Annotated in this window: 107 protein-coding genes and 1 riboswitch; of the genes, 53 read left to right on the top strand and 54 right to left on the bottom strand. The window is 70.4% G+C overall.

Annotated elements, in window-relative coordinates:
• Positions 1–247 precede the first annotated feature (247 nt).
• Positions 248–928: an amino acid ABC transporter permease gene (locus WYO_RS16800; protein WP_007564631.1), complete on the top strand. Its 681-nt coding sequence runs from the start codon at positions 248–250 to the stop codon at positions 926–928.
• Positions 925–1,680 (top strand): amino acid ABC transporter ATP-binding protein, encoded by a 756-nt coding sequence (locus WYO_RS16795; RefSeq protein ID WP_007564629.1) that lies wholly within the window; start codon positions 925–927, stop codon positions 1,678–1,680. Before WYO_RS16800 ends, WYO_RS16795 begins: the two co-directional genes overlap by 4 nt.
• Before the next feature lie 3 nt (positions 1,681–1,683).
• On the opposite strand, the gene WYO_RS31625 is transcribed toward WYO_RS16795, so the two are convergent.
• From WYO_RS31625 to WYO_RS16780, 4 genes are all read right to left on the bottom strand, one after another.
• Positions 1,684–1,839 (bottom strand): hypothetical protein, encoded by a 156-nt coding sequence (locus tag WYO_RS31625; protein ID WP_007564628.1) that lies wholly within the window; start codon positions 1,837–1,839, stop codon positions 1,684–1,686.
• Positions 1,836–2,327: a DUF2243 domain-containing protein gene (locus tag WYO_RS16790; protein ID WP_007564627.1), complete on the bottom strand. Its 492-nt coding sequence runs from the start codon at positions 2,325–2,327 to the stop codon at positions 1,836–1,838. Before WYO_RS16790 ends, WYO_RS31625 begins: the two co-directional genes overlap by 4 nt.
• Positions 2,328–2,480: 153 nt before the next feature.
• Positions 2,481–4,502 carry an oligopeptide transporter, OPT family gene (locus WYO_RS16785; RefSeq protein ID WP_007564626.1) on the bottom strand — a complete coding sequence of 674 codons (2,022 nt, stop codon included), beginning with the start codon at positions 4,500–4,502 and terminating at the stop codon, positions 2,481–2,483.
• A gap of 276 nt (positions 4,503–4,778) precedes the next feature.
• Positions 4,779–5,594 carry an FTR1 family protein gene (locus WYO_RS16780; protein ID WP_007564625.1) on the bottom strand — a complete coding sequence of 272 codons (816 nt, stop codon included), beginning with the start codon at positions 5,592–5,594 and terminating at the stop codon, positions 4,779–4,781.
• Positions 5,595–5,976: 382 nt separating this feature from the next.
• Here WYO_RS16780 and WYO_RS16775 point away from each other — a divergent pair, with 382 nt between their 5' ends.
• The 3 genes from WYO_RS16775 to WYO_RS16765 are packed head-to-tail and all read left to right on the top strand — an operon-like array spanning position 5,977 to position 8,205.
• On the top strand, positions 5,977–6,375 hold the full coding sequence (locus tag WYO_RS16775; RefSeq protein ID WP_007564624.1) for a DUF350 domain-containing protein: 399 nt from the start codon (positions 5,977–5,979) through the stop codon (positions 6,373–6,375).
• A 1-nt stretch (position 6,376) separates the two neighbouring features.
• Positions 6,377–7,039 (top strand): DUF1190 domain-containing protein, encoded by a 663-nt coding sequence (locus tag WYO_RS16770; RefSeq protein WP_007564622.1) that lies wholly within the window; start codon positions 6,377–6,379, stop codon positions 7,037–7,039.
• On the top strand, positions 7,039–8,205 hold the full coding sequence (locus WYO_RS16765; protein WP_007564621.1) for a glutathionylspermidine synthase family protein: 1,167 nt from the start codon (positions 7,039–7,041) through the stop codon (positions 8,203–8,205). The genes WYO_RS16770 and WYO_RS16765 overlap by 1 nt, the downstream gene beginning before the upstream one ends.
• Before the next feature lie 49 nt (positions 8,206–8,254).
• Here the strand turns inward: WYO_RS16765 and WYO_RS16760 are convergent, their stop codons facing one another.
• From WYO_RS16760 to rsgA, 4 genes are all read right to left on the bottom strand, one after another.
• Positions 8,255–8,833: a hypothetical protein gene (locus WYO_RS16760; RefSeq protein WP_007564620.1), complete on the bottom strand. Its 579-nt coding sequence runs from the start codon at positions 8,831–8,833 to the stop codon at positions 8,255–8,257.
• On the bottom strand, positions 8,830–10,002 hold the full coding sequence (locus tag WYO_RS16755) for a zinc-dependent alcohol dehydrogenase (protein ID WP_007564619.1): 1,173 nt from the start codon (positions 10,000–10,002) through the stop codon (positions 8,830–8,832). The genes WYO_RS16760 and WYO_RS16755 overlap by 4 nt, the downstream gene beginning before the upstream one ends.
• 135 nt (positions 10,003–10,137) lie before the next feature.
• Complete coding sequence (locus WYO_RS16750; protein WP_007564618.1) at positions 10,138–10,995, bottom strand: manganese catalase family protein; 858 nt, start codon at positions 10,993–10,995, stop codon at positions 10,138–10,140.
• Positions 10,996–11,421: 426 nt separating this feature from the next.
• Positions 11,422–12,456: a ribosome small subunit-dependent GTPase A gene (gene rsgA, locus WYO_RS16745; protein WP_007564617.1), complete on the bottom strand. Its 1,035-nt coding sequence runs from the start codon at positions 12,454–12,456 to the stop codon at positions 11,422–11,424.
• A gap of 165 nt (positions 12,457–12,621) precedes the next feature.
• Between rsgA and WYO_RS16740 the strand changes: the two genes are divergently transcribed.
• Complete coding sequence (locus tag WYO_RS16740; protein ID WP_007564616.1) at positions 12,622–12,858, top strand: hypothetical protein; 237 nt, start codon at positions 12,622–12,624, stop codon at positions 12,856–12,858.
• 383 nt (positions 12,859–13,241) lie between these two features.
• On the opposite strand, the gene egtD is transcribed toward WYO_RS16740, so the two are convergent.
• Both egtD and WYO_RS16730 read right to left on the bottom strand, forming a co-directional pair.
• Positions 13,242–14,192, bottom strand: a complete 951-nt coding sequence (gene egtD, locus WYO_RS16735) for an L-histidine N(alpha)-methyltransferase (RefSeq protein ID WP_007564615.1) — start codon at positions 14,190–14,192, stop codon at positions 13,242–13,244.
• On the bottom strand, positions 14,189–15,151 hold the full coding sequence (locus WYO_RS16730) for a methyltransferase (protein WP_007564614.1): 963 nt from the start codon (positions 15,149–15,151) through the stop codon (positions 14,189–14,191). Before WYO_RS16730 ends, egtD begins: the two co-directional genes overlap by 4 nt.
• Before the next feature lie 495 nt (positions 15,152–15,646).
• Here WYO_RS16730 and WYO_RS16725 point away from each other — a divergent pair, with 495 nt between their 5' ends.
• Both WYO_RS16725 and WYO_RS16720 read left to right on the top strand, forming a co-directional pair.
• Complete coding sequence (locus WYO_RS16725) at positions 15,647–16,225, top strand: YgjV family protein (protein ID WP_007564612.1); 579 nt, start codon at positions 15,647–15,649, stop codon at positions 16,223–16,225.
• Between the two features lie 117 nt (positions 16,226–16,342).
• On the top strand, positions 16,343–17,083 hold the full coding sequence (locus tag WYO_RS16720; protein WP_007564610.1) for a DUF4336 domain-containing protein: 741 nt from the start codon (positions 16,343–16,345) through the stop codon (positions 17,081–17,083).
• Here the strand turns inward: WYO_RS16720 and WYO_RS16715 are convergent, their stop codons facing one another.
• Together WYO_RS16715 and WYO_RS16710 are read right to left on the bottom strand one after the other, a co-directional pair.
• Positions 17,084–17,350: a hypothetical protein gene (locus tag WYO_RS16715; RefSeq protein ID WP_007564608.1), complete on the bottom strand. Its 267-nt coding sequence runs from the start codon at positions 17,348–17,350 to the stop codon at positions 17,084–17,086. It lies immediately after the preceding gene.
• A gap of 87 nt (positions 17,351–17,437) precedes the next feature.
• Positions 17,438–17,794: a hypothetical protein gene (locus WYO_RS16710; protein WP_007564606.1), complete on the bottom strand. Its 357-nt coding sequence runs from the start codon at positions 17,792–17,794 to the stop codon at positions 17,438–17,440.
• Positions 17,795–18,013: 219 nt separating this feature from the next.
• Here WYO_RS16710 and WYO_RS16705 point away from each other — a divergent pair, with 219 nt between their 5' ends.
• A complete protein-coding gene (locus tag WYO_RS16705; protein WP_007564605.1) occupies positions 18,014–18,280 on the top strand; it encodes a hypothetical protein in 267 nt (88 codons plus the stop codon).
• A 24-nt stretch (positions 18,281–18,304) separates the two neighbouring features.
• Here the strand turns inward: WYO_RS16705 and WYO_RS16700 are convergent, their stop codons facing one another.
• A complete protein-coding gene (locus WYO_RS16700) occupies positions 18,305–18,490 on the bottom strand; it encodes a hypothetical protein (protein ID WP_007564603.1) in 186 nt (61 codons plus the stop codon).
• Positions 18,491–18,697: 207 nt separating this feature from the next.
• On the opposite strand from WYO_RS16700, the gene WYO_RS16695 reads away from it, so the two are divergent.
• A complete protein-coding gene (locus tag WYO_RS16695) occupies positions 18,698–18,931 on the top strand; it encodes a DUF2171 domain-containing protein (protein ID WP_007564601.1) in 234 nt (77 codons plus the stop codon).
• Between the two features lie 9 nt (positions 18,932–18,940).
• Here WYO_RS16695 and WYO_RS16690 read toward each other — a convergent pair whose 3' ends face one another.
• A complete protein-coding gene (locus tag WYO_RS16690) occupies positions 18,941–19,273 on the bottom strand; it encodes a hypothetical protein (protein ID WP_039903142.1) in 333 nt (110 codons plus the stop codon).
• A gap of 230 nt (positions 19,274–19,503) precedes the next feature.
• On the opposite strand from WYO_RS16690, the gene WYO_RS16685 reads away from it, so the two are divergent.
• From WYO_RS16685 to WYO_RS16670, 4 genes are all read left to right on the top strand, one after another.
• On the top strand, positions 19,504–19,875 hold the full coding sequence (locus tag WYO_RS16685; protein ID WP_007564598.1) for a VanZ family protein: 372 nt from the start codon (positions 19,504–19,506) through the stop codon (positions 19,873–19,875).
• A gap of 60 nt (positions 19,876–19,935) precedes the next feature.
• Positions 19,936–20,232 (top strand): hypothetical protein, encoded by a 297-nt coding sequence (locus WYO_RS16680; RefSeq protein WP_007564597.1) that lies wholly within the window; start codon positions 19,936–19,938, stop codon positions 20,230–20,232.
• 330 nt (positions 20,233–20,562) lie between these two features.
• Positions 20,563–21,060, top strand: a complete 498-nt coding sequence (locus WYO_RS16675) for a MucR family transcriptional regulator (RefSeq protein ID WP_007564595.1) — start codon at positions 20,563–20,565, stop codon at positions 21,058–21,060.
• Positions 21,061–21,537: 477 nt separating this feature from the next.
• A complete protein-coding gene (locus WYO_RS16670; protein ID WP_007564592.1) occupies positions 21,538–22,851 on the top strand; it encodes an MFS transporter in 1,314 nt (437 codons plus the stop codon).
• A gap of 270 nt (positions 22,852–23,121) precedes the next feature.
• Here the strand turns inward: WYO_RS16670 and WYO_RS16665 are convergent, their stop codons facing one another.
• From WYO_RS16665 to WYO_RS16655, 3 genes are all read right to left on the bottom strand, one after another.
• The gene (locus WYO_RS16665) at positions 23,122–25,611 is read right to left on the bottom strand and encodes a TonB-dependent siderophore receptor (RefSeq protein ID WP_039903141.1); all 2,490 of its coding nucleotides are present in this window, start codon (positions 25,609–25,611) and stop codon (positions 23,122–23,124) included.
• A 171-nt stretch (positions 25,612–25,782) separates the two neighbouring features.
• Positions 25,783–26,787 carry a DUF4880 domain-containing protein gene (locus tag WYO_RS16660; RefSeq protein WP_007564588.1) on the bottom strand — a complete coding sequence of 335 codons (1,005 nt, stop codon included), beginning with the start codon at positions 26,785–26,787 and terminating at the stop codon, positions 25,783–25,785.
• A 90-nt stretch (positions 26,788–26,877) separates the two neighbouring features.
• Entirely contained in the window at positions 26,878–27,423 is a 546-nt protein-coding gene (locus WYO_RS16655; RefSeq protein ID WP_007564586.1) for an RNA polymerase sigma factor, read from the bottom strand.
• Positions 27,424–27,914: 491 nt separating this feature from the next.
• On the opposite strand from WYO_RS16655, the gene WYO_RS16650 reads away from it, so the two are divergent.
• On the top strand, positions 27,915–28,970 hold the full coding sequence (locus WYO_RS16650) for a zinc ribbon domain-containing protein (RefSeq protein ID WP_007564584.1): 1,056 nt from the start codon (positions 27,915–27,917) through the stop codon (positions 28,968–28,970).
• A gap of 10 nt (positions 28,971–28,980) precedes the next feature.
• Here the strand turns inward: WYO_RS16650 and WYO_RS16645 are convergent, their stop codons facing one another.
• Entirely contained in the window at positions 28,981–31,116 is a 2,136-nt protein-coding gene (locus WYO_RS16645; RefSeq protein WP_007564582.1) for an ATP-binding protein, read from the bottom strand.
• A 420-nt stretch (positions 31,117–31,536) separates the two neighbouring features.
• Between WYO_RS16645 and WYO_RS16640 the strand changes: the two genes are divergently transcribed.
• Positions 31,537–33,012, top strand: a complete 1,476-nt coding sequence (locus WYO_RS16640) for a protein adenylyltransferase SelO (protein ID WP_007564580.1) — start codon at positions 31,537–31,539, stop codon at positions 33,010–33,012.
• Positions 33,013–33,176: 164 nt separating this feature from the next.
• Here the strand turns inward: WYO_RS16640 and WYO_RS16635 are convergent, their stop codons facing one another.
• Positions 33,177–33,401 carry a hypothetical protein gene (locus tag WYO_RS16635; RefSeq protein ID WP_007564578.1) on the bottom strand — a complete coding sequence of 75 codons (225 nt, stop codon included), beginning with the start codon at positions 33,399–33,401 and terminating at the stop codon, positions 33,177–33,179.
• 457 nt (positions 33,402–33,858) lie between these two features.
• On the opposite strand from WYO_RS16635, the gene WYO_RS16630 reads away from it, so the two are divergent.
• The 3 genes from WYO_RS16630 to WYO_RS16620 are packed head-to-tail and all read left to right on the top strand — an operon-like array spanning position 33,859 to position 35,591.
• Positions 33,859–34,044 (top strand): hypothetical protein, encoded by a 186-nt coding sequence (locus WYO_RS16630; RefSeq protein WP_007564576.1) that lies wholly within the window; start codon positions 33,859–33,861, stop codon positions 34,042–34,044.
• Positions 34,045–34,101: 57 nt separating this feature from the next.
• Positions 34,102–35,184 carry a hypothetical protein gene (locus tag WYO_RS31930; protein WP_007564574.1) on the top strand — a complete coding sequence of 361 codons (1,083 nt, stop codon included), beginning with the start codon at positions 34,102–34,104 and terminating at the stop codon, positions 35,182–35,184.
• An 8-nt stretch (positions 35,185–35,192) separates the two neighbouring features.
• Entirely contained in the window at positions 35,193–35,591 is a 399-nt protein-coding gene (locus tag WYO_RS16620) for a lysozyme inhibitor LprI family protein (RefSeq protein ID WP_007564572.1), read from the top strand.
• Positions 35,592–35,601: 10 nt separating this feature from the next.
• On the opposite strand, the gene WYO_RS16615 is transcribed toward WYO_RS16620, so the two are convergent.
• Positions 35,602–35,934, bottom strand: a complete 333-nt coding sequence (locus WYO_RS16615; RefSeq protein WP_007564570.1) for a hypothetical protein — start codon at positions 35,932–35,934, stop codon at positions 35,602–35,604.
• A gap of 101 nt (positions 35,935–36,035) precedes the next feature.
• Between WYO_RS16615 and WYO_RS29055 the strand changes: the two genes are divergently transcribed.
• The 4 genes from WYO_RS29055 to WYO_RS16595 all read left to right on the top strand — a co-directional run bounded on the left by WYO_RS29055 (position 36,036) and on the right by WYO_RS16595 (position 40,396).
• On the top strand, positions 36,036–36,482 hold the full coding sequence (locus tag WYO_RS29055) for an MliC family protein (protein ID WP_244424202.1): 447 nt from the start codon (positions 36,036–36,038) through the stop codon (positions 36,480–36,482).
• A 250-nt stretch (positions 36,483–36,732) separates the two neighbouring features.
• Positions 36,733–37,755 (top strand): glycosyltransferase family A protein, encoded by a 1,023-nt coding sequence (locus WYO_RS16605; RefSeq protein ID WP_007564565.1) that lies wholly within the window; start codon positions 36,733–36,735, stop codon positions 37,753–37,755.
• Positions 37,756–38,127: 372 nt separating this feature from the next.
• Positions 38,128–39,384, top strand: a complete 1,257-nt coding sequence (locus tag WYO_RS16600) for an FAD-dependent oxidoreductase (RefSeq protein ID WP_007564563.1) — start codon at positions 38,128–38,130, stop codon at positions 39,382–39,384.
• A 10-nt stretch (positions 39,385–39,394) separates the two neighbouring features.
• A complete protein-coding gene (locus WYO_RS16595) occupies positions 39,395–40,396 on the top strand; it encodes a 4-hydroxyproline epimerase (RefSeq protein ID WP_007564561.1) in 1,002 nt (333 codons plus the stop codon).
• 30 nt (positions 40,397–40,426) lie between these two features.
• Here the strand turns inward: WYO_RS16595 and WYO_RS16590 are convergent, their stop codons facing one another.
• From WYO_RS16590 to WYO_RS16565, 6 genes are all read right to left on the bottom strand, one after another.
• Positions 40,427–41,488, bottom strand: a complete 1,062-nt coding sequence (locus tag WYO_RS16590; RefSeq protein ID WP_007564560.1) for an SLAC1 anion channel family protein — start codon at positions 41,486–41,488, stop codon at positions 40,427–40,429.
• A gap of 120 nt (positions 41,489–41,608) precedes the next feature.
• Positions 41,609–43,882, bottom strand: coding sequence for a xanthine dehydrogenase family protein molybdopterin-binding subunit (locus WYO_RS16585; RefSeq protein WP_007564557.1), 2,274 nt, complete (start codon positions 43,880–43,882; stop codon positions 41,609–41,611).
• A 10-nt stretch (positions 43,883–43,892) separates the two neighbouring features.
• On the bottom strand, positions 43,893–44,339 hold the full coding sequence (locus WYO_RS16580; protein ID WP_007564555.1) for a (2Fe-2S)-binding protein: 447 nt from the start codon (positions 44,337–44,339) through the stop codon (positions 43,893–43,895).
• Between the two features lie 126 nt (positions 44,340–44,465).
• Entirely contained in the window at positions 44,466–45,422 is a 957-nt protein-coding gene (locus WYO_RS16575) for a GlxA family transcriptional regulator (RefSeq protein WP_007564553.1), read from the bottom strand.
• 243 nt (positions 45,423–45,665) lie between these two features.
• Positions 45,666–45,938, bottom strand: coding sequence for a protein usg (locus WYO_RS16570; protein WP_007564551.1), 273 nt, complete (start codon positions 45,936–45,938; stop codon positions 45,666–45,668).
• Positions 45,939–46,168: 230 nt separating this feature from the next.
• Positions 46,169–47,212 (bottom strand): ABC transporter substrate-binding protein, encoded by a 1,044-nt coding sequence (locus WYO_RS16565; protein ID WP_007564549.1) that lies wholly within the window; start codon positions 47,210–47,212, stop codon positions 46,169–46,171.
• A gap of 513 nt (positions 47,213–47,725) precedes the next feature.
• On the opposite strand from WYO_RS16565, the gene serA reads away from it, so the two are divergent.
• The 3 genes from serA to WYO_RS16550 all read left to right on the top strand — a co-directional run bounded on the left by serA (position 47,726) and on the right by WYO_RS16550 (position 50,793).
• Positions 47,726–48,949, top strand: coding sequence for a phosphoglycerate dehydrogenase (gene serA, locus WYO_RS16560; protein WP_007564547.1), 1,224 nt, complete (start codon positions 47,726–47,728; stop codon positions 48,947–48,949).
• 231 nt (positions 48,950–49,180) lie between these two features.
• Positions 49,181–50,236 (top strand): catalase family peroxidase, encoded by a 1,056-nt coding sequence (locus WYO_RS16555; protein ID WP_007564545.1) that lies wholly within the window; start codon positions 49,181–49,183, stop codon positions 50,234–50,236.
• Entirely contained in the window at positions 50,233–50,793 is a 561-nt protein-coding gene (locus tag WYO_RS16550) for a cytochrome b (protein ID WP_007564542.1), read from the top strand. The genes WYO_RS16555 and WYO_RS16550 overlap by 4 nt, the downstream gene beginning before the upstream one ends.
• Before the next feature lie 28 nt (positions 50,794–50,821).
• On the opposite strand, the gene WYO_RS16545 is transcribed toward WYO_RS16550, so the two are convergent.
• Complete coding sequence (locus WYO_RS16545; protein WP_007564540.1) at positions 50,822–51,199, bottom strand: PH domain-containing protein; 378 nt, start codon at positions 51,197–51,199, stop codon at positions 50,822–50,824.
• A gap of 134 nt (positions 51,200–51,333) precedes the next feature.
• On the opposite strand from WYO_RS16545, the gene WYO_RS16540 reads away from it, so the two are divergent.
• Entirely contained in the window at positions 51,334–51,711 is a 378-nt protein-coding gene (locus tag WYO_RS16540; protein ID WP_007564538.1) for a hypothetical protein, read from the top strand.
• An 86-nt stretch (positions 51,712–51,797) separates the two neighbouring features.
• Here the strand turns inward: WYO_RS16540 and WYO_RS16535 are convergent, their stop codons facing one another.
• Genes WYO_RS16535 through WYO_RS16525 form a run of 3 tightly spaced genes read right to left on the bottom strand, consistent with a single transcriptional unit; the run spans position 51,798 to position 54,432 of the window.
• Entirely contained in the window at positions 51,798–52,691 is an 894-nt protein-coding gene (locus WYO_RS16535) for an NAD(+)/NADH kinase (protein ID WP_007564535.1), read from the bottom strand.
• 11 nt (positions 52,692–52,702) lie between these two features.
• Complete coding sequence (locus WYO_RS16530; RefSeq protein ID WP_007564533.1) at positions 52,703–53,689, bottom strand: SPFH domain-containing protein; 987 nt, start codon at positions 53,687–53,689, stop codon at positions 52,703–52,705.
• A 17-nt stretch (positions 53,690–53,706) separates the two neighbouring features.
• Positions 53,707–54,432 carry an NUDIX domain-containing protein gene (locus WYO_RS16525; protein WP_039903137.1) on the bottom strand — a complete coding sequence of 242 codons (726 nt, stop codon included), beginning with the start codon at positions 54,430–54,432 and terminating at the stop codon, positions 53,707–53,709.
• A gap of 251 nt (positions 54,433–54,683) precedes the next feature.
• Between WYO_RS16525 and WYO_RS16520 the strand changes: the two genes are divergently transcribed.
• The 6 genes from WYO_RS16520 to WYO_RS16495 all read left to right on the top strand — a co-directional run bounded on the left by WYO_RS16520 (position 54,684) and on the right by WYO_RS16495 (position 59,560).
• The gene (locus WYO_RS16520) at positions 54,684–56,846 is read left to right on the top strand and encodes a marine proteobacterial sortase target protein (protein ID WP_007564529.1); all 2,163 of its coding nucleotides are present in this window, start codon (positions 54,684–54,686) and stop codon (positions 56,844–56,846) included.
• Entirely contained in the window at positions 56,843–57,421 is a 579-nt protein-coding gene (locus WYO_RS16515; protein WP_007564527.1) for a class GN sortase, read from the top strand. Before WYO_RS16520 ends, WYO_RS16515 begins: the two co-directional genes overlap by 4 nt.
• A gap of 119 nt (positions 57,422–57,540) precedes the next feature.
• The gene (locus tag WYO_RS16510; RefSeq protein ID WP_244424203.1) at positions 57,541–58,251 is read left to right on the top strand and encodes a helix-turn-helix transcriptional regulator; all 711 of its coding nucleotides are present in this window, start codon (positions 57,541–57,543) and stop codon (positions 58,249–58,251) included.
• Positions 58,252–58,345: 94 nt separating this feature from the next.
• Positions 58,346–58,639 carry a hypothetical protein gene (locus WYO_RS16505; RefSeq protein ID WP_007564523.1) on the top strand — a complete coding sequence of 98 codons (294 nt, stop codon included), beginning with the start codon at positions 58,346–58,348 and terminating at the stop codon, positions 58,637–58,639.
• A gap of 169 nt (positions 58,640–58,808) precedes the next feature.
• Positions 58,809–59,165 carry a hypothetical protein gene (locus WYO_RS16500; protein ID WP_039903159.1) on the top strand — a complete coding sequence of 119 codons (357 nt, stop codon included), beginning with the start codon at positions 58,809–58,811 and terminating at the stop codon, positions 59,163–59,165.
• 209 nt (positions 59,166–59,374) lie between these two features.
• Positions 59,375–59,560: a hypothetical protein gene (locus WYO_RS16495; RefSeq protein ID WP_007564519.1), complete on the top strand. Its 186-nt coding sequence runs from the start codon at positions 59,375–59,377 to the stop codon at positions 59,558–59,560.
• Positions 59,561–59,626: 66 nt separating this feature from the next.
• Here the strand turns inward: WYO_RS16495 and WYO_RS16490 are convergent, their stop codons facing one another.
• Positions 59,627–59,860 carry a hypothetical protein gene (locus WYO_RS16490; RefSeq protein WP_007564517.1) on the bottom strand — a complete coding sequence of 78 codons (234 nt, stop codon included), beginning with the start codon at positions 59,858–59,860 and terminating at the stop codon, positions 59,627–59,629.
• Positions 59,861–60,715: 855 nt separating this feature from the next.
• Between WYO_RS16490 and WYO_RS16485 the strand changes: the two genes are divergently transcribed.
• The gene (locus WYO_RS16485) at positions 60,716–61,126 is read left to right on the top strand and encodes a DUF1236 domain-containing protein (protein ID WP_039903157.1); all 411 of its coding nucleotides are present in this window, start codon (positions 60,716–60,718) and stop codon (positions 61,124–61,126) included.
• A 97-nt stretch (positions 61,127–61,223) separates the two neighbouring features.
• On the opposite strand, the gene fghA is transcribed toward WYO_RS16485, so the two are convergent.
• Both fghA and WYO_RS16475 read right to left on the bottom strand, forming a co-directional pair.
• Complete coding sequence (fghA, locus tag WYO_RS16480; RefSeq protein ID WP_007564514.1) at positions 61,224–62,057, bottom strand: S-formylglutathione hydrolase; 834 nt, start codon at positions 62,055–62,057, stop codon at positions 61,224–61,226.
• Positions 62,058–62,232: 175 nt separating this feature from the next.
• Positions 62,233–63,369 carry an S-(hydroxymethyl)glutathione dehydrogenase/class III alcohol dehydrogenase gene (locus tag WYO_RS16475; RefSeq protein ID WP_007564512.1) on the bottom strand — a complete coding sequence of 379 codons (1,137 nt, stop codon included), beginning with the start codon at positions 63,367–63,369 and terminating at the stop codon, positions 62,233–62,235.
• A 245-nt stretch (positions 63,370–63,614) separates the two neighbouring features.
• Between WYO_RS16475 and WYO_RS16470 the strand changes: the two genes are divergently transcribed.
• A complete protein-coding gene (locus WYO_RS16470; protein ID WP_128755024.1) occupies positions 63,615–64,727 on the top strand; it encodes an FAD-binding domain-containing protein in 1,113 nt (370 codons plus the stop codon).
• Positions 64,728–64,877: 150 nt separating this feature from the next.
• Positions 64,878–67,301: a PAS domain S-box protein gene (locus WYO_RS16465; RefSeq protein WP_007564509.1), complete on the top strand. Its 2,424-nt coding sequence runs from the start codon at positions 64,878–64,880 to the stop codon at positions 67,299–67,301.
• Between the two features lie 6 nt (positions 67,302–67,307).
• On the opposite strand, the gene WYO_RS16460 is transcribed toward WYO_RS16465, so the two are convergent.
• The 3 genes from WYO_RS16460 to WYO_RS16450 form a co-directional block, all read right to left on the bottom strand.
• On the bottom strand, positions 67,308–67,556 hold the full coding sequence (locus WYO_RS16460) for a hypothetical protein (RefSeq protein WP_007564508.1): 249 nt from the start codon (positions 67,554–67,556) through the stop codon (positions 67,308–67,310).
• Positions 67,557–67,787: 231 nt separating this feature from the next.
• Positions 67,788–69,095 carry a glycosyltransferase gene (locus tag WYO_RS16455; RefSeq protein ID WP_007564507.1) on the bottom strand — a complete coding sequence of 436 codons (1,308 nt, stop codon included), beginning with the start codon at positions 69,093–69,095 and terminating at the stop codon, positions 67,788–67,790.
• A 138-nt stretch (positions 69,096–69,233) separates the two neighbouring features.
• Positions 69,234–70,472, bottom strand: a complete 1,239-nt coding sequence (locus WYO_RS16450; protein ID WP_007564506.1) for a cytochrome P450 — start codon at positions 70,470–70,472, stop codon at positions 69,234–69,236.
• A 77-nt stretch (positions 70,473–70,549) separates the two neighbouring features.
• Between WYO_RS16450 and WYO_RS32200 the strand changes: the two genes are divergently transcribed.
• Entirely contained in the window at positions 70,550–71,017 is a 468-nt protein-coding gene (locus WYO_RS32200; protein WP_244424200.1) for a hypothetical protein, read from the top strand.
• A 63-nt stretch (positions 71,018–71,080) separates the two neighbouring features.
• Here WYO_RS32200 and WYO_RS16440 read toward each other — a convergent pair whose 3' ends face one another.
• The 4 genes from WYO_RS16440 to WYO_RS30980 form a co-directional block, all read right to left on the bottom strand.
• Entirely contained in the window at positions 71,081–71,938 is an 858-nt protein-coding gene (locus tag WYO_RS16440) for an alpha/beta hydrolase (protein ID WP_007564504.1), read from the bottom strand.
• Between the two features lie 16 nt (positions 71,939–71,954).
• Positions 71,955–73,202: a multidrug effflux MFS transporter gene (locus WYO_RS16435; protein WP_007564503.1), complete on the bottom strand. Its 1,248-nt coding sequence runs from the start codon at positions 73,200–73,202 to the stop codon at positions 71,955–71,957.
• Complete coding sequence (locus tag WYO_RS16430) at positions 73,199–74,467, bottom strand: nucleotide disphospho-sugar-binding domain-containing protein (RefSeq protein WP_007564502.1); 1,269 nt, start codon at positions 74,465–74,467, stop codon at positions 73,199–73,201. Before WYO_RS16430 ends, WYO_RS16435 begins: the two co-directional genes overlap by 4 nt.
• A gap of 226 nt (positions 74,468–74,693) precedes the next feature.
• Positions 74,694–74,993, bottom strand: coding sequence for a hypothetical protein (locus WYO_RS30980; RefSeq protein WP_128755023.1), 300 nt, complete (start codon positions 74,991–74,993; stop codon positions 74,694–74,696).
• 358 nt (positions 74,994–75,351) lie between these two features.
• On the opposite strand from WYO_RS30980, the gene WYO_RS16425 reads away from it, so the two are divergent.
• The 5 genes from WYO_RS16425 to WYO_RS16405 all read left to right on the top strand — a co-directional run bounded on the left by WYO_RS16425 (position 75,352) and on the right by WYO_RS16405 (position 81,881).
• Positions 75,352–76,113 (top strand): response regulator, encoded by a 762-nt coding sequence (locus tag WYO_RS16425; protein WP_007564501.1) that lies wholly within the window; start codon positions 75,352–75,354, stop codon positions 76,111–76,113.
• Positions 76,114–76,115: 2 nt separating this feature from the next.
• Positions 76,116–77,120, top strand: coding sequence for a cytochrome c peroxidase (locus WYO_RS16420; RefSeq protein ID WP_007564500.1), 1,005 nt, complete (start codon positions 76,116–76,118; stop codon positions 77,118–77,120).
• Positions 77,117–79,630, top strand: coding sequence for a two-component system VirA-like sensor kinase (locus WYO_RS16415; RefSeq protein ID WP_007564499.1), 2,514 nt, complete (start codon positions 77,117–77,119; stop codon positions 79,628–79,630). Before WYO_RS16420 ends, WYO_RS16415 begins: the two co-directional genes overlap by 4 nt.
• A 288-nt stretch (positions 79,631–79,918) precedes the next feature.
• A complete protein-coding gene (locus WYO_RS16410; RefSeq protein WP_007564498.1) occupies positions 79,919–80,320 on the top strand; it encodes a hypothetical protein in 402 nt (133 codons plus the stop codon).
• A 205-nt stretch (positions 80,321–80,525) separates the two neighbouring features.
• Positions 80,526–81,881 (top strand): cytochrome P450, encoded by a 1,356-nt coding sequence (locus WYO_RS16405; RefSeq protein WP_007564497.1) that lies wholly within the window; start codon positions 80,526–80,528, stop codon positions 81,879–81,881.
• A 153-nt stretch (positions 81,882–82,034) separates the two neighbouring features.
• Here the strand turns inward: WYO_RS16405 and WYO_RS16400 are convergent, their stop codons facing one another.
• Positions 82,035–82,625: a DUF3291 domain-containing protein gene (locus tag WYO_RS16400; protein ID WP_244424199.1), complete on the bottom strand. Its 591-nt coding sequence runs from the start codon at positions 82,623–82,625 to the stop codon at positions 82,035–82,037.
• A gap of 403 nt (positions 82,626–83,028) precedes the next feature.
• Here WYO_RS16400 and WYO_RS16395 point away from each other — a divergent pair, with 403 nt between their 5' ends.
• Both WYO_RS16395 and WYO_RS16390 read left to right on the top strand, forming a co-directional pair.
• Entirely contained in the window at positions 83,029–83,853 is an 825-nt protein-coding gene (locus tag WYO_RS16395; RefSeq protein WP_007564495.1) for an SDR family NAD(P)-dependent oxidoreductase, read from the top strand.
• A gap of 149 nt (positions 83,854–84,002) precedes the next feature.
• Positions 84,003–84,671, top strand: coding sequence for a phytochelatin synthase family protein (locus WYO_RS16390; RefSeq protein WP_244424198.1), 669 nt, complete (start codon positions 84,003–84,005; stop codon positions 84,669–84,671).
• A gap of 365 nt (positions 84,672–85,036) precedes the next feature.
• On the opposite strand, the gene WYO_RS16385 is transcribed toward WYO_RS16390, so the two are convergent.
• From WYO_RS16385 to WYO_RS16365, 6 genes are all read right to left on the bottom strand, one after another.
• Entirely contained in the window at positions 85,037–85,765 is a 729-nt protein-coding gene (locus WYO_RS16385; protein ID WP_007564493.1) for a winged helix-turn-helix domain-containing protein, read from the bottom strand.
• A 151-nt stretch (positions 85,766–85,916) separates the two neighbouring features.
• Positions 85,917–86,210: a hypothetical protein gene (locus WYO_RS29995; RefSeq protein WP_007564492.1), complete on the bottom strand. Its 294-nt coding sequence runs from the start codon at positions 86,208–86,210 to the stop codon at positions 85,917–85,919.
• Positions 86,211–86,364: 154 nt separating this feature from the next.
• Positions 86,365–88,131: an adenylate/guanylate cyclase domain-containing protein gene (locus WYO_RS16380; RefSeq protein WP_007564491.1), complete on the bottom strand. Its 1,767-nt coding sequence runs from the start codon at positions 88,129–88,131 to the stop codon at positions 86,365–86,367.
• Between the two features lie 116 nt (positions 88,132–88,247).
• A complete protein-coding gene (locus WYO_RS16375; protein WP_007564490.1) occupies positions 88,248–88,769 on the bottom strand; it encodes a FecR domain-containing protein in 522 nt (173 codons plus the stop codon).
• 22 nt (positions 88,770–88,791) lie between these two features.
• Positions 88,792–89,472: a Crp/Fnr family transcriptional regulator gene (locus WYO_RS16370; protein WP_007564489.1), complete on the bottom strand. Its 681-nt coding sequence runs from the start codon at positions 89,470–89,472 to the stop codon at positions 88,792–88,794.
• Between the two features lie 371 nt (positions 89,473–89,843).
• Entirely contained in the window at positions 89,844–90,827 is a 984-nt protein-coding gene (locus WYO_RS16365) for a proline iminopeptidase-family hydrolase (RefSeq protein WP_128755022.1), read from the bottom strand.
• A gap of 558 nt (positions 90,828–91,385) precedes the next feature.
• Here WYO_RS16365 and WYO_RS31620 point away from each other — a divergent pair.
• The 3 genes from WYO_RS31620 (at position 91,386) to WYO_RS31615 (ending at position 93,428) form a co-directional block, all read left to right on the top strand.
• Positions 91,386–91,901 carry a hypothetical protein gene (locus WYO_RS31620; RefSeq protein WP_007564487.1) on the top strand — a complete coding sequence of 172 codons (516 nt, stop codon included), beginning with the start codon at positions 91,386–91,388 and terminating at the stop codon, positions 91,899–91,901.
• Positions 91,902–92,194: 293 nt separating this feature from the next.
• Positions 92,195–93,106, top strand: a complete 912-nt coding sequence (locus tag WYO_RS16355; RefSeq protein ID WP_007564486.1) for an ADP-ribosylglycohydrolase family protein — start codon at positions 92,195–92,197, stop codon at positions 93,104–93,106.
• A gap of 154 nt (positions 93,107–93,260) precedes the next feature.
• Positions 93,261–93,428 (top strand): hypothetical protein, encoded by a 168-nt coding sequence (locus WYO_RS31615; RefSeq protein WP_165486561.1) that lies wholly within the window; start codon positions 93,261–93,263, stop codon positions 93,426–93,428.
• Positions 93,429–93,450: 22 nt separating this feature from the next.
• Here WYO_RS31615 and WYO_RS16350 read toward each other — a convergent pair whose 3' ends face one another.
• The 3 genes from WYO_RS16350 to WYO_RS16340 are packed head-to-tail and all read right to left on the bottom strand — an operon-like array spanning position 93,451 to position 97,057.
• Positions 93,451–94,614 (bottom strand): heparan-alpha-glucosaminide N-acetyltransferase domain-containing protein, encoded by a 1,164-nt coding sequence (locus WYO_RS16350; protein ID WP_007564485.1) that lies wholly within the window; start codon positions 94,612–94,614, stop codon positions 93,451–93,453.
• Entirely contained in the window at positions 94,611–94,883 is a 273-nt protein-coding gene (locus tag WYO_RS16345) for a hypothetical protein (RefSeq protein ID WP_007564484.1), read from the bottom strand. Before WYO_RS16345 ends, WYO_RS16350 begins: the two co-directional genes overlap by 4 nt.
• Positions 94,883–97,057: a TonB-dependent siderophore receptor gene (locus WYO_RS16340; protein WP_047170847.1), complete on the bottom strand. Its 2,175-nt coding sequence runs from the start codon at positions 97,055–97,057 to the stop codon at positions 94,883–94,885. Before WYO_RS16340 ends, WYO_RS16345 begins: the two co-directional genes overlap by 1 nt.
• Before the next feature lie 165 nt (positions 97,058–97,222).
• A riboswitch (cobalamin riboswitch) is annotated at positions 97,223–97,433 on the bottom strand.
• Positions 97,434–97,692: 259 nt separating this feature from the next.
• Between WYO_RS16340 and WYO_RS16335 the strand changes: the two genes are divergently transcribed.
• The 4 genes from WYO_RS16335 to WYO_RS16320 all read left to right on the top strand — a co-directional run bounded on the left by WYO_RS16335 (position 97,693) and on the right by WYO_RS16320 (position 101,010).
• Complete coding sequence (locus tag WYO_RS16335; RefSeq protein ID WP_007564482.1) at positions 97,693–98,289, top strand: TetR/AcrR family transcriptional regulator; 597 nt, start codon at positions 97,693–97,695, stop codon at positions 98,287–98,289.
• Positions 98,290–98,426: 137 nt separating this feature from the next.
• Positions 98,427–98,660 (top strand): hypothetical protein, encoded by a 234-nt coding sequence (locus tag WYO_RS16330; protein WP_007564481.1) that lies wholly within the window; start codon positions 98,427–98,429, stop codon positions 98,658–98,660.
• 102 nt (positions 98,661–98,762) lie between these two features.
• Entirely contained in the window at positions 98,763–99,446 is a 684-nt protein-coding gene (locus WYO_RS16325; RefSeq protein ID WP_007564479.1) for a type 1 glutamine amidotransferase domain-containing protein, read from the top strand.
• 154 nt (positions 99,447–99,600) lie between these two features.
• Positions 99,601–101,010: an amidase gene (locus tag WYO_RS16320; RefSeq protein WP_007564475.1), complete on the top strand. Its 1,410-nt coding sequence runs from the start codon at positions 99,601–99,603 to the stop codon at positions 101,008–101,010.
• A gap of 484 nt (positions 101,011–101,494) precedes the next feature.
• Here WYO_RS16320 and WYO_RS16315 read toward each other — a convergent pair whose 3' ends face one another.
• Positions 101,495–101,716, bottom strand: coding sequence for a hypothetical protein (locus WYO_RS16315; protein WP_007564473.1), 222 nt, complete (start codon positions 101,714–101,716; stop codon positions 101,495–101,497).
• A 484-nt stretch (positions 101,717–102,200) separates the two neighbouring features.
• On the opposite strand from WYO_RS16315, the gene WYO_RS16310 reads away from it, so the two are divergent.
• Both WYO_RS16310 and WYO_RS29990 read left to right on the top strand, forming a co-directional pair.
• Positions 102,201–102,566 (top strand): cytochrome c family protein, encoded by a 366-nt coding sequence (locus WYO_RS16310; RefSeq protein ID WP_007564471.1) that lies wholly within the window; start codon positions 102,201–102,203, stop codon positions 102,564–102,566.
• A gap of 363 nt (positions 102,567–102,929) precedes the next feature.
• Positions 102,930–103,181 (top strand): hypothetical protein, encoded by a 252-nt coding sequence (locus WYO_RS29990; RefSeq protein ID WP_081496991.1) that lies wholly within the window; start codon positions 102,930–102,932, stop codon positions 103,179–103,181.
• Between the two features lie 163 nt (positions 103,182–103,344).
• Here WYO_RS29990 and WYO_RS31610 read toward each other — a convergent pair whose 3' ends face one another.
• The 3 genes from WYO_RS31610 to WYO_RS16305 form a co-directional block, all read right to left on the bottom strand.
• The gene (locus WYO_RS31610; protein WP_163006131.1) at positions 103,345–103,488 is read right to left on the bottom strand and encodes a hypothetical protein; all 144 of its coding nucleotides are present in this window, start codon (positions 103,486–103,488) and stop codon (positions 103,345–103,347) included.
• Between the two features lie 845 nt (positions 103,489–104,333).
• Positions 104,334–104,498, bottom strand: coding sequence for a hypothetical protein (locus tag WYO_RS31605; protein WP_007564469.1), 165 nt, complete (start codon positions 104,496–104,498; stop codon positions 104,334–104,336).
• 89 nt (positions 104,499–104,587) lie between these two features.
• Complete coding sequence (locus WYO_RS16305; protein ID WP_007564467.1) at positions 104,588–104,863, bottom strand: hypothetical protein; 276 nt, start codon at positions 104,861–104,863, stop codon at positions 104,588–104,590.
• Positions 104,864–105,429: the final 566 nt, after the last annotated feature.

The raw sequence follows: 105,429 nt of genomic DNA, 5'->3' as shown, positions 1-105,429 counted from the left end.
GGGTGAGGGGACAGGTCTATCGGGAAAGGTCGCATCCCTCACCCTGTCCCTCTCCCGCACGGGAGAGGGGACCCGCGCCTCGTCCGGAAAGGTGTGAGCCCGTCAGCCCCCGCCGGGCAGGTTCGGTCACCGAACCGCATTCCCCTCAAGGCGCGGGTGATCCGAAACCAACCCGAAAAATCCCCCGCGCGATCCGCGGCGCAAAGCCGTATAGACCGTCGCCCGATCCCGCAGGAAACACCGACCCGTGCCGCACTGGCCCGACCTCATGCTCCAGTCGCTCGGGCCGCTGCTCGCAGCCTGTCTCCGGTTCACCGTGCCGCTGACGCTGATCGCCTTCGCGCTGGGGCTGAGCCTGGCGCTGGTGATCGCCCTCGCGCGCCTGTTCGGGCCCCGGCCGCTGGCGGCACTCGCCTGGACCTATGTCTGGATCTTCCGGGGCACGCCGCTCCTCGTGCAGCTGTTCGTGATCTTCTACGGCCTGCCGAGCGTCGGCATCCTGATCGACGCGTTCCCGGCGGCGGTGATCGGCTTCACCCTCAATATCGGCGCCTACGCGTCCGAGATCGTGCGCGCCGCCATCGCGTCGATCCCGAAGGGGCAGTGGGAGGCCGCCTACGCCACCGGCATGACCCCGGCCCAGGCGATGCGGCGCACGATCCTGCCACAGGCGGCGCGGGTGGCGGTGCCGTCCCTGTCCAACACCTTCATCGCCCTGGTGAAGGACACCTCGCTCGCCGGCGCGATCACCGTGCCGGAGATGTTCCAGGCGGCCCAGCGCATCGTCGCGGTCACCTACGAGCCGCTGATCCTCTACGTCGAGGCGGCGCTCATCTACCTCGTGCTCTGCTCCGCCCTGTCCTGGCTCCAGAGCGGGCTTGAGCGGCGCCTCGGGCGCTACGGCGGCTACCTGGAGGCCCGGGCATGATCGCCCTCCAGAAAATCGAGAAACGCTTCGGCGACAACCCGATCCTGCGCGGCGTCGACCTGACGGTGCCGGAGGGCAAGGTGACGGCGCTGATCGGCCCGTCGGGCTCGGGCAAGTCGACGCTGCTGCGCTGCGTGAATCTGCTGGAGATCCCGCAGGCTGGCACCCTGGTGCTGGGCGACCAGCGGCTCGACTTCCGGCCCGGCGCGCCGCCCGCCCGGCGGGACGTGCTCGCGGTGCGCCGCCAGACCGGCATGGTGTTCCAGAACTTCCAGCTGTTTCCCCACCGCACGGTGATCGAGAACATCACCGAGGGGCTGATCACCGTGGGCAAATGGCCCAAGGAGGCGGCCCGGGTCCGGGCGCTGGAGCTGCTCGACCGGGTCGGCCTCGCCCAGAAGGCCGAGGCCTGGCCGGCGAGCCTCTCCGGCGGCCAGCAGCAGCGCGTGGCGATCGCCCGGGCGCTGGCCCCCTCCCCGCGCCTGCTGCTCTGCGACGAGCCGACCTCGGCGCTCGATCCCGAGCTCGCCGCCGAGGTGGTGGACGTGCTGGCCGGCCTCGCCCGGGAGGGCATGACCATGCTGATGGCGACCCACGACCTGCGCCTCGCCCGCCGGGTCGCCGACGCGGTGGTGTTCCTCGACGGCGGCACCGTCGTGGAGCAGGGACCGCCGGCCGAGCTGTTCGCCCGGCCCGCCGATCCGCGCACCCGCCGCTTCGTCCAGACGCTGCTCGGCGAGGTCGGCGCCTGAGGCTCAGCCGGACAGGCAGCGCAGGCTCAACAGGTCGTCGAGGGTGAGCGCGGTGCCGAAGACCAGGGGCCGCCAGGCCGGCATCGTCGCCAGGACCAAGGCCGCCCCGAGGACAAGCCAGGGGACGAACGCCGGCAGGGCGGCGCGCTGAAGCCTCACGCCGCCCGCTCCCGGCGGCCGGCCCGGACCAGCAGCCAGCCCACGATCAGCATGGCGAGACCCCAGAGCAGGAAGCCGGAATCCCAGAACACCCACTGGTCCCGGGGCATCGTCTCGTTGACGTGGTGCACCCCGAGGATCTGGTGGTCGATCACGCCCTCGACGGTGTTGAACAGCCCCCAGCCCATGAGCAGCGAGCCGGCCAGCAGCTTGTTCGACCAGGACAGGTGCCCGCGATGGGCGGCGCGCCAGAGGATGAACAGCCCGAGCACCACGAACACGTAGGTGGCGCTGTGGAAGATCCCGTCCCAGCGGGTGTTCAGCTCGAGATTGGGAATGGAATCGACCGGGTACCAGCTGCTCAGCATGTGATGCCATTGCAGGACCTGGTGCAGCACGATCCCGTCGAAGAACCCGCCGAGCCCCAGCCCGAACAGGATGCCGGCGCTCAGCGGGAACGCGCGGGTCTCGGATACGGCCGTTCTCATGGCGATCTCCCGGCGCGGGGATTGGACAACGGCCCCTGTTTCATAACCCGTCATTGCGGCGAGCGCAGCGAAGCAAGCCAGTGCGGCGCGCGGTCTCCAACCGTAGCGTATCCCTCGGTTGCGTCGCTGCGCGCGCAATGACGGCGCGGTTCATCACGCGGTCTTGGATGCGACTTGGGTCACGCGCGCCGCGTCGTCGACCGTGGAGACCAGCCGCAGATAAACCCCGAGGCCGGCCAGGAACACCGCCAGCCCGAGCCAGGTCGCCGTCGAGGCAAAGCCCGGCCCGGCGATGGCGAGCGCTCCGCTGTGCCCGGCCATCAGGTCGGCGGCCGCCAGCAGCACGCCGACGCAGCTCTCGCCGACCAGGAAGCCCGAGGCCAGGAGCACGCCGCGGCGGCGGGCGGCGCCCAGCACCGCCTCTCTCCGGGGGCCCTGGACCCGGGCGCGCAGCCGGCGCTCGGCGATCCAGCCGAGAATGCCGCCGATCGCGATGGTCATCTCGACGGAGAGCGGCAGGTACATGCCGATCCCGACCGTGAGCGCCGGGAAGGTGAGGTTGCGCCGCCGCAGCCAGGCCTCCACGGCCACCAGCACCACGCCGAGCCCGGCGCCGATCAGCACCATCGTCCAGGGCAGCGCGCCCTCGGTGATGCCCTTGGCGATCTGGGTCATCAGGGCGGCCTGGGGCGCCGCCATGGCGCTTGCCGGATCGAGCCCCTCGCGCGAGGGCGCGCCGATGAAGCCGTAGGCCTGGTAGAGCAGCTCGAGCAGCGGCGCGATCACGAGCGAGCCGACCGAGACCCCGATGATCAGCGCGACCTGCTGGTGCCAGGGGGTGGCGCCGACCACCTGCCCGGTCTTGAGATCCTGCAGATTGTCGTTGGCGATCGACGCGGTGGTGACGATGACCGCGGTGAGCAGCAGCGCCATGGCGGTGACGAACCGGTCGCCGTCCGGCCCGCCGACCTGGCCGAGGAACAGCGGCAGGAGCAGCGCGGTCGCCATGGTGGTGAGGATCCCGATCCCCGAGATCGGGCTCGACGAGGAGCCGAGCAGCCCCGCCAGGTAGCCGCAGGCGGCGGCCATCAGGAAGCCGAACAGGACCGTGAACAGGGTCGCGGCGAGCGCCAGGGCGATCATGGTCCCGCCGAGCCCGGCCGGCCCGGCGAAGGCGCCGAACAGGAGCGCCAGCGGCACGCACAGGGCGAGCGCCCCGGCCCCGACCCAGGCGATCGGCAGGTCACGCTCCTCGCGCGGGTGGTCGGAGCCCAGGCTGCTGCCGTTGGTCGACAGGGCGGTGCGGATGCTGGCCGCGATCGGCCGGGCGAGCGAGGCCACGGTCCAGAGACCGCCCACCGCGATGATGCCGGCCCCCATCAGCCGTACCTGCTCGGACCAGACCGCCTCGGCGGCCTGCCCGGCGGTCTTGCCCGCATCGGGCGCGAGCGCGGTCAGGATCGGCACCGCGATGCCCCAGGCGATCACGACGCCGGTGAGCAGGGCGAGGCACGCCCCGATCCCGACCAGGTAGCCGACGCCGACCAGCGCTAGGGAGAACCCGGTGCCGGTGCGGAAGGCCGCGCCGCCGAGGCTGATCGCGCCGGAGAGCCCGTCGCCCAGCAGCTTCAGCCCGGTCGTGGCGAGCCCGATCGTCCCGGCGACTCCCGCCGCCGCCAGCAGGTCGCGCAGGCCGTGGCCGCCGGCATCCTCCTGGCCGGTCTTCAGGACCTCGGCGGCGGCCACACCCTCGGGGTACGGCAGGTCGCTGCCGGAGACGAGCGCCCGGCGCAGGGGGATCGAGAAGGCCACGCCGAGCAGACCGCCCAGCGCGCAGACCGCCGTCGTCTGCCAGAACGGGAAGCCGCTCCAATGCCCGATCAGCACGAGGCCGGGCAGCGCCAGCACGACGTTGCACAGGGTGCCGGCGGCCGAGGCCTGGGTCTGGACGATGTTGTTCTCGAGGATGCCGGCCCCGCCCATCAGCCGGAACGCGCCCATCGAGATCATGGCGGCCGGGATCGACGACGAGAACGTCATCCCGGTCTTCAGGCCCATGTAGAGGTTGGCGGCCATGAAGATGACCGTGATCGCCGCCCCGAGCACGATGCCGCGCAGGGTCAGTTCCGCGTGGTGGCCCAGGGCCGCCGGCGTCGTCGTGTTGCGGACGTCCATCGTGCACTCGTGATGTCGTCTCGCAAACCACCCGGATCCGGAAACCTATCCCGCCTGCGGCGTTGCGACGGGTTCACGGTGCGGGGGCCGGGACTCGGACCCGGCTCAGACGACGATCGAGCGGTGCGCTCACGAATGCGCGTCAAATGCGGGCCGCCGGGATCGGCGGCCCTGCTACCTCCTTCGCAGGACCAAAATCTGTAGTTGGCCCGGCTCGCTCGGCGAATGCCGCGGCCGGGTCAGGCTCTTGCCGATGCGCTCAGGATCGGGGCGGCTTCAGCGCGACACGGCCGGGCTGGTCCGGCTCGCCGGCTCGGCTCGCCGGGCCCGGACCACGAGCAGGCCGGCGATGGCCGTCAGGACCAGGGCGCCCTGGATTCCCAGCGCCTCCCAGCTGCCGTTGAAGCCGATATCCGCCACGAAGCCCGGCACGCCGTCATCATGCACGGCGACCAGCCCCTGCTCCTGCAATTCTTGGATCGCGGCCCCGACGAGCTTCAGCCCCATCACGAACAGGAACGCCGAGGTCAGCACGAAGATCGGCCGCAGCGGCAGGCGCAGCGCGAGCCATTGCATCGCCGCGTACAGGGCGATCAGTGCGAGCGCCGCCGCGCCGAGCCCGCCGAACAGCGACCCATCCCAGCCGCCGGCAGTCCGGGCGAGCGCGTGCAGGAACAGCACCGTCTCCGCCCCCTCGCGGAACACGGCCAGGAAGGCGATGCCGGCCAGGGACAGCACGGTCCCGGCCCCGAGCGCCTGCCCGGCCAGGCGGTTGAGGTCCGCCTGCCAGGCCTTCGGATCCTGCCGCAGGAACAGCCAGCCGCTCATGTAGAACATCAGGGCGGCGGCCAGCAGCATGACGCCGGCCTCGATCAGGTCGTTGTGGTTGCCGTCGTAATAGGTCTCGAACACCCAGGCCATGCCGAGACTGGCCAGCACCGCGGCCCCGGCGCCGAGATAGATCGGGGCGATCCGGTGACCGGCATCGGCCCGCCGCATGAAGGCGGCCAGCGCGGCGACCACCAGCAAAGCTTCGAGCCCCTCCCTGAACAGGATCGTGAAGGCCTGGACGAACGTCGATCCATTATCCATGAGAGACCTCTGCTGTGCTTGCGGATCATACGAAACGCGCGCCGAACTTCTAGCGTTATGTTTTTCATTGCTTCTAAGAAGCATCGGGACGCGGCACCGCCGCTCTCGTCGTGACCGCCGCCTGCGGGACCGGATATCGACCGTCGCGGCGGCGAGGTCGAGGGCGGCACCTGCCTGCGGCGACCGCCCTCCTCCCGGGCGGCCCGCGCGGTGGAGCCGACCGGCGCCCGGTTTGTGAGCGTCCCCGAGCGCGTGTTACGCCTTGCGGAACGGCCGGTTCCACAACCATCGGCTGTGCGAGACGCGACGGATACGCCTCAATGGACGACCCGACCGACGCATCACCGGGCTCCACGCCGGCTTCCGGCACAGGGAGCGCGACGTGATCTCGATCTCGGGCCTGCCGGCCTTCCTGCTCTACGTCGTGACGGCCGGGGGCCTGATCGGCCTCTATCTGCTCGTCTATACCCTCGCCACCGCCCACAACGAGCTCGCGCTGATCCGCCGGGACGTGGCGGCGGCGGCGGTGGCCCTCGGCTTCAGCCTGGTCGGCTTCGCGCTGCCGCTCGCGGTGGCGATCTACAACGCCCAATCGATCCTCGATTGCATCGTCTGGGGCCTCGTCGCCCTCGTCGTGCAGATCCTGATCTACTGGCTCGTGCGCCTCGCGGTGCCCGATCTCTCCCGGCGCATCGAGGACGGGCGGATGGCCGCCGCCGTGCTCCTGGGCGCGGCCTCCTTCGCGGGCGGCCTCGTCAACGCCGCCTCGATGACCGCCTGACATGGCGGAGGCGCGCCCGCTGGGGGCCGGGGAAGACCCCGCCGAGAGAAGCCGCCGCAAGCGCTCGGCCGCCATATCCCTGGTCCTGGTCACGGGGGCGGGCGCCGCGGCGCTGGGGCTGGGCTGGCTCGATCCCTCCCAGAAGGAGGAGGACGCCCTCGTCTACGACAGCCTCGCCGCCTGCATCGGCCAGGGGCTGCGCACGGAGGATGCCTGCACGACCGATTACGCGGCAGCCCAGTCGGCCTATGCCGCCACCGCGCCGCGCTACGCCACCGCGGAGGCGTGCCGGGCGCATCACGGTGCCGCTGGCTGCGTGGCCGGGGAGACTGTCGCCCCGGACGCGGCCGGGTCCTTCGTGCCCCTGATGGCCGGCTTCATGATCGGGCGCACGCTGGAGCAGGGCCTGCCGGCCCAGCCGCTCTACCGGCACGCGGAGGAGATTCCGGCCTCCGGCGGAAGCGGCAGTGGGGGCGGCGGCTATTGCACCGGTTCGGGCGGCCGGGTCTACGCGTCGGCGGGCCGCCCGGCGACCCGCGTCGCCTCCAGCGTGGCGCGCACGACCGCGTCCGCGCCCCGGATGGTGTCCCAGGGCGGGTTCGGGGCGACCGGGCGGGCGATCGCGTCCGCCGGCAGCCGTTCGGACGGGTTCGGGGGCGGCTGATGCGCCGGGTGTCCCTGCCGGAACGGCCCGATTGGCGCGATCACGCGGCGCGGGCCGGCTTCACCTTCCACACCTTCGACGACGAACCCTACTGGGACGAGAGCGCCTATTACGCCTTCACCCTGGCCGAGATCGAGGACGACATCGAGGGGCCGACCCGGGAGCTCCACGCCCTCTGCCTCGCCTTCGCCGAGCGGGCCGTGACGGATGGCGCGATCCTCGCCTCCCTGGCAATTCCCGAACTGGCCTGGGACGCCGTCGCGGACAGTTTCCGGCGGCGCGACCCGTCCCTCTACGGCCGGATGGATCTTCGCTACGGCGGCGCCGGGAGCGGGCCGGCCAAGCTCCTCGAATACAACGCCGACACGCCGACCGCCCTTTACGAGAGCGCCGTGTTCCAGTGGCTCTGGCTGGAGGATGGGCTGGCCCGCGGAATCCTGCCCGCGGGGACGGACCAGTTCAACGCGCTCCACGAGCGGCTGATCGCACGCCTCGCCGTGATGGGGCTCCCCGGCACCCTTTCCTTCACCTGCTATCCCGACGCGCCCGAGGACCGGGGCACGGTGGCCTACCTCCAGGACTGCGCCGTGCAGGCCGGGCTCGCCGCCCCGTTCGTGCCGCTGGAGGCGATCGGCCTGTCCGAGGACGGGCACTTCCTCGACGGCGGCGGCCGGCGGCTCGCCGCCCTGTTCAAGCTCTATCCCTGGGAGTGGATGTTCAGCGACGCCTTCGGGGCCGCGGTCGGCGCCGCGCCGACCCGCTTCGTCGAGCCGCCCTGGAAGGCCGTGCTGTCCAACAAGGGCCTGCTCGCCCATCTCTGGGCGATGGCGCCCGGCCATCCGAACCTGCTCCCGGCCTATTTCGAGGGCGATCCCGCCAAGGCGGCGCTGGGCAAATCCTTCGTGCGCAAGCCGCTCGTCTCGCGGGAGGGGGCCAACATCATGCTCGTGCGCGACGGCGTGCTCCTGGAGCGCGACGCGGGTCCCTACGGCCGCGAAGGCTTCGTCCGGCAGGCTCTGGCCGAGCTTCCGGTCTTCGCCGGCCGCCATGCCCTGGTGGGCAGCTGGATCGTCGGCGACGAGCCCGCCGGCCTGTGCCTGCGCGAGGGCCTGTCCCGCATCACCACCGACCGGGCGCGGTTCGTGCCCCACGTGATCGACGGCTGAGGCCGCCCGCGCGCGACGGCGCAGGCGGCCCGATTCTTGGCCGGGGTCGCTAGGCCCGTGTCTCCGTCCAGGGCCGCAACGGCTCGGGGATACGGAAATCCTCCGGCGTGGCGAAGTCGGAGGCGGCGCCCCGCATGGTTCGCGCGGGCCGCGCGAAGCCGCTCCGGTCGCTGTAATCGAAGGCGCCGGGCCGCGAGAGGCGCTTCTGGCCGATCAGCCCCTGCGCACAGACCACGTCGAGGACGGTGACGCCCGCGACCGCGGCGGTGGCGGCGGCGAGGTTGGACTGCTTCGGGTTGTCGTCCTCGAAGCCGGTCGCCAAGGTGGCGAGATCGAGGGCGTCGCCGCCGACGCGGGCCAGGATCCAGGGGGTCGGATCGTGGCTCATGAGGATCGCGACGCCGGTCGCCACCTCGCGGACGCCGTAGGCCTGCACCAGGGTCTCGCGGCCCTTGAGCCCCAGCGCCCGGCACAGGCCGTGCGCGGCGGTCAGTTCCAGGAGGCCCAGCCCGATCGAGAACCAGCCGAGGCCCCGGGCCAGCTCGTCGTGGCGGGTATAGGCGCCGCCGCCGGGGGCACCGCGGGGGGCGGTGCGGGGAGCCGGGGGTTGATGCGTGCTGTTGCTCATGGCCGGATCACCACCTTGATGCAGCCGTCCTGCTTGTCGCGGAACACCCGATACATTTCCGGGCCGTCCTCCAGCCCGATCGTGTGGGTGATGACGAAGGACGGATCGATCTGGCCGTCCTCGATCCGCTTGAGCAGGTCGGGGGTCCAGCGGTTGACGTGGGTCTGGCCGGTGCGGACCGTCAGGCCCTTGTTCATCAGGGCGCCGATCGGGAACTTGTCGATCAGGCCGCCATACACGCCGGGGACCGAGAGCACGCCGGCCGGGCGGCAGACCATGATCATCTGGCGCAGCACGTGGGCGCGGTCGGTCTCCAGCAGCATCGCCTGCTTGGCCCGGTCGTAGACGGCGTCGACGGCACCCATGGCGTGCGCCTCGAGCCCGACCGCGTCGATGCATTTCTCCGGGCCGCGGCCGTCGGTCATGTCGTTAAGGCGGCCGACGATGTTGGGTTCCGCGTCGTAGTCGATCACCTCGGCACCGCCGGCCTCGGCCATCTGCAGGCGTTCGGGCACGCGGTCGATCGCGATCACGCGCTTGGCCCCGAGGAGCAGCGCCGAGCGGATCGCCATCTGGCCGACCGCGCCGCAGCCCCAGATCGCCACCGTGTCGGTCGGCTGGATGTCGCACTGGACCGCGCCCTGCCAGCCGGTCGGGAACACGTCCGACAGGAACAGCAGCTTCTCGTCCGAGATGCCCTCGGGGACCTTGATGTGGGTCGAGTCCGCGAACGGCACGCGCAGGAACTCGGCCTGGCCGCCCGCATAGCCGCCGGTCAGGTGGGTGTAGCCGAACAGGCCGGCGGTCGTGTGCCCGAACGCGGTATCGCCCAGCGCCTTGTTGCGGTTCGAGCGCTCGCACACCGAGAAATTGCCGCGCCGGCACTGCTCGCACTGGCCGCAGGTGATGGTGAACGGGACGACGATCCGGTCGCCGACCTTGAGCGCCTTGTTGTCCTTGCCGACCTCGACGACCTCGCCCATGGCCTCGTGGCCCAGCACGTCGCCCGACTTCATGCCCGGCATGAAGTGATCGTAGAGGTGGAGGTCCGAGCCGCAGATCGCGCAGCTCGTCACCTTGATGATGGCGTCGCGGCCATCCTCGATCTCCGGATCCGGGACCGTGTCGCAGCGAACGTCACGGGTGCCGTGCCAGACGAGTGCCTTCATGGGAGCGATGTTCCGGCTGTCATTCCACGGGTGGTTGTCCGGAGACCAACCAACACTCGGGAGGATTGTTCTGTCCGCACGGCAAAACGGCGCTCCGGGGCCGGCCCGCGGGCCGACCGCCGGAACGCCGCGGGCTCAGCCGATCTGTTCGGACTGGGCGGCGCTGTCGGGACGGGCCGGGCCGAGCACCGGCTCCTGACCCATCGGCTGGTTCTGGACGATGCTGTATTCGCCCTTGCCGTCGAGCGACGGGCCCTGGGTCCAGCGGCCTTCGGGCGGCGGCGAGCCGTCGGCCGAGGACGAGAAGAAGTTGTAGTTGAACTTCTGGTTCTCCTTCTCCTGCGGGAAGGAGTTCGGGATCGGCAGGTTGCCCTGATGGCCGCCCAGCTCCTCGATTACCGCCAGCCATTGCTGCTGGTGCATCGTGTCGCGCGCGATCAGGAAGCTCCACATGTCGCGCATGCCGGCATCGTTGGTCGCGTTGTACAGGCGCACGGCCAGGACCCGGCCGGTGCTCTCGGCGGCGACGTTGCAGTACATGTCGGCCGCGATGTTGCCGCTAGCGTAGATGTGGCTCATGTCGAAGGGCAGGCCGTCGGAATTGCCCGGGAAGGCCGCCATGCCGGTGGACAGCAGCGTCTTGTGCAGCATGCCCTCGGCGATGTGGCGCGGGTTCTCGCCGCCCATCACGGCCCCGACGATCGCGTCGGCGGCGCCGGCCTCCTGCACCTTCGTGGGGGCGGTCTCGAGGTTCATCGCCACCGCGGTGGCGAGCATCTCGATATGGCCCAGCTCTTCCGTGGCGGTGTTGAGCAGCATGTCGCGATACTTCGTGGTCGGCGCACGATTGCCCCAGGCCTGGAAGAAGTACTGCATACACACGCGGATCTCGCCCTCGATCCCGCCGATCGCCTGCTGAAGCATGCGCGCGTAGATCGGATCGGGCTTGTCGACCTTCACGGGGTATTGGAGGCGCTTGTCGAGGTAATACATGCTGTCCGGTCCTTGCTGGAGGCACGGCACGGGAGTTCACCGCGCGCGCTTTCAGGGACGCGATGGCCCGTCAGGGCATCCCGCCTTGCTCCTCGACCAACCGCGCTTCGGGCTATTGGTTCAGTATTCTTTAAGGTCGGCAGGCCATTTTCAGCCTAGTTCGCCCACAAAATTGCGCGAAAAACAAACTATGTTAATCGACCGCACGCCCAAGCTTCCGAGACGGACGGCCAAGATAAACCTATGTTGCGATCGATCTTCCGGTGACCTTGGCGGCACGGAGGAAACCCGAACTTTTGCTGGCAAAGGGGATCCGGCCACCGTGCAGCGCCGGGTCTTGCAGTGACGGGCCTTGCGTTGACGGGTCCTGCGTCGCGCGGTGATCGCGCGCCAGGGCGGCGTGACCGGGCCGGACGCGCGACTTTATCAGGAATGCGGCCGCCTGCGGCCGCGCGGCCCGGCGGGGACCGAGGCGGGCCCGCGGCTTTCGGTGAGCAGCTTGCGCCAGCGGGTCAGGCGGTCCGGGTCCAGCCGGCCGTCCGCGACGGCGGCCTGCACGGCGCAGCCCGGCTCATGCGCATGGGTGCAGTCCCGGAAGCGGCAGGACGGGGCGAGCTCGGTGATCTCGGCGAACAGGGTCGCGATGCCGTCGGCGGCGTCGCTGACCTGGAGCGTGCGCATGCCCGGCGTGTCGATGACCCAGCCGCCGCCCGTGATGGCGTGCAGCGACCGCGCCGTCGTGGTGTGGCGCCCCTTCGCGTCGTGCTCGCGGATGCCGCCGGTCTGCTGGGGCGCGTCCCGGCCCGGGCCGGTCAGGGTGTTGACCAGGGTCGATTTGCCGACCCCGGAGGAGCCGACCAGCGCGATGGTCTGCCCGACGCCGCACCACGGGGCCAGGAGGCCCGCCGCCTCCGGGACGCGGGGATTGACGGCCAGCACGGTCAGCCCGCGCTGCAGGGCGGCGGCCTGGCGCTCGAAGTCGCCCGGATCGGCGGTCATGTCCGCCTTGGTGAGCAGGATGACCGGATCGGCGCCCCCCTGGTTGGCCAGCGCCAGGTAGCGCTCGAGCCGGGCGGGATTGAAATCGGCGTTGCAGGAGGTGACCACGAACAGGGTGTCGACATTGGCCGCGGCGGCCTGAAGGGTTGCGCTGCCCTCGACGCGCCGTTCCAGGACGGTCTTGCGGTCCAGCCGACGCTGCACGGTCAGGGTCTCGGGATCGACCAGGACCCAGTCGCCCACCGCGAACGCGCTGGTCTTCGTATGGATCGGGAGCGTTAGCTCGACGGGGCCGGCGGGGGACAGGGCGGTCAGGCGCGCGCGGTGGACCGTGGCGATCCGCATGGCCGCCAGCGCGGCCTCCTGGGGCTCGCGCTGCTCCTCGAAGAACGCGGACCATCCCAGGCCTGTCGGCGACATCGCGGGGACGGGGGCGGGATGATCGATCACCGCGTTGCCCATGGCATGGCCCCGCGCGGATAGCCAGGGCGCGTGGCGGACCGTCCTCGAAACGGCGGCCGGGTCGGCTCCCCGGGCGGGCGGCCTGCGCCCGGCGCGTGAAGGCGCCGGATCGATGCCGGCCGGTCCCGCGTTTCCCGGGACGGCTCATCGCCCCGGAGGATCGTCGTGGGACTCACTGCTTTCGTCTTCTTCGTCGTGCCCTGGATGCTGGTCGCGGCCTGGCTGTTCCGGTCGTCGAATTCCGCCATCCGCATGGGCCTGCCGGCGACGCCCTGGCGCCCGCTCACCGATTTCCCCCCGCCGGTGCGCGACCAGCGGACGATGGTCGACACCAGCACGGTGCCGAAGGGCGCGGCCGGGCATACCGCCGACGACAAGCACCGTCCGTTCGAGACGCCGTAGACCGCCGCACGGTCGCGATCACCGGCAAGGGACGCCCCCCTCGTCCCGGCGCGCCCGCACCGGCGGACTCCAGGGTTTCGGAGCGTCAGCGCCCGATGCCGCGCGCTCCGTATCCCGTGGCACCACAGGCCATCCCGGTTCGGAGCCGAGGGCAAAAACGGAGCGCGACCGGCCCCATCCCCAGTGGGGGCCACGATGTTCACATATCGCTGCCGGACGAGGACCAAGGCCAAGCGCGTCTCTTGCAGCCGGGAACCCGTCCGGACCGCGTTCTGTGAACCCGCTCCCCCACCCGGGCGAGCAAACCCGCGCTTCATGCGGTCGCGAAGGGAGAACCGCCCCCCGTCGCCCAGGCCCCCGCGCGGAAATCGAAAATCGCGCGATCAGCCCAGACTCTCCAGCAGATGCAGGGCGAAGCTGCCGCCCTCTGCCTGCCAGAGGCCGCGCGGCCGCCAGCCGCTCTGGATCGCCAGGGCCTGGAACGCCGCCGGGGTGTATTTGTGGGACGTGTCGGTCCGGACGTGCTCGGCGGCCGCGAAGGCGATGCTCGCCCCGCCCAGCCGGTAGGTCGCCGGCCGGTGCGCCACGAGATGCGCCTCGACCCGCAGCGGATCGGGGCAGAGCGTGATCGCGTGCCGGAAATTGTCGAGGTCGAAATCGGCCCCGAGCTCCCGGTTGAGCCGGACCAGGATGTTGCGGTGGAACGCCGCCATCAGACCGTCGGCGGCGCCATAGGCGCGCTGCAGCCGCTCGGGTTCGGTGGTGGCGTCGGCCCCCACCAGGAACAGGCTCGGCCCGAGGGTCGCCCGGGCCCGTTCCAGGAACAGGGCGGCCTCCGGTGGCGCGAAGTTGCCGATGCTGGTGCCGGGATAGAAGCCCAGGATCCCGCCCGGCCCCGCCGTCACTGGAAGCTGCACCGGCTTCGAGTAATCGGCGCAGACCGGCACCATGGCGATGCCGGGATAATCCGGCGCCAGGCGGCGGATCGCGCCCTCCAGGTATTCGCCCGAGATGTCGATCGCCACGTAGGCGGCCGGCTCGGTCAGGGCGTCGAGCAGCGTGCGGATCTTGCGGCTCGCGCCGCTGCCGAACTCCACCACGGTCACCCCCGGTGCCACCCGGGCCGCGAGTTCCGCGGCGACCCGGGGCAGCAGCGTCATCTCCTCCCGGGTCGGGTAGTAATCGGGATTGTGGCAGATCCGGTCGAACAGGTCGGAGCCGGTCTCGTCCCAGAGATACTTGCCCGGCAGGGTTTTGGGCTCGGCCGTCAGGCCCGCCAGGGCGTCGCGCAGGAATTCCTGCTGCGCATCGGGGATCCCGCTCGGCGCGCTCACGGCCGGGTCACCGTGACGACGACCAGGGCGAGGCGCTCGACATCGGCGTAGACCGCGTTCGCCAGTTCCTCGCCGTACTCGTCCGGGTCGAATTCCCGGTAGGTCCAGTCCAGCCCGGCCCGGCCGCAGGCCGCGGCGACGGCGTCGCGGAACGGGTCCGCCCCCTCGACGATCGCCGCGCCGGTGAACATCACGAGGCTGCCCCTGGGGGCGAGCCGCTCGATCGCCTGCTCGACCACCGCCAGCGGCAGGCCGGCGCCCAGCGGGCCGCCGCCGTGCCGGTAGGCCCGGGCCGCGGGATCGACCATGAAGGGCGGGTTCGACACGATGAGGTCGAAGGCGCCCTCGACGTCGCGCAGCATGTCGCTGTGCCGGGCCTCGACGCCGTCGGTGCCGGCGAGCCGGGCGTTGACCCGGGCAGCCCGCAGGGCGGCGGGGTTGATGTCGACCAGCACGACCTCGGCCCCCGGCGACCGCTTGGCGATGCAGATCCCGGCCGCACCCGAGCCGCAGCCGAGATCGACCGCCCGGCGCACCGGGGTCTTGCGCGCCGCCAGATGGGCCAGCACCGCGCCGACGAAGCGCATCGTGTCGGGCCCGAAGAACACCGCGTCTGTCGCGCTCGGCGGGTAGGAGGAATGGGCGAACAGCTCGTCGTCGAGGCTGGAGAACCGGACGGTGGGGCGCAGGAGCCCGCCGTCTTCGACCACCGCCCCGGCCTCCCGCATCAGCGCGAGGAGCGGCGCCGGCAGGATCTCCGCCCGGAACGGCCGGGACCAGCCGACCACGTCGCGCAGGTTGCGCGCCTCGGCGTTCTGCGATCGGGCGTTGACGATGGCGTGGGTGGCGGGCGTCACGGTGGTGAAATTGTAGCCGGCTTCACGCAGTGCATGGCCGAGCGCCAGCAAAGCGTCCGTGTTGTCCGGGAAGGGCTCGGCCACGGGATCGGATCGCGTCATCGGGCTGTCCTCGAGGGTCCCTTCGGCGGCCCGTCGCAGAAAGCGGCGGCGCGCACGCCCGATCCGGCGAAGGGATGCCCTCCGCCCGCCTTGAGGCCCGGGGGCCGGACGGCGATGCGGCGGCGTGCGCCGCGGAGAAGCTGCATGGGAGCGCCGGGTCGGGTCGCCGGGGGCGGCAGGGGCGGACGCACCGCAGCCGGGATCGGCGCCGGCAACGTCCAGAGGTGAATGCCCGGAAAACTGGATCGCTCCGGCATTGTTCCCGAATTTGCCGCAGATCAGGCGCTCGTAACTTATGTTATTCGGGCGATGATTTGGATCGAATACTGATGGATCGGCGATCGACGCCCGGCCCTCGGCCGGCCGGGATAGCGGCGCTTCTGCCACCCTCGCGCCGTCGTGATCGTCCGGCCCTCCGTCGTTAACTAACTGATTACCGTGCGAACCTAGCGCAAGCACCAGAAACGGCGCATCCGCGCCGGCTGAGCGCGACCGATGATTGCCGCCGACACCGTATTAACCTGGTACGACCTCGCCGGGACCCATCTCGACATCTTCGGATCCCTGGGCCTGACGCTCGGCTTTATTGCCGGCCTCATGCCGCGCCGCGCATTGATGCTTGGCGGCTCGGCGGCCTGCGCCGCCTGCTTCGGCGCGCATTACCTGACCCTCGGCGCCCTCACCGGCACCGCGATGTGCGCCATCTCGGTGGTGCAGAGCCTCGTCTCCCTGACCTGCCTCGGCGCGCCGAACCGGAACGCCTGGGTCCATCCCCTGTTCGCCGCCACCACGCTGATCGCGGCCTGGCTGACGATCACCACCTGGAACGGCACACCCTCGGCCTGCGCGGCGCTCGGCGCCCTGCTGGCGACCGCCGCCCGCCTCAACGCCGCGCCGCAGACGATGCGCCTGCTGTTCCTGGGCGCCTCCCTGTGCTGGGCCGGCCACAACCTCCTGGTCGGCTCGGTCTTCGGGCTGACCTGCGACCTCCTCACCATCCTGGGTCTCGGGATCGCCCTGTGGCGCGCGCTGCCGCCCCGTCCGGTCACCGCGCCCGGCTATCTCCAGGTCTGAGCGTACGCGATCGGGCACGCGATCGGATCTGCGTCGATCCATCCGGGAAACCCTTCGGCCTCCGGCGGTTGCCTGACTTTCCGGCCGTGACGCCGGGGCGACCGGGAGGATCGGATCTTGGCGGAGGCGACCTATCAGCCGCTCGACGTGCTCAAGCCGGTCGCCGAGGGCGTCTGGATCGTCGATAGCGGCCCCCTGCGGATCCTCGGCATGCCGCTCCCGGTGCGGATGACCGTGATCCGGCTCGGCGACGGCAGCCTGTGGCTGCACTCGCCGACGCGCTACGATGCGGATCTGCACCGCGCCCTCGCGGCGCTGGGGCCGATCCGCCACCTCGTCGCGCCCAACATCGCGCATTGGACCTTCCTGAAGGATTGGCAGACGCATTGCCCGGAGGCGCTGACCTGGGCGGCGCCGAACCTGCGCCAGCGCGGCCAGGTGCGCCGCTCCGGCCTGAAGATCGACCGCGAGCTTGCCGACGCGTCGCCGCCCGAGTGGGACGCGGATCTGCGCCAGATCGTGGTTCCGGGCGGGCTCGGCTTCCGGGAGGTCGCGTTCTTCCACGGGCGCAGCCGGACCCTGGTGCTGACCGACCTGGTGCTCAACCTGGAAGCGGCGAAGATGCCGGCGCTCCTGCGCCCTTTGTTGCACTTGGCCGGCATGACCGCGCCGGACGGGAAGCCGCCGCCCTATCTGCGCCTCGTGATCAAGCTGCGCCGGGCCGCGGCGGCACGGGCCGCGGCGGATCTCGTCGCGCTCAATCCCGCCGTCGTCATCTTCGCGCACGGGCTGTGGTTCGCCCAGGGCGGCACCGAGCGTCTGCGGCGCTCGTTGCGCTGGCTCGGCGATTTCAGCTGATCAGGCCCCTTCCCCGGCCGGATCCGGCGCCTCGGAGCCGTCGAGGGACTTGGCCAGCTCCATCAGCACCTCCTCGACCATGGGCGGCCACGGCACCTTCTCCTCGTCGAGGAGACGCGCCGCCCCGACCAAGGCGTTGATCTGCTCCTCGTAGACCGGCCGCTGGACCAGCTGCGCGTACCGCACCCGAGCGGCCAGGGCGGTCGCGAGGCGCTGGACCTCGGCGATCTGTGCGTTCGACGCGCCGGCGCCATCCCGGTTGCCCATCCCTCACCCCTCTCGGATCCGCGCAGGGCCTAGATAGGCCTCAGGAAGGGGGCGCGGGGCAATCCCGGTTCCGCTCGCCCAGTCCGCTCAGCCCGACCGGCGCACCGCCTCGACGCGGTCGAACGCGGCGTCGGCGAGGAGCTTGCGCTTGCCGGACCTGTGGCGGACGAAATCGTCGAGCGGCTTGCAGGCCGGCAGAGCGGGCGGGCCCTTCTGCGCGGGCAGGGTCGGCGCGTCCGGCGGGGGCGCGTCACCGGGCAGCTCGACCCGCTGGCTCACCAGGAACGCGTCCAGATCGATGAGACGGTGGCGCAACCGGCGGATGTCGTTCTCGACGCCGTTCAATTGGACCAGCAGGTCGGAGACGGTTCCCTCGCGGGCCGCGATGGCGGACTGGATCCCGGCGCGCTCGTTCAGCAGCACGGCCTTGACGGTCGGATTCATGAGGCGTCCCCGGAGCATGACGCCGCCAGGGACACGCCGTCCCGCGTCAACGCCAAGCCTCAATTGGGAGGAGGCGCTACGCCGGATGGCGAGGCCGTGCGGGCCCGCACAGGCCTGCCGCGCAACCCGTATCCTGGCCGGGATGCCCGACCCGGACGCGGAACTTTCGGTTCGTATCTGCGTCAGTTCCACGCAGACAAAAAGCGCCGGGAGGTTATCATGCGCGCGCCCTTGAAGATCGCCACGCTCGTCGTTCTGGCCCTCGGCACGCAGCCGGGCTGGGCCCAATCCGTGAGCCAGACGGGCACCGGCGGCGGCCCGACCACAGCCGCGAAGGCGCCTCACACCGCCGCAACCGGGCAGACGGTGCCCAACCCGAGCGCGCTCGGTCCCAACGAGACCGGCAGCATCGAGCGGCGCAACCCGGCCGAGCAGCGCAACGACGCGATCACCCGCGGCATCTGCATCGGCTGCACGAACCGGTAGCCCGCTGGAGCGCGGCGCGGTCCGTCAGCTCTCGGCCCGCAGGCTCTTGATGATGCGGCCGGCGATCTTGCGCACGGCCTCGTCGTCCCGGTCCTCGCCCTCGGCCCGATCCCACAGGTGGTCGAGGCTGCGGTCGAGCTCGTCCAGAAGCTCCGGATGGCGCTGGGCCAGGAAGCGGATCGTCCCGAACAGCAGGTGTTCGGTCGCCATCTCATGACGCCTTGCGTCGGCAACCTGATCCATGGGGTTCGCGCTCGTATCGGTCATGGCACGCAAACGATCCGCACGGAGCGCGGTTCAGCGGCGCCCGCGCGGTGCGACGCCGCGGCCCGCCCGGGATCGCTCTGGGTCCGGATGGCGCAGCCCGGAACCGCGCCCCGCGGGGCGCGGTTTGACGGCCTTACAGGGAGGATACCGATGGTCGACGCTGCGCAGATTCAGGAACATGCCGAGGTTCTCGGCTCGGACGGCACCCATGTCGGCACGGTCGATCACATCGACAAAGGCGAGATCAAGCTGACCAAGACCGACGCGTCGGCGGGCGGCCTGCACCATTACATCCCGCTCGACTTCGTGCGGGCGGTCGAGGGCGGCAAGGTCCATCTCGACCGGCCGGCCGAGGAGGTGAAGCGCGAGTGGTCGACCTCCTGACCCGCCCCGTCAGCGCCGCAGGCCGCCGATCCAGGCGGTGAGCGGCTCGACGAACGCCGCCCAGGTCCGGGCCCAGACGGTTCCGGACCGCCCCCCGTCCGGGGGGCCGGCGGCCATGAGCGATGCCACGAAGGCGTCTTCCTGCGCCTTGCATTCGTCGAGGGCGTTGCGCTCGTCCCCGGCCCGGCTTTGGCCGGGCGGCTGGTGCGCGTAGGCCTCGCGCAGGCAGCGGTGCCAGGCCAGCTCGAGCGCCCGCGGCTCGGTCGGCGCAGCCGCCATCGCGGCCGACCCGACGTCGACCAGGACGAACATCGTGAGGAGGCTGAGCACGGGCATGCGCATGCCGCCTCTATGCCTGATTCGGCCGCCTCCTGCCTAGAACGAACGAGCAACAGGTCCGGTGTCGGACGCCGCTTTGATCGGGCCCGGCACCGAGTGGTTGACGTCGCGCCAAATCGTTCAACCGAGGGGCGCGGGGACGGCTTTCCCGGTCCTGGCCGCGGAACTGCAACAGCCTGCCGGCCCGGTCCCCTGTATGCGGAAGCGGTCGGGGCGGTGGTGCGGGGCGCGGGATGGACAAGCGGGTGCTGACCCTGGTGCGGATCGCGGCCTGGATCCTGGTGGCGGCAATCGTCGCCATCACGCTGGTGCCGATCGGGTTGCGCCCGGTGGTGACGGCGGATCCCGGCATCGAGCGGGCTGCCGCCTACGCGCTCACCTTCCTGCTCCTGACCTTCGGCTACCCGCGCCGCTGGCCCTGGATCCTGCTCGCGGCCGTGCTCCTGGCCGGCGGTCTGGAAGCCGGACAGACCTTGACCGGCACGCGTCACGGCCGCGTCGACGACTTCCTGGTGAAGGCGGCTTCCGCCGTCGCGGGCGGCCTCGTCGGGCTCGTCCTGGCGGCCTGGACGGCCCGGCGCCTGCCGGCGCGCGCCGGTGGCTGAGCCGGAAACCGCCGAGCTTCCGGGGCGTTATCGTTCCGGACTCTCATGCGAGGTGCTGCCATGTTCGGCGCGGGCAAGCTCACGGGGCGGTTCTGGTTTCGGAGAACGTGGACGGGCAAGCTGGTCCTGCTCGTCGAGGAAGAGAAGCCGCGGTGGTTCAGCCGCAAACATCTGACCAAGCTGCGATGGCGCGACGCCCGGCTCCTCGATCTGGCCGAGGCGCCGATGCGCACGCTGATGACCCTGGAACGCACCTATCGGGCGGAATACGGGTCCGGCCCGGCGCTGCAGGCGGCCGTGCCGTCCCTCGGGCGCGGGGCGATCGCGACGCCGATCGGGCGGGCGGCCAGCGCCTGAGCGGCGCCGGCTTGAAAAGGGCGCGGGCCGAGCGTGAAGGGCAGACTCGGCCCGCCTGCCGTTCGGCTTCGTACCCCTCGAAGCCGCAGCGACTCCTTCAGAGACCACGCCAGCGTTAAGACTTCCTGAACGAAGCCGCACCGCTGCGGGCCGGCGTCGGCACCCTGCGCCGCCCCCCGATCTGCCGTGCCGGCGTCACCAATTTATGTTGGTATTCAACAGATATATCGGTCGATAACAGAGGCGATCACTTGTTTTTGCCCAGGCAGGTGCTTGACTGGCGGCAGACAGAGCGGTGTTCATCGCGCAGTCCCCCATCGAGAGCCGCCCATGGAAGACGAAGCCGGGTTTCCGCAAGACGATCACGCCGACGTCATCGCGCTGACCGCCGACATCGTGTCGGCTTACGTGTCCAACAACTCCGTCCCGATGCTCGAACTGCCGACCCTGCTGTCGCGTGTTCACGAGGCCCTGGCCGCGCTGGGCCAGACGGGCGCTCCGGCCGAGCCGGAAGCCAAGAAGCTCACCCCCGGCCAGGTCCGGAAGTCGATCACGCCCGACGCGCTGATCAGCTTCATCGACGGCAAGCCGTACAAGACCTTGAAGCGGCACCTCACGGGACACGGCCTGACCATCGAGGCGTACCGGGAGCGCTTCGGCCTGCCGCACGATTATCCGACCACGGCGGCCAATTACTCGGCCATGCGGGCGGAATTCGCCCGGACCGCCGGCCTCGGCCACAAGCGCCGGAAGCCGGCCCAGACAGCGGCGGCCGAGCCCGCGGATTCCGTCGAGGCGCCGGCCAGGCGCGCCCGGAAGCCCGCTTAGAGCCGCTCACAAAACTCCCGCCGCACCGTCGCGTGCGAAGGGAGGGCTCCCGGGAACCGGGAGCTTTGTGAGGTGCCCTCAGGCCCCGGCCCCGGGCGCGATCGATCGCGGCCTTCACGGCACGCGCGATCGCGCTCGAATTCCGAAACCAGCGACAAATCGGAAGTCTTCATTCCCCGGCGCCTTCCGATCATCGGGCTTTCGCGTTAGATCGGCTGGCCAAGATCGGCGTTCGAACCGACAGGCTGCGAGGAAACCCGAGATGATCCGCACGCGATGCGCCGCGGCGACGCTCTGATGCCGTCCCGGATCGATCCGGGCGCGTGCGACCGGGTCGCGCCGTCCCGCGAATGCTCCGCAGCAGCCTGCCCCTTCGACGTCGACATCCCCGTCGCCGGAGCGCCGAACCGGCGCTCCCGGAGCCCGCGCCTGCACCCGTGAGCGGCCCGAAGACGGCCGCCGCCGAGGAGGATCACCATGGCCGAGTCTGAGATCGAACGGTCGGCAATGCGGCGCATCGGGTGGCGGCTCGTGCCGTTCCTGATCCTCGCCTATTTCGTGTCCTTCCTGGACCGGGTGAATGTCGGCTTCGCCGCCATCCAGATGAACCACGATGTCGGGCTGACCGCGACCGTGTTCGGCTGGGGCGCCGGGATCTTTTTCCTCGGCTACTTCCTGATGGAGGTGCCCAGCAACCTGATGCTGGAGCGCTTCGGGGCGCGGATCTGGATCGCCCGGATCATGGCGACCTGGGGCGTCATCTCCATGGCCATGGCGCTGGTGCAGGGGCCGTGGTCGTTCATCGGCCTGCGCTTCCTGCTCGGCGTCGCCGAGGCCGGGTTCTTCCCGGGCGTCATCCTGTACCTGACCTACTGGTTCCCCTCGGCCTACCGGGCGCGGATCGTCGGCATCTTCATGATCTCGATCCCGATCTCGTCGTTCCTGGGCTCGCCGATCTCCGGGGCTCTGCTCGGCCTGAACGGCCTGGGGCTCGCCGGCTGGCAATGGCTGTTCATCCTGGAGGGCCTGCCCGCCGTCCTGATGGCCGGGGCCGTGCTGTGGTTCCTGCCCGACGGGCCGCGGCACGCGACGTGGCTGCCCCCGGCCGAGCGAGACTGGCTGGATGCGCGCCTGCGGGAGGAATCCGCCCGGAACGCCGCGCGCACCGGCGGGACGGGCTCGCCGTCGCTCGGGACGATGCTGCGCGACCGGCGCCTGATCCTGTTCGCGGCGATCTATTTCGGCTCGACCGCCAGCAGCTACGGCCTGACCTTCTGGACGCCGCAGATCGTCAAGAGCTACGGCCTGACCAATTTCGAGACCGGCCTCCTGAACAGCATCCCCTACGGCGTCGCCTCCGTGGCGATGATCCTGTGGGGCCGGCACAGCGACCAGGTCGGCGAGCGGCGCTGGCACCTGGCGATCCCGTTCCTGGTCCTGGCCGCCGGGCTCGCCGGGGGCACGGTCCTGACCGGCATCCTACCGCTGGTCGGCGCGCTGACCGTGGCGGCGGTGGGCGTCTACATGCTCAAGGGGCCGTTCTGGGCCCTGGCCACCGAGGAGCTGCCGCCGGCCGCGGCCGCCGCCAGCATCGCGGCGATCAACGCCGTGGGCAATCTCGGCGGCTTCCTCGGCCCCTACCTGATCGGCGCGATCAAGGACGGCACCGGCAGCTTCACCCTGGCCCTGACGCCGCTGATCCTGTTCGCCCTGATCTCGGCCGGGCTGTCGCTCGTGCCGGGCCGGGGGCGCACGGCAGCGCCCGCGCCGCGAGCCGCGCCGGCCCGCTGAGGCGATCAAACCACACGATCGCGTTCGGCGACTGGCCACTCATGACGGGATCGGAGGATCGGTAAGGCAGACGTCGCCGCGTGGGTCAGCCCGTTTCCGAACGCCCCATGCCGCGCATGCAGCGTCGTCCTTGGCGGAGGCCAAGACAACGAGACGGATCTCACGCGGCCAAGACCTGTCGGGATTCCGGGTGAACCGGCCCTGCGCGGCACCGACCCGCAGGGTGGTCCGGGCTGAGCCAGGCATCTGCCCTGGAACGTCCTTTATCCGTCACCACCGATAGCGCAGCGTTGCGAGGATCGTCTGCCGGTTGCCGTAGAAGCATCCGGTGGCCGCGATGCACGTCGTCACGTAGGTCTTGTCGAAGAGGTTCGTCGCGTTGAGCGCGAGATCGACGCCCTTCAAGGCGGGGTAGCGATACCCGAAATCATACCGCAAGGCCGCATCGACGAGCGTGACGACCGGCGTCCGATAAAGATTGGCGTTGTCGCCGACCGAGACGCCGATGTACCGGACGCCCGCTCCCAGGCCGAGGCCCGCCCAGTCGCCCGTCCGGATCGTGTAGTCGAGCCAGACGGACGCCTGATGACGCGGAACGAAAGGCAATTCGTTCCCGACGATGCTGGCTCCCGTGGCGTCGGCATTCGCCTTGGTGAAGCGGCTGTTCATGGCCGCATAGGAGGCGACGATGTCGAGACTGTCGGTCAGGCTCGCCTTGGCCTCGAGTTCCAGCCCGCGGACCCGTACCTCGCCGGCCTGGGTGTTGAAACGGAAGTCGAGGGCATCCGGCGTCAGCACGCTCTGCTGCTTCAGATCGAAGACCGTCCCGGTCAGCAGGAGGTTCGTTCCGGTCGGCTGCACCTTGATGCCGCCCTCGATCTGATCTCCGGTGGTGGGCGCGAACGGCGAGCCGACGCGGTTCGTGCCGGAGGTCGGCTGGAACGAGGTCGCGTAGCTCACATAGGGGGCGAAGCCGCTGTCGAAGAGATAGCTCAGGCCGACGCGACCGGTGAAGGCGGCATCGTCCTGCTTCACCCGCGCCAATGCGCCGGTCGCCGCCGTCCGGGTTCGCGTGAGGGCGTCGGCCCAGTCCTGCCGCCCGCTCAGCGTAAGGCTGAAGCCGCCGAAGCGGATCTCGTCCTGGGCGTAGAGGCCGACTTGGTTCCGGCTCTGCGTGATCCGTGTGCCCAGCGGCGGCCGGGTGACCGTGCCCGCGTAGACCGGCGCGAAGATGTTGACTGAAGGAACGCCCCGCAATTGCGATTCGTCGTAGCGCGCATCCTCGCGCAGGTAATCGACGCCGAGAAGCAGGGTATGATCGAAGGGTCCGGTGGAGAAGCGCGCCTCCGCCTGATTGTCGATGTTGAACAGGTTCGAACGCTCCGGGAAAGCCCAGGCATAGCGGGAGAGCGTGCGGCCGTCGGCCCCGAGCCCGATGGCCTGAACCCGCTGGGTGTCGGCTTCGACATGCGCGAAGCGCAGGTTCTGGCGCAGGGTCCAGACGTCGTTGAACCGATGTTCAAAGGCGTAACCGATGAAGCCCTGGTCGAGCTTGAAGCTGTCGTAGTTCGGTTCACCGATGAACCGACTGGTGGGAATGCGCCCGCGCGGGTTCGTGTACAGGGTGCCGAGCGTCGGCAGGCCCTGCGGCGCGCCGCCTCCGGGCGAGTTGATGTGCAAGTATTGCGAGAGGATCGTGAACGACGTGTCGGCATCCGGCCGGATTGTGACGCTCGGCGCGATGAAGACGCGGTCTTCTTCTAGATAATCGACCTGGGTGCCGGTGGTGCGCGCGAGCCCGGTCAGCCGGTACAGGATTCGGCCGTCCGGATCGATCGGACCCGACAGGTCGAAGGCGGCCTGAGCGCGTCCGAAGCTGCCGGTCTGGAGCTGGATCTCGCGTAGGGGAACCGCGCTCGGCCGCTTGCTGACGAGGTTGAGCAGACCGCCCGGCGAGTTCTGCCCGTAGAGCCCCGAGGCCGGGCCCTTCAGCAATTCGATGCGCTCCAGGCCGTAGGATTCGATGCGCGGCTGCGAGTATCCGCGGGCACCGAACGGCAGGCGCAACCCGTCGAGGTAACGCCCGGGCACGAAGCCGCGGACATAGAGCCAATCGTAGCGCACGTCCGTGCCGTACTGGGTGAGAACCCCCGGCGTGTAGAGAAGCGCCTGGCTGACGCTCTGCGCCTGCCGATCCTCGATCTCCTTTCGGCCGATGACGTTGACCGCCTGGGGCGTTTCGAGAATCGAGGTGCCAGTCTTGGTCGCGGTCGCGCTGCGCCGGGCGACGTAGCCATGCGTGGGCCCGATGGCGGTTTCGCTGGTCACCTCCAGCGCGTCGAGGACGACGGCGCCGTCATGGATGCCGGCGGGGTCGGCCTCGGCTACGACGCCCACGAGGGTCGCCGAGCGCTGGGCCGTGAATTGCGGCACCAGACCCGTGCCGGCGAGCAATTGCCGGAGCGCTTCCACCCGGTCGTAGCGTCCGGTGATCGATGTCGCGCGAAGCCGACGCGTCGCATGACTTTCGTAGATCAGCTGGACGCCGCTGATCGTCCCGTAGGCCGCCAGGGCCTCGTCGAGGGGCTGAGCCGCGATGGCGAAATCCAGGATCTCGTCCGCATCCGCGACGATCGCGGCAACGCGGGTGATCCGCGCGCCGATGGCCGTCCCGTCCCGCGCCGCGTGGTCGATGGCCGCCGTGGTCGGCGTCGGCATGGCGAGCACCAGCGCCGCGACACCACTCAATCCGATGACCATCCGACAGCCGTTCCCCGCCCGGTTCGCCCCGTGTCCCCGCACCGTCATTCGCCCCACCGTCCGTGCGCGGTTTGCAACCGCGGCCCGGCGGGTCATGATCGCCCGCCTGACTCTTCAGACGTGCCCCGGGTGACGAGCCCGCAAAAAAACCTGGTGGCTCCTGCGCCGGCCTCAGCGGAGGACGACGAGCCGGTCGCCGAGCCGCACCTCCGACAGGGCGAGCGCGGTCCGGATGCTGCGGAGGGCCTCTTCCGGACGCGCCAGATGAAAAATCCCTGTCACGCGTTTCGCGGCAGCCGCCGAGCTGGCCAGAACGATCCGACCGGGGCGGTATCGGTTGAGATCGTCCACGACCTCCGACAGGGGCGTGTCGCGGAAGACGAGAAGGCCCCGCCGCCATGCCGCCGCATGGGCGACGTCGATGGGGTGAACGCCGCGCGCATCCGGCCCGATCCTGATCTCCTCCCCTGCCGTGAGACGCGTCGGCTGTGCTCCCGCAGCGGGAACGACCGTGATGGCGCCGGACAGGCAGGCCATGTCGGCGTCCAGGCCGCCGACCCAACCGGAGAGGCCTTCGCTCGGCCTGCAGCGCACGATGAACTCCGCGGGCCGACCCGGCTCGGTCACGAGGCGCCCCTGGCCCGCGCCCAGGGTGAGCGCCGCACCGCTGGCCGGGACCGTGACGGCCACCGAGCCCGCATGCAGGACCATGTCGTGTCCCTCGTCGTCGAGGCGGGCGTCCAGGGCGGTTTCGGCATCCAGCTCGATGCGGATGCCGCCCGATAGGACCTCGGTTCGGATCTCACCGGTTCCTGTCCGATAGGCCGCATTCAGCACCGGCCATCGCAACGCCAGCGTGGCGCTGGCCGCGAGGGAGGCCGACGCGATGCCTCCCGCGGCCACCCGGCGGAGCAAGCGGCGGCGGGTCATCGCCTGCAGGTCACCGCGGCTCGCCGGCGCTGACCCGGCAAGGGCGTGGCCCGCCTGCTTCCAGAGTCCCGCCGCAGCCCGGAAGGCGGCGTCCTGCTCCGGATCAGAGCGCCAGGCGGCAAGCGCCTCGGCGTCCTCCCGCGTCGCGGCGCCCGACGTCAGGCGAACCACCCAGGCGTGCGCCTCCTGCGCGACGCGCCTGTCCCTGTCGGCGGGCGGTCTGTCCTGAGGGTCCGGCGCGCTCATTCGTCCCTCGCCGATCGCCGGGAGCGTTTCGCGCGATCTCCTGAAGCGCATTCCATGCCGGGGTCCATTGTCATCAGGACGTGGCCGCGATCAATCCGGGACCCGGACGGATCGCAGACGGTCGGCACAATGATCGAGGGCCATCCTGATCTCGGCCTCCACGGTGCGGAGCGATACGCCGAGACGGTCGGCGATCGACGCATGAGTCAGGCCCTCGATCCGGCTGAGGCGGAAGGCCTCGGCGCGCCGGAAAGGCAGTTCGCGCAGTGCCGCATCGAGCGCCTGCAACTCGCAACGCGACTGGGCGAGCCGTTCCGGGCTCGGGGTCTCATCGGCGACCGTGAGGAGGTCGTCGACCTCGACGGCCGTAAGGATGCGGGATCGGCGCAACTGCGCACGTTTATGGTCCACGACGAGGTTGGCGGCGATCTGAAACAGGAAGGCGCGCTCGTTGTGGAGGCGTGTCTGGCCGTGTTCCGCATGCGCGATCCGAAGGAACGCCTCATGCGCCAGGTCCGACGCATCGGTCTGGCCGACCTTCCGGCCCAGAAAGCGCAGCAATGCTTTACAATGGCTGCGATAAAGCTTGGCCAACTGGCTTGCGCGCGCATCGCGCGAAGGATTGACGACGGACATCGACCTCTGCCAGCGAGAGATCGCCGGAGCAATTTTGCAGCGCCACGGCGTATCGTAACGGTGCGCCGCCTGGCAAGAACATAAAAACGACACCGCGAAGCAGAGTATCAGTTTGTATTTATTCCATTTCTATCGCCTCTAACCGTCTGCGCGCTTCCGATCACCGAAAAACTCTCCTGTAAGTCGATCGGGCGATCCTGCGCGGCTTAGGACACCTTGGTGACCTCCATCTCGCACAACACGTCCCGTCTCCGATAGCGGAATGAACGACCGCCTCCGGGCTCGGCCTGAACGGCCTTCGACGAAGACGTCGGGTCGAAAGCGGTACATCCGCTTCGGGACGAAAGGCCAAGTCCGGTTGCCACCCGCACGGCGATCTGCATGGTCAAGGTGATCGGGTTGAGATGCCGGAGCTCGCGGGAGACCGGAGCCGGCCGAAGATCCGACGCGTGCCCGGCGGCGCGCGGAACCGAAACCGTGGAGTCGCTGGCGTGCGTGCTGGGTCCCGATTGTCCGAGCGCTGGTTCAACCTGGCCCTCTGGCTCGTCGCGCTGCTGTTCGCGTGGTTCCTGATCGGGCTGGGCTCCCTGGTCGTCGGCGACCTGCCTCAGGTGGAGCAGCGCTACACGCTGGAGCAGTTCCTCGAAACCGACCAGGCCCGGGCGTCGAACGAGACGCTCAAGCAGGTCCGCCGCGAGATGGACGACACGCGGCGCCGGATCGAGCAGGATCAGCTCGCCCTCGAGGCGGCCCAGGGGGCGACCGAGGGCGCCCGCGAGACCTTCGCCAACTGGTTGAAGACCCGGGACGCGACCCAGCGGGTCGACCAGGATCCCGGCCTGATCGCGCGCACGCAGCGGCTCGACGCGCTCAAGGAGGCCGAGCGGGCCGTCGAGGACCGGCTGACCGCGCTGGCCCAGGCGCAGGCCGACCTGTCCGAGCGGGAGCGCGAGCAGGTCCGCACGGAGAGCGCCCTGCGCGCCGCAGCCCAGGAGAAGCTCGACGCGGCCGAGCGCGGCCAGGAATTGCGGGTGTTCGGATACCGGCTCGCCCTGACCCTGCCGCTGCTGGTGCTCGCCGGATGGCTGCTGCTCACGCGGCGCAGGACGCGCAACTGGCCGTTCGTCTGGGGCTTCGCCTTCGCGGCCGCCTTCGCGTTCTTCGTCGAGCTGGTCCCGTACATGCCGAGCTACGGCGGCTACGTGCAGTACGGCGTCGGCGTGGTCGTGACCCTGGTCGGCGGCCGGGCGGCGATCAACGCCCTGCACGCCTACCGGGAACGCCAGGCGCAGGTCGAGGCGCGGCCCAACGAGGAGCGCCGCACCGAGATCGCCACCGATCAGGCCCTGGCCCGGCTCGCCAAGAAGGTCTGCCCGGGCTGCGAGCGGCCGGTCGCTCTCGGCGATCCGAGCACGAATTTCTGCCCCCATTGCGGGCTCGGCCTGTTCGAGGATTGCCCGGCCTGCACGCAGCGCAAGAGCACCTTCGAGCGGTTCTGCCACGCCTGCGGCACCCCGGGCGCCGGCGCGGTGCTGCCGGCCGCCTAGCGCGAAGCCCTCACTCGACGGCGGCCGGGGTCGGCCGTCCGGCCACCCGGCTCAGCACGCGCCCGAGCTGCTCGGCGGAATAGGGCTTGTGCAGCAGCTCGAAGCCGTGGGTGCCTTCCTGGGCCAGGACGTGGCTGTAGCCGGAGGTCAGCAGCACCGGCAGGGCCGGGAAGCGGCGCGCGAGCTCCTGGGCGAGCGCCAGGCCGCCCATGCCGGGCATGACCACGTCCGAGAACACCACCTCGAACCCGCCGCCATCCTCGCCGAGCCGCTCGAGCGCCGCCTCGGCGTTGACCGCCCAGACGGTCTCGTAGCCGAGATCCTGCAGGATCTGGGTGGCGAACTGGCCGACCTCGACATTGTCCTCGACCACCAGGACCCGCTGCCCCGCGCCGAGCGGCGAGAGCGGCACCGCGGCGCCGTCGGTCGCGTCGGCCCCGCGATCGACCTCGACCTGCGGGAGATACAGGGTGAAGGTCGCCCCCTGCCCCGGGGCGCTGGTGACGTCGACGTTGCCGCCCGATTGCTTGGCGAAGCCGAACACCTGGCTGAGGCCGAGGCCGGTGCCCTTGCCGACCTCCTTGGTGGTGAAGAACGGCTCGAACAGGCGGCCGAGGTCGGCCTCGGCGATCCCCGCGCCGGTATCGGTCAGCGACACCGCCGCGAAGGCGCTGTCCGCCCCGGCATGGCCGCGGATCGCCGGCATGGTGCGCCCGCCGGCCAGCCGCAGGGTCAGCGTCCCCTCCCCATCCATGGCGTCCCGGGCGTTGACCGCCATGTTCACCAGGGCGGTCTCGAACTGGCTGACATCGGCCCGGATGTAGCAGGGCTCCTCCGGCACCTCGGCGATGACCCGGATCCGGGCGCCGATCACCGTGTCGAGCATCTCGGCGATGCCGCGGACCTTCTGGCCGACATGGAACACCTCGGGCTTGAGCGCCTGCCGGCGCGCGAAGGCGAGGAGCTGGCCGGTGAGCTTGGCGGCGCGGTCGACCGTGTCGGAGACCGCATCGAGGTAGCGGGCCTTGCGCGCCTCCGGCAGGTCGGGCCGGCGCAGGAAGTCCACCGACGAGCGGATGATCGTCAGCAGGTTGTTGAAGTCGTGCGCGACGCCGCCGGTGAGCTGGCCGACCGCCTCCATCTTCTGCGACTGGCGCAGGGCGTCCTCGGCCCGCATCAGCTCGCTCGTCCGCTCGGCGACGCGCTGCTCCAGCGTGTCGGTCAGCGTGCGCAGCATCATGATGGCGCGGTCGCGCTCGGCCTCGACGGCCCGGCGGTCCTCGACGTTGATCAGCACGCCCGGGAAGCTCAGCGGCGTCCCGTCGGGCCCGAGATCGACCCGGCCATTGGCCTCGATCCAGTAGTATTTCCCGTCGGTGCGCCGCACCCGGTACTGGTGCGCGTAGGCGCCGCCGCGGCCGATCACCTCGTTGATCGCCGCGATCAGCCCCTGGCGGTCCTCCGGATGGACCGTGGCGATCACCTGCTCCAGGCTGAGCCCGACCCGCCCGAGGGCCGGATCCAGGCCGAAGCTGCGGGCGAAGGCCTCGTCCACGGTGAACGTGTCGGCCTGCAGATCCCAGACCCAGGTGCCGATGATCGCGCCGGCCGACAGGGCGAGCTGGATGCGGTCGGCATAGAGCTGGGCCAGCGCCTGGCTCGCCTTCAGCTGCTGCTCGGCCAGCACGCGCTCGGTGGTCTCGACCACGACGGCGATGACCCCGGCCGGCTGCCCCGCCTCGTCGAGCACCGGCGAGTAGTCGAGGTTCATCCAGACCTGCTCGGGCCGGCCGTAGCGGTGCAGGGTGAGTTCCTGGTCCTTGTAGGACAGCGTGCCGCCGGCGAGCCCCACCCGCATGACGTGGTCGTTGAAGTCGGCCACCTCGGGCCAGCCCTCGCGGACCTTCGAGCCGAGCAGGTGCGGGTGCCGCCCGCCCGCGAAGGCCGAGTAGGCATCGTTGTAGATCATGATGCCGTCCGGCCCCCAGAGCAGCACGATCGGCACCGGCGACAGCAGCAGGGTGCTGACCGCGGAGCGCAGGCTCTGGGACCAGCCGGTGATCGGGCCGAGGGGCGTGGACGACCAATCGTAGCCCCGGACGATCGCGCCGAGCTCGCCGCCCCCGGGAAGGATTGCAGCCGGCATGCTCATCGCCTGCCCGGACCGCGCGGTCGCGCGGCGGCCACCTGCCCGGCCGGACGGGGCTCACGGGCCGCCGCCCGCGATGCGGGCTTCGGCAAGATCGATACGGGTCCGTGCATAGCCATGGCAGCGGCATCGCCCGTGAGGATAAGTGTTACAAGCATCCGGTCAGCCGTGCCCGCATGTTTTCGTCCAGAGAAGCCGGTCTGAGCCCTGCCTGCCACAGTGCCGATCGACGGCGCCGGACGGGACGGGGATCGACGGATGCCTGAGGCGAACGCGGATCCGGGCATTTCGGTCGCAAAACCGGCCGGATGTTCGGCACGAGGACTGCGCCCGCGGGGAACGACGCACGGCCTGAACCGTCTTCCCTCCACGGCGGCCGCGCTTGCTGGCCGCCGGGCGCGTTCATAGATGCCGGCGATGAGCCTGATCCCCTTCGATAACAGCTACGCCCGCCTGCCGGAGCGTTTCTACGCCCTGCGAGCGCCGACCCCGGTGGCGGCGCCGCGGCTGATCCGGCTCAACCGGGCGCTGGCCGAGGATCTCGGCCTCGACCCGGACTGGCTCGCCGGCCCCGAGGGGGTGGCGGCGCTCGCCGGCAACCGGATGCCGGAGGGGGCGACGCCACTAGCGGCGGCCTATGCCGGGCACCAGTTCGGCCAGTTCGTGCCGCAGCTCGGGGACGGCCGGGCGATCCTGCTCGGCGAGGTGCTCGACCGGACGGGGCAGCGCCGCGACATCCAGCTGAAGGGCTCCGGCCCGACACCGTTCTCCCGGCGGGGCGACGGCCGCGCGGCGCTCGGGCCGGTGCTGCGCGAATACCTCGTCAGCGAGGCGATGGCGGCGCTCGGCATCCCGACCACGCGCGCGCTCGCCGCCGTGGCGACCGGCGAGGCGGTGGCGCGCGAGACGCTGCTGCCGGGGGCCGTGCTGACCCGCGTGGCGGCGAGCCACATCCGGGTCGGGACCTTCCAGTACTTCTCGGCCCGGGGCGATGTCGAGGGCCTGCGGGCGCTCGCCGACCACGTGATCGCCCGGCACTATCCCGAGGCGGCCGGCGCCGAGAAGCCGTACCGGGCGCTGCTCGAGGGCGTCGTCGCCCGCCAGGCCGCGCTGGTGGCGCGCTGGCTGCTAGTCGGCTTCGTCCATGGGGTGATGAACACCGACAACATGTCGGTGGCCGGCGAGACGATCGATTACGGGCCCTGCGCCTTCCTGGATGTCTACGACCCCCGGACGGTGTTCAGCTCGATCGACCGGAACGGGCGCTACGCCTACGGCGAGCAACCGCGCATCGCCCTGTGGAACCTGACGCGCCTGGCCGAGACCCTGCTGCCGCTCCTGGCTGCGGACGAGACCGAGGCGGTCGCCGAGGCCGAGGCGGCGCTCACCGGCTACGCGCCGCGCTTCGAGGCCGCCTATCACGGCGGGCTCAATGCCAAGCTGGGGCTGACCGATATCCGGGACGGCGATCCGGCCCTGGCCGGCGACCTTCTCAAGCGGATGGCCGAGAACCAGGCGGACTTCACCCTGACCTTCCGGACCCTCTGCGCCGCCGCCGCGCAGCCGGAGGCCGACGCCGCCGTGCGCGACCTGTTCGTGGATCCGACCGCCTACGACGCCTGGGCCTCGGGCTGGCGCGAGCGGCTCGCCCGGGAGGCCCGCGACCCCGCCACGACCGCCGCGGCGATGCGCCGGGTCAACCCGGCCTTCATCCCGCGCAACCATCGCGTCGAGGCGATGATCGCCGCGGCGGTGGAGCACGACGATGTCGCGCCGTTCGAAGAGCTTCTGGCGGTGCTATCCAAACCCTACGACGACCAGCCCGCCATGGCGCGCTATTCTGAGCCGCCTGAGGGCGGCGGGGTCGGCTACCGGACGTTCTGCGGCACGTGACCGGTTCGCAAGCACGGCCCGAGCCTCACGGGGGTGCCTTTCGATCGATGGCCTTCGGTCTGCGATGAGTCGAGTGCCGGGCCGGTCGCGGACCGGCTCGCTGCCCAGGATGCGGCGCCGGGCTCCCCGCCCGTTCCCGTCGCCTTGCACCCGGGACCGAACCTCTAGCGTTGCGGCCAGGCATAGATCTCGTGCACGCTGTCCTTGTGCCGGAACCAGTGCACCCGCGTCGCGGGGTTGAAGCCGTGATCCTGATAGGAGGCGGCGATCACCGAGACGAGCGCCTGCGCCGCGCGCCGGTCCGGGATCTCGTAGGCGAGAAGACGCGGAGGATCCCCACCCGCCTGGGTCCGGTCGCGAAGAAAGATCGAGTAAGTCTTCATCCCCATCACACCTGGCTCGACATGATGCATGAGAGCAGATGTCGAACCCGACACAATGGTTCATCGGCCGCGGCGATCAAGGTTAACGAATTTTAAGGGAAATTCCGATATTTTATTTACCTGATTGCCGGTGTGGGCCTCCCCGGATGCGCGACGGGCCGGAACGACTGGACGACGACGGCGCTCTGGATTCCCTTCCTAGAATGGTCTACCTGCCGGCCCGGGGCGGTACGTGCCGTCCTGGGGCGTGGAAACCCCTTGTTTGACGGTTTGGTGCCGGCCGAGACGGCACCCGAATCCTTGACCGCGCGGTCGGGGAGCCTGCGACGCATGTCCAGGTGTTCCGGCGCTAAAGGTCGTAGGGACCGTTCAAACACGGTTTTCCAACTCCCCGACTATGGGTGGTTGAGGAGGCTTGTCCGCGGGGACGTACCGCAGACACCCGCCTGTCGGGAGGTAGCCCATGGGCTCCGACGATCCCGCGCTGCGCGCCCGCCAATTGGCCGCCTTGCGGGCGGCCTACGACGCCTGCGCGGGGCTGGCCGACGAACGCACCGGCCGCGGCGTCGCGCTCCACGCCCGGGCACTGCTGGGCCGAATCCTGGTTCTGCTGGGGGAATTGAAGGAGAGCCCCGGGTCCCGGCGCTGAGGCTCGGCCCGAAGCCTGCGGGATGCTACGCTGGCGCGATCGCTCCCGGGTCCGACGATGCACCACGCCATCCCGAAACAGGTTCGACCGCGCCTTCTCGCCCTGGCCGCGGTGCTCGATGCCTTGCTGTTCGGGCGGGCCGCGGAGTCGGCCGAGCGCCCGAGCTACGGACAGGACCGGCGCGGCCTCTTCCTGGCCTTCCTCAACGCGCCGCAACCGGGCGAACCGATCGCCCATTCGCCGCGCCTCGGCCTGTCCTTCGGCGGCGAGCCCCGGCCGGTGCTGGTCGATACCGGCTCCACCGGCATTGTCGTCTCGGCCGCCCGCATCCCGAATGTCGAGGCCCTGCCGGGTCGCCCCGGACGCCTGACCTATTCGAGCTCCGGCCGGATCATGATCGGCCGCTGGGTGACGGTGCCGGTGACCCTGTGGGGCGGGGACGGCGCCAGCCTGCCGACGCGGCCGATCCCGGTGCTCGCGGTCGAGCGCATCGCCTGCACCGACAAGGCCCGCCACTGCACCGCCGAGGAGGCGCCGGACCACGTGGCCATGATGGGCATCGGCTTCGGGCGCGAGGATGACAGCCAGGACCAGAGCACGCCGGACACCAATCCGCTGCTCAATGCCGAGCCGCCGGGCCCCGGCGCGGTCCATCGCGGCTACGTGGTGACGCGGCGGGGCGTGCATATCGGTCTGACCCGCGCCAACACGCGGGGACGCTTCCGCTTCCTGAAGCTCGACCCGCATCCGCGCGTCGCCGGGGACTGGCTCGGCGTCCCGGTCTGCATCGCGGTGGACGACCGGGAGCCCGGCGCCTGCGGTCGCGCCCTCATCGATACCGGCGTGGCCGGCATGTTCCTGACGCTCCCGCCGGAGCAGGTGGCGGACAGCCTCGACGGGCCCGGCGCGCTCCGGCCCGGGACGCGCCTGCGCTTCCGCTTCGGCGATGCCGCCGGCTACACGATCGCCAGCGGCGACTCCGCCTCGCCGCTGGCGCCCGAGCGCATCGTCCTGAACACGACAAGGCCGCACCCCTTCGTCAACACCGGGCTGCGCCTGCTCAACGGCTTCGACGTCCTGTACGACGCCGATGGCGGATACTACGCCTTCCGCGGCCGTCCGACCGGCCGCGCGGATTAGGAGCCCCCATGCTGCGCAGCGCCCGCCTCGGCCTCCTGCTCCTCGTGCCGACCGCCGGCTTCGCGGCGGATTGCACGCAGGCGCCCAACCAGATGGAGGCCAATGCCTGCGCGGCCCAGAGCTTCGCTGAGGCCGATGCCGAGCTGAACCGGCGCTACGCGGCCTTGCGCGACAAGCTCGACGGCAACGGCCGGCACAATCTCGTCGCCGCCCAGCGGGCCTGGATCGCCTTCCGCGACCGCGAATGCGACCTGCGCACCGGCTACGACGCCACCGCGCCGGAGGCCAACGGGACGATCATGCCCCTGCTCCAGGCCGCCTGCCGGACGCAGCTGACCCGCCGGCGCAGCGACGACCTGGCCGCGCAGATCAAGTGCCCGGGCGGCGACCTCGCCTGCACGCCCTGAGCCCCCTGGCTCAGATCACCTCGTAGGCGAACAGGAAAGCGACGCCGGTGATCCCCACCAGGCCGAGCAGGAAGAAATTGTCGGCCACCTGCTCGAGGAACCGGCTGAGGCGCGGCCGGGCCTCGAGCCGGGTCGACAGGTAGGACAGGATGGCGCTCAGCAGGAACAGCACGGCGACGATGCCGCTGAAGACGTCGACCTGGCTCGGGCCGGAATAGTGCTCCAGAAGCTTCACCAGGCCGATCAGCGTGGTGCTGATCCCGATCATCGTGCTCGCGGTCGGGAGGATGTGGCGGGCCTTCTCGGGCGCCTTCGCGCCGCCTTCCCCGGCAGGTTCGCTCACCGCTGGTTCCCCCACCCAAACGGCCCGGCGCGGGACGCAAAGCCGCGCGTCATCGACCGGACCCGGACCTCCGGTATGACCGGGACCGATTGATAACCGGTATGCGCATCTCGCTTCGTCCGCCGGATTTTGCCACGGTCCGGGGCGTTCCCGCCGCCGGAGATGCCCCGATCATGCGAAGACTTGCCCAAGCCGTCTGCGTTCTCCTCGCCGGATCGGCCTGGATCGGCGCGCGTGCCGCCGAAGAGCCCGCGACGGGCGGCGCGGCCGACGCAGCCCGGTCCGCGCCGCACCGCGTCGTCTTCGCCTGCCCCGGCAATCAACGTCTGATTGCGACCTTCCGGACCGTATCCGCCCAGGCGCAAGCCGTGGTCGAGCCGCCGACCGGCCCGAGCGTCACGCTGCCGATCCAGCTCAGCGGCTCGGGCTTCCGCTACGCCGACGCGACCCACGAATTGCGCGGCAAGGGCCAGACCGTGACCTGGACCGACGCGTCCCAGCCTCCGCTCGTGTGCACCGCGCCCCCGCTTGGCGCCGCCCCGCGATAGCGGGCCGGCGGAAAGGCCTTGCGTATCAGCACCCCGCTTGCCGCGGGACTTGCGTCGAGGCTCACGGCGCGAACCGATCTGGTTCGGATGCACTATCTACTGGGCTTATGACTGAATTTGCGTTTAATCCCGATTTAATTTGAGCGGATCGGTATTTACCGGGCCTCACCAAATGTGGATAATAGAGATACCCAACATGGATCGCGCTTCAAAATAAATATACTGCACCATATTGATATAGGCAGACGCAATGGAACCCGAGGATGCGAAGCTTGCGATTATAATAAACTGCTACAATTATGAAGAATACGTCCGTCATTCGATCGCGAGCGTGCTGGCCCAAGATACGTCGCAGTGCGAGATCCTCGTCATCGACGACGGATCGACGGATCGCTCCTGGGAGGCGATCCAGACATTCGGCGTCCGTTCCTTCCGAAAAGAAAATGGCGGCCAGGTGAGCGCCTGCCGATACGGCGTCGCGAAGACGAAAGCGCCGTTTATCCTGTTTCTGGACGCGGATGATGAACTCGTACCGGGCGCGATACAGACGATCATCCGGCACCTCGACGCGAACGTCGCGAAGATTCAGTTTCCTCTTCTACGGATCGACGACGCCGGATCCGATCTGGGCTCGGCCTTCCCGAAGCTCGCGAATGCCCGCGATCGCGCCTCCTTCGTCGCCTCCGTCGAGAAGGCCGGCACCTACATCTCGCCCCCGACTTCCGGCAACGTGTTCCGCAGGGACCTGTGCGCGCTTCTGGATGACGCGCATTACGATTCCGCGGTGGACGGCGTGATGCTGCTGGCCGCGCCGTTCTACGGCGACATCATCAGTCTCGCCGAGCCGCTCGGCCGCTATCGCCTGCACAGCAAGAACAAGTCCGGGACCAATCAGCTACCGACGCCGCCGCTGCTGCGACGACAGCAGAAACGGTTCGCCGATCGGGTTTCCCACCTCAAACAGGCGCTGAACAACCAGGGCGTTGCCCGTGATATCGGCAATCCGACCGATATGTACGTCTATCTCCGCTACGGCAATTATTGCGATATCTTGGATCACAAGCGCATCACCTGGACGACCTTCGTTCGCACCGTCACTGCCCTTCCGGCCTGGTATGGGCCGGCACGGCGCGTCTCGGTCGTCCTGTTTCTGCTGGCGAGCATCGTCCTGCCGGTCCACACGGTCCGATCGATCCTGGAAGCGCGCCTGACCCGGACCTGGAAACCGGTGGTGGCGCGCCTGCGCACGCTGGGCATGGCCCGGTCCGGCTGACGGCGCACCGCCCGGTCATCGGCGCCACCGATGGCGGCGCACAACGCGCCATGACCAGCGTGAATCGACTGAAAGATGTATCCGAACATCGCATACTCACGCGTTAGTCGTCCTCAGCCTAATTTTTCCGGTCAGGCCGAACCAAGCTTGGATATGCGGCTCGGCACCACGTCGCTTCGCGAGACCATTAAAGCTCGGTGCCTGGGCGCGGCCCGAACTATGCTTCCTGGCCGTCCGGGGGCATCATGATCTGCATGCGGGACGCGCGACGAATCTTCGATCGGGGGACCAGGCTCGGGATCGGACCGGGGGGCGGGCGGCGCGGCGCCGGACGACCCCGCGGCGCGTGCCGGCCTTCGGCGGCCCGTTAGGATGGGCGCGTCTCCTTCCCGGCCGCGCGACGTGGTCGTCATCGGCGCGGGCGTCATCGGCCTGTCCGCAGCGCTGGCCCTGCGCGCCCGGGGCCTGTCGGTCACGGTGCTGGACCGCGAGGGCCCGGCGGCCGGGGCGAGCGCCGGCAATGCCGGGGCCTTCGCGTTCTCCGACATCCTGCCGCTGGCCTCGCCGGGCATCCTCCGGAAGGCGCCGCGCTGGCTGCTCGACCCGCTCGGGCCGCTCTCGGTGCCGCCGGCCTACGCGCCCCGGATCCTGCCCTGGATGCTGCGCTTCTGGCGGGCCTGCGCGCCCGAGCGGGTCCGCCGGGCGACGGACGCCCAGACCGCGCTGATGGATGTTTCGCGGGCTGCGCTGGAACCGTTTCTCGACGCCACGGGCACCTGGCCGATGCTGCGCAAGGACGGCAATCTCCAGGTCTACGAGGGGCAGGCCGAGTTCGAGGCCGCGCTGCCGGGCTGGCAGGTGCGGGCCGATCACGGCATCGCCTTCACGCATCTCGACGCCGCCGGCATGGCGGCGCTCCAGCCCGGCCTGTCGCCGCGCTTCACGCACGGGACGTTCACCCCCGGCTGGTTCTCGATCGCCGACCCGAAGGATTACGTGCTCGCCCTGGCCGAGCGCCTGCGAGCGGAGGGCGGCACGATCGAGCGCGCCGCCGTGACGGCGCTCCGGCCCGCGGAGGACGGCGTCGCCCTCGTGACGGAGGCCGGGACCCGCCGGGCCGCGCAGGTCGTGGTCGCGGCCGGGGCGTTCTCGCACCGGATCGCCCGCAGCCTGAACGAGCGGATCCCGCTGGAGACCGAGCGCGGCTACAACACGACCCTGCCCGTGGGCGCCCTCGACCTGCGCACACAGGTCACCTTCGGCGGCCACGGCTTCGTGGTCACCCGCCTGTCCTCCGGCATCCGGGTCGGCGGCGCGGTGGAGCTCGGCGGCCTCGACCGGCCGCCGGATTTCCGGCGCTCGGCGGCGATGCTGCGCAAGGCGAAGGCCTTCCTGCCGGGCCTGGAAATTGAGGGCGGCCGGCCCTGGATGGGCTTCCGGCCGTCCCTGCCCGATTCCCTGCCGGCGATCGGCCATGCCGCGGCGACCCGCCGGGTCGTCTACGCCTTCGGGCACGGCCATCTCGGGCTGACCCAGTCGGCCGGCACGGCCCGCCTCGTCGCCGACCTCGTCACCGGCGCGGCGCCGACGATCGATCTCGCGCCGTTCTCGCCCCAGCGCTTCCGATAGGGCTCTCACGATGACGAACCACACCTTCTCGTGCCTCGACGGCCATACCTGCGGCAACCCGGTCCGCCTGGTCTCGGGCGGCGGCCCGATCCTCGAGGGCCAGACCATGCTGGAGAAGCGCGCCCATTTCCTGCGCGCCTTCGACTGGATCCGCACCGGGCTGATGTTCGAGCCCCGGGGCCACGACATGATGTCGGGCGCGATCCTGTATCCGCCGACCCGGCCCGATTGCGACGTGGCGGTGCTGTTCATCGAGACCAGCGGCTGCCTGCCGATGTGCGGCCACGGCACGATCGGCACGGTCACCATGGCGATCGAGAACGGCCTGGTCACCCCGCGGGAGCCGGGCAAGCTCGCCATCGACGCCCCCGCCGGCCGGGTGGAGGTGACCTATCGGCAGGAGGGCCGCTTCGTGGAGGAGGTGCGGCTGCGCAACGTGCCGGCCTTCCTGCACGCCGAAGGGCTGACCGCCCAGGTCGAGGGGTTCGGCGAGATCGTGGTGGATGTCGCCTACGGCGGCAACTTCTACGCGATCGTCGAGCCGCAAAAAAACTTCCGGGACATTGCGGACCATTCCGCCGGCGCGCTCATCGCCCTGTCGCCGCGCCTGCGGGCGGCGCTCAACGCCCAATACGACTTCGTCCACCCGGAGCATCCGGAGATCCGGGGCCTGTCCCACATCCTGTGGACCGGCGCACCGCGCCATCCCGAGGCCCAGGCCCGCAACGCCGTGTTCTACGGCGACAAGGCGATCGACCGCTCGCCCTGCGGCACCGGCACCTCGGCCCGGATGGCGCAGCTCGCCGCCAAGGGCCGGCTCGCGGTGGGCGACGCCTTCGTGCACGAGTCGATCATCGGCTCGCTGTTCCACGGCCGGGTCGAGGCCGCGACCACGGTGGCCGGCAAGCCCGCGATCGTGCCCTCGGTGGCCGGCTGGGCGCGCCAGACCGGGATCAACACGATCTTCATCGACGACCGCGATCCGTTCGCCCACGGGTTCGTGGTGGCGTAGCGCGTCCGTCGCCCGGATGCGCGTCCGGCCTCACTGGGTCAGGGTGCGCAGCTCGCCGCGGGCGAGGCCGGTCAGGGTCCGGCCGAGCAGCCACAGGATCACCAGCGTCGCCAGCCCCAGAAGCGCCAGGGCGACGCCGTCGGCGAGCGCGCCCGGCCGCGCCGCCGCGATGCGCAGGGACGCGACCGCCGCGGCGGCGAGCGGGAAGCTCACCGCCCACCAGGCGACCCGGAACGGGCAGGCCTGGACGAGCCGGGCGAGCTTGGGCAGCAGCACCGCCAGCAGGAACAGCGCGACGGTGTAGAGCGCCTCCGCGAACAGGTCGATCGTCCCGGTGGTCGCCACGTAGGTCGAGAACCCGACCGCGAAGGGGGCGATCAGGATCAGCAGAGCCGGCTGGAGCGCCACCGGAAGCGGCGCCTCGAACAGCAGCCGCGACAGGATCAGCGTGAACAACGGCACCGCGAAGAACAGGCCGACCGCGAGCCCGAACATCATCACCGCGTGCATCGGCGGCAGGCCCAGCCCCGGCAGGGCAAGCGGCACGTCGAGCAGGCCGACCACCGGGACGATCCAGGCCGGCGTCGCGTGCGCCGCCTGCTGGCGCTCGCTCAGCCAGCGGGTCACGATCAGCCAGGCGAACACGGTCATGCCGACGGCGCCCAGGACCCACAGGATTTGCGCGGCGAGGAGGTTGGCCCGCGCCAGCGGGATGGGCAGGAGCAGCAGGCTGATCAGCGGCGTCCCGAACAGGTTGCCGGCGATCGGATGGACGAACTCGGCGCGCACCGCCTGCGGGGCGATAGCAGCCTTCACGGCATAGCCCGCCGCGATCGCCACGAAGGCGGCCAGCGCCGCCCATCCCAGGACATCGGCGATCCAGGCCGGCGCGGCGTAGCGGGCCTGGGCCAGGCTCCAGGCGACGCTGAGGCCGGTCAGGCCCATCACGGCGGCGAACAGGCCGACCGGCAGCACTTCGAGCTGCCGCCAGCCCGCCGGGGTGGCCGGCGGGGCCTCGGGGGCCTTGTGCGCGGTCAGGGCGGCCTCGGAGGGTTCCGCGATCCGCTCGGCCCGGTCGACCACATCCAGCATCGGCTGACTCCCTTTCCAGGCCGGCCGCCCCGTCAGGTGCCGGCCGTCACGGGGGCGCGCAAGACGGCGCGTGCCCCCCTCCCCGCCCGAGAGCTCGGACGGTCCTGCAAACCGCCGCCGTCAGGCCGCGGAGAGCTTGGTGTTGGCGATCGGCAGGGCGCGGATCCGCTGGCCGGTCAGGGCCGCGATGGCGTTCAGCACGGCGGGCGGCACGCCGGGCAGGCCCGGCTCGCCGACGCCGCCCATCGGGGCCCCGCTCTCGACGATGCGCACATGGACCGCCGGCATGTGCTCCCGGCGCAGGATCGGGTAGGTGTCGAAGTTCTGCGCCTGGCGCACGCCGTCGCGGTAGACGATCTGCTCGAACAGCACCGAGGAGAGGCCCAGGGCGGCGGCCGACTCGACCTGCGCCCGCACGATCGCCGGGTTGACCACGCTGCCGGGATCGAACGCGATCCACAGGGTGTGGACCCGGGCCTCGCCGCCCTCGACCGAGACCTCGGCGATCGTGGCCGTCTCCGACCCGAAGGGCGAGGCCATGGCGAGGCCGCGGGCGCGCATGCCGCCCTCGGCCGCATAGGGGCCGCGCCGCCAGCCGCCGGACATCTCGGCCACCGCCGCCAGCAGCGCCAGGTGGCGCGGGCTGTCCTTGAGGAGCGCCTGGCGCAGCGCGAACGGGTCCTGGCCGCCCGCCTGCGCGATCTCGTCGAGGAAGCTCTCGTAGAACGCGTCGTTCATCGAATGGCCGACGGAGCGCCAGAACGCGATCGTGACCGGGTGGGCGAGCTTGGTGAAGGTCATCCGCCGGTTCGGGATGGCGTAGGGCTTCTCGACGATCCCCTCCACGGCCGAGGAATCGACCGGGTTCTTGAAGAGCGCGCCGAAATAGCGCCCGATCGGCCCCTCGCCGACGGTGCGGACCTCGATGGCGCTGGGCCGCCCCTGGGCGTCCAGGGCGGCGCGGAAGCGGCTGTAGCTGAGCGGGCGCAGGGCGTCCGAGCGGAACTCCTCCTCGCGCGACCACAGCACCTTCACCGGGCGCCGGGTCGCCTGCGCGAGCCGGATCGCCTGCGGGAACGGGTTGCCGGGCCCGTAGGCGAAGTGGCGGCCGAAGAAGCCGCCCAGCATCGGCGAGTGGATCCGCACCTGGGCGGGCTGAAGGCCGGCCACCTGCGCCGCGATCGCCTGGAACAGCTCCGGCATCTGGTTGGGCAGCCAGAGGTCGAGCGTGCCGTCCTCGGAAAAGCGCGCCAGCGCCGAGGGCGGCTCGAGCTGGGCATGGGCGAGATAGGGCGCCTCGTAGTCCGCCTCGATCACCTTGGCGGCCTTGGCGAAGGCGCCGGCCGTGTCGCCCACCGCCTCGGCCGGGAGGCCCGGATCGGTGGAGGCCTTGAGCGCCGCCACCATCCCGTCGGACGAGAAATCGGCCGCCACCGTGTCGAGGCCGCTGGGCTTGGGCGCCGACCAGCGCACGCCGAGCGCCTCGACCGCCTTGCGGGCCCGCCACCAGCTGTCGGCCGCGACCGCGACGGCGCCCGGCAGGCGGTGCACCGAATGGACGCCCGGCATCGCCCGGATCTCGGCCTCGTTGGTGAGCGCCTCCGGCTCGGTGCCGAGATGCGGCGCGTGCTGCACGGCGGCGTAGAGCATGCCGTCGAGCTTCTGGTCGATCGCGTAGACCGCCCGCCCCGTCGCCTTGTCGTGCACGTCGAGCCGCGGGACCGGCTGGCGGATGTACCGGAAGGTCGACGGATCGCGCAGCTCCACGGCCTCGTTCGGCTTCAGCAGCAGGGCGTCGGCCGCGAGATCGCCGTAGGGCAGCGACCGGTTGGTCGCCGCGTGGATCACGGTTCCGTCGCGGGTGGTCAGCTCGGATTCCCGGACCTTGAGCCGGGCGGCGGCGGCGCGGATCAGCATGTCGCGGGCGGTGGCCCCGAGCCGGCGCATGACCGCGTAGCTCGACCGGGTCGAGAAGCTGCCGCCGGTCATGCGCAGGCCGTTCACCACGGCGTAGTCGGGGCCGGGCGGCGCGCAGTCCACGACGAAGCGCGCGGGCGGCACGTCGAGCTCCTCGCCGACGATCTGCGCCATGCCGGTGGCGATGCCCTGGCCACCCTCGACGAAGGGGCTGAGCAGCTTGACCGTGCCGTCCGGGTGGATCTCCAGGAAGGCGGCGACCCGGGTGCCGGGCTTGGGCGCGATCGCGCCCGCCCCCTCCGCGGGCCCCTGCGCCTGGGCGCGGGCGCTGCGGCCCGGCAGGGCCACGCTGAGCACCAGGGCGCTGCCGGCGGCCGCCAGGAAGCCGCGCCGCGACGCCCCCGGGGCCCCGTCCCGCGCGGGCGGTTCGACCACGGTCACGGCGTCCGCGCGGGCCTCTGTCAGAAACTGGTCCATGCCGGTCTCCTCAGGCCGCGGCCTGCCGCACGGCGGCGGCGATGGCGTTGTAGGTCCCGCAGCGGCACAGGTTGGTCATCGCGTCGGCGATGTCGGCCTCGGTGGGGTGCGGCGTCTGCTGCAGCAGGGCGGTCGCGGCCATGACCTGGCCCGACTGGCAATAGCCGCATTGGGGCACCTGCAGCGCCACCCAGGCGGCCACGACCTTCCGGCCGACCGCGTCCTGCTCGACCGCCTCGATCGTCGCGACGGATTGCGTGCCGACGCTCTCGATCGGGATCTGGCAGGAGCGCGTCGCCTGGCCGTCGAGCAGCACCGTGCAGGCGCCGCATTGGCCGATGCCGCACCCGTACTTGGTGCCGGTCAGGCCGAGCGTATCGCGCAGGACGAACAGTAATGGCGTATCGGGCTCGGCATCGATTGCATGCTGGCGACCATTGATTGTCAGGCTCACCATGATTGCGTCCGTCCGAATATCAGCAAGGGCCTGCGCCCTGCTTAAGCAGGGCCGTGCCCGCCGCCTACGCCATAAAGGCCACGTTTTCGGACACGGCCCGCGCACCGCCCGCGTGCCGGGTCCGCCTCACATGACGGCGAGCGGCCCGGCGGCTTGCCGGATCGCCCGGGGGACCTCGCCGTAGACCCGGAGGAAGGACCGGCGCATCCGCTCGCGGTTGGCGAAGCCGACCGCCTGGGCGATCTCCTCCAGGGGCAGCCGGCTCTCCTCCAGCATCAGCTTGGCCGCCTCGACCCGGATCGTCTCGACGGCCTTGGCCGGCGAGGTCCCGGTCTCGGCCCGGAACAGCCGCGTCAGCTGGCGCGGGCTCAGGCAGGCCACCGCCGCCAGGTCCTCGGCAGTCAGGGGCTTGCGCAGGTTGCGGCGCGCATAGGCCAGGACGGTCTGGATCCGATCGGTGGGCGGGTCGACCTCGAGCAGGGCCGAGCGTTGCGCCTGGCCGCCGGACCGGCGCCGCTCCATCACCAGCCCGCGGGCCACGGAGGTGGCGAGGTCCCGGCCGTGGTCGCGCTCGACCATCCCGATTGCGAGATCGAGCGCCGCCGACATGCCCGCGGAGGTCCAGATGTTGTCGTCGGCGATGTAGATCTTGTCGACGTCGAGCTTGCAGGCGGGATAGCGCGCGCGGAACTGGGGCGCGAAGTACCAGTGGGTCGTGGCGCGCCGCCCGTCGAGCAGGCCGGCATCGGCCAGGATGAAGGCCCCCAGGCACAGGCCGGCGAGCCGGCGGGTCGATTGCGCGGCGGCGCGGATATAGGCGGCGAGCCCCGGCGCCGTCGTCGGGATGCCGACGCCGGCCGCGACCAGGACCGTGTCGAAGGCGTCCGGCTCGGCCAGGGGCTCGGTGGCGACGTCGGCGCCGAGGCCGGCCCGCAGCCGGCCGCCCTGCTCCGACAGGAGGCGGACGTCATAGAGCCGCTCGCCGGCGTACCAATTCGCCATCTCGAACGGCGAGGTCACGGCCAGACCCATGAAGTCGAAATCGGGGCAGAGGACGAGGCCGACGCGACGGGCCGCTGCCATGAAGAACCACTCCGCTCCACCCCGATAAGAGCGGCTGTATTAGCATTCCTTCCGAGAGGGCGCGACGCGCGGAAGAACATCCCGTCGCGCGCCGTGCGGGTTGTGCAACGGATACCGGTCGATCGCGGCGCGAACCTGGCTCGGTACTCGGGACCGAACCCGCGTGCAGACGAGCCTCCGGCGGCCCGGGCCCGTGAACCTGCGGCGCGCCGAATCTCCGCGACCGGCGCGCCGGGATTCAGCTCAGTGCAGCAGGAAGTCCCCGGAGACCGCGCGCAATTCAGCCGGCTTCACGAGCTGACAATGCATGACCGTCACGGAATGCACGGGACCGTCGAGCTGCGCCTGCCAGAACGCCAGGAACTTCTTCAGTTCCGGAAGATCGGGAAACAGATCCAGCTGCTGCCAGATGAAGGTCTGGAGCAGGTTCGGGTAATCGGGGAGATGATAAAGGATTTCCGCCGTCGTCAGGCTGTAGCCTTCGATCCAGGTGGGAAGCTTTTTCAAGGTCGCCATCACCCAACTCACGTAAGCCGGTTGACCGAAGCCGTACGCTAACCCGGGCCGTTTGCCGCCTCAAGGAAGCGGCTCGTCGATTCCGCGTTCCAACGGATGCTCACACCGTTCCAGGCCGCCACGAGGCGCAGGCCCGCTCGGCTCGACAGCGGGCCTGACGCCACGCTGGCCCGTGCACGAAACGGGCCGCGCGAGCGGATCCGTGCCGGCGCGGCGGAGCGAGCGCCGGCTCACGCGGGAAAGGCGCGGTTGAGCAGATCGTAGTTCACGAAGGGCCCCAGGGCGGCCGGGATGCCGCCGCGCTTGATCTCGCCGGTCTCGATCAGGAAATCGGCGGTGTCCGACAGCGCCTTGAGGAACGGCGCGGTGTTCGCCTTGGCCGTGCGCCCCCAGTATTTCGGGCCGAGCTGCTCCTGGGCCGTCGGATAGGACAGGCCGGCCAGGGTGTCCCGCAGGGGCTCGAACGGCGCGCCGAAATCCTCGGCCAGGGTTCGGGCCGTGCCCTCGGGATCCGCCCGGTAGCGATCGAGCTGGGCCTGCACGGTCCGCAGCCAGGCGATCACGGTCTCGGGCCAGCGCTGCGCGAAGTCCGTCCGCACCACCGCGGAGTTCCAGAACAGGAAGCCGTGCGGCCGGAGATCGCCGGAGACGAGGAGCTGTCGTCCGCCCGAACCGAGCAGGTCGCCCCAGAACGGCCCGTTGATGTAGGTGCCGTCGATGTCCCCGCGCGTCCAGGCGGCGATCGTCTCGGGCTGGCCGAGCGGCAGGCGCTTGATCGCCGCGGGGTCGAGCCGGTTGATCCGGATCACCGCATCCAGGGCGCAGGCCATGGTGGAGGACGGCGCCACGGCGATGCGTTTGCCCTCCAGCTGCTTGATCTCCGTGATCGCGGGCCTGACCACGAGGCGTTCGCTGGTCGCCACCACCTCGGGCGAGCCGAGGATCTGGATCGGCAGCCCGCGGCCGAGGCCGGCCACGATCGGCGCACTGCCGAAGATTGCGAGGTCGAGCCGGCCGGCCGCGAGCATCTGCAGCGCCAGCCCGCCCGACGGAAACGGAAACCACTCCACCCGCGTGCCCAGCGCGGCCTCGAACGCGCCGTCATGCCTGCCGATCACCCAGGCCCGGGGGGCCGTCGGATGGCCGATTCGGACCAGGGCGGGCTTTGCACCCGGCTGGGCGCCGCCGCGGCCCGGCCGAGCAACGGTCCCGAGCGCGCCCGCGCCGAGCGCCAGCACGCCGCGGCGGGACGGGTTTGCGCGACCGCGCGTCATCGGTCGCTGCCTTGGCGGTCCGGGCGCGCCCGTCCGTCCGGCCCCTGCTCGCGGACGGCGCGGGAGGGAACCGGACTGCCGATGCGCCACCGGCCGATGTCAGCTTTCCCATACACGCGGTCGATCCCCCTGCGGGATGGAGCCGTGCGGCAGCGGACGGCTCGAAGCAGCGGCGGATACAGTGTGATCCGACAGCCGATCAGGTCAACGGGATCGACTGTGCATGTCGAACGCGCGCGCTTAAATGCTCGGCCTTTTGCTTCATAAAGTCGGCAACATTAATTGATCGATGCAGAATTAAAATCATAATGTTGTTTTTATGAATTTTTCCGGGTTAAAAAGCTCAATCCCTCAAGTCTTACAACAGAAAAATCCCGGTTCAGCCAATGTCGTGACGCCGCGGGCATCACGAAAGCGGACCTGCGTGTCGGCATCCGTCGTAGGCGACGGGGTATGAACCCGTTCGCGAGGAACGTGATAACCTGTGCCCTTCCATCCACAGAGGGACCGGTTTTGCCCACGGATCGTATCGTCCTGACCGAGAACATCGCGTCCACGGCCCGTCAGGTCTTCGCGCAGGCGGGGCTCGACGATGTCCAGGTGCTCTCGCATGCCATCGGCCTGCCGGACGCGTCGCGCATCGCCGATACCAACGTGCTCGGAATCCGGTCCCGGACCAAGATCACCGCGGCGCTGCTCGACGCGCTGCCCCAGCTGACCGCCATCGGCTGCTTCAGCGTCGGCACCAATCAGGTCGACCTCGAGAGCGCCCGGGCCCGCGGGCTGCCGGTCTTCAACGCGCCGTTCTCGAACACGCGCAGCGTCGCCGAGCTCACGATCGGCGAGATCGTCATGCTGCTCCGGCGCATCCTGCCGCGCTCGGCCTCCGCCCATGCGGGCGGCTGGGACAAGTCGGCCTCGGGATCCTTCGAGGTCCGCGGCAAGACCCTCGGGATCGTCGGCTACGGCAATATCGGCTCGCAGCTGTCCAATCTCGCCGAGGCGATGGGCATGCGGGTCATCTTCCACGACCTGACCGACAAGCTGCGGCACGGGAACACCGAGCCCGTGGAGAGCCTGGAGGCCCTGCTCGCCGCCAGCGACGTCGTCAGCCTGCACGTCCCCGAGACGCCCGGGACCCACGGGCTGATGGATGCGGACCGCATCCGGTCGATGAAGCCCGGTGCCTACCTGATCAACAACAGCCGCGGGACGGTGGTGGATCTGGACGCCCTGGCGCAGGCGTTGCGGGACGGGCGTCTCGGCGGCGCGGCGATCGATGTCTTCCCGGTCGAGCCGACATCCAACGCGGAGCGATTCGTCTCGCCGCTCCAGGGCCTCCCGAACGTCATCCTGACCCCGCATATCGGCGGGTCCACCGAGGAGGCGCAGGACCGGATCGGCGCGGAGGTCGCCCGCAAGCTGGTCGATTACGCGCAGACCGGCTCCACCCTCGGCGCCGTCAACTTCCCCCAGGTGCAGCTGCCGCCGCGCCTGTCCGGGGCGCGCTTCCTCCACGTGCACCGGAACGTGCCGGGCGTGCTCGGCAAGATCAACGCGATCTTCTCGAGCCGCGCGCTCAACATCGATGCGCAGTACCTGCAGACCGACGGCGAATTCGGCTACGTCGTGGTGGACGCCTCGGTGCAGCTGCCGGAGGCGGATGCGGTCCTCCAGGCGCTTCGAGGCATCGACGGCACGGTGCGCACCCGGCACCTCGCGCCGCGGGCGGCGTGAGCCCGGGCGTGGAACAGTAGTCCCGGGCCGAAACCCGCCCGTCGGCGAGCGCAGCCCGTATCCGGCGGCGCAAGGAAGCTTGGCTTTCCTGAATTCAAAATTTCTGGCAGCTTACGAGGCCTCGAATGCGGGCGGAGCCGGGCTCCGCCGCCGTCCGGGACCGGGATCGTTCGTCGCCGCGCCGGAGCCGTCCGCGGCCGGCGCCGCACGACGTCCAAGGGAGACCGTCACATGCCGCTGCCTTCGTCGGGGCCACGCTCGACCCTGACCTCCCTCGCCGTGATCGCGGCAATCTGCGCCGGCGCGACCGGCGCGTTCGCCTACACCGCGGGCTGGCTCTCGCCCGACCGCCTGACGCCGACGAAGCTCGTCGACGCCCTCGCGCCGCCGACGGGGCCGGTTCCCGGCTATCGGCGCAACCACGCCAAGGGCATCTGCTTCACCGGCGTGTTCGAGGCCAATGGCAACGGCACGGCGCTCTCGCGGGCCCGGGCCTTCGAGACCGGGCGCCATCCGGCGCTGGGGCGGTTCAACCTCGGCACCCCCAATCCCGGCGCGGCGGATGCCACCGTGCGGGTGCGGGGCTTGGGGCTTCAGATCACCGCGGAGGACGGCGCGGTGTGGCGCACCGCCATGATCAACGCCCCGGTCTTCCCGGTCTCCAACCCGGAGGCCTTCTACGCCCTGCTGCGGGTGCCCGCGAGCAAGGAGCCGAACGCGATGGCGGGCTTCGTCGCCGCGCATCCGGAATTCGCCCCGTTCGGCGCCTGGGCCAAGAGCCCCGACTGGACCGCGAGCTACGCGCAGGAGCCCTATAACAGCCTCAACGCCTTCCTGTTCACCAACGCGTCCGGCGCCGAACAGGCGGTGCGCTGGTCGTTCCGTCCCCAGGCGCCGGCGGAGCGGATCACGCCCGAGGACCTCGCCAAGCGCGGCGCGGCCTATCTGGAGCAGGAGATCACCGAGCGGGTCGCGGCCGCGCCGCAGCGCTGGAGCCTGATCCTCACCGTCGCCGAGCCCGGCGACCCGACCGCGGATCCGAGCCGGGCTTGGCCGGAGGGACGGCGCACCATCGAGGCCGGCACCCTGGTGGTCGAGCGCATCGAGCCCGAGGCGGACGGCCCGTGCCGGGACATCAACTTCGATCCGACGATCCTGCCGGACGGCATCCGGGTCTCCGACGACCCGTTCCCGGCGGCGCGCTCGGCGGCCTACGCGAAATCCTACGATCTGCGCACCGCGGAGGCGAAGGACTATCCCAAGCGCAGCTCGGAGGCGCAGCGATGACACCCGACGCGAAGCGCTTTACCGGGCTCCAGCGGCTCCTGCACTGGTCGATGGCCGTGTGCATCATCGCGATGTTCTTCATCGGGGTGGGCATGGTCTCGACGATCATGCCGAAATACGTGCCGCTGCTGGCGACCCATAAGACGCTGGGCGTGGCGATCTTCGTCCTCGCCCTCATCCGCCTGGCGGTGCGGGCGCGAAGCGGGACCCCGCCCCTGCCGGCGGACCTGCCGGCCCCGATGCGGCTCGCCGCGCACCTGTCCCATTACGGGCTCTACGGGCTCATGGTCGCGATGCCGCTGCTCGGATGGGCGATGCTGTCGGCCGGCGCCTACCCGGTCGTGCTCTACGGCGGCCTCCGTCTGCCCGCGATCGTGCCGCAGAACCCCACGCTCCATACGGTGCTCTGGAACGCGCATTCCTACCTGGCCTTCGCGTTCTTCGCCCTCGTGCTGACCCATGTCGCGGCGGCGCTGTTCCACGCGCTGGTGCGCCGGGACGGCGTGTTCGCGGCGATGGCCCCGGTCGGATCGCGGACCGGGGCGTCTGCCCGGTGAGCCGGCGCCCGGCGGTCGGGACGCGGCGCTAGCGCAGCACGCCCTCCGCCAGGGCGCGCTGGATGCCGCGCACATCGGCGCCCTTCTTCAGGGTGCGCTCGATCGGCTGGGGCGTGCCCGAGACCCAGATCTTGAGCTCGGCGTCGAGGTCGAAGGTGCCGGCCGTCTCCACCGAGAAGCGGACCACCGCCCGGTAGGGGATCGAGGTGAACTCGACCTTGCTGCCGGTGATGCCCTGCACATCGATCAGGATGATCCGGCGTTCCGTGAACACGAACACGTCCCGGATGATCTTGAACGCCAGGCGCGCGGTCTCGCCGTCGATCAGGATGCCCGCGAGCCGCCGCTCCAGGGATGCGGCATCGACCTCGCTGCCGTGGCCGAGCAATCCGTCCAGCAAACCCATGGCTCGCACGCTCGCTTCGCCTGTTCCGGGGCCGCCACCATGCCGTCCGGGATCCGCGCCGGCAACAGGGCGGCGGTCCGGACCGGCCCGTCGACGCGTTGGCGTTTCGCAGGGCCGGCGCTAAAGCCCCCGGCATGTTCGATGACGCAGCCGCTCGACGCTATCTCGCGGGCCTGGCCCCGGCGGCCCCGGGCTCGGTGCGCTGGCTCATCTATGACCAGGCCCAGCAATGGGTGTCGGTCATCGACACGGAGCTGGCCGCGCTGCGGCGGGACTGCGCGCATGTCCTGAGCACCCTGCCGGAGGAGGACCCGGACGCGTCCCTGGCCGCGGCGATCCGTGAGTTCCTGGCCGCGGGGGCCGACCGCGCCCCGCACGTCATCGCCCTCTCCTGCGCCGTGCTGATGCAGGGCACCGGCGATCGCGATGCGGTCTTCGCCCGGGTCCAGTCCGGCGTGATGGCGACCCTCGTCGAATCCGAGGCCGTGGTGGTCAGGCCCGTCGCGGCGTGACGGGCCGGCGGCTTGTGCCCTGACGGATTGCCCCGCGCGATCACCGGCTGCTCGATGCGGGCCCCTCCGCATTCGGGCGCGCGGCCTCAGGCGACGACGAGGTTGAGGGTCCGGGCTGCGGGGGCGATGGCGACGCGCCGCCCCCAGTCGAAGGCGAGGAAGTCCTGCTCGATCCCGTCGGCGAACACGACGCCGCCCTCGTTCATCCGCGAGGTCACGGTGAGGGACTCGGCGGCGAGCTTGCCCGCGCGCAGGCCCGTCGCGGTGGCGACGCTGGCGAACGGCTCGCGCACCCAGTAGCCGACCGCAGCCTCCTCCACGCGGACATCGAGGGCGATGTGGGTCGCCTCGGCGATCGACCGGGCCCAGCCGGTCAGGCCGGTGCCCGACGCCACGATCAGCCCGCTCGACGACTGGTCCTCGGCCCGGCCGTGATCCTCGATCCGGTAGCGGGCGGATTGGTGGCTGCGATGGCCGACGAAGATCTCGTTCAGGGCGAGCAACCGCTCGCCGCCGTCGAGCACGGCCTGCACCATGGTGCGGTGCTCGATCGGTGCCGCGCCGGCGACGCTCGCCGGCAGCAGGGCGCCCAGGCGCTCCACGGCGGCGCGGGCCAGCACGCCGTCGTAGAGGTCGGGCGCCGGATTGACGCCCACCACCGGCTGCCCGTCGAGATATTTCGCGACGTTGGCCACCAAGCCATCCTGGCCGACCGCGACCACGACGTCCTCGGGGGCGAACAGGAAGCGGTCGAGATCGGGGCGCCGCACCAGCGCCTGCCGCCACTCGGTCGGCACCGTGGCGCGGGCCTGGGCGAGGACCGCGTGGAAGCGCGCGTGGCGGTCCTCGATCGCCGCGATCGACTGCCCGCGGCTCTCCAGGAAGAACCGCACCTGGCCCCGCGTCGCGTGCCGGGCGAGCAGCAGCTCGTAATCGGTGTCCCGGGTCACGAAGACCACCCGGGGCGTGACGGAGGGCATGGCGCGTCTCCTCAGCGCGGCGCGACCGACAGGGGCATGGCCCGGCGGAACTCGCCCAGGGCCGATGCCAGGAGATCGGGCGTGACGTTGAGGTGCTCGATCGTGTCGAGCTTGCCGGCCAGCTCCCGGGCGGCCAGCCCGAGCAGCACGGTCGGCGGCATGTCCCGGTAGATCGCCGCCCGGCGCTGCTCGGCCTCGATCGTGGCGCCTTCGACCAGCCGGATCCGCTCGGCCTCGGCGGCCGCCTCCAGCCCCTGGGCCTCGGCGAGGCCGGCGGCGCGGTCGCGGGCGTTCTGCGCCTCCTGGGCGATCAGCAGCGTCTCGCGCCGGGCGAGCTCGGTTTTGGTGGCGAGCTCGTTCTCCGCGATGGCCCGCTCCTTCTCGACCGCGAGGGCGCGGCGCGCGAAGGTCGCCTCGTCGGCCTTCTGCTGCAGGGCCTCGAAGGTCGGGGTCTGCAGGGCACGTTCCAGCTCGCTCGTCGGCGCGAGGTTCGTGAGCCGCACGGAGACCACCGCGACCCCGATCTCGGCGAGGGCCGGGGCCTCGGCCAGGACCGCCTCCAAGGTGAGGCGCAGCGGCTCGGGGCCGGCATCGAGCAGGGCGCCGATCGGCTTCGCGCCGAGGTGCTGCAGCACCGCCTGGCCGGCGATGCCGTTGAGGCGCGCCTCGATCCGCTCGATCGGCTCGCCCTGCAGGCGCCCGGTGGCGAGGTTGATCGAGAAGTCGACGCGGGTCGCGAGCAGTTCGGGATCGACCACGTGCCAGCCAATCGTCCCCTGGACCGCCACGGTCTGGAAGTCCCGGCTGCGGCCGCGCACGAACAGCGTCGTCTCGCGGTCGTCCACCGGCACCTCGCTGATGCTCGCGGTCTCCGGCCGGAACCAGAAGACCAGCCCGCGCCCGCTCTCCCGGACGCGGCCGCCGCGGTAGCGGATGATGTGGCTGCTCGCCTCGCTCCTCAGCTGGGCGATCAGGCCGATATTGCGGATCGTTGCCATGACATCCTCCTGGCGGGTCAACGGGACGGTCGGAACCGGTAGAGCTCGGCCGGGCGGAACGCCGTGCCGGCTTCGCGCGCGCCGGTCGGCTCCAGCCAGCCGCGGTCGAGCATGCGGCGGCGGAAGGCGGGCTTGTTGAGCGGGGTGCCCAGGATCGCGGCATGCACGTCCTGGAGCTGCCGGAGGGTGAAGTGCTCCGGCAGGAGCGCGAAGGCGACGTCCGAATAGTCGAGCTTGCCGCGCAGCCGCAGCACGGCGAGCGCCAGGATGTCGGCGTGGTCGAAGGCGAGCGCGCGCGGCTCCCCCCGGTCCGACAGGGCCGAGACCGGGCCGCCGGCCTCGCCCGCCCAGGGCACCGCGAGGGTCGCGGCCGCCAGGCCCTTGCCGCTGTCGAGCGCCGCGGCGAAGGCCGGCTCCGGCAGCAGCGCCAGATAGGCCACGGAGACGATGCGCATGCGCGGATCGCGGTCGAGGGCGCCGAACGTGTAGAGCTGCTCGAGCCGCGCCCGGGCGATCCCGGCCTTCTCGCGCAACACGCGCTCGGCCGCCGCGTCCAGGGTCTCGGCGATGCCGACGAAGCCGCCCGGCAGCGCCCAGCGCCCGGCATGGGGATGCTGCCTGCGCTCGGCCAGGAGCGCGGTCAGGCGGCCCGCGCGCAGGCCCAGCAGGACCAGATCGACGGCGAGCGCCGGCCGCTCGAAAGCGGCGGGGTCGTATCCGGCGAGGAATTCGGACTCGGTCATGGCGTCGACTATGCTCAACTTGAGCATAACTAAGACGCAGATTGCGTATAAGTCAAGCGCCGTGCCGGCCCCGTCACGCAGCGCCGATGGGCGGACATGTCCGGACACGGTCCGCACCGATCCGCCGGGGCACGACCGGCCTGTGCGGTTGCGCGCCGAAAAATGGCGAAGCTTCTCGTGGCCGCCGAATCCGGCGCGGGAGAACCTGATGTCCGAGCCGGCCCCGACCCGCCGGCACCGGAGGTTCCACGATGCCGATGCCCGTCTCCCGTTCCTCATCGCTGATCGAGCAGCCCCACACCGCCGCGCTGTCGCCGCTCTTCCTCGCCGCCCTGGCGCTCCTGATCATGCTGGGCTCGGCCCGCGCCCTCCCGGCGCCGACGGGCAGCGGCCTGATGCTGCACGGCCAGGCCGGCGCGGCGCCGGTGCAAGCCTTGCGGCTGGCCACCGACATCGCCGTCGACGTCAGCGGCCCGACCGCCCGGGCCGTCGTGACCCAGGCCTTCCGCAACACCACCCCGGACTGGATGGAGGGCACCTACGTCTATCCGCTGCCGGAGGACGCGGCGGTGGACGCGATGACGCTCGTCGTGGGCGAGCGCGTGATCGTCGCCGACATCCGCGAGCGCGCCGCCGCCAAGCGCGCCTACGCGGCCGCCAAGGCCGCCGGGCAATCCGCGGCGCTCACCGAGCAGGAGCGGCCCAACGTCTTCACCAACACGGTCGCCAACATCGCGCCCGGCGAGACGGTGCTGGTCCAGATCACCTATCAGCAGACGATCCCGGTCGCCGACGCGACGCGCGCGCTGCGCCTGCCCCTGGTGGTCGCGCCCCGGTACAACCCGGGATCGCAGGCCCTCGCGAGCGTCGCCACCGGTCCCGCCGCCGACCCGGTGCCCGACCGCGCCCGGATCAGCCCGCCGGTGCTTGATCCGTCCCAGACCCCGCCGGTGAATCCCGTCACCGTGACCGTGCGGCTCGAGGCGGGGTTCGCGCTCGGCGCGGTTCGCAGCGCCACCCACGCGATCCACGTCGCCGAGACCGGGCCGCAGGGCCGCCGCATCACCCTCGCCGAGGGCGTTGTCCCGGCCGACCGCGATTTCGAGCTGACCTGGGAGCCCGCGCCGAGCCGGGCCCCCGAACTGGGCCTGTTCCGGGAAGAGGTCGCCGGCCGGACCTACCTGCTCGCCACCGTGAACCCGCCGGAGGCCGAGGCGGCGCCGCGCCCGGCGCGGGACGTCACCTTCGTGATCGACAATTCCGGTTCGATGGCCGGCGCCTCGATGCGGCAGGCCAAGGCCGGGCTGCTCGCGGGCCTCGCCCGGCTGACGCCGCGGGACCGCGTCAACGTCATCCGGTTCGACCACACCTGGGACGCGCTGTTCCCCGAGGCCGTCCCGGCGACCCCGGAGGCCCTGCGCAAGGCGGAAATCTTCGTCGCGGACCTGGAGGCCCGGGGCGGCACCGAGATGCTGGCGCCCCTCAAGGCGGCCCTGGCCGACCCGCATCCCGAGGAGACCGCGCGGGTGCGCCAGGTCGTATTCCTCACCGACGGCGCGGTCGGCGACGAGGAGCGGATCTTCGCGGCGATCCACGAGGGGCTCGGGCGCTCGCGCCTGTTCATGGTCGGCATCGGCTCGGCGCCCAACGGCCACCTGATGCGCCACGCCGCCGAGATCGGCCGCGGCAGCTTCACGGAGATCCGCGACCTCGGCCAGGTCGGCGAGCGCACCCGCAGCCTCTACGCGAAGCTCGAATCGCCCGCCGTCACCGACCTCACCGCGACCGTCTCGGCCCCGGATGCCGAGGTCACGCCGCGCAGGCTGCCGGACCTGTATCGCGGCGAGCCGCTGGTCTTCGCCGCCCGGCTCGCGCATCCGGAGGGCACCGTGACCGTCTCCGGCCGGGTGGGCGGCAAGCCCTGGCGCCGCACGCTGTCGCTCGGCGAGGCGGTCGCGGGGGCCGGCATCTCGAAGGTCTGGGCGCGCTCCCGGATCGGCGAGACCGAGACGGCGCGCATCACCGGGCACCTGACCGCCGAGGCGGCCGACGCCACGATCCTCGGCCTCGCCCTGGAGCACGGGCTGATGACGCGCCTGACCAGCCTGGTCGCCGTCGACGCCACGCCGCGCCGCCCCGCCGGAACGCCGCTCGTGGCCGCCGACCTGCCCCTGAACCTGCCGGCGGGCTGGGATTTCGCGACGGTGTTCGGCGAGGGGCCGCAACGCGGGACCGCGGAACCGCGCCAGCGGCGGGCCGAGGCCTCCGCGCCGGGCCCGGTCGCCGAAGCCGGCATCGCCCTGCCGCAGACCGGCGCGGGGTTCCTGCCGCAGCTTGCCCTGGGCCTGCTCCTCGCCCTGCTGGGCCTCGGGCTGCAGCGGCTCGGCGGCCGCCTGACCCGGAGGGCGCTGTGAGCCGCCGGCGCAGCCTCGGCACGGGGCGGGCGCTCTGCGCCCTCCTCACCCTGGCCGGGCTCGGGCTGGCGGCGCAGGCCGCCTGGATCCCCGCCAAGGCCGCCCTGGCGCAGGTCCTGCTCGCGCGGTCCTTCGCCCGCACCCTGGCCGAGGGACGCCCGGTCCGGCCCTGGCCCTGGGCCGATACCGAGCCGGTCGCCCGGCTCGCCATCGCGGGACGCAGCTTCGTGGCCTTGCGCGGCGGGAGCGGCCAGGCCCTGGCCTTCGGCCCCGGCCATCTCGACGGCACGCCGGAAGCCGGGGATCCCGGCACCGCGGTGTTCGCCGCCCACCGCGACACCCAGTTCGCAGTGCTGGGCGGGGTCGAGCCCGGCGACCCGGTGGCCGTGACCCGGCGCGACGGCCGGACCGCGCGCTTCCGCATCACCGGCAAACGGGTCGCGCGCTGGGACGCCTCGGGGATCGACCCGCGGGCCCCCGGGCGACACCTCGCCCTCGTCACCTGCTGGCCCCTCGACGGGCTTCGCCCCGGGCCCCTGCGGTTGATCGTCGAGGCCGAGGCCGAGACGCCCTGACGGCGGGGCAGTTGCGCAGCTGTGCGGTTTCGTGCGGATCTGTGCGGGACGAAGCCGCACGGGCCGCACCGGTGACCGAGATCGAACTGACCGAGGCGCAGAGCAGCGCCATCGCCCAGATGGTGCGCGAGGCCCTGGCCCGCCGCCGGATCTCCCGGCAGACCCTGGCCGTGCAGGCGCAGATCAGCCTGTCCACCCTGGAGAAGGCCCTGGCCGGCCGCCGCCCCTTCACGTTGGCGACCACGATCCGGCTCGAGGAGGCGTTGGGACAATCGCTCCGCCGGGACCCGGGCCGGACGGCGCCCGCGCCCGAGCCGCCGCCGCACGCCCCGGACGAGCTCGGTTCCTACTCGCGGGAGGGCGTGGCCTGGATCGAGGGATGCTACCTCACCCTGCGCCCCTCCTTCGGGACCGTCGGCGCGATCTTCGCCTACCGCACCGAGATCGCCTGGGATGCCGGCCTGTCGCGCCTGGTGTTCCGCGAGGCCGAGCGCATGGACGCGCCCTTCGCCCAGTCCGGCAGCGTCGCCGTCCCGAGCCAGTCGGGCATGATCTACCTGGTGACCAACTGGCATGGGCAGCATCGCCTGGCCGTGCTGTGCCGCCCGAACATCCAGGGCGAGATGTACGGCATCCTGACCACGCTGCATGCCGGCCGCGGCACGCAGCTCACCCCGGCCGCGGCGCCCCTGGCGCTGATCCCGGAGCGGGCGGCGGACCTGGCCTACGGTCGCATCGCCCCGCAGGAACCGGGTCACGCCCGGTACCGGGCCTATCTCGACCGGGTGCGCGAGGACGGCTACGCGGCGTTCTTCACGGACGTCTCCTGATCCGTCGAAGAGTTGCCCGGGCCTGTGACACCGGCCCCGGGACACATGCTGCGCGATCGCCTGTTTCCTCTTCGGACACAGACGAAAGACCCCCATGATCAAGTATATCCTCGCCGCGGCATCGGCCGCGGTGCTGACGACGCCTGCCCTGTCGCAGGTGATCGAGACCCCCACGAGCACCACCGTGATCGTCCCGCCCGGCGCGCCCGGCGTCGTCACGCGCCAGCCCGGCTCGACCGGAGAGGACGAGGCCGCAAGCTACTCGCCGACCGGCCGTGCCGCCGACGGCATCGCGGCCGACTCGGCTGCGGCAGGTAACGCCAACCAGCCCGCGCGCGTCGGCACGACCGGGAGCGGCGGCGGCGGCGGGAATGGCGGCGGCGGCTGAACCGGCCCCGCTCGAACCGACCCCGTCACGGCGAGCGCCGGACGGGGTTTTTTAATCCGCCAGGACCAGCCAGACGTCCCGGACCACCGGGTTTGAAGCCGTCGCCCCCTCCCCCCGAGCGGTGCCGCATCGAACGATGCCGGACGCCGCTGCCCTGAAAGGCGCCCCCGTGCTGCTTCGCTCCGAGACCCCGCCGCCGCCCGGCAACCTGCATGTCGCGGAGCCGCCCGCTTCCGACCGGCCGACCACGGCCATGCTCAAGGCCGACATCGACAGCGGCGCCACCGGCGACAAGGTCGCGGCCTACGATCCGAGCCTGTCGCAGCTCGGAACGGATGACGAGGCGGCCGGCAACCCGCCGTCGCCCGAGCGGATCGCCCTGGCCCGCAAGACCCAGGCGGCCTCCGCCAGGGTTCGGAATGCGGCGCGGCCGCGCGGGTTGGATGCCTGGATCGTGCTGGGGTTCGGCGGGTTCATCGGCGGCATCGGGGTCGTGCTGAGCACCGCCATCTGGCTCGGACGGTGAGCGCGCAGCGCACCCGGTGCGTGTGGATCGTTCAGGGGCGGATGCTCTGGAAAACCCCGGAGCGCCCGCGATTCTTGTGGCGAATACGGCGGAACACAACCAGAACGATAAATATCGTCTGAACCATCGACGTTACGGAGGTTTAACCCAGATCAAAGTCGGTCCGCGGGCCGCCCAAATCCCCAGAACGTTCGGGCCCACATCCGACCATGCGCACACTCGATCTGCACGCCCCGACCTTCGGGTCCTCTCACGATCCGATCCTGCACGGCGTCGCCACCGGGCTCGCCGACCTGTTCCCCCCGGTCGACCATCCGGCGGGCCTGGCGGACGAGCCCGCTATGCCGTCCGATTTCGCTCTGGCGCCGGACACGCCGCCGGATGCCGAGCTGTGATGGTACGGCGACGGCCCGGCTGACCGGCAACCCGGAGGCCGGGCGCATCGGCGGACCCAAGCGGATTCAACCCGCTTCGGCGGGCTGCTCGATATTCGAGGCGACCGTGAAGCCCTCGCGATCGAACACGTTGTAGATGATTGCAGCGGGCTCCAGGCCGAGGCCGGCGATATGCGCGACCGCCGCCTCCTTGGCGTCGGCGACCGTGTCGAACGGCTCGGGCAATTGGTACATCTCCGGCAGCTCCTCCTCACCCGCGCTCTTCACGGGCGGCGTGGTGATTTCGACCGTATAGGGCATGTCGGTGCCTTCCTGACGTCCAGTGGAACCCGCCGCGGACCGTGGGCTGGACCACGATCGCAGACCAACCCGAAGTTGCCAGAGCCATTCGCTCCGGCCGGCCGCCGTCCTGGCCTGCGATCGATCCTGCCAAGACTCGCGTCGATGCGATTGGTAACGCACGGATACGGAAAACCGTTGCTCAATACGGCCCCGCACCGGCAAACGTCTTAACCCTGCCGCGGAAACACGATGGTGCCGGGCGCTCCGTCCCTGGCCGCCGCCGGGCATGAGACTCAACCCAGGCGGGTGCCGCGACGACCGATCCCACAGAGCTTTCGCCGGCAGGATGTGCTCTCGCGCACCTCGCGGGAAGCGGCCCGGGCGTATCCAGGGCTGAGGCCGTCTCCGCCCCCTCGGACGGCCCGATCAAGCGGCGCAGTGACCTCCCCGGTTGCTGCGCCGTTGTCGTTCCGGGTCCATCGAGCCTTGAGGGTCTCGCGCCGGCCGGCGCGTCGACCGAGCCTCGGCATCGGACCGGGCCGAAGGCGCCTCGGGGCGTGCACCGGTTCGGCGTGCAAGGGTTCGCTAACCGAAGCCCCCCACCTTCGGGCTCATGTCCAAGCGAACGATCCAAACTGCGAGAGGCGTGCTCTGGGTCGCGGCCCTCGCGCTCTGCTGTTTCTCGGCCGTGATGCTGGCGGAGGCCAACCGTCCCGTGGACCGGGCCGCCGCGTCTCCGGCCGCCTCCGATCCCGCGACGACCGGGTCGATCGATCAGGTTCCGATCCGATGGTGCGGGGCCGCCCCGTGGTGCCGCTGACCCGCGATCTCTTTCACGCCGCAATCCCTTTCACGCCGCCCGACGAGGACACCGTGCGAACCTGGATCTCTCTACCGATCGTGCTGATGCTCGGCGTCGCGACGCAGGCGCATGCCCAAGGCCTGGAGCGCGGCGCGCGGGATGGCCGGGAGCGCGGCGAAGCGATCGCGGGTCCCCTGGGCGCTGCCGTCGGCGGCGCGATCGGTGCCGCGGTCGGCACGGCCAACAACATCCTGGGCATCGACCGGCGCGACCGCTTCCGCATCTACGTGCTCGGCGAGCGCCGCCCGTCCTTCGCCTATGCGGGGCCGGTGCGGGTCGGAACCGTGCTGCCGGAGGACGGCGTGGTCTATTACGACGTACCGCCCGAATTCGCGCTTCCGAACTACAATTACACGATCCTCAACGACCATCCCGTGCTGGTCGAGCCGCGGACGCGCCGGATCGTCGAGGTCATCGAGTAGGGCCTGGACGCACCGCGGCGGGCCCTCCGGCCTGCCGCCGCCGAGATGCGCTCGGCGGCGGACGCGCCCCGCACATGACGGGGCGCGCCGTCGGCAGTTACTTCAGGCGCGCGGCAGCCCAGGCGATGTGGTCGGCCATGAAGGTCGAGATGAAGAAGTACGAGTGGTCGTAGCCCTCGCGCATGTTGAGGGTCAGCGCGATGCCGGCCTTCTTGCAGGCCTCCTCCAGCAGCCAGGGGCGCAGGCCGTCCTGCAGGAAGCTGTCGGCAGTACCCTGATCCACCAGGAATTCGGGGAAGCGCTTGCCGTCCTCGATCAGCGCGGTGGCGTCGTGGGCGCGCCAGGCGGCCGGATCGGAGCCGAGATACTTCTCGAAGGCCGGCTTCGACCAGCCGGCCGTGGAGGGCTGGGCGATCGGCGCGAAGGCGGAGCAGGACTTGAAGCGCTCCGGGTAGGTCAGCGCGATGGTCAGAGCCCCGTGGCCGCCCATGGAATGGCCGAAGATGCCCTGGCGGGTCATGTCGGCGGGGAATTCCTTCGCGATGAGCGCCGGCAGCTCCTCCGTGATGTAGCTCCACATCCGGTAGTTCTTGTCATAGGGCGCCTGCGTGGCGTCCAGGTAGAAGCCGGCGCCGGAGCCGAACTGCCAATTGCCTTCCTCGTCCGGGATCCCGGGGCCGCGCGGGCTGGTATCGGGGGCCACGATGATCACGCCGTGCGCGGCGGCGGCGGCACGGTACTCGCCCTTGTCCATGACGTTGGCATGCGTGCAGGTGAGGCCGGACAGGTACCACAGCACCGGGACCGGGCCCTTCTCGGCCTGGGGCGGCACGAACACCGCGAAGGTCATGGGGCATCCCGTGGTCTGCGCATCGTGCTTGTAGACGCCCTGCGTGCCACCATGGGCGCGGGCCTTCGAGACGGTTTCCATCGGCTGTGATCTCCTGCGAGTGGGCTGAGACGATCGTCTTCAGGAATGCGCGGCTCTCCTCCCTCTTGCGGGGAGGAGTTGAAGCTGGGGGTGGCTCAGCCGGCCTCGGCCGGGAGAGGGTCACCCGACCACCCCCGCCCCTGCCCCCTCCCCGCACGGGGAGGGGTGGTGATGGTCAGTAGACGACCACGGACCGGATCGACTTGCCCTCGTGCATGAGGTCGAAGCCGTGGTTGATCTCGTCGAGCGGCATGGTGTGGGTGATCAGATCGTCGATGTTGATCTTGCCCTCCATGTACCAGTCGACGATCTTCGGCACGTCCGTGCGGCCGCGGGCGCCGCCGAAGGCCGAGCCCTTCCAGACGCGGCCGGTGACCAGCTGGAACGGACGGGTCGAGATCTCGCGACCGGCCTCGGCCACGCCGATGACGATCGACTCGCCCCAGCCGCGATGGCAGCACTCGAGGGCCTGGCGCATCACATGGACGTTGCCGGTGCAGTCGAAGGAGAAGTCGGCGCCGCCGCCCGTGAGATCGACGATGGCCTGGACCACCTTGTCGGTGCCGATCTCGCTCGGGTTGATGAAGTCGGTCATGCCGAACTTGCGGGCCATGGCCTGCTTTTCCGGGTTGATGTCGACGCCGATGATCTTGTCGGCCCCGACCATCCGGGCGGCCTGGAGGACGTTGAGGCCGATGCCGCCGAGACCGAACACCACCACGTTGGCGCCGGGCCAGACCTTGGCGGTGTAGATCACCGCGCCGATACCGGTGGTCACGCCGCAGCCGATGTAGCAGATCTTGTCGAAGGGGGCGTCTTCACGGATCTTGGCGAGCGCGATGGCGGGCAGGACCGTGAAGTTCGAGAAGGTCGAGCAGCCCATGTAGTGGAACACGGTGTTCGATCCGGAGGGACTGCCGCCGGTGGAGACGCAGGAGAAGCGGCTCGTGCCGTCCGGCATCACACCCTGGCCCTGGGTCGCGCGGATCGCGGTGCACAGGTTGGTGCGCTGGGACAGGCAGGACTTACAGTTGCGGCATTCCGGCGTGTAGAGCGGGATGACGTGGTCGCCGGGCTTCAGCGTGGTGACGCCGGCGCCGACCTCGCGGACGATGCCCGCGCCCTCATGGCCGAGGATCGCCGGGAACTTGCCCTCGGAATCGAGGCCCGAGAGGGTGTAGGCATCGGTGTGGCAGATGCCGGTGGCCATCAGCTCGACGAGAACCTCGCCGGCCTTGGGCCCTTCGATGTCGATGGTCTCGATCGTGAGAGGCTTCTTGGCCTCCCACGCGACCGCAGCGCGCGTCTTCATCACCTGTTCCTGTTGTCTGGACGATCACGGACGGCGCCGAACTGCCGACTCTTCGGCGCGCCTCGCCCGAGGGCGGCACACCGAACGGTCCGAAAATCTGGCGTGTGTTTGATGCTTCTCGCGCCGGGATGCAATCTTTGCGGCCGCGTTGAGACCGCGCGCCCCGCCGGACGGTCCGGGGAATGGGTCGCATCCGCCCGGCGCGGGCCGCGCGCTAACTCCCGGGCATGGATCGCACCTTTCCCATGACCCGCGCCGCCGGGCTCGACCGGCTCGCCGCCTTCCTGGCGGGCGCCGGGGCCGATTACGCCGCCGCCCGCAACACCGATCGCGGGCCCGGCCTCGAGCCGACCACGTCGGCACTCTCGCCCTATCTGCGCCGGCGCCTGATCACGGAGGCCGAGGTCGCGGCAGCGGCCGAGCGCGCCTTCGGCGACGGCGGCGCCGAGAAGTTCGTCTCCGAGGTGTTCTGGCGGACCTACTTCAAGGGCCACCTGGAGACCCACCCGTCCGCCTGGACGGAGTCCCTCGCCCTGGCCGCGTCCGACCGGGAACGCCTCGCCGCCGAGCCCGGCCTGCGCCGGACCTACGAGTCCGCCCTCGAGGGCCGGACCGGCATCGACGGCTTCGACGATTGGGCGCGCGAGCTCGTCGAGACCGGCTGGCTGCACAACCACGCCCGGATGTGGTTCGCCTCGATCTGGATCTTCACCCTGCGCCTGCCCTGGGCGCTCGGCGCCGAATTCTTCCTGCGCCACCTCGTCGACGGCGACCCGGCGAGCAACACCCTGTCCTGGCGCTGGGTGGCGGGCCTCCACACGCGGGGCAAGCACTACGTCGCCCGCGCCGAGAACATCCGGCGGTATACGGGGGGGCGCTTCGATCCTGCCGGCCTCGACGAATACCCGGACGCCCTCGACGAGGCGATGCCGCCCCGCGAGGTCGCGCTGCCGCGCTCCGATGCCGTGCCGGCCGGCGACGTCGCGCTGCTGCTGCATCTCGACGACCTGAGCCCGGAGAGCCTGCCGCTAGGCGCCGCCCGTGTCGTCCGCGTCGGCGGCCTGCTGGCCCACGCCCCCGGCGCATCCGAGCGGGTGCGCGCGGCCGACGCGGCGGCGATGGCCGATGGCCTCGAACGTGCGGCGGCCCAGTTCGGGTGCGCGGCGCGATTGGTCGAAGAGGGTTGGTCCGGGGACCTGCCCGTGATCACGGCCTGGGCCCCGGTGGGTCCGTCGGCCGATGCGCTGCCGGACGCGTGCATCCGGATTCGCCGGGGATGGGACGAGGCCGCCTGGCCGAGATCCAACCGCGGCTTTTCCCGCCTGCGCTCGGCCATCCCGGCGGTGCTGACGGCCTGACGCCCCATACCGGCCCCCAGAGTTGTCCGCTCATCCGGCTTCAGTCCTCATGGAGGTTGCCCCGGCAAATACGGTATGGAGCAGCCGGACGACCCGGCCGTTGTGAGAGCGGCGGGCAGGTATGGCGATGCGAGGTCGGGATTTCGCCCCATGGATGTCGAAAACGACACGTTGCGCCGACGCCTGCGTGAGGCCGAGGCCGAGATCGAGCGGCTGCGGTCGCGCAACGAGAGCCATGTGCATACCCCGAGCGCCGGCCAGCGCACCTCGGCGGCCGGGGTCGATCTGCTGTTCACGGCGGCGGAGAAGACCCGCATGCCGCAGATCGTCACCGATCCCAACCTGCCCGACAATCCGATCGTCTTCGCCAACCGCGCCTTCCAGGAGCTGTGCGGCTACGGCGCGGAGGACCTGATCGGCCGCAATTGCAGGTTCCTCCAGGGGCCCGGCACCGACCCGTCCGACGTCGCCAAGGTCCGGGACGCCATCGCGGCCCGGCGCGACGTGGTCGTCGAGATCCTGAACTATCACCGCGACGGCACGCCGTTCCGCAACGAGCTCTACGTCAGCCCGGTCTTCGATCCGTCCGGGCAGCTGCGCTACTTCTTCGCGAGCCAGCTGGACGTCACGCGCTTCCGCACCGAGGAGGAGCGCCTGGCCGAGAGCGAGGCGCGCTACCAGACCCTGTTCGAGGCGATCGACGCCGGCTTCTGCGTCGCGGAGATGCGGTTCGACGCCGAGGGCCGCGCGGTCGATTACCGGCTAATCGAGGTCAACCCGGCCTTCGAGCGCCATACCGGCCTGCGGAACGCGGCCGGGCGCTGGGTCAGCGAGCTTGTCCCCGATCTCGAACCGTCCTGGTTCGAGACCTACGGCGCGGTCGCCATGACGGGGCAGCCCGTGCGCTTCGAGAGCGCCGCGGTGTCCATGGGCCGGTGGTTCGACGTCCATGCCCTGCGCGTGGGCGAGCCGGCGCGGCGGCGCGTCGCGATCCTGTTCAACGACATCACCGACCGGCGTCGGCTCGAGGATCACCTCGAGACCGCCGCCCGCGAGCGGACCGACGAGCGCGATACGCTGTGGCGGGCGAGCCGCGACCTGTTCGTGGTCTGCGGCTTCGACGGCCTGTACCGGGCGGTGAATCCGGCCTGGACGGCGACCCTCGGCTGGACGTCCGAGGATCTCGTCGGGGCGCGGTTCGACGATTTCGTCCACCCGGACGACAAGAAGCTCGCGGCGCAGGCGTTCGAGCGCGTGATCACCGCGGGCGACCTCGACGACGTCGACGTCCGGTTCAGGACCCGCGACGGCGCCTACCGCTGGATCTCGTGGAACGTGGTCCCGCGCGGCGACCATTTCTACGCGGCGGGCCGGGATGTCACCGACCGCAAGGCCCTCGAGGAGCAGCTCCGCCAATCCCAGAAGCTGGAGGCGGTGGGCCAGCTCACCGGCGGGGTGGCGCACGACTTCAACAACCTGCTCACCGTCATCAAGTCGTCGACCGACCTGCTCAAGCGCCCGAACCTCCCCGAGGAGCGCCGGACCCGCTACGTCGACGCCATCTCGGACACGGTCGCCCGGGCGGCCAAGCTGACGGGCCAGCTGCTGGCCTTCGCCCGGCGCCAGGCGCTCCAGCCCGAGGTGTTCGACGTCGGGCGCGGCGTGGCCTCGGTCTCCGACATGGTCAGAACCCTCACGGGCTCGCGCATCCATGTCGACATGCAGGTCGTGCCCCTGCGGGACGCGATGGGGCGGGAGAGCCCGTGCCTGGTCGACGCCGATCCGAGCCAGTTCGACACCGCCCTGGTCAACATGGTGGTCAATGCCCGGGACGCCATGTCGGGCGAGGGCCGGATCACCATCCGGGTCCGGCCCGTGGGCCTGGTCCCGGCCGTCCGGGCGCATCCGCCGATGCGGGGGGATTTCGTCGCGGTCTCGGTGGCCGATACCGGCACCGGCATCGCCCCCGGCGACCTGGAGCGGATCTTCGAGCCGTTCTTCACCACCAAGGGGGTCGGGCAGGGTACGGGGCTGGGCCTCAGCCAGGTGTTCGGCTTCGCCAAGCAATCCGGCGGCGAGGTCGTCGCCGAGAGCCGGCTGGGCGAGGGCAGCACCTTCACCCTGTTCCTCCCGCGGGCGGTGGCCGCATCCCTGCCCGAGGCCGAGACGCCCGAGCCCGCGGCGCTGGCCGACGGCCACGGCACCTGCGTCCTCCTCGTCGAGGACAACCTGGAGGTCGGCTCCTTCGCCACGCAGGCCCTGCAGGAGCTCGGCTACCATACGGTCTGGGCGACGGATGCGGAGAAGGCGCTGCGCGAGTTCGAGCGCATCCCGTTCCGTTTCGAGGTCGTGTTCTCGGACGTGGTGATGCCGGGCATGAACGGGGTGGACCTGGCCCGCGAGATCCGCCGCCGGCAATCCGACCTCCCGGTCGTCCTGGCCTCGGGCTACAGCGACGTGCTCGCGGCCCAGGGCACCCACGGCTTCGAATTGCTGCGCAAGCCGTACTCGGTCACCGACCTGTCGCGCATCCTGCGCCGCGCCGTCGAGCGGGCCAAGTCGGCCCGTCGGTGACGGACCTCATCGGCAGCCCACGCAGACGCGGTTGATGATCCGCTGCGCCCGGACGTGCTCGTCCTCGACGGTCGCCGGGCGGGACTCCCGGTTCGTCCAGGACGGGGCAGGCCGGATGCCGGGGTCGAGGGTCGGGACGTCGGGCTGCGTGAACCGGGGGACGGGCTCCGCCCGGGCGGCGGGCGCCACCGCCAGGAACAGAAGAAGGGCCCCGCCGAAAGCACCCGCGGACGCTGCTGCGCGGTTGAGGATCATGTTGGCGTATTCCCGTTGCTGGAACACGAGGAATAGGCAGGCTGGATTGCAGCGGGATTTCGCGTCGCGCGGGAATGATTACAGCAGACATGCCGTTCGCTCGGGCCGATACGTCAGATGTTCGGGCCGCGAACAGACGCGGGCGGCACCGATCTCTCGGATCGGCGCCGCCCGGATCATGCGGGATCTGGCTGTCGCGTCCGGCAGCCGGAAATCTGACCGTCGGGTCGGTCAGGCGGCGCTGCGCACCCGCCCGGGTTCGGCGTGCCGTGCGAGGACCCGCAGGATCCCCGCCCGGGCATCGTAGGCGGTGAATTCGGCGGCGAGGCGCCGAGCCTCCCGGCGGTGACCGGGTTCGTCGAGCACGGTCCGCACGGCGCGCCGGAGCGCCTCCGGGGTCGGATTGTTCGTGCCGAGGTCGATGCCCGCCCCCGACCAGGCGATGCGGGCGTTCACGTCGGCCTTGTCCTCGGTCAGGCCCGCGGCGACGAGGGGCACGCCGAAGCTGAGGGCCTGGTTGACGCTGCCGTAGCCGCCATTCGTCACCATCGCGTCGATCCGCGGCAGGATCCACTCGAACGGCAGGTAGTCGGCGAGCCGCGCATTGGCCGGGATCGGCCCCGGGATGGCGTCGCGCGCGCGTCCGCCGGCCGTGACGACGGTGAGGATGTCCGGCTCACCGGCGAGCGCTGCGAGAGTCGGGCCGACCAGCAGGCCGAAATCGTGGTTCGCGACGGTGCCCTGTGTGACGAGCACGACCTTGCGGGCGCCGTCGAGATCGTTCGCCCAGGCCGGCAGCGGCGCCTGCCCCGGCACGATCGGCGGCGCGCCGACGAAGGTCACCGCCGGCGGCAGCGGGAACGGGTATTCGAAGCTCGGGACGGTGAGCTGCAGGTAGGTGTCGGCGAGCTGCACCACCGCGTCGAACAGGGTCCAGGACGGGGCCGGAACCCCGACCTCCTCCAGCACGCCCGCCAGGCGGCGCGCGACGGGCCGGTCGACGGCCGCCTCGTGCGCCCGCGCGATCCGCGCATAGGCGTCCCGCTGCTCGAGGGTCTGGGCCGGCGGCAGCCCGAGGAAGATCGGGGCCCTGTCGGGCCGTGAGCAATGCAGGATCGACGTGCCGCACAGGACGATGGCCGGCCGCTTCGATCGCGGCCCGAGCAGCAGGGGCAGGACGCCGAAGAACATGTCGTCGCCGATCACGACCGCGGTCGGGAAAGCCCGAAGGGCGTCCTGGAGGCCGCGATGCTGATCCGGGATCCGCTCGATGAAGATCCGCTCCATGGCGACGCGCAGCCAGTCCGGGCCGGGCGGGGTCTGCGCCAGCTCGGGAACGACGGCGACGAGGTTGCGCCCGTCGAAATCGGCGATGCCGGGCAGCGCCGCGAACCGGGCGCCGGTCGCCTCGATGCGGTCGCGGAAGGCCGAGCCCGACAGCACCATGACCTCGTGGCCCTCGTCGGCCAGCATCCGGGCGATGGCCAGTATCGGGTTGAGATGGCCCGTCGCGGGCGTGGAGCAGAGGAGGATCTTCATCGCGCTCGTCCTGTCTTCGCGTGGGGAAGCGGGCGCCGCGCCGATGCGGCGACCCAGGCGCGAGGCTGGGGGCCGCCCGTTACGCGACGGCTGCGGATGGGCGCCGAAACGGTTACCGCTGGAACGCCCGCCCGGGGGCTACCAGGCGACCCGCAGCGCATCGATGCGGCGGATGCCGCTGTGCCCGCGCAGCATCGGAACCGGGCCGGCGAAGCGCAGCCGCGGGGCCAGCCGCACCAGGGCGCCCAGCCCCTCCTCCAGCTCGATCCGCGCCAGGGCCTCTCCGAGGCACCGGTGCACCCCGCCCCCGAAGACGGGGTGCAGGCGCGGGCGGTCGGTGCGGTGGATGTCGAACGCGTCGGGCCGTGCATAGGCCTGCTCGTCGCGCATCGCCGACAGGATCGAGAGCATGATCAGGCTGTTGGCCGGCACGACGTGCCCGTCGAGGGTGATATCCTCCTTGGCGACGCGTCCGGCGGAGCCGACGCTCGGCTCGAACCGCAGGGATTCCGCTACCGCGGCCGGCACGAGGCCGGGATCCTGCTTGACCGCCTCCCATTGCTCGGGATGCTGCAGCAGCAGGGCGATCTGCATGGCGCCGGCCCCCCTCGTGGTGTCGGTGCCGCCGATGATCATCTGCACGAGCTGGATGACCACCTCGTCCGGCGTCAGCTCGCCGGCCGCATCCGCCTCCGCGAGGAAGCGGGACAGGAAATCGTCCCGGGGCGCCGCGCGCCGGGCTTCGAGGATCTCGACGACGTAATCCTGCAAGGCGACCGCCGCCGCCTCGATCTCGGGCAGGTCCTCCGGGCCGAAGGTGAAGCTCAGGACCCGCGAGACCTCATAGGCGAGCCGCGTGAACCGGGGGATGTCGCCGCGCGGCAGCCCGAGGATGTCGGCGATGGTCTGGGCGGGGATCAGGCCGGTGTAGCTCGCGACGAGATCGACCTCGCCCTCCTCCATGCAATCCCGGACGAGGGCCTCGGCGGCGTCCCGGATGCGGGGGCGCAGATTCTCGACCAGGCGGGTCGCGAAGGTCCGGGTGAACGGTGACCGGCGCCGCCGGTGAACCGCACCGTTGGCGGTGAGCATGCCGTGCGCGAAGATGTCGAACAGCCGGCCCTGCGGGATCTCGCGCATCTCCGGATAGAGGGTCTCGGTCGCCTGGACGCGCGGATCCCGCATCAGCTGATCGACGTCCTGCGCGCGCAGGACCATGTAGCCGCCGATCTCATGGATGATGAACGGCACCCGGGGCCGCCAGGTGCGGAACACGCCGTGCGGGTCGGCCTCGAGTTCAGCCACGGACAGGGTCGGGACAGCGTGGCGGGCCCCGGCGCTTCCGACGTATCCGTGCTCGTCCCTGTGACACTTCATCGACACATCCTCGCTGCTGTTCAAGCGCGCGGATTCTCGAAAGGCCGGACTACAGGACGATTTCGAAAGAGCGGCCGTTGGTTACGGTCATAACATTCGGGCCGCCCGACGAGCCCCGGTGGCGCGGCGCCGGTGCGGCCGACCTCCGCTCGATCGGCCGCCGGGCGTCGATGCCGGCGACCCGGATCCCGCGGGCCCGCATGGGCGCGAGACTATTTCGGGCGTCGGCGATTCCGAAATCGTGCCGTAACGGGCGCGGCTCAGAACGACGATGCTTCGCGCAAGGAGGTATCGCCATGATCGCAAGCGAGCCCAGTCCGGACGATCGCTTCGAAATGCTGCTGCGGCGGCTCATCACCGACTCGGTGATCGGCGGCACCGATGACGGCCAGCACCTCATCGCGCGCTTGAGGCGCTTCGACCTGCGGGCCCGGAGCGAGCAGCTCAGCTCCCAGACCCTCCAGGTCATCGCATCGGCCCGGCGTCTCCTGGGCGACGAGCCGGCTTCCGGCCGGACTGTCAGCGGCCGCAGGCGCGCGCAGTGACGGGAGAATGCCGGACGCCGGAGCGGAGATCGCCCCGGCGCCGCGCGTCATCCGGCGGCCCGGTCAGCGCGCCCGGGGCTTCAGCCCGACCGCGAGGAAGCGGTCGATCATCGCGTTGACCTGCTCGGCCACCTCGATCGTGTTGAAATGGCCGGCGAGCAGCGTCTTGGCGGTCACCAGCTGCGGGCAGAGTTCGCGCAGCCGTTCGAGATCGCGTGCCGACTCGATCAGCGGCACGTCGGCGGAGATGTAGGCCATCGGGACCCGGCAGGCGCGCGCGGCCGGGATCGGATCGTGGTTCTGGACCATGTTGTGCAGCGTGGAATGCGCCACGTGCTGGGGCGTCTTGCGGCAGGGGCCGAGAACATACGTGTCGAAGATCGCCTGGCGCCGGGTCGGCTCGTCGAAGGCGCCCCCGATCGACCAGGCGGCCGCCAGCGCCGCCACGGGGTAATCCGGACCGCCGACGCCGGACAGGAGCTGCGCCAGCTCGACATTGCCGCGCTGGTCCGGCGACGGCAGGACGATGGAATCGATCATCACCAGGCCCGCGGCGAGGTCGGGATGGCGCCCGCACAATTCGAGCCCCACCGCGCCGCCGAAGCTGTGGCCGATGACGATCGGCTTGACCAAGCCCAGCTGGCGGCACTGCCAGGCGACGTCGTCGGCGAAGCCCGCGACCGTATAATCCTGCTCCGGCGCGTCGCTGGCGCCGTGACCGCGCAGGTCCACGGCGACGACCCGCCGGAGCCGCGAGAAGTGCCGGATCTGCGGCGTGAAGATGCCGTGATCGCCGGTCCAGCCGTTGATCAGCACCAGGGGGTGGCCCTGGGGCGTCATCGGCCCGGCCTCGACATGGGCGAGCCGGACGCCGTCGCGGGCCAGATGGACGGGCTGCCACCGGGGCGGTTCGAAGGTCATGGGAATCTCCGTGTGATCAGGATCGGGGCATCGATCGCCCGGCGGCAGGACTCGGGAGGGTCGCGATGGCGGCGATCGCCGCCAGGCAGGCCCCGAGCATCACGGCGGCCATCGACAGGGCGGAGCGGCCGTCGAAAATCCGCGCCACGCCATCGCTGGCGAGGGCGCCGACCAGCATCTGCAGGCAGATCGCCACGCCGCTGGCCGCGCCGGCGGCCTCGGGCATCGGCTCCGTGGCCCCGTGCAGCGCGTTGGGCGAGATCAGGCCGAAGGCCAGCGCCGTGCCGACCATGGCGACGACCACCGGGACCGGCGAGGGACGTCCGGCCAAGGCCGCGCCCATCAGGATCGCCGCGACGGCGGTCGCCAGGGCGAGACCCGCTCCGATCGCCTGACGGGGCCGCCCGCCGCGCGCGACGAGGCGGGCGTTCAGGAACGCGCCGGCCATGACGGACAGCGAGCTCGCGCCGAAGACGATGCCGTAGGTCTGCGGGCTGACGCCGAAGGCGTCGATGAAGACCAGCGCGGAGCCGGTGATGTAGGCGAAGACCGCCCCGGCCGAAGCGGCGTTGCACAGGGCGTTGCCGCGGAAGACCGGGTCCGCGAGGATGCGCGCGTAGCCCTGCAGCACCGCGCGCGCGTTCAGGCCGGGCGACGGTGTGAGCCGCGCGGTCTCGTCGACATGCCGGAGGGCCACGAGAGCCGCCAGGGATGCGGCGATCGGCGCCGCGTGGATCAGGCGCCAGCCGCCGAGCCCCATCAGCGCCGCCCCGACCGTCGGGGCGATCATCGGCACCACGTTGATCACGAGGACGACGAACGACATCCGGGCGCGCGCGGTCTCGCCCTCGGAGACGTCGCGCACGATCGCCATGGCAGCGAGGCCCGGCCCCGCAGCGCCGAATCCCTGCACGGCCCGGCCCAGCAGCAATTGCGGCAGCGTCTGCGCGACGAGGCAACCGAGGCTGCCGCCGATCAGGAGGAGGCAGCCGCCGATGATGGTGGGCCGGCGGCCGAGCCGGTCCGAGAGCGGCCCGTAGACCAGCAGGGCGATTCCGAGGCTCAGCAGATAGATCCCCATGGCCGAGCCGATGGCGGAGGACGGGATCCGCAGGGCGGCGGCCGTGTCCGGCAGGCTCGGCAGGATCATGTCGATGCCGAAGGTCGGGAGCGCCGCCAGCAGCCCGATCAGGGCCGAGAACGCGGCGGTGCCCGGCCGGAGGCGTCCGCGCGGCCGGATCCACCCGTCGGTGAGCGGGATCACGCCCAACGCCGGTCTGCCGAATCCGCCCTGGTTTTCCGGGCCGCTACCATCGCGTCGATCTCGCGGACGAGACCGGCCGCATCGAGATCCGCCCGGACGGCCGCGCCGAGGGTGCCGGCCGCGACGCGAAACTGCGGCTCGGTGAGCAGCCGGCGCATCGCCGCCGCGATCTCGGCCTCCGGCGCGTCGGGGGCCAGGCGCAAGCCGGCGCCGCGCGCGCCGACCCGGGCGGCGTTGTCGGTCTGGTCGCGGGCCATCGGCATGACCAGCAGCGGCACGCCGTGCAGCAGCGCGCGGGACACGGTGCCGTGCCCGCCCTGGCTGACCACCAGGGCCGCCTCCTCCATCAGGGCTTCGTGAGAGGCCGCCGTCACGACGCATACATTGGCGGGCATCGCCAGGTCTTCCGGACGGACATGGGGCCCGGTGGTCACCAGCGCCTCGGCGTCGACCGTCCCGACGGCGCGCACGATCCGCTGCAGGAGCTCGGTCTGGTTCTGGGCGCCGGTGCTGCCGGCGACGAGGATGCGCGGCCGGCTGGTGCCGGGCCAGGCCGAGGGGCCGCCCCGCGTCCAGCCCGGCTCGTCGAGCAGCGGGCCGATGTACCGGTAATTGGCCGGGAGCGTCGTCGCGTCGAAGTCGAAAGCCCGGCTGATCGCCAGGAGGACGCGGTCGGCCCGGTCGAAATAGTCGAACGCGCTCGCGACCGGCGGCAATCCCAGGCCCCGCCGCGTGGCGTTGAGGGCCGTGCGGCCCTTCTCCATGGCCGTCGTGATCGCCTCGGTGGCCGCCGCCATCGCGGCGCGCTCCGCGGCGGTCCGCGGGGGCGTGAGGCCGCTGGCGGCGGGCGGCATGCCGGGCAGCGGGCGGATGCTGATATGCGGCGACAGGATCGCGTGCGGCAGGTCCGCCGCCTCGGCCGCCAGCGCGCAACCCAGCAGCAGGTCGAGGCTGAGGACGGCGTCGGTCGGAACGCGCCGGATCTCGTCGAGCGTGTCGGCCGCGTAGGCGCCGGCCGGCACGAACAGCGTCTTGCGGAACCAGTCGGCGAGGTCGGAGAAATCGGCGGGGTCCGCATCGGTGCCGACGGGGGCCCGGCGCCATCCGATGAAGGGAAAGCCGGCCGCCTCGACCTCGCTGCGCATCACCGGATCGGCCATGATGCGCACGCGATGCCCCGCCCGGTTCAGCTGCCGTCCGGCCGTCAGCACGGGGCTGAGATTGCCCGTGGTTCCCCACGAGATACACAAGACGCTGAGCGACATCTGAAAGGCTTCCGAATAGGACTGCGCAGGAGCGCGCTGTTTCGGGATCGATCGACGATTGGATTTGACATTCACGGCGCGAAATCGCGCGACGGCGCGGAAGATCTGGAGCATCCGCACGCATTTCTTGGAGACGCGGTCCGTTTCGACCGGATCGAAGCGCTGAAGTCCGTGACGCGCGCCGCGACGTCTTCGCCAAAGCGACGGTTTTCCGGCCTGATCTGGTCTAGCGCCGCGCGTTGCTGTTGATGTCGCGCAGGAACGCGATGTAATCCGGGTGGGTGTGATGGATACAGCCGCCATGGGCGAAGCTGATCACCACAGCATCCAGCAGCCACCGTCCGAAGACGAAGAGCGCGGGTCGGGCCGGTGCGAACGGGGGCGAGGCTATCGCGATGCGCCCCAGTGGAGGACCGGGGCGACCGCAGGCGGGAAGATCTTCACCGCGAGGCAATCGATCGGGCACAATCTTGTTGAAGCGCCCCGGGTCTACGCCGCAGACATCTCGGATCAGAGCGTCGGTCATAATCACCCCTTCATCCAGAGAGGGTGACGATCATATTCGGCAGTTACATCGGCATGTCAGCCATCACGACTTCCGGTTACAACCGTAACTGAGCCGCTTCTTGCCGGATCGAGACGGCGTTATTGAAGGTCATCGCCCGCGTTGTGCTGCCTCGCACAATGTGGTGGGCGCAATCCTTTTGGGGCCGTGATATCAACTCAGCGGTGCAGGGCTACACCCGGGCGCCCTCGGAAGGGCGATCGGGCATGGGCTGGCGACGACGGTTCGATGACTCCCCGGGTGGCGGCGTCCCCGACACGGTGCCGCCATCCAGCCGCGGAGGTCGGGGCGGCGCTCTGCCGCGAAGCGTGAGGTGCCCATGATCGAACCCAGTCTGGACAGGGGTCAGGGCCGGAGGCCGCGCCCCGGCAAGACCCGCATCCTGCTCATTGAGGACGATGCGGGCATGCAGCGCATCGTCTCGGATCATTTCGCCGACCACGACGTCGACGTGACGGCGGCGACCAACCGGGCCGAGGCGGAGCGGTGGCTCGCGGAGGGCGATTTCGACCTCGTGGTGCTCGATTTGCGCCTGGGCTCGGAGAACGGTCTCGACCTGCTGCGCGACCTGCGGACCCGGAGCGATCTGCCGGTGATCATCACGACCGGACATCGCCGCGACGAGATCGATCGCGTGATCGGCCTCGAGCTCGGCGCCGACGATTATCTCGTCAAACCCTACGGCCTGCGCGAGCTTCTGGCCCGCATCCGGGTCATCCTGCGCCGGGCCGAGGTGACGCCCGTTCCGCCGAAGGCGCAGGATTCGCATCGCAGTCGCTTCGACGGCTGGGTGCTCGACCGACGGCGGCGGCGCCTGACCAACCCGGCCGGTGAGGGCGTCGCGCTGAGCAACGGCGAGTACGCGCTGCTCGTGGCCTTCCTGGATGCGCCCCAGCGCCCCCTGAGCCGCGAGCACCTCCTGCAGGCCACGCGGGTCCACGAGGACGTGTTCGACCGCAGCATCGACGTCCAGATCCTGCGCCTGCGCCGCAAGCTGGAGGTGGACCCGAGTGCGCCCCGCCTGATCGTCACCGAGCGCGGCGTGGGCTACGTCCTGACCACGCCCGTCGAGAAGCTGTAGCCGTGATCGGGCGCCCGGCACGGCCCCTCCTCGCGGCGCTGCTCGGCAGCGCCGTGGCCATCCTGGCGCCGGCCGCCCAGGAAGGGCCGGCCGGCAGTCCGGCGATCGCCGATGCCGTCGAGGCCTCGGCCGTCATCACGCCGATCCCGAGCTCGCTGGGGGCCGACCCGGACCGCGTCGATATCGGCCGGATGCTGTTCTCCGACACGCGGCTGTCGCGCCGGGGCGACCGCGCCTGCATCACCTGTCACGACATCCGGACCAACGGCGCAAGCGCGGTCCCGCGGAACGTCACCACCGACGGCACGCCGGTGCCGCGCAACACGCCCACGGTCTTCAACGCCGCCCTGAACTTCCGCCTGGGCTGGGCGGGCGATATCCCGACCCTCAAGGATCAGGCCGAGCTGGCGCTGACGCAGCCGGAATTCCTGGGCGGGTCGTGGCCCCGCATCCTCGACACGGTCCGCGCCGATCCGGCGCTCGCCGCCAGGTTTCGGTCCGCTTACGGCCGTGAGGCCGACCGCGAGGCCGTCGTCGACGCGATCAACAGCTTCGAGCGGCACCTGCTCACCCCGGACAGCCGGTTCGACCGGTGGCTGCGCGGCGATGCGCGGGCCATCACCGAGGCCGAGCAGCGGGGCTTCGCGCTCTTCCGCGGGATCGGCTGCTCGGCCTGCCATCAGGGCGTCAATGTCGGCGGCAATCTGTTCGAGAAGGTCGGGATCTTCGTCACGATCCCGAACAAGACCGCCGAGGTGCTGCGCGTCCCCAGCCTGCGCAACGTCGCGGTCACGGCGCCCTATTTCGACGACGGCGGCATCGCCACGCTTCCGGAGGCCGTGCGGCTGATGGCCCGGGTCCAGCTCGGGCGGGAGCTGACCACGACGCAGATCGCATCGATCGTCGCGTTCCTCGGCACCCTGACCGGATCCTACGAAGGTCACCCCGTGACCGTGCCCCCGGCGACGCCCCCCGGCCCGCCGCCGACCGACGACCATCGGCCATGAAGTTGACCGCGCAGGCCGCCGTACTCGGTGCGCTGTTGGCCGCGCTGCTGACGTGGCTGCTGATCAACGGCAATGGCGAGATGGAGGCGGCCTATGTGACGATGCAGCGGACCGTCGGCAGCCTCGCGCTGGCCGAATCGCGCCTCCAGCACGACGTGCTTCGGGCCCGCGCCGGGCATCTGCGCAACTACGATCCGATCGTCGCCCATCTGCGCAAGATGCAGGCGGCGGTGGCCGACCTGCGGGCGTCGAGCCGGCCGGACGACGCCGAAGTGCGGGCCCTCGCCGAGGTGGTGGACCGGGAGGCGCAGATGGTCGAGCGCTTCAAGACCGGCAACGCCCTCGTGCAGAACTCGGTCGCGTATTTCGACTCGCTGAGCGATCGCCTGTCCGAACCGGACGTCGATCCACGGCTCGTGCAGGCCGTGGCCGCCCTGCAAATCCGCGTCTCGCAACTCGCGCGCGACGGGAGCGCGAAGCATCTCGAGGACATCCGCGCGCGGCTCGACGCCATGGCCGCGATGACCCTGCCGACGGACCAGGCCGCGGATGTCGCCGCCATCGTGCTCCACGGGCGCCAGCTCCTGGATCTGCTGCCCCAGGTCGGCGCCGCGACGCGCTCGCTTCCGGTCGCGTCGAGCGAGAAAGCCCGCCAAGCGCTGCTGGATGCCCGCCGGGAGCTGCACGCCGAGCGCCAGGCCCGCGCCGATGGCTTCCGCCTCGCGCTCTACGCCGCCGCCCTGGCGCTGCTCGCCCTCGCCGTGCGCGTGGGCCTGCTGATGCGGGCCGGCACCCTGATCCTGCGCCGGACGGTCGCCTTCCAGACCGTCGTGGCCCAGGCCGCCAACCGCTTCCTGGGGAGCCAGCCCGACGAGATCTCCGCCCACATCGTCGACGTCCTGGCCATGGTGGGCGGGGGCCTGAACACGGACCATTGCTATGTCCTGATGCTCGACGGCAGCGGCGCCGTGCATCTGTGGAGTCGGCCCGGCCTTGCGCAGCCCCGGGGCTGGCCGATGGCGCAACGCGCCCTGATCCCCGACATCACCGCCGCCTCCGACGATCTCATCTTCATCGAGACCGCGGACGCGACCGGGCATCCGGCCTTGCGGCACGCCCTCGCCGAGCGCGGCATCGTCTCCTGGGCCTGCGCGCGGCTGCGCCGGGGCGAGCGCACCGTCGGCCTGCTGTGCTTCGAGCGCAGCACCTCCGATCTGCCGGGCTGGCTCCGGCAATCGTGCGGCCTGCTGCAGGTCGTCGCCGACAGCTTCGGCGCGGCGCTGGAGAGCCAGCAGGTCTGGGCGGAGCGGCGCGCGATCGAGGGGGAGCTGCGCCGGGCACAGCGGCTCGAGGCCATCGGCACCTTCGCCAGCGGTGTCGCGCACAACATCAACAACGTCCTCAACGTCATGCTCGGTCATGCCGAGATCGCGGCCGAGGCCTTGCCGGCGCATCCCGATCGGGCGGCGCGGCAGATCGAGATGCTGGTCCAGGCCGGCGGACGGGCGCACGAGATCGCCAGCCAGATTCTCGATTTCGGGCGGCGCGGCAGCGCGATGCAGGGCACCAGCGCCGTCGAGGCGGTCGTCGCCGAGACGATCGCCCAGATCCGCTCCTCGGCGGCCGACCCGACCGTGATCCGGTTCACCGGGACGGCCCAGGGGGCGATCGTCGGCGGCGAGCCGGCGCAGCTCCAGCAGGTGGTGCACAACCTGATCCGCAACGCCGTGCAGGCGTCGAGCCCGGATCGAGCGGTCGAGATCCAGCTCGACCGGATCACCCTGGCGGAGCGGCAATCCCTCTCCCACGGGACGTTGCGCCCGGGCGATCATATCCGGATCCGAGTCAGCGATTCCGGCCGCGGCATGGACGAGGCGACGCTCGCGCGGATCTTCGAGCCGTTCTTCACCACCCGTCCGGCCGGAACCGGCCTCGGGCTCGCGACCGCGTTCGAATTCGTCCAGGAGCAGGACGGCGCCTTCAACGTGCGCAGCGTGCCCGGAGCGGGCAGCACGTTCGAGGTCTGGTTGCCGGTGATGACGCCGGCCATCAACGACGCGTCGCGCGCTTGCGGCGCCGTGATGATCCTGGGCCGGACGCGCGCCGCGGTCCAGGAGGACGAAGAGACCCTGGCGGCCCTGGGCTACGAACCGGTCGGATACGTCGACCCGGAGGCGGCCTTGTCCGCCCTGCGCACGGCGCCGGAGCGGTTCGATCTGCTGATTGTCGAGCACCCGCTGCTCGGCTTATCGGGCCTCACCTTTGCCCGCCGGGCCGCCCAGATCGCGAAATGGCCGATCGTGCTCTCGTTGTCGGCGTCCGAGGCCGTGCAGCCGGAGATCCTCTCGGCCATTCCCGTCGTCGAGGTCGCCCGCCGGCCCTGGCGCTCCAACGCGCTCGCCTTGACCCTGCAGAGACACTTGGCCTCCGGCGCGAAGCTGGCCTCCGGCGCCAAGCTGACCTCCGGCCCAAAGACCGCGCCGCCGCCGCGCAAGCTCTCGAAGCGTTGAGGCGCGCGGCGCGACCGCACCAGCTCCGGCGCTCCCGAAGCCGATCGCCCGCCTGAACGCCTTGCAGGCGACCGTCCGCCGGAGACCTCGGCGCCACGAAACCGCGGGGGCCATCCGCGGCCTGTTTCAGGCGTAACCGAGCCGGCGGTCGGTTGAAATGGCACCGAAACCGCGCCTGGATATCGCGGTCACGGGCGGGCCGGGGCAACTGGGCCTGCATCCGCAAGACCCGGAACCGGCCCGGCCGAAACCGGCCGGCATGATCCTCCACGGCATGGTGTTACGCGCATGAAATCTGGTGCTCCCCTGTTCTACGCCGCCGGCGTGTTCTCGGCGTCCGTCGCCTGCGCCGGGTCCCTGAAGGCGGAGCCGCTGCCGCTGTCCCACGGCAGTTACGTCCAGGCGGATCTGGCCTGCGAGGGCGCGCCGTTTGCCGCCTTGAGGACCTATGACGGGCAGGGTCTGGGCGGCCCGCACGACAGCAAATGCGTCAGCAGGATCGTGGACGCGCACGGCAAGACGTACAGAATCGCGACCTCTTGCGCCGCCGCCGGGGACGGAAGCCCGGTCGCGCCCACCACCACCTCCGAGACGGTGTTCGTGCAGTCGCGCCGAAGCTTCAAGATCGCGGATGGGTCGTCTGGCGACCAAGGGGGCGTATCGTATAAGCTCTGCCCCGGAAGCAAGTAACGCCCAGCAGGGGCGTTGACTGGATTCCAGCCGCCGGGTTTCCAGGCAGAGAACGCGCTGAATATGGGGCGCCGCTCCAGCGCGGGCGCAGGCGGGCGATGCCGGCTCGCGTCCGGTGGACGGCGGTCCGTTCGATAGTCTGCGCCGTATCAGCGGCGTCGGATCGGGATATCCGGGACCCGGATGAGGTCAGGCGAAAGGTACCATGCATAGCCCTGGCCACCGTTTCGAACCGCCGGCGCCGCCGCTCGCACCCGACCGCGTCACCGGTCTCGGCGTGCTCATGCGGGTCCGGCGCAACGCCTTCTCGGCATTCCCGGCCCGGTGCTTCACCGCGCCGGCGATCACGTACCGCCTGGGCATCACCGACCTGATCCTCGCCAACACCCCCGATGCCATGCGTCATGTCCTGGCGGATCATCCGGACCGGTTCCGCCGCGTGCGGGCGACAGGGCGCGTGCTCGGTCCCATCCTCGGCCGGGGCCTCGCCGCGGCGGAGGGGGAAGCCTGGCGGCGGCAGCGGCGCACGCTCGCGCCCGCCTTCACGCCGCGGACGTTGCCCGTCCTCTCGCAGCATATCGCGGCATGCGCGGAGGCGACCTGCGCGCGGATCGAAGCCGCGAAGGGCGGCCCGATCGATCTCCTGTCGGCGATGCAGGACCTGAGCCTGGATATCGCGGCGCGCTCGATGTTCTCGCTCGAGACGGCGCGGTTCGGGCCCGAGCTGCGGCGCCTGCTCCTGTTCTATTCCGCCACGATCGGACGTCCCCGCGCGAGCGATTTCCTGCTGCCATCGACGCTGCTGACGCCGACGGATGTGCGGCGCGCCCTGTTTCGGCGGCGCTGGTCGCGGATCATCGCCGCCGTCATCGCGGAACGCCGGTCCACGGCCGCGCCGGATACGCCGCGCGACCTGTTCGATATGCTGGCGGATGCCTACAAGGACCAGGACGAGGGCTTGTTGGCCGACGAGGTGTCGACGATGCTCTTCGCCGGCCACGAGACCACGGGGCTGACGCTCTTCTGGGCGTGCTATCTCCTCGCCAACGCCCCCGACTGGCAGGACGCCGTGCGCGACGAGGCGCGCGCCTGCGACGTGTCGCCGGGTTCGGCCGGAGAGGCGCTGGCGCGCCTGCCGCTGACCCGGGCCGTGGTCGAGGAAACCCTGCGCCTGTATCCCCCGGCCTATATGTCGGCCCGCGAAGTCGGGGACCCGCACGACCTGTGCGGGCTACCGGTCCGAGGTGGCAGCCTCGTCCTCCTGCCCTTCTGCATGCTGCACAGGAACCCCGCGTTCTGGGCCGCCCCGGCGCGTTTCGACCCATCGCGCTTCCTCGGCGCTGCGAGGCCGGACCGGTTTACGTTCCTGCCGTTCGGTGCCGGACCGCGGGTCTGCATCGGCGCACAACTCGCCGTGGCGGAGAGCGTGCTCGTCCTCGCTCGGCTCCTGCGCGGCAACGCGATCGCGATGGAACAGGCCGCTCCTGTCCAGCCGATCGGATCGTTCTCGACGCGGCCGAGCCACGTGCCGGTGTTCACGCTGCGCCCCTGCCTGCCTTAGGCGCCCGAGCGGGCCGGCATCCGAAAGGATCAGTCGAGCCCGGATCCGTGCAGCCATCACACGCTGGTGTCGGAACGGGGGTGACGTCTTCCGGTGCGGCAGGGGAGCGAAGCTCAGGTGGTCGTCGCGAGATACCACCCGGGGCTCCCGCCGTCAGTGCGCCGCGACCTGCTTCGCGAGCTCGGGGCGGCCGGATTCATCGTAGCGTCGCGCGAAGCTGAAACCGGATGCCGTCGGTCCCGCATCGGCCAGGATTTCCAGACGTCGGACGCCGTCCGACCAAGTGGGGACGACATCCTCGGGAACCCACCACAGAACGTAACCGGGCCATTGCGGCGGCTGAAACCAGGCCGAGCGCCGTTTCAGGGCGTCGCGATGCAGCCCATTGTAGGAAAAGCGGCGGGCGGCTTCGCAATCGTGCCACAGCGACAGCGTTTGAACCATGCTGGCGCCGCTCGATTGCCAGCGCGCGTCGAAGAAGCGCGGCGCCACGTAGACGCCCCAGGGCCCGAAATCCTCACCGTGACCGGCCCGGCCAAGCAGGTCGGGACGCGCATCCCCCGCCTGAGCGATGAAACCGTCCGCACCGCCCAGGGTCGGGAATATCATGCGGGCCATGCCGGCGAATTCCGTCAGCGCCTCGGACTGATACGCGCCCTTCAAGATTCCGAATGTGTAGAGCGCGATCCGAGTCATCCGACATTCTTTCTCTTTATATCGACTATTTCGGCGCGCTTTCTGCACAAGACAATACTATTACTATGGCGAATTCGTTGAGAGCAGAGAATTATGATACCCGCTCGCATCCTCGATGATGCCGACGCACGATCATTGGTCAGTTTAGCCGCGTGTTCGGCTTGCCGAGGCGAAGTCTTCGGCACCGGCCGACAGCTTCGTGATGTGGATCGTACGGCGGAGGCCGTCCAAAGCGGCCGTCGCGCCGACCAGACCGGCAGCCTGAGAGTATAAATACAAACCTGGTTCGGTCAACGTATTTTATAGTCGTTCGCATTTTTACATATGAAACGAAAGATTTTTAATTTGTATCAACGCTGTAACAAGCCGGCTTTATCGAGACGCGAACCTCGCATCAATGCGATACATTCCGAAAACGTGATTTTATTGACGCCGCGACGCGGGAGACCAAATGCCAAAGTCTTGGTTCGTGACAGGCAGTTCCCGCGGCCTCGGCCGGGCGATCGTCATGGCCGCCCTCGAGGCCGGGCACAAAGTCATGGCGACCGCGCGTAACCCGGGTGACCTCGACGATCTCGTCACCCAGTATCGCGGACGCATAATCCCCTATGCGCTCGACGTCTCCGATGCCGCCGCCGTCGGCCGGGCGGTCGCCGACGCGAAGGACACATTCGGCCGGGTCGATGTGGTCGTGAACAATGCGGGCTATGCCAGCCTGGCGTCGGTCGAGGACATGAGCCAGGACGCCTTCGCGGACCAGATGGCGACGAACTTCTTCGGCACCGTCCATGTCTCCAAGGCGGTCGTGCCGATCCTGCGCGCGCAGGGCGCCGGGCATATCTTCCAGATCGCGTCGGTCGGAAGCCGCATCGCGTCGGTCGGCCTGTCCGCATACCAGGCGGCCAAGTTTGCCGTTCGCGGCTTCAGCCTCGTCCTCGCGCAGGAGCTGGCTCCGCTGGGGATCAAGGTGACGATCCTGCAGCCGGGCGGCGTGCGGACCGATTGGGCCGGCTCCTCGATGACGATCCCGGCGATCAGCGAGCCCTATCGGCAGACGGTCGGCCCCTTCGCCGAGATGGTGCGGGCCGGGTCCGGCAGGGAGCCCGCGGATCCGAGGAAGGTGGCCCGGGCGATCGTCGATCTGTCCGGCCGTGACGATGCTCCGGTCGAGCTCCTGATCGGCGACGATGCCTATGCCTATGCGCAACGCGCAGCCGAGGCCGTGGCAGCGTCCGACCGGGCCTGGAAGGACCTGACTGTATCCGTCGCGTTCTGAGGCCGGGCGCGGACCCAGAATGCGCGTCTGCGCCCGGTCGCGCCTGCGGCCTGTCCTGATGAGAGCGGAGTGCTGCGTGCATGGCGAGTGAACAGGCCCGACGGGGCTGGACGTGGGGGCGCCGTCTGCTCGCCGTCTTCGCGGCGATCGTGATCCTGTCCGGCATCGCCGGCGCGGCGGTTCTCGGTCCGATCCTTCTCAGGCCGAACGCCTACAAGGCCGTCACCTCGATCGAGACGCAGGCCACGTTCCACGATCCTGCGCTCCTGGCGCAGGCCTGGGCTCTGCCCGTGGCCGAGAAATACCGGCAACGGCCCTACGAATACCAGAGCAACCCCAGTTTCTGCGGTCCGGCCACCGTGGCCAACCTGCTGCGCTCGCTCGGGGTCGATTTCTCGCAAGCCGATGTGATCCGCGGCACGAAGTTCCAGCCCTGGTTCGGCATCCTCATCAACGGCCTGACGCTGGACGAGTTGGCGGATCTGATCCGCAGGCGGCTCGATCGCCCGGTGCGCGTCGTGCGCGATCTGTCGTTGCCCGCGTTTCGCGAGGCGATGCGCAGCAGCAACGATCCGAGCAAGCGGCTGATCGTGAACTTCCATCGCGGGCCGTTGTTCAGCCGGGGCGCCGGGCACTTCTCGCCGGTTCTGGGCTACCTGCCGGACCGGGACCTGGTCTTCGTCGGCGACGTGAACGGAACCTACACGCCGTTCCTCGTCGGTACGGAACGCCTCTGGCAGGCCGTGACGACGATCGACGGCACGTCCGGCAAGGCCCGCGGGTTGCTGGTCATCGATTCCACTCTTCCCTCGCCGTGATGGACAGCCCGCCCGCGAATGGTGCGCCCCGCGTGCCGACACAACCCGGCGCCATCGCGTCGGTCGCGACCGCCGCCTCATGCCGGGCGTGATCCCGATACGGCACGGCGCGAGAGGCGCCATCAGGTCAGCGCGGTGCACGCCGCCATGCCCCTTCCCGACACGGGCTGCTCTGCGGCCGGGGAAGACGCACGCGCCGGCCCCCACAGCGCCTTGCCCCCAGCCCCGGAGCACGGCTTCGCAGCGGCAAGAGGCAAAGTCCGGACACGTCGCGAGGCCTGGACCGCGACCTGCACGTCCCATAGCCACCGACTGGACGGTGCGGTCTCGCTCGCGGCCACGGCCGGCCGAGCGAATATGCGATCTCAGCGCGCTGCACATTCGACGGGAACGGCGAAGACGTATCCGACGCCGCGCTCGGTCAGGATTACGGCGGGTTGGCTCGGTTCCGTCTCGATCTTCCGGCGTAGCCGCAGGATCTGCACGTCGATGCTGCGATCAAAGACGTCCTCGTGGATGTGCGTTGCCTGCAGGAGGTACTCGCGGCTGAGCGGGCGCTGCGGCGCGTCGAGAAAGGCCGCGAGCAAGGCGTATTCCCCCTTGCTGAGGTCGACATCGACGCCGGCGGGATTGGTCAGGCGCCGCCGTCGCCGGTTGAGGACCCAACCCTCGAATCGTCGGCACGGTGCGTCGCGCGAACGATGCCGGGCGTGTCCCGCGGCGCGGCGGTGCACGACGCGCACACGGGCCAGGAATTCGCGCAGGCCGTAAGGTTTGACGAGGTAATCGTCCGCGCCGAGCTCGAGACCGAGCACACGATCGAGCTCGTCGCGGCGGTGCGCCGTCGTGAGGATGACGGGGATGTCGCTCCGCGCCCGCAATTCGCGCAACAGCTCCAGCCCGTTCTCCGAGCCCGGCCGCAGGTTGAGCACCACGAGGTCGAACTCCGTGGGGTCGGCCAGCAGCGCTTGGGCCTGCAGCCGGGTCGCAGCCGGTGTGACGGACACGCCATGCTCAGAGAAGTAGTCCGAGACGGTCCGCTGCACGTCCGCGTCGTCGTCGAGCAGCAGGATGCGAATCCCGGGTGCGGGCACGGCGCGTGCTCCTGTCGGCTCATGGGTGCGGAGACGTCTTCGGGAAGGGCGCGCTGCCGCTTTTGTCGGCCCGACGCCCTTCGGGGGACGGAAGCGCTTCGACGTCCGTCCGCCGGCTCATCGAACCGCCCGGCGGTCCGTCAAGGTCGGTTCAGCGGCAGGCGCGGACGTAGCTTCCCCAGGCGGGGCTGAAGACCAGGCGACAGCCGCCGTAATAGGAGCTCCGGTAATAGCCGCCCGCGGGATACCCCCAGCCATACCCGCCGTAGCGGTGATGGAAGCCGCCATGGAAGCCACCGTGATGGAAACCACCATGGTGCCCGAAACCGCCATAGCCGAACCCGCCGTGCCCGAAACCGCGGGCCTCGGCGCCTCCGGCCCCACCGGCCAGGGCGGCCAGCGCAAGGCCGGCTAAAATCGCAGTCTTCGTTGAAGTCGTCGTCATGGTGGATCTCCCTGTTGCAGTACAGGCACCATGCATCGGACGAAACCGTAGAACTGTGATCCGCATCACAGTTCCGGATCGAGACCTCCGGTGAGAGCGGAAAGCCGGCCGGCACCCCGGAACATCGGTCCTCCGCGCCATCCCGGTGCCGGGGCTACGAATGGGTCTCGCGCCGGTGCCGCAGCCACACCTCGAGGGTCTGGGTCCGCCCGCGGATCGATGTCCTCCGCCGCTCGAAGGTCCCCTCGGACAGGGCGAGGCCGGCCGCCTCCGTCAGCTCGGCGCTGAGCGCCAAGCGGGCATTGGCCTGCGCGGCGACGGCGAGCAGCCGGCTCGCGACGTTGACCGTGTCGCCCGTGGCCGTGATGTGCTGGTTGGTGTCGCTGCCGAGCCGGGAGAGGATCACCGGCCCGTAATGCGCCCCGATGCGCACATCGAGGGCCGGTCCGGCCTCCGACAGAGCCGGATTGCGCGCGATCCAGAGCCGCGTGCGCGATATCAGGTCTTCGGCCGCTTCGACGGCGTTCGACGCCTGATCGGGATCCGGGTCGAGCGCGCCGAACAGGATCATGGCGCCGTCGCCCATGAAATTGACCACGAGGCCCCGGTGCCCCGTCACGGTCTCGTCCACGAGATCGTGGAACGCCTTGAGCATCCCGCGGGTGCGGACCGGGCCCAGATGCTCGCTCCGGCGGGTGAAGCCGGTGAGATCAACGAACAGAACCGGGATGTCCCGCGCGACGGGCTCCGCCAGGTAGGCGGGATCCAGGGCGAGCCGGTCGGCCAAGGCGGCGGGCTGGAGCCGCCGCAGGACCTCCTCGGACCGCGCCACCTTGGCACTCTGGCGACGCTCCAGCGTCTGGCGGCCGGCCGCACAGAGCAGGGTCGGAAGCCCGGCTGCGGCGAGCGGCAGGGCAGCACTCAGCCAGAGGCCGTGAGCGAACGCGACGGCGCCCGCGACCAGCCACCCTGCGGTCAGGAGGAGCACGAGCATCATGCCCGGCCCCGGCGGCAGGAGCGCGATGAGCAGCGCGGCGCCGACGGACAGGACAAGGGCCGCCGCAGCATCGAGCCGGCGCACAGCCGCATCGCGGACGAGACCGTGCCCGGTCGTGAGATGGGCGATGCCGGTCGCGAGGAGTTCGACGCCGGGCATGACGGGGTCGAACGCCGTGACGAAGGTGTCGCCGCCTCCGAGTGCCGTGGCACCGATCACCACGATGCGATCGGCCAACGCCGCGGCCGGCGCCGTGCCGTCGAGGAGGGACGCCGCACTCACCGTGGCGATGGTGCGCCGCGGACCATAGGGGCGCAGCGGAAGGTGATAGCCGAGGTCCAGGGGAATCGCGGCGGTCCCGATCTGGACGCGGCCCTTGGTCAGGACCGGATCGCTGCGGGCCGCCAGGGCCGCCGCACGCAGGACGAAGGCCGCCGACGCGCCTTCGCTCGTCCGCACGATCAGCGGAAGGTGGCGTGGAACGCCCGCAGCATCCTCGGTCACGTTGACGAGGCCCGAGGCAACCCTCTCGCCGATCTCCGGCGTCGGCCGGTGTACGGCGGCGGCGACCGGGATACCGTCCTCGCTCGCGCTGCCGTCGAAGACCGCCGCCGAAGCCAGGACGGCGTTCGTCTTGCCGAGAGCCGCGGCGAGCGCGCGATCCGCCTCCGGCTGGCGGCCGACATCGAGGAAGAGCACGTCCACGGCGATCACCCGCGGGTTTGCGTCCGCGATCGTCTCGATGAGCCGCGCCATCGTGGACCGCGAAACCGGGAAGCCTCCTTCGCGCCGGACGGTCTCGTCATCGATCGCGACCACCGCGAGGTCGGCGGGTGGCGTGCGCGGACCCGCAAGGCGCAGGCGCAGGTCGGTGAGCGCCGATTCGAGACGATCGAGCGGCGTCGCGCGACCAACAAGGTGCATATGGCCGAGCCAGCCCCCCCATCCCAGCGCGCCAAGGAACGCGGCGCATACGAACCAGCGCTTGGTTCGGCGGAAACCCTGATCGGACCTCGGGACGGGATTTCGGTCGGCGGCGCTCAACGCCCGAAACGCTCAAGCAAGCTCCTGACGCGCTCCTGCGGCCAGCGCCGCACCTCCAGGGCGTCGCGGCCGTCATCGACATCCACGCCCTCGCCCGGCCCCAGCGTGACCGAGATCTGGGGGGCGTCGCGCCGGGCCACGTCGACATGGCCCTGCTCGACGAAAACGGAGGTGCGCGCCCGGGTCACGTCGACGGCGTAGACCGTGCCCCGCACCGAGGCGATCGCATGCGGGGTGAGGATCTGAAAGCCTTCGCGGCGGACGCGGCGGCTCGCCGGGATGGTGACGAAGACCGCGTGGCCGCCGATCTCGGCCCCTTCGAGGTGCCCGTCGCCGTCCCGATCCACCGGCCGCAGGGTGCCCGCCGTCTCGGTTTCGAGCACGAGGCCGTCGGCGCACCGCAGAACCCGCAGCGGTGGGTCGAAGCGCGTCGTCTCCGTACAGCGCGTCTGGGCGCCGACGGGGCCCGCGACGACGGTGAGGACGGCCACCACCGCAAGACGCGCTCCGGTTCTCATTCCATCAAACTCCCTCGCCAAGTCATGTCTGCGCCCGGTCCCCGAGCGCGACGAGACGCTGCGCAACCCGCACCGTCACGCGCGAGCGGCCCAGATCGATGATGCCGGACCCTCGCCAATCCTGAAGGATCCGGTTGACGCTCTCCCGGGCCGCGCCGACGAAGGCTGCCAGTTCCTGCTGCGTCACCGGGATCTCGGCACCGTAATCCTGCGACAGCATGATCAGACGCCGCGCCAGGCGCGCGTCGAGCGGCAGCAACGTCGCCTCCTCCATGCGGTCGCTCATCCAGCGCAGACGCTGGCACAGCAGGCCGATGATCTGCGCCGCCAGGCTCGCGTCGCGGGCCAGCAGCTTGAGGAAGTCCCGCCGCTCGACGACGAAGAGATCGGTCGGCTCGAGGGCCACCGCCTCCGCGGTCCGCAGATGGCCGTCCAGGAACGCGATCTCGCCGAAGACGTCGCCCGACCCCAGCAGGTTGAGCGTGACGGCACGCCCGGCGTCGGTGCCGGCCCCGATGCGAATTTGGCCGCGGCGTACCGCGTAGAGCGCGTCGCCCGGGTCGCCCTTCTGAAACAGGATCTCGTGCCGCGCGAGACTGCGCGTCGTGCAGAGGCCGGCGATGGTCTCGATGGCGTCCGAACCGAGGCCGGCGAAGAAGGCATTCGCTGTGAGCAGCCGGATGAGCGTGTGCGACGTGCTCACGACTTCGTCTCTCTGGCCCGCGAAGGCCGGCTTATGCGCGCTTCCTGGACCGGTCGGCAAGGCTTCCAATTCGCTTCTCTGGGCAGGAACCCGCACCAATACGCCGGGCGCCCCTATCATGGAGCGGCCAATACCCGACATCTCGGAGTCCGGGCGGCAGCATCTGCGTAGCGCGCCGACGACGCAAGGGCGCGCTCGGAGCGGCGCAGGCACAGGCGCGAGCCGAACCTTCGACGCCGCGGACGTTCCCCGAACCACGGTTTCGGGAGCGGCGCGCCCCGTGCGACGGCGCGCCAGCACGGGGCCGCATGGAAGCCGGGGCCACGCCTGCGTCTGAGAAAATGATGGCGGCCTCGTACGGGGATGCGACTTCAGGCTGGAAGTCGGCTCAGAAAGCCGAGCACGGCTTTGAAGTAATTCGCTTGATCGTCCCACATGGCGAGGTGACTGCCGCTGTCGCTCAGGAACAGCTCGGCATTCGGAATGAGCCGCGCCTCGCGGCGGGCACTCTCCGGATCCATCTCGTCGTACCGCGCGCCGATCACGAGCGTCGGCGTCGCGATCTGGTGCAGATCCGCCCACCGGTCCCACGCTTTCAGCTCACCCGTCGGCGTGAACTCGTTCGGCCCCTGCAACTGCCTGTAGATGTCCGTGTTGAGGCCGGAAAGGCTGCGCTGGACGGGGTTCGGCCATGGGTCGAGCCGGCAGATGTAGCGGCTGTAGAGTTCGCGCTGCACGAGGTCGGCGTACGCCTCGCTGTCGCCCAGCCCAGCCGCCTCCAACGCCGTAAGACGCATCCGCACGTCCTCCGGAAGCGTATCGCGCAGGTGACGCCAGTAGGCGCCGTAATCGGCGAAGCTGGCGCTCATATTGGACAGCACGAAGCCGCCCAGCCGCTCCGGGTGACGCAACGCGTATTCGATCCCCAGGATTGCGCCCCAGCTGTGCCCGATCAGCACGAACCGTTCGAGGCCGAGCCCGGCACGCACGGTTTCCAGTTCATCGAGGTATCGCGGCAGCGTCCACAGGCTCCGGTCATCCGGACGATCGGAGGCGCCGGTGCCGAGCTGATCGTAGAAGTACAGCGCATAGCCCGCTTGCGGCAGGAAGCTGGCGAAGCACTGCATGTAGTCGTGCGACAATCCCGGGCCGCCGTTGACGAGCAGAACCTTCTTTTCTCCGGAGCCGCGGCGCTGCGTCCAGACCTTGTTCCCGTTCGGGAGCACGATCCATGTCACAGCACCCGGATCATCGGTCGATACGGGCGCAGCCGATGCCGGCCTCGACCGCAGCATTGCCCCCGCGCCGACGGCCGCTGACCCGAGTAATACGTGTCGCCTGTCCGGCTGCATCATGCTGTGACCCGATCGCAATGCCATAAAGCGTCGTCATCTGCCGGGACTCGATCCTCGAGAACGAGGTCGCCGAGTGTCCGCGAGGAACAGCGCGTTATCCTGAGTGCCGATGCCTCGACCGGCCGCGATGCATACCCACCGATCACCTTCGCGATTTCGAACCGACGTAGGCCTTCACGCTGATTTTCTTGAGCATTCCTGAATTGTAACATGACGGACGAGCATCAGATGCATGCATTACGTGACTGCTACAGAAACAGAAATTCTGGTTACAGCTGTCATCTATCGGGCAGATCCTGGGCCGGGGGATGCCTCATGTCTGAGAGCCGCCTCCGAACGTCTTACGACGGGTTTCGCGGCCGGAACTTTGATCGGCGAGGGAGGCGCTGATGCCGTCACCGGGCCGGTCGCCTCCGATGCCGGCTTCGCCAACGCCGCCCAGGCCAGCCTGACCGTCTCCGGCCGCTACGCCCTCGCCGGCCCCCTCGACAATGCCGGCACCGTCACCCTCACCGAGGGCGGCCAGCTCCACGCCGGACGCGTCGCCAATCCGGCACCTTGGTCACCACCGGAACCCTCACCGGCGGCCTGTCCAACACCGGCCTGGTCCAGGCCGCAGGCGTGCTCGCCGGGCCGGCGAGCAACGTCCCGGGTGGGGTGATCGCGCTCGCCGGCACCACCACCGGCATCACCCGGCTTGCCAGCCCCGGCCAGGTCCAGACCGGGACGCTGGCGAGCACGTTCGGCGGCGTCTTCGGCATCCTCGCGAGCGGCTTCCGCCCTGCATTCCGCGATCCGCTCGTCGGCCATCGATCCAGCACCCCGCAAATAGGGCGCCGCCAATGCCTGAACGCGTTTGACGATCTGATCTCGGGTGGTGATCCGGATACCGTCCTCGTCCCGGGCGAGGATCACCTGGCCGGCACCGGTCAGGCCCAGGGCGGACCGGATCTCCGCGGGCAGCATCATTTCCCCGTCCTCGGTGACTTCGACGGTCACTCGCAAAGGCGTCGTCATCGCAACGTCCCGGTTTCAGCGCTGGGGGGCGGTGAGAGGGAAAAACCGTCACGATGAGGCGGTCCGCCTATGGCAGCTGCCAGCTCGCTGCGGTGTGTCCTCCCATGCCATAGACAGTAGCATGGGGTGGATAGGCGGGCGTGCCAGCACGCCTGCGGGGTGCCCGGCTACGGCTTCTTCCCAAATTATCAGACCAGTTGGCTCGGGGAACGCCCCACGTCTCAGCCGAGCCTTCACGCAAGGCGAGGTCGTCGGGATGCTGGCGCGACGGATCCCGCCCAAGAAATAGCCCGCTCGAACATCTTCAACCGAATGGACCGCGATACGGCATCTGGACAGGAGTAATCAGCATGTCCCCATCGATCGAAGACCGCGCCCGCGGTGCCTTCCTGGGCCTCGCCGTGGGTGACGCTCTCGGCGCGACCCTGGAATTCGAGCCCCGCGATACGCATCCCCTCCACACCGAGATGCTAGGCGGCGGTCCCTTCAACCTGAGTCCGGGTCAGTGGACCGACGACACCAGTATGGCGCTGGCTCTGGCCGAGAGCCTGATCGCTCACCCGGACTTCGACCCCACCGACCTGATGCGGCGCTTCGTAGCTTGGGCGGAAGGTGGCGCCTACTCCTGCACCGGTACCTGCTTCGACATCGGCCTCACCACCCGGCAGGCCCTGAGCCGGTTCATGCGGACCGGCGATCCGTTCGCGGGCTCGACCGCCCCCGACACCGCCGGCAATGGCTCGCTGATGCGGGTCGCGCCGGTGGCGCTCCGGGCGCTCGACGACGATGCCCGGGCCGTACAGATCGCCCGAGATCAGAGCCGCACCACGCACGCTGCAGCCGAGGCGGTCGAAGCCTGCGACCTGTTCGTCCGGATCCTGCGCGAAGCTATCCAGGGCGCCGGCAAGGATGCGCTCCGGTCCCGTCCGTGGGATGGGACCGCCCGGATCCGAGACATCGCTGCGGGTACCTGGCGCGGCAAGGCACGCTCGCAGATCAAATCCTCCGGCTACGCGATCGATACCCTGGAGGCCGCGCTCTGGTGCACGGACCAGGCCGCCAGCTTCGAGGAAGCGCTCGTGCTCGCCGTCAACCTCGCGGGGGACGCCGACACGGTCGGTGCGGTCACCGGCCAGATCGCCGGCGCGGTGTTCGGGGCATCGGCCATCCCGCAGCGCTGGTTGGGGCCCCTCGCCTGGCGCGAGCAGCTGGAGACCCTCGCCACGCAGCTCGTCCGTCTTACGGTCGCTCCAGTTCGGTAAGCCGCGCCATGGCTCGCCTCGTGTCGGTCCGGCTGCTCTTAATGGCTCTCGGTATGCAGTCCCGAACTGTGAGGGTGCATCATGGACGCTGACGTGTCTGGCGGAGGATGCACCGTGGCAGGCGCTCTTCACGGCAGCGCCCGATCGACGCCGCGTGCCTTACCCTGAACCTGTCGAAGGGCGCGCCGAACTCCAAGCGGTGGAAGACAATCGCCGTGCCCTTGCCGCCGCGTACGGCCTGAACCCGAAGACGCATACCGACGGCAAAATCCTCACGGATGCGGCCGTCAAGGTCGTCCACGACGAGGATCTGCCGCGATGACCCGCCTGAACGGCGCGTCCGGTCACAGGTAACTCAGACCGGGCCAGGATACGCGGCGCTTGAGACCGACCATCCCGTGGCAGGCGGCGTAGAGGGGAAGACAGAGCGCGGCGGCGATCAGCCAGATCAGAACGGGCGCGCCGACTTCCATCCGGCCCGAAGCGGCGACGAGACCGATCCCGGCCGCGGCCGTTTGCAGGGCGCGCAGCAGGAATAGGTGCAGGAGATAGAAGAACAGCGGCGCACCGCCGAACACCTGCAGCCCACCCGAAATCGCCGCCGGCAGGCGCTCGAACAGGGCCAGCAGGACGAGGCCGAGGCCGAGCGTCGCGAGGAGGAAGTCGGCGGAGGGCGGGTATTTGGTCAGGTTGAGGAAGGCCAGTGCCGTATCGACCATCGTCGCGCCGGGCTGCCAGGGCACGGGATCCCCGTAGCCGTTCAAGCCGCGCAGGACGGCGAAGGCCGCGAACGCTGCCCCACCCCAGATCGCAAGCCGGCGCCGCCTCTGTTGCGCCGGTACGGCGCCGCTGAACCAGGGTCCCAGGACGTAGCCGGCCGCGATCACGCCGATCCAGGGCAGGACCGGGTACGAGGTCCGTGCCACGCCCCAGGGCAGCGGGATCAGCCCGCGCAGGTGCAGGATCGACCACAGGGCATAGCCGGGCTGGTCCGGGGCGAGGGCGATCCCGTCGAGGGCGTTGTGCCCGAGCATGATCACCAGCGCGAGGACCGCAAGCGCCGCCCGCGGCAGCCAGAGCAGGCCTGCGAGCGCGACCATGCTGACGCCGATCGCCCAGATCACCTGCAGGTACAGGATGGGCGGCGGCAGGCTCGCGGTCCAGGCGAAACTCACGAGGGTCACTTCCAGCGCGATCAGGAGCAGGCCGCGCTTCAACAGGAAGGCAGCGGTGGCCGCCCGTCCGCCGTGTTTCTGACCGTACAGGCTCGCCGACAGGCCGGTGAGCAGGATGAACACCGGGGCACAGATGTGCGACGCGATCCGCGTCCAGGCGAGCGCGGCCGGGGTCGCGGCGAGGTCCATCGGGTCGCGGACCTGGGCGTACAGGTAGACGAACTCGCGCACGTGATCGACGAGCATCAGCAGCATCACGAGGCCGCGCAGCGCATCGATCGCGGCGATGCGGTGTGACCGATGCGGCGTCGGGGCGATGCCTCCGGGGGTCATCGCGCGACGTCCGAGCCGAGACGGCGCAGGAGCCGGCGCACGTCGGCCGGCGTCCAGATTGTTCCGCCGCGGGGCTTGCCGATATCCCGGCGCGTCATCTCCGACGCGATCCCTTGCGCCGTTCGACCGGTCTCCCGCGCGATCGTCTCAATCAGCGGCTGCAGCGCGAGGACGTAACGCCGGGCCCGTGCGGAGGCGGCGTTGCGCCCGGCATCACCCGGGCGGACGGGCCCCGGCTGCGCGGGACGCTTCTCGGCCAGACGCGCCATCAGAACCGAACCGTGAACGAGCCGGTGAAGCGCCGCGGCGAGCCCGGATAGACGCGGAACACGTTGAGCGAGCTCTCGTAATATTCCGTGTTGAAGATGTTCTCGACGTTGAGGGCCAAGCGGACGTTGTCGAAGCGGTAATAGGCCAGGGCGTCGACCGCGATGTAGGCCGGCAGGACGAAGCCCGAGCCCGCCGCATCCCCCGCCCGCTCGCCCACGCCGCGCACGCCGCCGCCGATGCCGAGGCCCTTCCAGTCGCCGCCCTGCGGCTCGTAGACCGCGAGCAGGCTGCCCGAATGGCGCGGCACGTTGATCAGCGGCGCGCCCACGGGCAGCACGTTGTCCTTGGTCACCACCGCGTCGGCGAAAACGTAGCCAGCCAGCACCTTCAGTTCCGGCGTGAGCTGACCCTGGGCGGTCAGCTCGAAGCCCTGGCTGCGCACGGCGCCCGCCGCGAGCGAGAAGCCGCTGTTGTTCGGGTCGGGGGTGAGCACGTTCTGCCGCTCGACCCGGAAAGCCGCCGCCGTCAGCAGAAGGTTGCCGCCGAACAGCTCGGACTTCACCCCGACCTCGTAGCCGAGGCCGGTCTCGGGTGCGAGCGGCGTGCCGCGGGTCACCGCCGCGGCGTCCGGGCCGATATTCGGGCGGAAGCTCGTGCCGACATTGGTGTAGAGCGCGAATTCCGGGATCGGGCGGTAGACGAGCCCGGCCCGGGGTGAGGCCGCAACCCGCGATTGATCGACCTGGCTGCGCGGGGCCCGCTCCCGGAAGGACTGCTCGAAGATGTCCAGGCGCATGCCGACGAGCGCCCGCCATTCCGGGCTGAGGACGATCTCGTCCTGGGCGTACAGGCCGGTATTGGTGACGCGCTCCAGATTGTTGCGCGGGATGGTGATCGGCGGCAGCGCCTGTCCGTAGACGGGCGCGTAGATGTCCAGCGCGTAGGGGCTCGTGCGGAAGTTCGAGCGGAAATACTGTGTGCGGCTATCCGTGCTCTCGCGGTCGACTCCCAGCAGCACGGTGTGGCCGATCCCGGCCGTGTCGAAGCGCCCGAGCAGCTCGGCCTGGCCGATCGCCACGTCCCAGCGGTAGTCACGCACGTTGCGGTCGCGCGACACCGTGCGGTTGTTCGGGGCGAGCGAGCGAACCTCGGCGGACTCGCCCTCCAGGTCGCCCGTGTTGAGGTAGGCCGCGAGACGCATCTGCCAGGCGTCATCGAAGCGATGATCGATGCGCACCTGCATCGTGTTGTTGTTCTGTTGGTCGCCTCGGTTCGGTTCCCCCAGGAAGCGTGAGATCGGCAGGAAGCCGAGCTGCTTGTTGATCGCGATCACCCCGCGGTCGAACACGATGCGGTTCTTGACGAACTCGGTCTCGACCGTGATCCGGGTGTCCGGCGTGACCTGCCAGCTCACCACCGGCGCGACGAGCAGACGGTCGCTGTTGACGAAGTCCCGGAAGCTGCCCGCGCCCTGGGCCGCGAGGTTGAACCGGTAGAGGACCGTGCCGTCCTCGTTGAGCGCGCCGCCGGCATCCACCGTACCGCGGGTCAGCCCGAACGAATCGACCTGGGTGCCCATCTCGACGAAGCGCTGGGCGGTGGGCTGCTTGGTGATGATGTTGACGAGGCCACCGGGATCGCTGCGCCCGACCAGGCCGGCACCGGGGCCCTTCAGCACCTCGATCCGCTCGATGTTCTGCGCATCGGGCGGGGGCGGGAATCCGCGATTGAGCGGAAAGCCGTTCTTGTAGATCTCCGAGGTGGTCACCCCGCGGATGGCGTAGCTGAAGATCGTCAAGCCGCCGAAATTGTTCTGCTGCGCGACGCCGGGCAGGTAGTTGAACACGCGATCGACGCGGGTGGCGGCCAGATCGCTGATCACCTCGCGGGGCGCGACGGTGACGACCTGCGGCACGTCGATCTGCGGGGTCGCGGTCCGGGTCGCGCTGACCGCCCGGGTCGCGCTGTAGCCGGGCGTCGGCCCGATCAGGCCGATGCTGTCCGACGCGCTCGTCGTACCGGGGACCGCGCTGCCGCCGACATGCTCGACCGAGACCTCCTCCAGGGCGACGCTCTCCTGCGCGCGCGTCTCGCCGATTGGCGAACCCGCTGTCAGGACCGCCGCGAGGGCGACACGCGGGCTGTGGCGGCGGAGCCGCGACCGTGAGCGGATCCGCGGGCCTCGGGCTTTCGCGAACGGTTCGATCGTGGTCGGCTTCGGGCGGACTGGCACCGGCACACTCTGGGTTGTCGAGCCGGGGGCCAAGCGTGAGCGCGTGCGCGCGACGGGCCCGCGTGGCCGCGCCGGACATGCGTTCCACCGGGGCACCCCGCCCGAGGGTTGTCGACGCGCCGAGGCAGGTCTCCTGGCTCGCGGGTCACGATCCCTGCCTGGCCTTCCCGATGCGAGGCATCAGTGACCGAGGAGCAGCAGGAACTCGCCGCTTACAGTTGCGGGGGCAGCTTCAGCTTTGCCGTTGCCGGCGCACTGAATTCCCATCTTCGCCTACGGACCGAAGCCCGCGGGAACCTTGGCCGATCGATACTCGCCGCGACGCCCCCCGGGGTCAACGGCCCATGCGCAGAATGCAACGTTGTTACATTCGCTGTGGCGCGACGGTCACAGATCCTGGTCGCGCGACCGTAGGATCGGTTCATGTCCCCGGCGGCAAACCCCGGGCGGTGGGCCGAGCGTGCGCGCCGGGATGTCACGCCGACATCGAGCCCCCCTTGGTCGCCTCAGGAGCGCACAAAAAATATCGTCCGAGGCCACTAGACGACCGGTCTAATCAAAGCTATCTCAGCGTCATGGCACGCCTCAACGCGCATACCGACACCCGGCAGGAGATCCTCGACACCGCCTACGGCCTCGTGGGTGCGAAGGGGTTTTCCGGGGTGGGGCTCAACGAGATCCTGGCCTCGGCCCGGGTGCCGAAGGGCTCGTTCTACCACTATTTCGGATCGAAGGAGGCCTTCGGTGAGGCGCTTCTGGCCGACTACTTCGAGGGATACCTGGCCGATCTCGACGCGACCCTTGCGGAGCCCGGCCTGAACCATGCCGAGCGCCTGATGAACTACTGGCGCAAATGGCAGGCGACGCAGGGCAGCGTCGATTACCAGCGCAAGTGCCTGGCGGTGAAGCTCGCCGCGGAAGTCTCGGACCTGTCCGAAGTCATGCGGCTCGCCCTCAAGGACGGGACCGCCGGGATCATCGAGCGGCTGGCACGGGCCATCGAGGCGGGGGTCGCGGAGGGCTCGCTCAAGGTCGAGGGCGAACCGCATACCATCGCCGAGGCGCTCTATCACGTCTGGCTCGGTGCGAGCCTGATGGCGAAGATCGTGCGGACCGACGCGCCGTTCGAGGCCGCGATGGCGACGACGCGGCGGATCCTCGGGCTCGCCTGACGCTGATCCGACGAAGGTGAGAGGCAGCAGAACCGTGCTTAGGTATGCGCAAAATTGAGACGACCGGTCTACTCAAAAGGGACGATGTGGCTTCGGCGACCTGCCGAGAGCCCACGACCGCAACCAGGAGAGATACGATGCCCTACGCAGCCAAGACGTTCGCCATCCCGTCCCTCGTGATCGCCGGGTTGGAGAGTGCCGTGCTCGGCATGCCCGCAGCCTCGGCGCAGGAGAGGATCACCCTCGAGACCATCGGCGCCGTCCGCATGGCCAGGGCCGACGAGGTCCGCCGCGCGAGCCTCCCGGTTCGCTCGATGGAGACGGCGCCGGCGCACGACCAGGTCGCAGAGCGGCCGTCGAAGGCGCGCTAACGCCGCCCTCCTTCGCTCACCACCCAGGATCCGCGCAGCCCGCTCCACGGAGCCGCCGCCGGCAATCCCCGGCTTCATCCCCGACACATACGGAGACCGACGATGAAGATCCTGATGGTGCTGACCTCCCACGATCAGCTCGGCGACACGGGCCGCAAGACCGGCTTCTGGCTGGAGGAACTCGCTGCGCCCTACTACGTGTTCAAGGATGCGGGCGCGGAGATCGTGCTCGCCTCGCCCCAGGGGGGCCGGCCGCCGCTGGACCCGAAGAGCAGCGAACCCAGTTCCCAGACCGATGCGACGCGCCGGTTCGAGGCGGATTCGGATGCCCTGTCGGCGCTGTCGAACACGACCAAGCTCGATGCCGTCACCCACGACGCCTTCGACGCCGTGTTCTATCCGGGCGGGCACGGTCCGCTCTGGGACCTCGCCGAGGACCCGACCTCGATCACGCTGATCGAGACGACGCTGGGCGCCGGCAAGCCGGTCGCGCTCGTCTGCCATGCCCCCGGTATCCTCCGCCACGCGAAATCCCCCGACGGGACGCCGCTCGTCCAGGGCAAGGCGGTGACCGGGTTCACGAACAGCGAAGAAGAAGCGGTCGGCCTCACCCGGGTCGTTCCCTTCCTGGTCGAGGACGAGCTCCGGCGGAATGGCGGCCGGTTCTCCAAGCTCGGCGACTGGGCCCCGCACGTGGTGACCGACGGCCTGCTGATCACCGGCCAGAACCCGGCCTCGTCCGGGCCCGCCGCCGAGCGTCTGCTCGAGCGTCTCGCGAACACATGACGGACAACCTCAGCCGTCCCCGAATGCCGACCGACCGCGCCGCCATGCGGCCGGACGGCCTGCCCCGGGTCGGTGCGCGCCGCCCGGTCCGGCGCAGGCTCGGACCGCAGCGGGGAGTCCCGCCCGCAACACGCATCGTGAAGGATACCGGCCCATGACAACCGACATCGTTTTCTCGGACGCCACCCAGCTCGCCGCCCTGATCCGCAGCCGCCAGGTCTCGCCGGTCGAGGTGATGCAGGCGCATCTCGACCGCATCGCTGCGGTCGACCCCAAGATCAACGCCATCGTCACCGTGGCGGAGCGGGCGCTCGACGACGCCCGTGCGGCCGAAGCCGCGATCCTGGCCGGCGGCGAGCTCGGCCCCCTGCACGGGGTGCCGTTCACCGTGAAGGATTCCATCGATACCGCGGGCGTCCTGACCCAGCGCGGATCGCCGATCTTCAAGGGCCGCATTCCCGAGGCGGATGCCACGAGCGTCGCCCGGCTGAAGGCCGCCGGGGCGATCCTGCTGGCCAAGACCAACCTGCCGGAATTCTCCTACTGGATCGAGAGCGACAACCTGCTGTCGGGCCGGTCGAACAATCCCTGGGACCTGGAGCGCACGCCCGGCGGCTCGAGCGGGGGCGAGTCGGCGGCCATCGCGGCCGGCATGTCGCCGCTCGGCCTCGGCACCGACCTCGCCATCTCGGTCCGGGGACCGGCCGCGCAGACCGGCATCGTCTCGCTGAAGGCGACCCACGGGCGGGTGCCGATGACGGGGATCTGGCCGCGGGCGCCGCGGCGCTTCTGGCATGTCGGTCCGATGGCGCGCTCGATCCGGGACCTCGCACTCGCCTTCTCTCTCCTGTCCGGGCCCGACGGTGAGGACGGCTACGCGTCCCGCACCGTCGCGGCCGATGCCGGTGTCGGGTCCGCGCCCGGCCGTCCGCTGCGGGTGGGCTGGCTGGTCGAGCCCGGTTTCGGCCCGATCGATCCCGAGGTCGCCGCGACCGTCCAGGCGGCCGCCGAGGCCCTCAAGGGCGCGGGCTGCATCGTGGAGGCCGTACGCATCCCGGCGCTGGAGCGCGACTTCGCCCTCGACGTGTTCAACAAGCTCCACGTCATGGAGATGAAGCCGGCCTTCCGGGAGGCGACGGAAGGCCGGAGCCGGGACGAGCTCTACAAGATGGCCAGGACCATGCTGGCGCTCCCGGACACGTCGATGGACGATTACATCGCGGCCGAGCAGGCGGCCGAGCGGCTGCGGGACGGCTATGCCGAGTACTTCCGGCGCTACGACGCGCTGATCACCCCGGTGCTGCCGATCCCGGCCCACAAGCACGGCGTCACCGAATTCGTGATCAACGGGCAGACCGTCGACGCCACCTATCTCCAGGGCGCGACCGTACCGCTGAACGTCACCGGCCTGCCCGGACTGTCGATGCGGTTCGGGACCAGCCGCGAGGGACTGCCGATCAACGTCCAGGTCGTGGCCAGTTGGCAGGCCGAGACGACGATCCTGCACGTCGCCACCTTGTTGGAAGCGGCCAGCCCGGTCCGCGACCGTCATCCGAGCCTCTGAGGCGCTGGGCTCGGCACGGAGCGGGGCGTTGCAGCCTTGCTCCTCCCGGTCGGTGGGCCATGGGCCTGCCGGCCAGCGCAGGATGGTCCGGCGTAGCGCGCGGCACGCCGAGCGTCGACCGATCGGGAGAACGCCCCGCCGAGCTATGCGATCTCGGCCGCGCAAACCCTCATGGCCGAACAGCGCGTAATTGCTCCGGCTGTCCGGTCCTCCCGGATCAAACGTCCCCGCCCGGTTCGCCGGTTCGGGCTTTTTGTACGGCCCAAACTTTGCCAGCCCAGACGTTGCCAGAGCGCGCCGGCGCCGCGAAGAGACCGCGATCCGGCCCGCGGGGCGATCCCGACAGCGTGCGTCGCACCGTCCAAGACATCGTGCAGGGCCACGAGGGACCGACGGCAAGAGCGGTCATCGTTCTTCCACCGGGCCACCGCGCTGGGGTTTATCTCTCGCCTGGGCGCAAATCCGATCAGACTGCCGGCAGACCTCACCAGAACCAGATCACGCGGCCCGCAAGGTTATAGATCGGCACCCAAATCGCCGCGGCGGATAGGACGGAGGCTACGACCAGCGGCAGCGGCGGGCGGGTGCCCGACATCCTCATCGGCCGCGCAGTCGAAATCACGTCGTCCACTTTCGTAACCTCAAAAATTGCCATTCGGCGGATCAGGCCGTTGAACCACTCGATGACCGGGGCGGACGACTGCAAAATCCCCTCGGGATTTGCTGTACTCGCTGGAACCGGATGAGAGCGGCTCTATGGCAGAACCACCGGACCAGCACAGCTCACTCGGTCGGGTGGTCAGCCATGTCGTCACCGCTGGCCGGTAGCGGCCAGACGTGGGGCCGAAGGCGCGCAGGGCGACGCCATCGTGCTGGTCCCTCGGCTCAGCAAACCGATCCGAATGCTCCTGAGTCGGGGTCGTGACCTGAAGTCCGGCCGTGGTGCTGCGGAGCATGGCCGACCGCAAACGCCACACCGCGAGGTCCGCACGGCGAGCGGGCGCGTTCAACGGGCCGGCGGCGGTGTTCCGGTCTGCGGATGCGACTGTGGCAAACCGAGCTGCAGCTTCGGCCCAGCTTCGCGCGCCGGTTGAGAGAGGGGCCGGAATAAGCCCCTATCGAGAACGTCAACCTCTGGCTGCGCCAAGCTTCGCCTCGCCATCAACCTCGCTTGGCCTATGAGGAAATTCATGCGTTCAATCGTCTTCGGCGCCGTCCTCGCGTTCCTGATCCCGGTCTCAGCGCTGGCCCAGGAGGCCGGTGATGCGGCGGCCGGCGAGAAGGCGTTCGCCCCTTGCAAGGCGTGCCACAACTTCCAGAAGAATGGTGTTGGCCCGGACTTGAAGGGCGTCGTCGGGCGCAAGGCCGGCACCTACGAAGGCTACAATTTCTCCGCCGCCCTCAAGAATTCTGGCATCACCTGGGACGAGGCCAACCTCCACGAATGGCTGAAGAACCCGAAGGCGAAGGTGCCGGGCAACAAAATGATCTTCCAGGGCATCGCGGACGACAAGAAGATCAACGACGTGATCGCCTACCTCAAGACGCAGTCCTAAACGGGCCGCGTTCCTGAGAGCTGCGAGCACATGAACCGGCTCCGACAGCATTGATCTTAGACCCGCCCGGCATCGCTGGCGCGGGTCTTCGTTGCGCATCGGGCAATCGAACGACGATATTAGACCGACGTTTTGAGGATCGAATTGTCTTGCTGCAACCCGTTTTGCGGGTCGAAGACGGTCGCCGGCGCAGCGGATTCGGCGCCGATTTCCTCGGTCCCCGCCGGCCCCGCCAGGCGGGGCGTTTCGTGACTTGGTGCGCCTCGACCGACAAGCTCAGGAACAGGAGGGGGCGGCGGAGACGATGCGGATACTATGCTTCTGCCGCGGGTTATCCAGTATCGACTGAACTGGAGATCCGCCGTGAAGAAGCTCCTCCTTGGTGCATGCGCCCTAGCCCTGTCATCCTTCGTTGTGACGCAGACGACCACTCCCGCCGACGCGCGCTCACGTCACATGAAATCGGCCAAACGGACCGGCATCCCGATCACGAACAACACCGGCGGACGCGGTTCATCTGGTTCTGCTGCGGGTGGTAATGCCGGACAGCCCTCCCGTGGGTCGCGCTCGATCGGCGGCAGCGGCGGTGGTGCCGGCAACGGCGGCGGCGGCTGATCGCGATACGGCAAGGCGCTGACGCCCACCGCACGCCGCGGGTTGAGACGTCTCGGACCTTGTTTGCACCGACCGCGAGCCGCCGGGACGGGCCGGCCCAGGAGGGGCCTGCCGATGCGGAAGTTCGTCGCGGCATGCGGCTGAAGCCACGCCGCTTCGGCCGTCAGGCCGGCAGGATATGGAGCATCCCGCCAATCGCGCCGACCATGCCCATGCCGATCAGCCCCGCGGCGATGTAGATCCGCATGCGGCTTCGATCCGCGGACAGGGGTCGGGTTTCTTCGAGGTAGTCAGACCAATCGACCACGGAGCCCCGTCGGGTTGCACCAGTTGAAGGGCGCGTCCCCTATGCCTCTGCCATGACGGTGCGGTGACCTCGGCAGTTCATCGCGCCTGCTGCTGATCGCGCTGGGCATCCTTGCGCCGGTCCTTCTTCCGGCGGGTGACCGGGATCGGCGTCCTGCCCTCTCCGGCGGCACCCTCGGTCGGCGTGACATCACGGAGGCGCTGCGCTGGGCCCGCATTGCCGTCCACGGCCTGCGTCAGGGCATAGAAGGCCGCCCGCGCGATGTCCGTCTCGGATGCCTCGGGGTGCTTCTCGCGGACGGACGCGAGCAGCGCCTTACGCTTGATCCCCGGCGCAGCCAGCCCGCGAATCTGGCGATCGAAGCCATCATCATTCCTTCCGTCGAGGGACGATGGCCCGGCTTGCCGGCATCGCAGGCCTCAATCCGCAGCCCCTGCTGAGGGAAGCGACACGGCCTGCTCGAAGCATGAAGGCGTCGTCTCATCCATATTACAATTGCATGACACGGCCACACCTTAGGCTTATCGGCCCTCGCGCCTTGTTCGCTCGAGAATCAACACATATTCAGCCGACGTTCCTTCCCGAGACCGGAACCAACTCAGGGCGCGCCTTGCGGATAGGCGCGCCTTTTTCGTCCCACCACCGGCAGGCGCTTGCTCCGTCGATCTCCGGGCTCGCCCACCCTCATTGCAGTTCGCAGCTCCTGAGCGACCGGCACCCGGAGTTACGCCTCTCGCGGCCTGCTTGCGCATCTGCCGTCCTCGACGAAGCCAAGACCGAGCACGCGCGCCACCCGCAGGACGGCGGATTGCGCGCCGGCGTTTCTCGCCCGATCGGGTCCAGCGCTACGGCTTGGGCTTCTGGCTCGGCGGAGCCGCCTGGTCGGTCTGTGGCTCCATCTTGGAGGAATCCGCCTTGGTGGGCGTGTTGTTCTCGGCCTTCTTGTCATCGCAGCCGGTCACACCGATGGCGAGCAGGGCGATGAGGGCGAGCGGCTTGTGGGCGTTCATGGCGGTCTCCAACACGGTCCCGTGACGGGCGCAGAGAACGCCGGGTGGATCAGGACCGTTCCGGATGCGCTGCTCCGTGCGTAAGCCAGTCAGTGAAGCTGAGGCGCCGTGCTCAAGCCGATGCCGCGTGGCGCAAGGCCCAAGGCGATCCGCTGGCGCTCGGTCGGGCCGCAATGCTCGTCCCTGAACGCGAAGACGACCATGCCGGTGCGTTCGCAGATCACGCTGACGGATGTCGCACCGTTCCGGGTGTGCTGGCGGGGGTACTGCGCCAGAGCATGTGCGGTCGCGGCTTCGAGGCTGCGCGGCCAAAGCTTGGCGGCGACAACCCGATGATCCTTCAAGAATTCAATCCTGTAGGCCACTGGCGTCCTCCATTTTTGATCACCATAGACCCATCGTCAGGCCGCGACATGCAGTCGAACCGCATATCTTCGCAACGACACATGCAGCCTGCACACCCCGCGCGCGGGGTTCGGATGGGCGACGCCGCCTGTTTCGCCGACAATGGAGTAATATTCAGATATTATTCCACAATAATACTTGAATAATATAGACAGATTGGCGCGTCTCAATATCTACGGCAGATTGTCGGCCATCGGACGCATATGAGTTAAGCAAGGCCCGCAAACCCTCATCTGTCGAAGCAGTACTTAGCGGTGGTCAACCGGGGCCGGTCGTCGCTCGTGACCGCGCCGGCAAAACTGAAGCAGCTTGTCGCCACGAGACTATGCGGACTGAGATGGAGACCGAGGCGGCAGCACGCCACTCGATCGGCTGCCCGGCCAGACGCGGCCTGGGCTTATTCCGGGTTGGCCATCGCGGCGGCCAGTCGCAGGCCATCGTGGCAAGCGGTCAGAATGTGGATCTGGAGGCCCCAGGCGATCGCTCTAGGTCGCCGTCGGCCGGGTGACCTGACCGGTATTTTGGA

This window comes from Methylobacterium sp. GXF4, from assembly GCF_000272495.1.
Classification (GTDB): domain Bacteria; phylum Pseudomonadota; class Alphaproteobacteria; order Rhizobiales; family Beijerinckiaceae; genus Methylobacterium; species Methylobacterium brachiatum.
The sequence above is the reverse complement of the archived record's forward strand: the minus strand, read 5'-3'. Positions and strand labels throughout refer to the sequence as shown.

Excerpts from the sequence above, each read along its gene's own strand:
- WYO_RS16795 (WP_007564629.1), top strand. The coding sequence starts at position 925 with ATGATCGCCCTCCAGAAAATCGAGAAACGCTTCGGCGACAACCCGATC.
- WYO_RS16790 (WP_007564627.1), bottom strand. The coding sequence starts at position 2,327 with ATGAGAACGGCCGTATCCGAGACCCGCGCGTTCCCGCTGAGCGCCGGC.
- WYO_RS16785 (WP_007564626.1), bottom strand. The coding sequence starts at position 4,502 with ATGGACGTCCGCAACACGACGACGCCGGCGGCCCTGGGCCACCACGCG.
- WYO_RS16780 (WP_007564625.1), bottom strand. The coding sequence starts at position 5,594 with ATGGATAATGGATCGACGTTCGTCCAGGCCTTCACGATCCTGTTCAGG.
- WYO_RS16770 (WP_007564622.1), top strand. The coding sequence starts at position 6,377 with ATGGCGGAGGCGCGCCCGCTGGGGGCCGGGGAAGACCCCGCCGAGAGA.
- WYO_RS16765 (WP_007564621.1), top strand. The coding sequence starts at position 7,039 with ATGCGCCGGGTGTCCCTGCCGGAACGGCCCGATTGGCGCGATCACGCG.
- WYO_RS16760 (WP_007564620.1), bottom strand. The coding sequence starts at position 8,833 with ATGAGCAACAGCACGCATCAACCCCCGGCTCCCCGCACCGCCCCCCGC.
- WYO_RS16755 (WP_007564619.1), bottom strand. The coding sequence starts at position 10,002 with ATGAAGGCACTCGTCTGGCACGGCACCCGTGACGTTCGCTGCGACACG.
- WYO_RS16750 (WP_007564618.1), bottom strand. The coding sequence starts at position 10,995 with ATGTATTACCTCGACAAGCGCCTCCAATACCCCGTGAAGGTCGACAAG.
- rsgA (WP_007564617.1), bottom strand. The coding sequence starts at position 12,456 with ATGGGCAACGCGGTGATCGATCATCCCGCCCCCGTCCCCGCGATGTCG.
- WYO_RS16730 (WP_007564614.1), bottom strand. The coding sequence starts at position 15,151 with ATGACGCGATCCGATCCCGTGGCCGAGCCCTTCCCGGACAACACGGAC.
- WYO_RS16725 (WP_007564612.1), top strand. The coding sequence starts at position 15,647 with ATGATTGCCGCCGACACCGTATTAACCTGGTACGACCTCGCCGGGACC.
- WYO_RS16715 (WP_007564608.1), bottom strand. The coding sequence starts at position 17,350 with ATGGGCAACCGGGATGGCGCCGGCGCGTCGAACGCACAGATCGCCGAG.
- WYO_RS16710 (WP_007564606.1), bottom strand. The coding sequence starts at position 17,794 with ATGAATCCGACCGTCAAGGCCGTGCTGCTGAACGAGCGCGCCGGGATC.
- WYO_RS16705 (WP_007564605.1), top strand. The coding sequence starts at position 18,014 with ATGCGCGCGCCCTTGAAGATCGCCACGCTCGTCGTTCTGGCCCTCGGC.
- WYO_RS16700 (WP_007564603.1), bottom strand. The coding sequence starts at position 18,490 with ATGGCGACCGAACACCTGCTGTTCGGGACGATCCGCTTCCTGGCCCAG.
- WYO_RS16695 (WP_007564601.1), top strand. The coding sequence starts at position 18,698 with ATGGTCGACGCTGCGCAGATTCAGGAACATGCCGAGGTTCTCGGCTCG.
- WYO_RS16690 (WP_039903142.1), bottom strand. The coding sequence starts at position 19,273 with ATGCGCATGCCCGTGCTCAGCCTCCTCACGATGTTCGTCCTGGTCGAC.
- WYO_RS16685 (WP_007564598.1), top strand. The coding sequence starts at position 19,504 with ATGGACAAGCGGGTGCTGACCCTGGTGCGGATCGCGGCCTGGATCCTG.
- WYO_RS16680 (WP_007564597.1), top strand. The coding sequence starts at position 19,936 with ATGTTCGGCGCGGGCAAGCTCACGGGGCGGTTCTGGTTTCGGAGAACG.
- WYO_RS16675 (WP_007564595.1), top strand. The coding sequence starts at position 20,563 with ATGGAAGACGAAGCCGGGTTTCCGCAAGACGATCACGCCGACGTCATC.
- WYO_RS16670 (WP_007564592.1), top strand. The coding sequence starts at position 21,538 with ATGGCCGAGTCTGAGATCGAACGGTCGGCAATGCGGCGCATCGGGTGG.
- WYO_RS16665 (WP_039903141.1), bottom strand. The coding sequence starts at position 25,611 with ATGGTCATCGGATTGAGTGGTGTCGCGGCGCTGGTGCTCGCCATGCCG.
- WYO_RS16660 (WP_007564588.1), bottom strand. The coding sequence starts at position 26,787 with ATGAGCGCGCCGGACCCTCAGGACAGACCGCCCGCCGACAGGGACAGG.
- WYO_RS16655 (WP_007564586.1), bottom strand. The coding sequence starts at position 27,423 with ATGTCCGTCGTCAATCCTTCGCGCGATGCGCGCGCAAGCCAGTTGGCC.
- WYO_RS16645 (WP_007564582.1), bottom strand. The coding sequence starts at position 31,116 with ATGCCGGCTGCAATCCTTCCCGGGGGCGGCGAGCTCGGCGCGATCGTC.
- WYO_RS16640 (WP_007564580.1), top strand. The coding sequence starts at position 31,537 with ATGAGCCTGATCCCCTTCGATAACAGCTACGCCCGCCTGCCGGAGCGT.
- WYO_RS16635 (WP_007564578.1), bottom strand. The coding sequence starts at position 33,401 with ATGGGGATGAAGACTTACTCGATCTTTCTTCGCGACCGGACCCAGGCG.
- WYO_RS16630 (WP_007564576.1), top strand. The coding sequence starts at position 33,859 with ATGGGCTCCGACGATCCCGCGCTGCGCGCCCGCCAATTGGCCGCCTTG.
- WYO_RS31930 (WP_007564574.1), top strand. The coding sequence starts at position 34,102 with ATGCACCACGCCATCCCGAAACAGGTTCGACCGCGCCTTCTCGCCCTG.
- WYO_RS16620 (WP_007564572.1), top strand. The coding sequence starts at position 35,193 with ATGCTGCGCAGCGCCCGCCTCGGCCTCCTGCTCCTCGTGCCGACCGCC.
- WYO_RS29055 (WP_244424202.1), top strand. The coding sequence starts at position 36,036 with ATGCGCATCTCGCTTCGTCCGCCGGATTTTGCCACGGTCCGGGGCGTT.
- WYO_RS16605 (WP_007564565.1), top strand. The coding sequence starts at position 36,733 with ATGGAACCCGAGGATGCGAAGCTTGCGATTATAATAAACTGCTACAAT.
- WYO_RS16600 (WP_007564563.1), top strand. The coding sequence starts at position 38,128 with ATGGGCGCGTCTCCTTCCCGGCCGCGCGACGTGGTCGTCATCGGCGCG.
- WYO_RS16595 (WP_007564561.1), top strand. The coding sequence starts at position 39,395 with ATGACGAACCACACCTTCTCGTGCCTCGACGGCCATACCTGCGGCAAC.
- WYO_RS16590 (WP_007564560.1), bottom strand. The coding sequence starts at position 41,488 with ATGCTGGATGTGGTCGACCGGGCCGAGCGGATCGCGGAACCCTCCGAG.
- WYO_RS16585 (WP_007564557.1), bottom strand. The coding sequence starts at position 43,882 with ATGGACCAGTTTCTGACAGAGGCCCGCGCGGACGCCGTGACCGTGGTC.
- WYO_RS16580 (WP_007564555.1), bottom strand. The coding sequence starts at position 44,339 with ATGGTGAGCCTGACAATCAATGGTCGCCAGCATGCAATCGATGCCGAG.
- WYO_RS16575 (WP_007564553.1), bottom strand. The coding sequence starts at position 45,422 with ATGGCAGCGGCCCGTCGCGTCGGCCTCGTCCTCTGCCCCGATTTCGAC.
- WYO_RS16570 (WP_007564551.1), bottom strand. The coding sequence starts at position 45,938 with ATGGCGACCTTGAAAAAGCTTCCCACCTGGATCGAAGGCTACAGCCTG.
- WYO_RS16565 (WP_007564549.1), bottom strand. The coding sequence starts at position 47,212 with ATGACGCGCGGTCGCGCAAACCCGTCCCGCCGCGGCGTGCTGGCGCTC.
- WYO_RS16555 (WP_007564545.1), top strand. The coding sequence starts at position 49,181 with ATGCCGCTGCCTTCGTCGGGGCCACGCTCGACCCTGACCTCCCTCGCC.
- WYO_RS16550 (WP_007564542.1), top strand. The coding sequence starts at position 50,233 with ATGACACCCGACGCGAAGCGCTTTACCGGGCTCCAGCGGCTCCTGCAC.
- WYO_RS16545 (WP_007564540.1), bottom strand. The coding sequence starts at position 51,199 with ATGGGTTTGCTGGACGGATTGCTCGGCCACGGCAGCGAGGTCGATGCC.
- WYO_RS16540 (WP_007564538.1), top strand. The coding sequence starts at position 51,334 with ATGTTCGATGACGCAGCCGCTCGACGCTATCTCGCGGGCCTGGCCCCG.
- WYO_RS16535 (WP_007564535.1), bottom strand. The coding sequence starts at position 52,691 with ATGCCCTCCGTCACGCCCCGGGTGGTCTTCGTGACCCGGGACACCGAT.
- WYO_RS16530 (WP_007564533.1), bottom strand. The coding sequence starts at position 53,689 with ATGGCAACGATCCGCAATATCGGCCTGATCGCCCAGCTGAGGAGCGAG.
- WYO_RS16525 (WP_039903137.1), bottom strand. The coding sequence starts at position 54,432 with ATGACCGAGTCCGAATTCCTCGCCGGATACGACCCCGCCGCTTTCGAG.
- WYO_RS16520 (WP_007564529.1), top strand. The coding sequence starts at position 54,684 with ATGCCGATGCCCGTCTCCCGTTCCTCATCGCTGATCGAGCAGCCCCAC.
- WYO_RS16510 (WP_244424203.1), top strand. The coding sequence starts at position 57,541 with ATGGTGCGCGAGGCCCTGGCCCGCCGCCGGATCTCCCGGCAGACCCTG.
- WYO_RS16505 (WP_007564523.1), top strand. The coding sequence starts at position 58,346 with ATGATCAAGTATATCCTCGCCGCGGCATCGGCCGCGGTGCTGACGACG.
- WYO_RS16495 (WP_007564519.1), top strand. The coding sequence starts at position 59,375 with ATGCGCACACTCGATCTGCACGCCCCGACCTTCGGGTCCTCTCACGAT.
- WYO_RS16490 (WP_007564517.1), bottom strand. The coding sequence starts at position 59,860 with ATGCCCTATACGGTCGAAATCACCACGCCGCCCGTGAAGAGCGCGGGT.
- fghA (WP_007564514.1), bottom strand. The coding sequence starts at position 62,057 with ATGGAAACCGTCTCGAAGGCCCGCGCCCATGGTGGCACGCAGGGCGTC.
- WYO_RS16475 (WP_007564512.1), bottom strand. The coding sequence starts at position 63,369 with ATGAAGACGCGCGCTGCGGTCGCGTGGGAGGCCAAGAAGCCTCTCACG.
- WYO_RS16470 (WP_128755024.1), top strand. The coding sequence starts at position 63,615 with ATGACCCGCGCCGCCGGGCTCGACCGGCTCGCCGCCTTCCTGGCGGGC.
- WYO_RS16465 (WP_007564509.1), top strand. The coding sequence starts at position 64,878 with ATGGATGTCGAAAACGACACGTTGCGCCGACGCCTGCGTGAGGCCGAG.
- WYO_RS16460 (WP_007564508.1), bottom strand. The coding sequence starts at position 67,556 with ATGATCCTCAACCGCGCAGCAGCGTCCGCGGGTGCTTTCGGCGGGGCC.
- WYO_RS16455 (WP_007564507.1), bottom strand. The coding sequence starts at position 69,095 with ATGAAGATCCTCCTCTGCTCCACGCCCGCGACGGGCCATCTCAACCCG.
- WYO_RS16450 (WP_007564506.1), bottom strand. The coding sequence starts at position 70,472 with ATGAAGTGTCACAGGGACGAGCACGGATACGTCGGAAGCGCCGGGGCC.
- WYO_RS16440 (WP_007564504.1), bottom strand. The coding sequence starts at position 71,938 with ATGACCTTCGAACCGCCCCGGTGGCAGCCCGTCCATCTGGCCCGCGAC.
- WYO_RS16430 (WP_007564502.1), bottom strand. The coding sequence starts at position 74,467 with ATGTCGCTCAGCGTCTTGTGTATCTCGTGGGGAACCACGGGCAATCTC.
- WYO_RS30980 (WP_128755023.1), bottom strand. The coding sequence starts at position 74,993 with ATGACCGACGCTCTGATCCGAGATGTCTGCGGCGTAGACCCGGGGCGC.
- WYO_RS16425 (WP_007564501.1), top strand. The coding sequence starts at position 75,352 with ATGATCGAACCCAGTCTGGACAGGGGTCAGGGCCGGAGGCCGCGCCCC.
- WYO_RS16415 (WP_007564499.1), top strand. The coding sequence starts at position 77,117 with ATGAAGTTGACCGCGCAGGCCGCCGTACTCGGTGCGCTGTTGGCCGCG.
- WYO_RS16410 (WP_007564498.1), top strand. The coding sequence starts at position 79,919 with ATGAAATCTGGTGCTCCCCTGTTCTACGCCGCCGGCGTGTTCTCGGCG.
- WYO_RS16405 (WP_007564497.1), top strand. The coding sequence starts at position 80,526 with ATGCATAGCCCTGGCCACCGTTTCGAACCGCCGGCGCCGCCGCTCGCA.
- WYO_RS16395 (WP_007564495.1), top strand. The coding sequence starts at position 83,029 with ATGCCAAAGTCTTGGTTCGTGACAGGCAGTTCCCGCGGCCTCGGCCGG.
- WYO_RS29995 (WP_007564492.1), bottom strand. The coding sequence starts at position 86,210 with ATGACGACGACTTCAACGAAGACTGCGATTTTAGCCGGCCTTGCGCTG.
- WYO_RS16380 (WP_007564491.1), bottom strand. The coding sequence starts at position 88,131 with ATGCACCTTGTTGGTCGCGCGACGCCGCTCGATCGTCTCGAATCGGCG.
- WYO_RS16375 (WP_007564490.1), bottom strand. The coding sequence starts at position 88,769 with ATGAGAACCGGAGCGCGTCTTGCGGTGGTGGCCGTCCTCACCGTCGTC.
- WYO_RS16365 (WP_128755022.1), bottom strand. The coding sequence starts at position 90,827 with ATGATGCAGCCGGACAGGCGACACGTATTACTCGGGTCAGCGGCCGTC.
- WYO_RS16355 (WP_007564486.1), top strand. The coding sequence starts at position 92,195 with ATGTCCCCATCGATCGAAGACCGCGCCCGCGGTGCCTTCCTGGGCCTC.
- WYO_RS16350 (WP_007564485.1), bottom strand. The coding sequence starts at position 94,614 with ATGACCCCCGGAGGCATCGCCCCGACGCCGCATCGGTCACACCGCATC.
- WYO_RS16345 (WP_007564484.1), bottom strand. The coding sequence starts at position 94,883 with ATGGCGCGTCTGGCCGAGAAGCGTCCCGCGCAGCCGGGGCCCGTCCGC.
- WYO_RS16335 (WP_007564482.1), top strand. The coding sequence starts at position 97,693 with ATGGCACGCCTCAACGCGCATACCGACACCCGGCAGGAGATCCTCGAC.
- WYO_RS16330 (WP_007564481.1), top strand. The coding sequence starts at position 98,427 with ATGCCCTACGCAGCCAAGACGTTCGCCATCCCGTCCCTCGTGATCGCC.
- WYO_RS16325 (WP_007564479.1), top strand. The coding sequence starts at position 98,763 with ATGAAGATCCTGATGGTGCTGACCTCCCACGATCAGCTCGGCGACACG.
- WYO_RS16320 (WP_007564475.1), top strand. The coding sequence starts at position 99,601 with ATGACAACCGACATCGTTTTCTCGGACGCCACCCAGCTCGCCGCCCTG.
- WYO_RS16310 (WP_007564471.1), top strand. The coding sequence starts at position 102,201 with ATGCGTTCAATCGTCTTCGGCGCCGTCCTCGCGTTCCTGATCCCGGTC.
- WYO_RS31605 (WP_007564469.1), bottom strand. The coding sequence starts at position 104,498 with ATGAACGCCCACAAGCCGCTCGCCCTCATCGCCCTGCTCGCCATCGGT.